The 112,645-nt window shown below is 63.1% G+C and carries 110 protein-coding genes and 2 tRNA genes (2 of these 112 cut by a window edge); 51 read left to right on the forward strand and 61 right to left on the reverse strand.

From position 1 onward, the window contains the following. Positions 1-1,377 carry the 3' portion of an exodeoxyribonuclease V subunit alpha gene (recD, locus tag F8197_RS02135; protein WP_152880775.1) on the forward strand. The gene continues 597 nt to the left of window position 1, outside the view, so only the last 1,377 of its 1,974 coding nucleotides appear in the window; the start codon falls outside the window, past its left edge; it ends in the stop codon at positions 1,375-1,377. A gap of 118 nt (positions 1,378-1,495) precedes the next feature. Here the strand turns inward: recD and F8197_RS02140 are convergent, their stop codons facing one another. The 3 genes from F8197_RS02140 to F8197_RS02150 all read right to left on the reverse strand — a co-directional run bounded on the left by F8197_RS02140 (position 1,496) and on the right by F8197_RS02150 (position 4,079). After that, positions 1,496-2,512 carry a serine hydrolase gene (locus F8197_RS02140; protein WP_019919847.1) on the reverse strand — a complete coding sequence of 339 codons (1,017 nt, stop codon included), beginning with the start codon at positions 2,510-2,512 and terminating at the stop codon, positions 1,496-1,498. A gap of 239 nt (positions 2,513-2,751) precedes the next feature. Then, positions 2,752-2,973, reverse strand: coding sequence for a molybdopterin-binding protein (locus F8197_RS02145; protein ID WP_019919846.1), 222 nt, complete (start codon positions 2,971-2,973; stop codon positions 2,752-2,754). Between the two features lie 83 nt (positions 2,974-3,056). Next, a complete protein-coding gene (locus F8197_RS02150) occupies positions 3,057-4,079 on the reverse strand; it encodes a sulfate ABC transporter substrate-binding protein (protein WP_152879634.1) in 1,023 nt (340 codons plus the stop codon). A 308-nt stretch (positions 4,080-4,387) separates the two neighbouring features. Here F8197_RS02150 and F8197_RS02155 point away from each other — a divergent pair, with 308 nt between their 5' ends. Beyond that, on the forward strand, positions 4,388-4,936 hold the full coding sequence (locus F8197_RS02155; RefSeq protein WP_152879636.1) for a GNAT family N-acetyltransferase: 549 nt from the start codon (positions 4,388-4,390) through the stop codon (positions 4,934-4,936). Positions 4,937-4,951: 15 nt separating this feature from the next. Here the strand turns inward: F8197_RS02155 and F8197_RS02160 are convergent, their stop codons facing one another. Next, positions 4,952-5,758, reverse strand: coding sequence for a class II glutamine amidotransferase (locus F8197_RS02160; protein ID WP_152879637.1), 807 nt, complete (start codon positions 5,756-5,758; stop codon positions 4,952-4,954). Positions 5,759-5,910: 152 nt separating this feature from the next. Between F8197_RS02160 and F8197_RS02165 the strand changes: the two genes are divergently transcribed. The 4 genes from F8197_RS02165 (at position 5,911) to F8197_RS02180 (ending at position 10,572) form a co-directional block, all read left to right on the forward strand. Then, on the forward strand, positions 5,911-6,765 hold the full coding sequence (locus tag F8197_RS02165; RefSeq protein ID WP_152879639.1) for an EAL domain-containing protein: 855 nt from the start codon (positions 5,911-5,913) through the stop codon (positions 6,763-6,765). Positions 6,766-6,939: 174 nt separating this feature from the next. Next, on the forward strand, positions 6,940-7,704 hold the full coding sequence (locus tag F8197_RS02170; RefSeq protein WP_227012020.1) for a DUF882 domain-containing protein: 765 nt from the start codon (positions 6,940-6,942) through the stop codon (positions 7,702-7,704). A gap of 58 nt (positions 7,705-7,762) precedes the next feature. After that, positions 7,763-8,188 (forward strand): hypothetical protein, encoded by a 426-nt coding sequence (locus F8197_RS02175; RefSeq protein WP_152879641.1) that lies wholly within the window; start codon positions 7,763-7,765, stop codon positions 8,186-8,188. A gap of 122 nt (positions 8,189-8,310) precedes the next feature. Continuing rightward, positions 8,311-10,572, forward strand: a complete 2,262-nt coding sequence (locus tag F8197_RS02180; RefSeq protein ID WP_152879643.1) for a bifunctional diguanylate cyclase/phosphodiesterase — start codon at positions 8,311-8,313, stop codon at positions 10,570-10,572. Here F8197_RS02180 and F8197_RS02185 read toward each other — a convergent pair. From F8197_RS02185 to flgB, 12 genes are all read right to left on the reverse strand, one after another. Then, complete coding sequence (locus F8197_RS02185) at positions 10,532-11,569, reverse strand: hypothetical protein (protein WP_152879645.1); 1,038 nt, start codon at positions 11,567-11,569, stop codon at positions 10,532-10,534. The two genes, F8197_RS02180 and F8197_RS02185, sit on opposite strands and share 41 nt — an antisense overlap. A gap of 17 nt (positions 11,570-11,586) precedes the next feature. Continuing rightward, positions 11,587-12,483, reverse strand: a complete 897-nt coding sequence (gene flgL, locus F8197_RS02190; RefSeq protein WP_152879647.1) for a flagellar hook-associated protein FlgL — start codon at positions 12,481-12,483, stop codon at positions 11,587-11,589. Positions 12,484-12,497: 14 nt separating this feature from the next. Further along, positions 12,498-13,871, reverse strand: a complete 1,374-nt coding sequence (flgK, locus tag F8197_RS02195) for a flagellar hook-associated protein FlgK (protein ID WP_152879649.1) — start codon at positions 13,869-13,871, stop codon at positions 12,498-12,500. An 89-nt stretch (positions 13,872-13,960) separates the two neighbouring features. Then, positions 13,961-14,434, reverse strand: a complete 474-nt coding sequence (locus tag F8197_RS02200) for a rod-binding protein (protein WP_152879651.1) — start codon at positions 14,432-14,434, stop codon at positions 13,961-13,963. A 7-nt stretch (positions 14,435-14,441) separates the two neighbouring features. Then, entirely contained in the window at positions 14,442-15,560 is a 1,119-nt protein-coding gene (locus tag F8197_RS02205) for a flagellar basal body P-ring protein FlgI (RefSeq protein WP_152879653.1), read from the reverse strand. Positions 15,561-15,573: 13 nt separating this feature from the next. Next, entirely contained in the window at positions 15,574-16,236 is a 663-nt protein-coding gene (gene flgH / locus F8197_RS02210) for a flagellar basal body L-ring protein FlgH (protein WP_019919832.1), read from the reverse strand. Then, complete coding sequence (gene flgG / locus F8197_RS02215; protein ID WP_026636912.1) at positions 16,236-17,027, reverse strand: flagellar basal-body rod protein FlgG; 792 nt, start codon at positions 17,025-17,027, stop codon at positions 16,236-16,238. Before flgG ends, flgH begins: the two co-directional genes overlap by 1 nt. A 29-nt stretch (positions 17,028-17,056) precedes the next feature. Next, a complete protein-coding gene (locus tag F8197_RS02220; RefSeq protein ID WP_019919830.1) occupies positions 17,057-17,782 on the reverse strand; it encodes a flagellar basal body rod protein FlgF in 726 nt (241 codons plus the stop codon). A gap of 8 nt (positions 17,783-17,790) precedes the next feature. Continuing rightward, the gene (locus tag F8197_RS02225; RefSeq protein WP_152879655.1) at positions 17,791-19,062 is read right to left on the reverse strand and encodes a flagellar hook protein FlgE; all 1,272 of its coding nucleotides are present in this window, start codon (positions 19,060-19,062) and stop codon (positions 17,791-17,793) included. Positions 19,063-19,087: 25 nt separating this feature from the next. Further along, positions 19,088-19,762, reverse strand: coding sequence for a flagellar hook capping FlgD N-terminal domain-containing protein (locus F8197_RS02230; protein WP_152879657.1), 675 nt, complete (start codon positions 19,760-19,762; stop codon positions 19,088-19,090). 3 nt (positions 19,763-19,765) lie between these two features. Further along, positions 19,766-20,185 carry a flagellar basal body rod protein FlgC gene (flgC, locus tag F8197_RS02235; protein WP_056147911.1) on the reverse strand — a complete coding sequence of 140 codons (420 nt, stop codon included), beginning with the start codon at positions 20,183-20,185 and terminating at the stop codon, positions 19,766-19,768. A 28-nt stretch (positions 20,186-20,213) separates the two neighbouring features. After that, positions 20,214-20,576, reverse strand: coding sequence for a flagellar basal body rod protein FlgB (gene flgB / locus F8197_RS02240; protein ID WP_056147907.1), 363 nt, complete (start codon positions 20,574-20,576; stop codon positions 20,214-20,216). A gap of 208 nt (positions 20,577-20,784) precedes the next feature. On the opposite strand from flgB, the gene flgA reads away from it, so the two are divergent. Continuing rightward, positions 20,785-21,495, forward strand: coding sequence for a flagellar basal body P-ring formation chaperone FlgA (flgA, locus tag F8197_RS02245; RefSeq protein WP_152879659.1), 711 nt, complete (start codon positions 20,785-20,787; stop codon positions 21,493-21,495). Positions 21,496-21,563: 68 nt separating this feature from the next. On the opposite strand, the gene F8197_RS02250 is transcribed toward flgA, so the two are convergent. From F8197_RS02250 to F8197_RS02330, 17 genes are all read right to left on the reverse strand, one after another. Beyond that, complete coding sequence (locus tag F8197_RS02250; protein ID WP_152879661.1) at positions 21,564-22,316, reverse strand: glycoside hydrolase family 73 protein; 753 nt, start codon at positions 22,314-22,316, stop codon at positions 21,564-21,566. Beyond that, positions 22,303-22,749 (reverse strand): flagellar export chaperone FlgN, encoded by a 447-nt coding sequence (gene flgN, locus F8197_RS02255; protein WP_373996758.1) that lies wholly within the window; start codon positions 22,747-22,749, stop codon positions 22,303-22,305. The genes F8197_RS02250 and flgN overlap by 14 nt, the downstream gene beginning before the upstream one ends. Next, positions 22,746-23,021, reverse strand: a complete 276-nt coding sequence (gene flgM / locus F8197_RS02260; protein ID WP_056147895.1) for a flagellar biosynthesis anti-sigma factor FlgM — start codon at positions 23,019-23,021, stop codon at positions 22,746-22,748. The genes flgN and flgM overlap by 4 nt, the downstream gene beginning before the upstream one ends. 45 nt (positions 23,022-23,066) lie before the next feature. After that, a complete protein-coding gene (locus tag F8197_RS02265; protein ID WP_373996759.1) occupies positions 23,067-24,038 on the reverse strand; it encodes a flagellar motor protein MotB in 972 nt (323 codons plus the stop codon). Continuing rightward, positions 24,022-24,939 (reverse strand): flagellar motor stator protein MotA, encoded by a 918-nt coding sequence (motA, locus tag F8197_RS02270; RefSeq protein WP_019919820.1) that lies wholly within the window; start codon positions 24,937-24,939, stop codon positions 24,022-24,024. The genes F8197_RS02265 and motA overlap by 17 nt, the downstream gene beginning before the upstream one ends. Positions 24,940-24,995: 56 nt before the next feature. After that, entirely contained in the window at positions 24,996-25,736 is a 741-nt protein-coding gene (locus F8197_RS02275) for a FliA/WhiG family RNA polymerase sigma factor (protein ID WP_152879663.1), read from the reverse strand. A gap of 33 nt (positions 25,737-25,769) precedes the next feature. Beyond that, complete coding sequence (gene fliL, locus F8197_RS02280; RefSeq protein ID WP_152879665.1) at positions 25,770-26,246, reverse strand: flagellar basal body-associated protein FliL; 477 nt, start codon at positions 26,244-26,246, stop codon at positions 25,770-25,772. A 7-nt stretch (positions 26,247-26,253) separates the two neighbouring features. Next, positions 26,254-28,314 (reverse strand): flagellar hook-length control protein FliK, encoded by a 2,061-nt coding sequence (locus F8197_RS02285; RefSeq protein WP_152879667.1) that lies wholly within the window; start codon positions 28,312-28,314, stop codon positions 26,254-26,256. Next, a complete protein-coding gene (locus F8197_RS02290; protein WP_227012021.1) occupies positions 28,311-28,589 on the reverse strand; it encodes a hypothetical protein in 279 nt (92 codons plus the stop codon). Before F8197_RS02290 ends, F8197_RS02285 begins: the two co-directional genes overlap by 4 nt. A gap of 31 nt (positions 28,590-28,620) precedes the next feature. Beyond that, entirely contained in the window at positions 28,621-29,016 is a 396-nt protein-coding gene (fliS, locus tag F8197_RS02295; RefSeq protein ID WP_019919816.1) for a flagellar export chaperone FliS, read from the reverse strand. Positions 29,017-29,067: 51 nt separating this feature from the next. After that, positions 29,068-30,468, reverse strand: a complete 1,401-nt coding sequence (gene fliD, locus F8197_RS02300; protein ID WP_152879670.1) for a flagellar filament capping protein FliD — start codon at positions 30,466-30,468, stop codon at positions 29,068-29,070. A gap of 110 nt (positions 30,469-30,578) precedes the next feature. Then, complete coding sequence (gene fliJ, locus F8197_RS02305) at positions 30,579-31,010, reverse strand: flagellar export protein FliJ (protein ID WP_152879672.1); 432 nt, start codon at positions 31,008-31,010, stop codon at positions 30,579-30,581. A gap of 23 nt (positions 31,011-31,033) precedes the next feature. Then, positions 31,034-32,344 (reverse strand): flagellar protein export ATPase FliI, encoded by a 1,311-nt coding sequence (gene fliI, locus F8197_RS02310; RefSeq protein ID WP_373996760.1) that lies wholly within the window; start codon positions 32,342-32,344, stop codon positions 31,034-31,036. Beyond that, positions 32,341-33,057, reverse strand: a complete 717-nt coding sequence (gene fliH / locus F8197_RS02315; RefSeq protein WP_056147872.1) for a flagellar assembly protein FliH — start codon at positions 33,055-33,057, stop codon at positions 32,341-32,343. The genes fliI and fliH overlap by 4 nt, the downstream gene beginning before the upstream one ends. Then, positions 33,054-34,094, reverse strand: a complete 1,041-nt coding sequence (locus F8197_RS02320; protein WP_056147869.1) for a flagellar motor switch protein FliG — start codon at positions 34,092-34,094, stop codon at positions 33,054-33,056. Before F8197_RS02320 ends, fliH begins: the two co-directional genes overlap by 4 nt. Next, positions 34,078-35,841: a flagellar basal-body MS-ring/collar protein FliF gene (gene fliF, locus F8197_RS02325; protein ID WP_373996761.1), complete on the reverse strand. Its 1,764-nt coding sequence runs from the start codon at positions 35,839-35,841 to the stop codon at positions 34,078-34,080. Before fliF ends, F8197_RS02320 begins: the two co-directional genes overlap by 17 nt. Before the next feature lie 33 nt (positions 35,842-35,874). After that, positions 35,875-36,219 (reverse strand): flagellar hook-basal body complex protein FliE, encoded by a 345-nt coding sequence (locus F8197_RS02330; RefSeq protein WP_056147867.1) that lies wholly within the window; start codon positions 36,217-36,219, stop codon positions 35,875-35,877. Positions 36,220-36,810: 591 nt separating this feature from the next. On the opposite strand from F8197_RS02330, the gene F8197_RS02335 reads away from it, so the two are divergent. Genes F8197_RS02335 through F8197_RS02375 form a run of 9 tightly spaced genes read left to right on the forward strand, consistent with a single transcriptional unit; the run spans position 36,811 to position 44,724 of the window. Then, on the forward strand, positions 36,811-37,719 hold the full coding sequence (locus tag F8197_RS02335) for a FliM/FliN family flagellar motor switch protein (RefSeq protein ID WP_152879674.1): 909 nt from the start codon (positions 36,811-36,813) through the stop codon (positions 37,717-37,719). A 2-nt stretch (positions 37,720-37,721) separates the two neighbouring features. Beyond that, a complete protein-coding gene (locus F8197_RS02340) occupies positions 37,722-38,099 on the forward strand; it encodes a FliM/FliN family flagellar motor switch protein (RefSeq protein WP_056147862.1) in 378 nt (125 codons plus the stop codon). Continuing rightward, positions 38,096-38,884 carry a flagellar type III secretion system pore protein FliP gene (gene fliP, locus F8197_RS02345; RefSeq protein ID WP_152879675.1) on the forward strand — a complete coding sequence of 263 codons (789 nt, stop codon included), beginning with the start codon at positions 38,096-38,098 and terminating at the stop codon, positions 38,882-38,884. Before F8197_RS02340 ends, fliP begins: the two co-directional genes overlap by 4 nt. Positions 38,885-38,902: 18 nt before the next feature. Continuing rightward, positions 38,903-39,175: a flagellar biosynthesis protein FliQ gene (fliQ, locus tag F8197_RS02350; protein ID WP_373996762.1), complete on the forward strand. Its 273-nt coding sequence runs from the start codon at positions 38,903-38,905 to the stop codon at positions 39,173-39,175. A gap of 9 nt (positions 39,176-39,184) precedes the next feature. Further along, positions 39,185-39,979: a flagellar biosynthetic protein FliR gene (fliR, locus tag F8197_RS02355; RefSeq protein WP_152879677.1), complete on the forward strand. Its 795-nt coding sequence runs from the start codon at positions 39,185-39,187 to the stop codon at positions 39,977-39,979. Further along, positions 39,972-41,114, forward strand: a complete 1,143-nt coding sequence (locus tag F8197_RS02360) for a flagellar biosynthesis protein FlhB (protein ID WP_056147850.1) — start codon at positions 39,972-39,974, stop codon at positions 41,112-41,114. The genes fliR and F8197_RS02360 overlap by 8 nt, the downstream gene beginning before the upstream one ends. Continuing rightward, the gene (locus tag F8197_RS02365) at positions 41,111-43,195 is read left to right on the forward strand and encodes a flagellar biosynthesis protein FlhA (RefSeq protein ID WP_152879679.1); all 2,085 of its coding nucleotides are present in this window, start codon (positions 41,111-41,113) and stop codon (positions 43,193-43,195) included. The genes F8197_RS02360 and F8197_RS02365 overlap by 4 nt, the downstream gene beginning before the upstream one ends. A gap of 19 nt (positions 43,196-43,214) precedes the next feature. Further along, positions 43,215-44,159, forward strand: coding sequence for a UDP-3-O-(3-hydroxymyristoyl) glucosamine N-acyltransferase (locus F8197_RS02370; RefSeq protein ID WP_152879681.1), 945 nt, complete (start codon positions 43,215-43,217; stop codon positions 44,157-44,159). Positions 44,160-44,172: 13 nt separating this feature from the next. Continuing rightward, complete coding sequence (locus F8197_RS02375; protein WP_227012022.1) at positions 44,173-44,724, forward strand: DapH/DapD/GlmU-related protein; 552 nt, start codon at positions 44,173-44,175, stop codon at positions 44,722-44,724. 39 nt (positions 44,725-44,763) lie between these two features. Here the strand turns inward: F8197_RS02375 and F8197_RS02380 are convergent, their stop codons facing one another. From F8197_RS02380 to F8197_RS02400, 5 genes are all read right to left on the reverse strand, one after another. After that, positions 44,764-45,717, reverse strand: a complete 954-nt coding sequence (locus tag F8197_RS02380) for a hypothetical protein (RefSeq protein WP_152879685.1) — start codon at positions 45,715-45,717, stop codon at positions 44,764-44,766. Between the two features lie 99 nt (positions 45,718-45,816). Continuing rightward, positions 45,817-46,674: a flagellin gene (locus F8197_RS02385; protein WP_152879687.1), complete on the reverse strand. Its 858-nt coding sequence runs from the start codon at positions 46,672-46,674 to the stop codon at positions 45,817-45,819. A gap of 136 nt (positions 46,675-46,810) precedes the next feature. Further along, entirely contained in the window at positions 46,811-47,986 is a 1,176-nt protein-coding gene (locus F8197_RS02390; RefSeq protein WP_152879689.1) for a DegT/DnrJ/EryC1/StrS aminotransferase family protein, read from the reverse strand. Then, the gene (locus F8197_RS02395; protein WP_152879690.1) at positions 47,983-51,297 is read right to left on the reverse strand and encodes a tetratricopeptide repeat protein; all 3,315 of its coding nucleotides are present in this window, start codon (positions 51,295-51,297) and stop codon (positions 47,983-47,985) included. Before F8197_RS02395 ends, F8197_RS02390 begins: the two co-directional genes overlap by 4 nt. A 128-nt stretch (positions 51,298-51,425) precedes the next feature. Beyond that, entirely contained in the window at positions 51,426-53,090 is a 1,665-nt protein-coding gene (locus F8197_RS02400) for an electron transfer flavoprotein-ubiquinone oxidoreductase (protein ID WP_193333306.1), read from the reverse strand. 201 nt (positions 53,091-53,291) lie between these two features. Here F8197_RS02400 and F8197_RS02405 point away from each other — a divergent pair, with 201 nt between their 5' ends. Beyond that, entirely contained in the window at positions 53,292-54,068 is a 777-nt protein-coding gene (locus tag F8197_RS02405) for an SDR family oxidoreductase (RefSeq protein WP_056147827.1), read from the forward strand. 114 nt (positions 54,069-54,182) lie between these two features. Here the strand turns inward: F8197_RS02405 and F8197_RS02410 are convergent, their stop codons facing one another. Then, positions 54,183-54,743, reverse strand: a complete 561-nt coding sequence (locus F8197_RS02410; RefSeq protein ID WP_056147824.1) for a LuxR C-terminal-related transcriptional regulator — start codon at positions 54,741-54,743, stop codon at positions 54,183-54,185. A gap of 154 nt (positions 54,744-54,897) precedes the next feature. Between F8197_RS02410 and F8197_RS02415 the strand changes: the two genes are divergently transcribed. Both F8197_RS02415 and F8197_RS02420 read left to right on the forward strand, forming a co-directional pair. Further along, positions 54,898-55,608, forward strand: a complete 711-nt coding sequence (locus F8197_RS02415; RefSeq protein ID WP_019919793.1) for a CoA transferase subunit A — start codon at positions 54,898-54,900, stop codon at positions 55,606-55,608. Between the two features lie 14 nt (positions 55,609-55,622). Next, on the forward strand, positions 55,623-56,273 hold the full coding sequence (locus F8197_RS02420; protein ID WP_152879692.1) for a 3-oxoacid CoA-transferase subunit B: 651 nt from the start codon (positions 55,623-55,625) through the stop codon (positions 56,271-56,273). Positions 56,274-56,435: 162 nt separating this feature from the next. On the opposite strand, the gene F8197_RS29130 is transcribed toward F8197_RS02420, so the two are convergent. The 4 genes from F8197_RS29130 to F8197_RS02440 form a co-directional block, all read right to left on the reverse strand. After that, positions 56,436-58,109, reverse strand: coding sequence for a methyl-accepting chemotaxis protein (locus F8197_RS29130; protein WP_152879694.1), 1,674 nt, complete (start codon positions 58,107-58,109; stop codon positions 56,436-56,438). 188 nt (positions 58,110-58,297) lie between these two features. Continuing rightward, complete coding sequence (locus F8197_RS02430; RefSeq protein ID WP_227012023.1) at positions 58,298-58,813, reverse strand: hypothetical protein; 516 nt, start codon at positions 58,811-58,813, stop codon at positions 58,298-58,300. A gap of 169 nt (positions 58,814-58,982) precedes the next feature. Then, entirely contained in the window at positions 58,983-60,290 is a 1,308-nt protein-coding gene (locus tag F8197_RS02435) for a dicarboxylate/amino acid:cation symporter (protein ID WP_373996763.1), read from the reverse strand. 141 nt (positions 60,291-60,431) lie between these two features. Next, positions 60,432-61,226 carry a 3-hydroxybutyrate dehydrogenase gene (locus tag F8197_RS02440; protein ID WP_056147809.1) on the reverse strand — a complete coding sequence of 265 codons (795 nt, stop codon included), beginning with the start codon at positions 61,224-61,226 and terminating at the stop codon, positions 60,432-60,434. Between the two features lie 118 nt (positions 61,227-61,344). On the opposite strand from F8197_RS02440, the gene F8197_RS02445 reads away from it, so the two are divergent. Genes F8197_RS02445 through F8197_RS02455 form a run of 3 tightly spaced genes read left to right on the forward strand, consistent with a single transcriptional unit; the run spans position 61,345 to position 64,912 of the window. After that, positions 61,345-62,226 carry an alpha/beta fold hydrolase gene (locus F8197_RS02445; protein WP_152879696.1) on the forward strand — a complete coding sequence of 294 codons (882 nt, stop codon included), beginning with the start codon at positions 61,345-61,347 and terminating at the stop codon, positions 62,224-62,226. Between the two features lie 57 nt (positions 62,227-62,283). After that, entirely contained in the window at positions 62,284-62,634 is a 351-nt protein-coding gene (locus F8197_RS02450) for a RidA family protein (protein WP_019919787.1), read from the forward strand. 7 nt (positions 62,635-62,641) lie between these two features. Continuing rightward, the gene (locus tag F8197_RS02455) at positions 62,642-64,912 is read left to right on the forward strand and encodes a bifunctional (p)ppGpp synthetase/guanosine-3',5'-bis(diphosphate) 3'-pyrophosphohydrolase (RefSeq protein WP_056147804.1); all 2,271 of its coding nucleotides are present in this window, start codon (positions 62,642-62,644) and stop codon (positions 64,910-64,912) included. A 19-nt stretch (positions 64,913-64,931) separates the two neighbouring features. Here the strand turns inward: F8197_RS02455 and F8197_RS02460 are convergent, their stop codons facing one another. From F8197_RS02460 to F8197_RS02475, 4 genes are all read right to left on the reverse strand, one after another. Continuing rightward, positions 64,932-66,233 carry a TraB/GumN family protein gene (locus F8197_RS02460; protein WP_152879698.1) on the reverse strand — a complete coding sequence of 434 codons (1,302 nt, stop codon included), beginning with the start codon at positions 66,231-66,233 and terminating at the stop codon, positions 64,932-64,934. 97 nt (positions 66,234-66,330) lie between these two features. After that, positions 66,331-68,232: a hypothetical protein gene (locus F8197_RS02465; RefSeq protein WP_193333307.1), complete on the reverse strand. Its 1,902-nt coding sequence runs from the start codon at positions 68,230-68,232 to the stop codon at positions 66,331-66,333. An 84-nt stretch (positions 68,233-68,316) separates the two neighbouring features. Further along, positions 68,317-68,967 (reverse strand): CatA-like O-acetyltransferase, encoded by a 651-nt coding sequence (locus tag F8197_RS02470; RefSeq protein WP_152879702.1) that lies wholly within the window; start codon positions 68,965-68,967, stop codon positions 68,317-68,319. 284 nt (positions 68,968-69,251) lie between these two features. Next, positions 69,252-70,202 carry a cation diffusion facilitator family transporter gene (locus F8197_RS02475; protein WP_152879704.1) on the reverse strand — a complete coding sequence of 317 codons (951 nt, stop codon included), beginning with the start codon at positions 70,200-70,202 and terminating at the stop codon, positions 69,252-69,254. A gap of 140 nt (positions 70,203-70,342) precedes the next feature. Here F8197_RS02475 and F8197_RS02480 point away from each other — a divergent pair. From F8197_RS02480 to F8197_RS02535, 12 genes are all read left to right on the forward strand, one after another. Next, positions 70,343-70,419 (forward strand) — tRNA-Val (locus F8197_RS02480). A 57-nt stretch (positions 70,420-70,476) separates the two neighbouring features. After that, positions 70,477-70,553 (forward strand) — tRNA-Val (locus F8197_RS02485). A 196-nt stretch (positions 70,554-70,749) separates the two neighbouring features. Continuing rightward, positions 70,750-72,657: a threonine--tRNA ligase gene (thrS, locus tag F8197_RS02490; protein ID WP_152879706.1), complete on the forward strand. Its 1,908-nt coding sequence runs from the start codon at positions 70,750-70,752 to the stop codon at positions 72,655-72,657. Between the two features lie 20 nt (positions 72,658-72,677). Continuing rightward, positions 72,678-73,217: a translation initiation factor IF-3 gene (infC, locus tag F8197_RS02495; RefSeq protein ID WP_255360930.1), complete on the forward strand. Its 540-nt coding sequence runs from the start codon at positions 72,678-72,680 to the stop codon at positions 73,215-73,217. A gap of 217 nt (positions 73,218-73,434) precedes the next feature. Then, positions 73,435-73,632 (forward strand): 50S ribosomal protein L35, encoded by a 198-nt coding sequence (gene rpmI / locus F8197_RS02500; RefSeq protein WP_026636906.1) that lies wholly within the window; start codon positions 73,435-73,437, stop codon positions 73,630-73,632. A gap of 26 nt (positions 73,633-73,658) precedes the next feature. After that, positions 73,659-74,018, forward strand: coding sequence for a 50S ribosomal protein L20 (rplT, locus tag F8197_RS02505; RefSeq protein WP_026636905.1), 360 nt, complete (start codon positions 73,659-73,661; stop codon positions 74,016-74,018). A 95-nt stretch (positions 74,019-74,113) separates the two neighbouring features. Further along, positions 74,114-75,133 (forward strand): phenylalanine--tRNA ligase subunit alpha, encoded by a 1,020-nt coding sequence (gene pheS / locus F8197_RS02510; protein ID WP_019919774.1) that lies wholly within the window; start codon positions 74,114-74,116, stop codon positions 75,131-75,133. 68 nt (positions 75,134-75,201) lie between these two features. Further along, positions 75,202-77,628 (forward strand): phenylalanine--tRNA ligase subunit beta, encoded by a 2,427-nt coding sequence (gene pheT, locus F8197_RS02515; RefSeq protein WP_152879710.1) that lies wholly within the window; start codon positions 75,202-75,204, stop codon positions 77,626-77,628. Positions 77,629-77,819: 191 nt separating this feature from the next. Continuing rightward, entirely contained in the window at positions 77,820-78,167 is a 348-nt protein-coding gene (locus tag F8197_RS02520; RefSeq protein WP_019919772.1) for an integration host factor subunit alpha, read from the forward strand. Between the two features lie 16 nt (positions 78,168-78,183). Further along, positions 78,184-78,603, forward strand: a complete 420-nt coding sequence (locus F8197_RS02525) for a MerR family transcriptional regulator (protein ID WP_373996802.1) — start codon at positions 78,184-78,186, stop codon at positions 78,601-78,603. A 157-nt stretch (positions 78,604-78,760) separates the two neighbouring features. Further along, positions 78,761-79,393, forward strand: coding sequence for a response regulator transcription factor (locus F8197_RS02530; RefSeq protein ID WP_026636903.1), 633 nt, complete (start codon positions 78,761-78,763; stop codon positions 79,391-79,393). A 152-nt stretch (positions 79,394-79,545) separates the two neighbouring features. Next, entirely contained in the window at positions 79,546-81,006 is a 1,461-nt protein-coding gene (locus F8197_RS02535; RefSeq protein ID WP_152879714.1) for a CHASE3 domain-containing protein, read from the forward strand. A 151-nt stretch (positions 81,007-81,157) separates the two neighbouring features. Here F8197_RS02535 and F8197_RS02540 read toward each other — a convergent pair whose 3' ends face one another. After that, positions 81,158-81,964 carry a Crp/Fnr family transcriptional regulator gene (locus tag F8197_RS02540; RefSeq protein ID WP_152879716.1) on the reverse strand — a complete coding sequence of 269 codons (807 nt, stop codon included), beginning with the start codon at positions 81,962-81,964 and terminating at the stop codon, positions 81,158-81,160. Between the two features lie 242 nt (positions 81,965-82,206). On the opposite strand from F8197_RS02540, the gene F8197_RS02545 reads away from it, so the two are divergent. Genes F8197_RS02545 through F8197_RS02555 form a run of 3 tightly spaced genes read left to right on the forward strand, consistent with a single transcriptional unit; the run spans position 82,207 to position 84,585 of the window. After that, positions 82,207-82,905: a response regulator transcription factor gene (locus tag F8197_RS02545; protein WP_056147775.1), complete on the forward strand. Its 699-nt coding sequence runs from the start codon at positions 82,207-82,209 to the stop codon at positions 82,903-82,905. Further along, complete coding sequence (locus tag F8197_RS02550) at positions 82,902-83,969, forward strand: HAMP domain-containing sensor histidine kinase (protein ID WP_152879718.1); 1,068 nt, start codon at positions 82,902-82,904, stop codon at positions 83,967-83,969. The genes F8197_RS02545 and F8197_RS02550 overlap by 4 nt, the downstream gene beginning before the upstream one ends. A 46-nt stretch (positions 83,970-84,015) precedes the next feature. Beyond that, a complete protein-coding gene (locus F8197_RS02555; RefSeq protein WP_056147770.1) occupies positions 84,016-84,585 on the forward strand; it encodes a hypothetical protein in 570 nt (189 codons plus the stop codon). A 40-nt stretch (positions 84,586-84,625) separates the two neighbouring features. Here F8197_RS02555 and F8197_RS02560 read toward each other — a convergent pair whose 3' ends face one another. Beyond that, a complete protein-coding gene (locus F8197_RS02560; protein ID WP_152879720.1) occupies positions 84,626-84,997 on the reverse strand; it encodes a hypothetical protein in 372 nt (123 codons plus the stop codon). A gap of 145 nt (positions 84,998-85,142) precedes the next feature. On the opposite strand from F8197_RS02560, the gene F8197_RS02565 reads away from it, so the two are divergent. The 7 genes from F8197_RS02565 to F8197_RS02595 all read left to right on the forward strand — a co-directional run bounded on the left by F8197_RS02565 (position 85,143) and on the right by F8197_RS02595 (position 94,946). Further along, a complete protein-coding gene (locus F8197_RS02565) occupies positions 85,143-85,571 on the forward strand; it encodes a type IV pilin protein (protein WP_056147768.1) in 429 nt (142 codons plus the stop codon). Continuing rightward, complete coding sequence (locus F8197_RS02570; protein WP_056147765.1) at positions 85,559-86,197, forward strand: Tfp pilus assembly protein FimT/FimU; 639 nt, start codon at positions 85,559-85,561, stop codon at positions 86,195-86,197. The genes F8197_RS02565 and F8197_RS02570 overlap by 13 nt, the downstream gene beginning before the upstream one ends. Then, positions 86,194-86,718, forward strand: a complete 525-nt coding sequence (locus tag F8197_RS02575) for a prepilin-type N-terminal cleavage/methylation domain-containing protein (protein WP_227012024.1) — start codon at positions 86,194-86,196, stop codon at positions 86,716-86,718. Before F8197_RS02570 ends, F8197_RS02575 begins: the two co-directional genes overlap by 4 nt. Next, complete coding sequence (locus F8197_RS02580) at positions 86,690-87,925, forward strand: PilW family protein (RefSeq protein WP_227012025.1); 1,236 nt, start codon at positions 86,690-86,692, stop codon at positions 87,923-87,925. The genes F8197_RS02575 and F8197_RS02580 overlap by 29 nt, the downstream gene beginning before the upstream one ends. Beyond that, entirely contained in the window at positions 87,925-88,491 is a 567-nt protein-coding gene (locus tag F8197_RS02585) for a pilus assembly PilX N-terminal domain-containing protein (RefSeq protein WP_227012026.1), read from the forward strand. Before F8197_RS02580 ends, F8197_RS02585 begins: the two co-directional genes overlap by 1 nt. 2 nt (positions 88,492-88,493) lie before the next feature. After that, positions 88,494-93,176, forward strand: a complete 4,683-nt coding sequence (locus F8197_RS02590) for a pilus assembly protein (protein ID WP_227012027.1) — start codon at positions 88,494-88,496, stop codon at positions 93,174-93,176. A gap of 81 nt (positions 93,177-93,257) precedes the next feature. After that, on the forward strand, positions 93,258-94,946 hold the full coding sequence (locus tag F8197_RS02595) for a peptide chain release factor 3 (RefSeq protein WP_056147758.1): 1,689 nt from the start codon (positions 93,258-93,260) through the stop codon (positions 94,944-94,946). Between the two features lie 27 nt (positions 94,947-94,973). Here the strand turns inward: F8197_RS02595 and F8197_RS02600 are convergent, their stop codons facing one another. Genes F8197_RS02600 through xth form a run of 3 tightly spaced genes read right to left on the reverse strand, consistent with a single transcriptional unit; the run spans position 94,974 to position 97,542 of the window. Then, entirely contained in the window at positions 94,974-95,939 is a 966-nt protein-coding gene (locus F8197_RS02600; RefSeq protein WP_152879726.1) for an NAD(P)H-hydrate dehydratase, read from the reverse strand. Next, positions 95,936-96,757 (reverse strand): histidine phosphatase family protein, encoded by an 822-nt coding sequence (locus F8197_RS02605; RefSeq protein ID WP_152879728.1) that lies wholly within the window; start codon positions 96,755-96,757, stop codon positions 95,936-95,938. Before F8197_RS02605 ends, F8197_RS02600 begins: the two co-directional genes overlap by 4 nt. Further along, complete coding sequence (gene xth, locus F8197_RS02610; protein ID WP_152879730.1) at positions 96,757-97,542, reverse strand: exodeoxyribonuclease III; 786 nt, start codon at positions 97,540-97,542, stop codon at positions 96,757-96,759. The genes F8197_RS02605 and xth overlap by 1 nt, the downstream gene beginning before the upstream one ends. A 242-nt stretch (positions 97,543-97,784) precedes the next feature. Here xth and F8197_RS02615 point away from each other — a divergent pair, with 242 nt between their 5' ends. The 5 genes from F8197_RS02615 to F8197_RS02635 all read left to right on the forward strand — a co-directional run bounded on the left by F8197_RS02615 (position 97,785) and on the right by F8197_RS02635 (position 102,277). Then, complete coding sequence (locus F8197_RS02615; protein WP_019919753.1) at positions 97,785-98,033, forward strand: hypothetical protein; 249 nt, start codon at positions 97,785-97,787, stop codon at positions 98,031-98,033. 68 nt (positions 98,034-98,101) lie between these two features. Continuing rightward, positions 98,102-98,500, forward strand: coding sequence for a GntR family transcriptional regulator (locus F8197_RS02620; RefSeq protein WP_152879732.1), 399 nt, complete (start codon positions 98,102-98,104; stop codon positions 98,498-98,500). Beyond that, the gene (locus F8197_RS02625; RefSeq protein ID WP_152879734.1) at positions 98,497-99,906 is read left to right on the forward strand and encodes a hypothetical protein; all 1,410 of its coding nucleotides are present in this window, start codon (positions 98,497-98,499) and stop codon (positions 99,904-99,906) included. Before F8197_RS02620 ends, F8197_RS02625 begins: the two co-directional genes overlap by 4 nt. Before the next feature lie 62 nt (positions 99,907-99,968). Next, entirely contained in the window at positions 99,969-100,844 is an 876-nt protein-coding gene (locus tag F8197_RS02630; RefSeq protein WP_152879736.1) for an ABC transporter ATP-binding protein, read from the forward strand. Beyond that, on the forward strand, positions 100,841-102,277 hold the full coding sequence (locus tag F8197_RS02635) for a hypothetical protein (protein WP_152879738.1): 1,437 nt from the start codon (positions 100,841-100,843) through the stop codon (positions 102,275-102,277). Before F8197_RS02630 ends, F8197_RS02635 begins: the two co-directional genes overlap by 4 nt. On the opposite strand, the gene F8197_RS02640 is transcribed toward F8197_RS02635, so the two are convergent. Further along, entirely contained in the window at positions 102,278-102,607 is a 330-nt protein-coding gene (locus F8197_RS02640; protein WP_019919748.1) for a DUF6677 family protein, read from the reverse strand. A gap of 142 nt (positions 102,608-102,749) precedes the next feature. On the opposite strand from F8197_RS02640, the gene F8197_RS02645 reads away from it, so the two are divergent. Together F8197_RS02645 and F8197_RS02650 are read left to right on the forward strand one after the other, a co-directional pair. Further along, on the forward strand, positions 102,750-103,955 hold the full coding sequence (locus F8197_RS02645; RefSeq protein ID WP_152879740.1) for a methyl-accepting chemotaxis protein: 1,206 nt from the start codon (positions 102,750-102,752) through the stop codon (positions 103,953-103,955). An 82-nt stretch (positions 103,956-104,037) separates the two neighbouring features. Next, entirely contained in the window at positions 104,038-105,141 is a 1,104-nt protein-coding gene (locus F8197_RS02650) for a sorbosone dehydrogenase family protein (RefSeq protein WP_152879742.1), read from the forward strand. Positions 105,142-105,147: 6 nt separating this feature from the next. Here F8197_RS02650 and F8197_RS02655 read toward each other — a convergent pair whose 3' ends face one another. The 8 genes from F8197_RS02655 to gcvT all read right to left on the reverse strand — a co-directional run. Then, the gene (locus tag F8197_RS02655; protein WP_152879744.1) at positions 105,148-106,089 is read right to left on the reverse strand and encodes a phosphatidate cytidylyltransferase; all 942 of its coding nucleotides are present in this window, start codon (positions 106,087-106,089) and stop codon (positions 105,148-105,150) included. Continuing rightward, positions 106,086-106,700: a lysophospholipid acyltransferase family protein gene (locus F8197_RS02660; RefSeq protein ID WP_193333308.1), complete on the reverse strand. Its 615-nt coding sequence runs from the start codon at positions 106,698-106,700 to the stop codon at positions 106,086-106,088. The genes F8197_RS02655 and F8197_RS02660 overlap by 4 nt, the downstream gene beginning before the upstream one ends. Next, positions 106,697-107,335, reverse strand: a complete 639-nt coding sequence (locus F8197_RS02665) for a CDP-alcohol phosphatidyltransferase family protein (protein WP_152879746.1) — start codon at positions 107,333-107,335, stop codon at positions 106,697-106,699. The genes F8197_RS02660 and F8197_RS02665 overlap by 4 nt, the downstream gene beginning before the upstream one ends. Positions 107,336-107,425: 90 nt before the next feature. Beyond that, a complete protein-coding gene (locus F8197_RS02670) occupies positions 107,426-107,845 on the reverse strand; it encodes a hypothetical protein (protein ID WP_152879748.1) in 420 nt (139 codons plus the stop codon). A 123-nt stretch (positions 107,846-107,968) separates the two neighbouring features. Then, on the reverse strand, positions 107,969-108,235 hold the full coding sequence (locus tag F8197_RS02675; RefSeq protein WP_152879750.1) for a hypothetical protein: 267 nt from the start codon (positions 108,233-108,235) through the stop codon (positions 107,969-107,971). Positions 108,236-108,465: 230 nt separating this feature from the next. Then, complete coding sequence (gene gcvP, locus F8197_RS02680) at positions 108,466-111,360, reverse strand: aminomethyl-transferring glycine dehydrogenase (RefSeq protein ID WP_152879752.1); 2,895 nt, start codon at positions 111,358-111,360, stop codon at positions 108,466-108,468. 94 nt (positions 111,361-111,454) lie between these two features. Then, positions 111,455-111,835 (reverse strand): glycine cleavage system protein GcvH, encoded by a 381-nt coding sequence (gene gcvH, locus F8197_RS02685; RefSeq protein ID WP_056147726.1) that lies wholly within the window; start codon positions 111,833-111,835, stop codon positions 111,455-111,457. Between the two features lie 51 nt (positions 111,836-111,886). Then, on the reverse strand, positions 111,887-112,645 hold the 3' portion of the coding sequence (gcvT, locus tag F8197_RS02690) for a glycine cleavage system aminomethyltransferase GcvT (protein ID WP_152879754.1). 363 nt of this gene lie beyond the right edge of the window; the window shows 759 of its 1,122 coding nt (coding positions 364-1,122); the start codon falls outside the window, past its right edge — the gene reads right to left on this strand; its stop codon occupies positions 111,887-111,889.

Below are 112,645 nucleotides of genomic sequence, written 5' to 3' on the forward strand. Positions count from 1 at the left end.
ATCATCACCGGCGGTCCTGGCACCGGCAAGACGTACGCGGTGGCGCGCCTGCTGGCGCTGCTGTTTGCCACCAGCGGCGGCCAGCAGTCGGGTTTGCGGGTGGCGCTGGCCGCGCCCACCGGCAAGGCAGCGGCGCGCCTGAAACAGTCGATCGATGTGGCGCTGGCCGGCCTGGACGATCGCGTGCGGGCGGTGATGCCGCAGCGCGAACTGGGCGCCGCCCGTACCCTGCACAGCCTGCTCGGCGCACGGCCCGATACGCGTGCCTTCCGCCACCATGCCGGCAACCAGCTTGACGTCGATGTGCTGATCGTCGATGAAGCGTCGATGATTCACCTGGAAATGATGGCCGCGCTGCTGGCGGCGCTGCCGTCCACCGCCACCCTGATCCTGCTTGGCGACAAGGATCAGCTGGCGTCGGTGGAGGCGGGCGCCGTGCTGGGCGACCTGTGCCACAACGCCGAGGCCGGCGGCTACGATGCGGAAACGCTGTCATATGTACAAGCGAGCACCGGCCAGCAGGTGCCCGAGCAGTATGCGGGGCGTGCCGGTCCGATTGCCCAGCAAACCGTGATGCTGCGCGAAAGCCGCCGCTTCGGCGGTCCGATTGGCGCGCTGGCACTGGCGGTCAACGGCGGCGACGCGGCGGGCGCGGTGCGCATCCTGCGCGCGGGTGAAGATAAAAAGGTGGCCTGGACCGATCCGGCGCTGCCGGGCGACCTGCTGCAACTGGCGCTGGCCGGTCGCGACGGCGCCCCTGGCGGCTACCGCGATTACCTGCGACTGGTCGAACAGGGCCCTGCCGGCGACGACCCCGGCGACCACCTGGCATGGGTGCAAGCGGTGCTGAAATCGTTTGAAACTTTCCGCATCCTGTGCGCCGTGCGCGACGGCGAGTGGGGTGTCTCCGGTTTGAACGAGGCCATCGAAAAGCGCTTGCAGGCGGCCGGACTGTTGCGCCGTACCGGCGAATGGTACGTCGGCCGGCCGGTCATGGTCACCCGCAACGACTACGGTACCGGCGTGTTCAACGGCGACATCGGCTTGACCTTGCCCGACCCGGCCCGCCCCGGCGCTTTGCGCGTGTACTTCTCGGAAGGCGATACCGTGCGCAGCGTGCTGGCCACGCGACTGCGCAACGTCGATACCGCATTTGCCATGACCGTGCATAAGTCGCAAGGCTCGGAGTTCCGGCACACGGTGCTGGTGCTGCCGAAAGACGGCGGCGGCGTGCTGGCGCGCGAGCTCATTTATACCGGCATTACCCGCGCGCGCGAGTTCTTCACATTGCTCACGCCAAACGGGCAAGTGTTACTCGAAGCGATAGCGCAGCGCACGCAGCGGGCCAGTGGATTGAGGGATTTGCTGGAGAGGTAATGCCAGAAGTTGGCGTGATTGTGCTCATTCCTGGTGGATTCGGTAACATCACGCGCTGAGGCAGGCGAAAAAAAAACCGGACGCCAGGGCCCGGTCTCTTCTTTTACAACCACCGCACTTACATCTCGCGGCTGGTCCGTTTCGACGCTTTGACAGCCGCCTGTTTCTTCGCTTTGACCGACGTTTTGACGATCTTGGCCTTGCGTACCGGCTTGGCCTTGGCCGATGCCTTGACCACGCGCGGCTTGTCCGCCTTGACCTTGGCCGACGCCTTGACCATGCGTGGCTTCTCGGCCTTGACCTTGGCCGATGCCGCCAGCAGGCGCGGACGCTCGAGCGAACGCGCTTCCGGGCCGACGATCAGGCGACGGATATTGACCGCGTCGGTGATGCGCGCCGAGTTGGCCTTGGCGTTGAGCAACACCAGGGTGTTGTTCTTGCCGCCGCTCTTGAAGCGCATGATCAGGCAACGGCCCGCTTCTTCGGTGTAGCCGGTCTTGGACAAACCGACGTCCCAGCCCTTGGCGCCGACCAGGCGGTTGGTATTGTGGTACTCGACGTCACGGCCCTTGATCTTGATCAAGTCCTTCTTGTCGGTGGTGATGCGGGTGATTTCCGGATAGACCGACGCTGCCCGTGCCATCTTGACCAGGTCGGTCGCGGTGGAGCGGTTGTGCGGCGACAGGCCGGTCGGTTCCTCGATCACGGTATTGGCCAGGCCCAGCGCGCGGATCTTGGCGTTGACCGCACGGCGGAAACCCTCGGTGCCACCCGGATAGGTGCGGGCCAGCGAGGCGGCAGCGCGGTTGTCCGAGGACATCAGCGCCAGTTGCAGCACGTCGCCACGCGTGATGGCGGCGCCGACCGGCACCCGCGAGGTGCTGTGCTTGAGCATGTCCACGTCGGCGCGGTCGATTTCGATCGCTTCCTTCATGTCCTGCTTGGCATCGAGCACGACCATGGCGGTCATCAGCTTGGTCAGGGAGGCAATGGGTACTTGTATGTCGGCATTCTTTTCCAGAATGACTTTGCCGGTGTCGTCTTCGACAACCAGCACCGACTGTGAACCGAGCGGCACTGCCAGGGCGGCGGCAGTAAACGTACTCAGCAAGACAGCAACAATTTTCTTGAGCATGTTCGGTAGTTTCGGTTTGGGATGTAGGGTGGAACAGGGCGTCGTGGAGGCGACGCAGCACATGACCAGGACGGTAGAAAACCACTGGCTATGCGGCAACACTGAGGTTGGACGATAACATTAAAGTGGTTTCTCGTCTATTGTGCGTAACTCGCGGATTCCATTATTTTAAACATTTCAATAAAACAAAAGCCCCGGGCACGCGGCGCGGGGCTTTTAAGGGAACAACGCAAGGAGAATCAGCTGCTGATCTTGGCGATCGATACTTCCGTCGATTTCACCAGCGCGATCACTTCGCTGCCGACCTTCAGGTCGAGATCATGGATCGAGCGCGAGGTGATCACCGAGGTGACGATGCCGTGCTGGGTTTCCACATCCACTTCCGAGACCACCGGTCCGAAGATGATTTCCTTGATCTTGCCGCGGAACTGGTTACGTACATTAATTTCAGAAATGGCCATCGTGATTCCTTTGTGTGGTTGATGTCTACCTAGCCAGAGTAAGGCCGACGGTCCATTTCGTGAACGAATGGTTCCGACTATCGTTATTTGTTCTGGTAGATCTTGTCGAACTCGCCGCCATCGTCGAAGTGTTTCTTCTGCGCTGCTTTCCAGCCGCCGAACACGTCATCGATGGTAAACAGGCTGATCTGGCGGAAGTTGGCGTTGTACTTCTTGAACGCCGCTTCCGAGCGTGGACGGAAGTAATGCTTGGCGATGATGTCCTGGCCCTGCGGCGAATACAGGAAGTTCAGGTAGGCGGTGGCTTCCTTGCGGTAGCCTTTCTTGTCCACCACTTTATCGACCACGGCCACCGGCGATTCGGCCAGGATCGACCACGATGGATAGACCACGTCGAAGTTGCTGCCGAATTCGGCGCGGACCAGGTTCACTTCGTTTTCAAACGTCACCAGCACGTCGCCGATGCCGCGCTGGGTGAAGGTGGTGGTGGCGCCACGGCCACCGCCGTCCAGCACCGGCACGTTCTTGAAGATGCGCGTTACCAGTTCGCGCGCCTGCACTTCTGTACCCTTGTTCTTGATCACCGAACCCCAGGCGGCCAGGTAGGTGTAGCGGCCGTTGCCCGAGGTTTTAGGGTTCGGTACGATCACTTTGACGCCCGGTTTGGCCAGGTCGTTCCAGTCCTTGATGCCTTGTGGGTTGCCCTTGCGCACCAGGTACACCATGGTCGAGTAGAACGGCGCAGCGTTGTTCGGGAATTTCTTTTCCCAGCCAGCCGCCACCGTGCCACGATCGACCAGCAGGTCGATGTCGTTGGCCTGGTTCATCGTGACCACGGCCGCTTCCATGCCGTCCGCCACCGAGCGGGCCTGCTTGGACGAGCCGCCGTGCGACTGGTTGATATCGACGGTCTCGCCGGTGGTCTTCTTGTACTCGGCCACGAACGCCGGGTTGATCTCCTTGAACAGCTCGCGCGCCACGTCATACGATGCATTCAGCAGCACGGGCGTGGCGGCGCTGGCCTGCAGCGGCAAGCCCAGGAACACTGCCGAAGTGGCCAGTAACGAAGTGACAACGAAACGGCGGGTCGTATTCTGGTAGGTCATAATGGCTTTCTTAATGAGATTTGGTAATAAGGAACACCGTCATGGTGTAAAATTTCATACAGAAAAGAAACGAATATTTCGTAATATGCTTAGAAGCGGGTTAGAAGCCGAGTCTGTTCACTGGAAAGCGCATAACGATTTTTGAAAACATTCGTGGGCAAAAATAGGGCGACACCCTAGGCTTTCGAGGTAGATCACGTGCACCGAGGTGCGCGTCAACCTCAATCTGCCGCTTGGTGTATAGTCGCGCTCAAGCACGGGGAAGCGCACAACGCTTCTTTTGCTATTGGAATGTTTTGTGAGCATACATGAGTCTTGAAATACGTAGCCCCCAGGTTCGCGTGGCGGTGGCGGCAGACGCGCAAGCGGCGTGCAATGTGTTGCGCCGCTCCATCGCGGAATGCTGTGAAGTCGATCATAAAAATGACCGCACCATCCTCGATGCCTGGCTGGGCAATAAAACTCCGCAAATGGTCGAAAGCTGGTTTGTCTCGCCCACCAATTTTTCCGTAGTGGCCGAGCTCGATGGCGCGGTGGCTGGCGTGGCCCTGCTGACCGGGGCCGGCAAGCTGGCACTGTGCTACGTCCTGCCCGAAGCCCGTGGCCAGGGCCTGGGCAAGGCCATGCTGGCGCGGGTGGAAGAGCAGGTGCTGTGCTGGGGCGTCAAGGCGTTGCAGTTGCATAGCACGGCCACCGGCCAGGGCTTCTTTGCCAGCCGTGGTTACACCGACGCCGGCAAGGTGCGCTCGCCGTATGGCGTGGAAACAGTATTTTTCTGGAAACAGCTCGATGCATCCGGCGATGCCGGCGCCGACGCCACCAAGCGCAAACGCTTTTGCAATTGCAACTCGGCTTGACTCCCTGGCAGCAACTCAGTAACTGAGCAGCAGTTCCTGGCGCCGGCACCGCACCGGCGCCGCGCCCACCTCTTCGCCCCCGACAAACAATGTCAATTCCCCCGCTTGCAGCTTGATCCAGGTTTCGTTGGAGGTCAGCGGCTGGGTGGCGATGACGGCGATGCGGTCGTCGAGGTGGTTGTGGCGGGAAAAATCGATGCTCAGGTCGCAATCGATCAGCCTGGCCACCGAGAACGGGTATTCGCGCACCACGTAGTGCAGGTCGGTGCTGCAATGGGCAAACAGCAGCTCGCCGTTGGACAGGATGAAATTGAAGGTGCCGTGCGCAGCGATCTCGCCAGCCAGCAGGGCCAGCGTAGCGAACAGCACGGGGCGCGGCGGCTGCTGTGCGAACCGCAGCGCCAGGCCCGACAGCAGGTGGCAGAACGCGCGCTCGCTGTCGGTGTCGCCCAGCGGCGAATACAGGCTTGGGTTCGGTTCGAAATCGACCAGGTTGCCGTTATGGGCGAACGACCAGGTCCGGCCCCACAACTGGCGTGTAAACGGATGGCTGTTCTCCAGCGCAATGCGGCCCTGGGTGGCCTTGCGGATATGCGCCACCACGTTTTTCGCCTTGACCGGCTGCTGGCGAAATTGCAGCGCCAGCGGCGAATCGATCGAGGCCAGGTGGTCGGTGACGAGCCGGCAGCCGTCGGCGGTGTGGATGGCGACACCCCAGCCATCCTTGTGTTCGCCGGTGCGGCCGCCGCGCTCGGCAAAGCCGGCGAAGGAAAAATCGACGGCTGCCGGTTTGCTGCTGTTCATGGCAAGGAGCTGACACATGGCGGACCAAAATCAATAACGATGATCCACGATAACGGCCACACTGTTGCGCCGGAAGGAATGTTTTGGCATATCCATAGCTGAAAGCATTCGTTCAGCTTTGCGGGGCGCCCGCATACGCTGTCGGTATTGTTTTGTTGTCGAGGATTACCATGTCATTTCCCATCTTGCAAAAGTACCTGACGCGTCTATCCGACGCCACGGGCGCCGCCGGTGTCACCTCGAGCATCTGGCTCGATCACGAGGGCAGGGCGCAGGGGCGGTTCTTCAATTGCACCATGAGCAGCGCCTTCCAGCCGATCCGCGCGGTGGCGACCGGCGAGGTTGCCGCCTACGAAGGCCTGGCGCGCAGCGTCTCGGCCCAGGACAAGGGCTTGTCCTTGTGGAAGCTGCTCGACCACGCGGCCAGCGACAACGAGTCGATCGAACTCGACCGCCTGTGCCGCATGCTGCATTCGATTAATTTTTTCCGGCAAGCCGATACCGCACCCAATGCGGAGGCCGACCTGTACCTGAACGTGCACGACCGGCTGCTGAGCGCCGTCAGCAGCAACCACGGCCATGCCTTCCGCCGCATCCTCGATGCGCTGGAACTGCCGCTGTCGCGCGTGGTGCTGCAATTGCCGGTGGCCACACCGCAGCAGGGCTGGCTGCTCAACTATGTCTCGGACAACTACCGCCGCAACGGCTTCCGCTTTGCCGTCAACGTCGATAGCGCAGCTGACGCCGTTGGCATACTCGACCGGTTACGGCCCGACGTGTTCAAGTTCGATACGCGGGTGCTGCACGACACCGAGGGGTTGCTGGCGCTGTTGCAGCGCACGCGCGAGGCCGGTGTCAGCGTGGTGTTCAAACGCATCGAAACCGACCAGGCGCTGCAGGCGCTGCGCGAACTGGGCGCGGCTGCCGGAGTGCCGCTGCTGGGTCAGGGCTATCTGCTCGATGAACCGCGCGCCACCCTGGCCGGCGTGCAACCGCAAGTGCAACCGCAGGCGGTTGCCGCCTGACGCGCGTCAACGGCGGCCCAACCTTGCTGGAGACTTAGCATTCGCTTAATCCTCGCTTAAGACTTGTCGATTCTTGTCCGCTGGGCAGCAAATTGACCGAAATCGATCCGTGCGCGCTTTTTTATTTCCCCCAGCATAAGTTATAGTACCCCTATCACTTTTCACGGATGTGCCATGGCTTCGCGCAGAGAGTTCTTACAGCAGGGTTTCGGGGTGACGGCAGCCAGTGTGCTGGCGTTGCCGTTAATCGGTTGCGGCACCAGTACCCCGCGCCAAACAACCGCCGCGGCCGCCAAGCCGGCCAAACCGGTGGCACGTCCGGCCGCGCCGGCCGTGATCACCGATTCCAAAACCGCCTCGGCCATGCCGCACGCATCGCAGCAGTCGGCGCCGTCGGGCAAGAGCAGCGAGCTCGAACCGCCGCCCGACATTTTCGATGCCCAGGCGCTGGACCTGGAGTTCTGGCTGCGTCCGCGCACCATCGAAGTCTATCGCCCGGCCAGCAACGAGCGCGCCAAGCTGCTGTACTGGCGCGATGGTGAAGTCATCGACTCCGCTTACCAGGACCTGTGCCACCTGCTGCGCGACGTCAACGGCAAGGAAACCGCCAAGATCGATCCCAAGCTGTTCGAAACCCTGTGGGGCGCGCAAGCGTTTGTGCGCCGCTTCGGCATCGACACGCCGCTGGAAATCCTGTCCGGTTACCGCACCCCGGCGTCGAACAACAAATTGCGCGAAGCAGGCGTGCCGGCCGCGCGCCAGTCGCTGCACATGGTGGGCCGCGCCGCCGACATCCGCATCGTCAACCTCAACGAGGAAGTGCTGGGCGGCCTGGTGAAAAGCTTCCGCCAGGGCGGCGTCGGCTTCTATTATCGCGGCGGTCCGCGCGGCGGCTGGATCCACGCCGATACGGGCCTCAATCGCACCTGGAAGGGCTGACGGCGGCGCTGTCCATCGGGTACACTGGCGCCTCGGTGACCGACACAGGAAGTGCAGATTGAACAAGCAAGACCAGCAAGATAATAACGCGCGCCCGCGCTTTCGGCCGGTGCCGTGGAGTGGCCTGGAAACCCCGGCCGATGTGGAACTGTGGATCGCCGAACATAACCTGAGTTTGCAGGAACATATCGCCCCGTACGAAACCGGCTACGGCGTCTGCTTCACGCTCGACGCCGGCGGCGAAATCTACTTGCATACGACCCAGGACGGCGCCCTGATCCTCGACGTGACGCCCGAGGCCGACTGGGTGGCGCCGTTGATCATGGCCGCCGCCAACGTGGCCGAACCGCCCCCCGGTTCGATCTGGGTGCTGCCCGACGATAAGCTGATCCAGCTGATGATCGGCCTCTCCAGCCTGATCGCCAGTTCGATCCTGGTCGTGGGCCATAATTTCGGCCGCCGCCGCATGGGCGCGGCCTGGTAATGGCGCGCTGACAACGTTCGCAGCGCCCACGTGCCAGACGATTGATGTTTTCTCGACATCTCTTAATGACAATGTTAGGCTAGTCTTCAGGACATTTCCCGGTAGCACTGCAAAGGGAGGGTATGGAGAACTACACCACTGATCAGCGGCGCCCGCCGCTGCTGGCCGACCAGCCGGTCGGCCAGCTGCCGGGTTTTGCCGTGCTGTCCGGGGCCGAGTCGTATCACGCGGCGCTGGCCGCCATCGCCGCCGACCAGGTTGCCGAGCTGCCGCCAACCGCTGCCGCGCAGGTCGACATCGAACAGGCGTTCGTCAACGACTTGTTCCTGCTGGCGCCGGTCGGCTATTTCGTCCTGGGCCTGGACGCCACCATCCTGCAAATGAACGTCAGTGGCGCCGGCCTGCTGGGCGTGCCGCGCGTCAATCCCGAGCGGCTCACCCTGCGCCATTTCGTGGCGCCACGCTTCCTCGACGACTTCGACCGTTTCGTGCGCGCCGCTTTCAACGAGGCCCTGCCGCAGCACTGCGACCTGCAACTGGTGCGCGGCCCGGACGCCCACCAGCCGGGCGTGCCGGTCAGGCTGCGCGCCTGCGCCGACCGCAGCGGCCAGGCGCTGCGGGTGCAACTGGAACCGGCCGAAGGCAAGCTGGCGGCACTGGAGCGCAGCGAGGAGCGCTTCCGCCGCATCGTCCACTGCGCCGAGGAGGGCATCTGGGAAATCGACGCCAATGCCCGCACCAGCTTTGTCAATCCCAAGATGGCGCAACTGCTCGGCTACACCATCGAAGACATGCTCGACCAGCCGCTCGTCGCTTTCATGGACGATGAAGGCCGCGCCATCCTCGAGCACAATATCGCCAGCCGCCAGCGCCGGGGAGGCGAGGCCGAACGCCACGAATTCAAATTCCTGCGCCGCGACGGCAGCGAGCTGTGGGTGACGCTGGCCACCAACCCGATTTTCGATGCCGGCGGCGCCTACCTCGGCGCGCTGGCGCTGGTGTCCGACATCACCGACAGCCGCGCCTCTGCCGAACTGATCTGGCAGCAGGCCAATTTCGATACGCTGACCGCGCTGCCCAACCGCCACATGTTCCAGGACCGGCTGGGGCAGGAAGTCAAAAAGGCGCGCCGCGAAGGCACCTTGCTGGCGCTGCTGTTCATCGACCTCGACGGTTTCAAGCAGGTCAACGATACGCTCGGCCACGGCCAGGGCGATGCGCTGCTGGTCGAGGCAGCGCGCCGCATCGTCGGCTGCGTGCGCGCCACCGATACCGTGGCGCGCCTCGGCGGCGACGAGTTTACCGTGATCCTCACCGGTCTCGAAAGCATGAACGGGGTCGAGCGCATCGCTCAGTCGATTGTCAGCCGCCTGCAGGCGCCGTTCGCGCTGCAGGCGGCCAACCCGGTGGTGTCAGCCAGCATCGGCATCTCGGTGTTTCCGGCAGACGCGGTCTCGCCCGAGGACCTGGTGCGCAATGCCGACCAGGCCATGTACGCGGCCAAGCAAAACCGCCGCTGCCGCTACAGCTATTTCACCGCCGACCTGCAACAGGCGGCGCAGGCGCGCCAGCAGGTCACGCTCGACCTGCGCGTAGCCCTGGCCCACGACCAGCTGGAACTGCACTATCAGCCGATCGTCAACCTGCGCACCGGCAGCATCGAGCGCGCCGAGGCGCTGCTGCGCTGGCGCCATCCGCAGCGCGGCCTGCTGGCGCCCGGCGATTTTTTACCGTTTGCCGAGTCGGGCGGGCTGATGATGGAAATCGGCGACTGGGTGTTCCGCCAGGCGGCGCGCCAGGCGCGCCAGTGGCAGGACGAGATCGGCGCCGGTTTCCAGGTCGGCATCAACCAGTCGTCGGCGCAATTTCGCGGCGATGCGGCGTTGTATGCGGGCTGGCTCGGTTACGCGGCCGAGCTGGGCCTGGCGCCACGCAGCCTGGTGATCGAAATCACCGAGCGGGTGCTGTTGGACAAGGCGACCCAGGTGGCGGACCGCTTGCGCGAATTGCGCGAGATGGGCGTGCAGGTGGCGCTCGACAACTTCGGCACCGGCTATTCGTCGCTGGCGCACCTCAAGCATTTCGGCATCGACTTGCTCAAGCTCGACCACAGCTTCATCCAGCACCTGGCCAGCGACAGCGGCGACCTGGCCATGTGCGAGGCGCTGATCCTGATGGCCCATCGGCTGGGCCTGCGGGTGGTGGCGGAGGGGGTGGAGACGGTCGCGCAGCGCCATTTGCTGGAACTGGCCGGCTGCGATTTTGCTCAGGGCTATGTGTATGCGCAGCCGATGGCGGCGCCGGAATTGACCGCGCTGGCGCAGCGCGGTCTGTGGCATGAGCTTAGCGCAGGCGCAGCAGCGATACCACGCGTTCCCGGCTAATGCCCGACAACGCCGACGTGATCGACAACATCGACTGGTAGCCGGGCTGCTTGGCGGTATCGACGAAATTGTCCGCCACCTGCTCCATGCCCTCGGTGGAGGTCTCGGCGGTTGTGCTTTGCACCCGCGTATTGGCCTGAGCCAGCGCCGAGCGTACCGAGCTGATCGATTTTTCCACGTGGGCCAGCGCTTGCACTACTTGCTGCAAGGTGGCGCGCAAGCCTTCCGCGTCGGAGGTTTGCCAGGACTCGGGATTGAGCGCGGCCGCCTCCGGCTCGGCCCGCAGGCGATTGAGCTGGCCGGCGGGGAAGCGCTGGCCATTGCCCTGCACGGCCAGGCTGTCGCGGATGCCGGCGAACTGGTTTTCCGGCGCGGAAAATTCGAGCTGGCCGTCATCGTTGAGCTTGACGCGCACGCCGGCCGGCGCCAGCGCATCGTCGAAGCGCTGGGCGATTTGCTGGTCGGACATGCCAGGCTCCAGTACCACCGAGCTCAGGTTCTGGCCGCCCAGCGACAGCGCCAGCACTTCGCGGCCGCCCTGGCGCAGGTTGGCCACGTTCATGCCGCGCACGGTGAAGCGGGTCCTGGTGTTTTCGTTGCTGAAATTGAGCTGGGCGTCGAGCGTGCCGCCCGACGCTGCCGTGCGGCTGCGCCAGGTATTGCTGAACTGGCGTACGCTGTTTTCCAGGTTGCCGTCGGCGCGCTGGCGATTGGCCAGGCGGGCGCTGAGGTCGGCTTTCAGGCTGCGCAGCTGGCCGGCGCTCTGCTCGAGAAAGTCGAGCGCCTGCTGGGCGCCGGAAATATCGCGCTGGAGCGGCTGGTCCCAGTTGTTGAGGCCGCGCCGCAGCGGCGCTGCCGTACTGGCAGGTGGTGTGACCGGCGTAGCGGTGACCGCGTTCTGGCCTTGCTGGCCAAGGGCGGTGCCGTCCACCGCGCTGGCATTGCCACCATTGCCGGTGACAATCACGGAAGGGGACGATGGTGACGGAATTTGCATGATAGGACGCTCGGCGCTTAGATGAGGCTGAACAGGGACATGCCGCTGACCTTGGAATAGGCCTTGTACGACGCTTCCACCGCCAGGCTGTAGCCGGCCAGTTCGGTGGCGGCGACGGCGTAGTCGAGCTTGCTCAGGTCGCCGATGGCGGTCGCATTCGACAGGCTGACGTTGGCATGGTTGTCATCGAGCGTTTGCAGGATGTTCTGGCCGCCGCCAAGTTGCGCGATCTTGCCTGACACCAGGTTGAGCCCGGCCGAAGTGCTGGCCATGGCGTCGCCAACGATGGCCCGCAGCGCGGGCGAATTGGGCTGCACGGCGGGATCGGACAGGGCGGTGATCGCTGCGGTCAGCTTGTCGAGCATGTCTTCCATGCCCTTGAGGTTGACGTTGGTGGTCTGGGTAACGCCGTTGCCCACCACCGTCGATTGATTCTTTTCGTTGCCTTGATACACATAGGTGCCCCCCACCAAGGCGATCGGCGCCTGGTCCACGGCGGTGCCGGAGAACACGTAGCGGCCTTCGGCATCGCGCTGGTTGGCGGTGTTGACCAGGCTGTCGCGCAGCGAGGTCAGGCTCGTCACCATGGCATTGAGGTCGGACGGCACATTGCTGCCGTCGGCCGCCCACACCAGCAGGTCGCTGACGTCGGTGATGTCGCGCGTCATGCTCGAGAGGTAGGATTCGTTGCTCGACATGCGGATCTGCACCGAGGCGATGTTGGAGCGGTACTGCGTGACCAGGGCTTGCTCGCGGGTCAGGCGCGAGATCTGGACGTTGCCCACCGGATCATCGGAGGGGACCAGGATGCGGTTGCCGGTCGCCATCTGCTCATTGATCTTGCTGAGCCAGGTCTGGTTTTCACCGAGGCCGCGCAACATGGTGGATTGGTATTGGCTGCTGGCGATACGCATCGCGCTTCCCCTAATTAGTTAAACATTTGCAAGGTGGCGTCGAACAGGTTGTTCGCGACGGAAATCACCTTCATATTCGCCTGGTACATATTCTGGAACTCGATCAGGCTGATGCCTTCCTCGTCCACGTTGACTGCGCTGGTCGATTTCCAGTCATCTTCGGCCTGTTGACGGACCGTGGTGGCAGTCTTGAGCTGGGACTGGTTTTGCTGGCTTTCGATGGCAAGCTTGCCGACCAGTTGGGTGTCGGCGTCGCCAAGCAATACCGAGCCCACCGAGGCCACCGTGATCGGTTTGCCGCGAATGGCGATCAGCGCCTGCAAATTGCTGTTGTCGCCCGCAGGCTGGCCGCGTTCGGCGAACGCCAGGTCGGCGGTGGTAAAACCTTCGTTGACCTTCAACAGGCCGGTGGTGCTGGTCGGGTCGAACGTGAACATGGCGGTGCCGGGGGCGCCATCGGTCTTGTCGCCGCTTTCCTGCTGGGCGTTGAACATGCTGCTGAATTGCTGGGCGATGTCGGCGATCGATTGTTGCAGCGGCGCCAGGGTGTTGGTGCGGAAATTGGCCAGGCCGCCCAGTTTGCCGCCGATCTTGCTGTCGTCGAGCACGAACCTGGTGCCGGCAAAGCTGAGATTGAGGGTTTGTTCGCCGCCTGCGCTGCTGTAGCTGAGGTTGGCTGCGACGTCGGCCGCGACCAGTGGCTGGCCGCTCTTGAGCGACACGCTGGCACTGCCGTCCGGACCGTACACGACTTCCACGCCTACCTGGGACGATACTTCATCGATCAGCAACTCGCGCTGGTCGATCAAGGCCGAGGTGTTGGTGCCGTTGGCGCCCACTTGCTGGATCTTGGAGTTGAGCGCGGCAATGCTGGCCAGCGAATCGTTGAGTGAGGGCAGGATGGCACTGCTTTGCTGTTGCGTCGACAGCTTCTGGTTGGCAGCCAGGTTGTAAATACTGTTGATCTGCTTGGACAGCGCATCGCCCGAGCTGATCACCTGCTGGCGCAGTGGCGTCGAGGTTGGATCGACGGCAGCCGCGTTGAGCGCCTTGAAGAAATTATCGAAGCCATAGCTGATGCTTGACGTCGGGTCGTTCATCACTTTTTCGAGCTGGGTCAGGTACGGCTGGGTTTGGGCGCGCTGGCCCAGCTCCGAGTTGGAGCGCCACATCTGTTGCGACTTGTAGGAATCGGAAAAACGCAGCAACGCGCCGACCGTCACGCCATTGCCCGGCGAATTACGGCTGAAATCGGCAACATTCGATTGCAGCAGCACGCCTTGGCGGGTGTAACCCTTGGTTTGCGAGTTGGCCAGATTCTGGCTGACCGTGGCGATGGCGGCCTGGGCCGCCAGGGCGCCCGACAATGCGTTGTACGTTATGCTCATGTTTGCAAGGGTCTTTCCTGGTGAACGCGAAGGACCGCAGCTTGCATTGCGCGAGTGATGCCGGTCCGTTACTTGTAGAAGGCGACGGCTTAGCGGGAAAGATTAAGCGCTGGCGCAGAATTTTGCGCGTTGGAAATCATTCTGTCGTTGGCGGGCACGATTTTCTCCGTGCCCCCGGCCGGGGCCGGTGCCGGGGCTGCTGACGGCTGCGGCAGCAGCTGGCGCAGGATGGCGTCGGCCACGCCGAAGGCGCGGCGCCCGGCGATCTGGTCGGCCACCAGGTTGTCGGCCATGTCCAGCATGTCCTGGTTGACCTTGTTGTTCATGGCGCTGTCCTCGTCGGCCAGCACGCGCACGCCGGAGCGCATCTGGTGCAGCATGTGGCCGATGAAAAAACTCTCGAACTTGACCGCCGCCTCGGTGGCCTTGGCACGATACGCCGGATCGACGGTGTCGGCCGGCTGGCCGGGCTGGCTAATCGCCGGCGCCACCACCACGTCGGGCAACTTGCCGGGTATGCCCGGAATCAGGCGCGATGGATCGAACGAGGGAGGAAAACTCATGATGTCCTTAAATGACGACCAGTTCGCCTTCGATGGCGCCGGCCTGGTCCAATGCTTGCAGGATGGCCATGATATCGTCGGGCGAGGCGCCCAGGCTGTTGACCACGTCGATAATCGCTTGCAGCTTGGCGCCGGCCGGCCAGTTGAACATCTGGCGCATGCCCTGTTCCGCAGTCACCTGCGACTGCGGCGCAGCCACCGTGTTGCCGCCGGCCAGCGCATTCGGCTGGCTGACCTTGGTGCTTTCCGAGATCACCACCTTGAGCGAGCCGTGGGTGACGGCAGCCGCGCGCACGCGCAAGCCGTCGGCAATGACGACGGTGCCGGTGCGCGAGTTGAAGACCACCTTCGGCGATTCCTCGCCCACGTCGATCGACAATCCTTCGAGCTTGGCCATGAAGGCGATGCGCTGGGTGGGGTTCGATGGCGCCTGCACCTCGACCGAGGTGGCGTCGCTGGCGGTGGCGATGTCGCCGAAGCGCTTGTTGATCGAATCGACGATATTGATGGCGGTTTGGAAGTGCGGATGGCGCAGCGACAGGCGTACGCTCGGGGTACTGGCGAAATCGGTCGGGATCGCGCGCTCGATGGCGGCGCCGTTGGGAATCCGGCCCGAGGTCGGTGTGTTGACCGTCACCGACGAACCGCTCTTGCCCTGCGCCGAGAAGCCGCCAACGACCACGTTGCCCTGGGCCAGAGCATACACTTCGTTGTCGGCCGCGCGCAGCGGCGTCAGCAGCAGGGCGCCGCCGCGCAGGCTTTTCGCGTCGCCCAGCGAGCTCACCACCACGTCGATCGCCTGGCCCTTGCGGTAGCCGGGCGGCAGCACCGCCGAGACCATCACGGTGGCAACGTTTTTCGATTTCGCATCGGTACCATCCGGCACCTTGACGCCGAACTGCTTGAGCATATTGATCACCGACTGGCTGGCGAACTTGACCTGGGTCGAGTCGCCGCTGCCGTTCAGGCCCACCACCAGGCCGTAGCCCACCAGCGGGTTGTCGCGGATGCCTTCGACCGAGACCAGGTTGCGCAGCACCTGCGCCGCCTGCGCGGGCAGGGTGGCGAACGTCAGGCACAGGGCCAGGGGCAGGGCGATGAGGCGGGACAGCGTGCGGAAGTTCATGATGTTCTCAGCCTCAGAAAGGCATGTATGGGCCGTTGAAGAAACGTGATAACCATCCGGCCGATTGCGTATCGGCCAGCGTGCCCTGCGCCGAGTAGGCGATGCGGGCATTGGCGATGCGCAGCGACGAGACCTGGTTGTCGGCATCGATGTCGGCTGCGCGCAGGTAGCCGCGCAGGCGCACGAATTCTTCGCCCTGGTTCAGGGTCAATACTTTTTCGCCGGATACGCGCAGCAAGCCGGTCGGCAGCACTTCCTGCACCACCACGGTAATCGCCCCGGTCAAGGCGTTCTGCTGGGTGCTGGTGGCGTCGCCGGTGAACGAATTGTCGGCGCCGACGCCGATACTGGCTTTCGGGAATACCTTGCCCAGCAAACTCGGGGCCGCCACATTGTTCGACGATTCCTTGGAATAACTGGTGCCTGCCCGTTTGCTTGCTTGCGTGGTTTCCTGCAACATCACGGTCACCACGTCGCCGACGCGGAAGGCGCGGCTGTCGGACGTCAGCGACATGCCCATGTCGGGGCTGTAGACGCCGCCGCCGGACACGCGCGGCATGGTCGAACGCACCAGCGGCGGCGGTTCGTCCATCGGGCCGGGGCGGACCGCCGGCGGTTCCAGGCTGGCGCAACCGGTCAAGGCGGCCAGGACCAGCAAGGGCAGTGCGGCTTTCATCAGCGTGCTGCCGAAGCCAGGTATTGCAACATATTGTCGGCGGCCGACAGCACCTTGGTGTTCATTTCGTAGGTGCGCTGGGCGGCGATCATGTCCACCATTTCTTCCACGACCTGCACGTTCGAGCCTTCCAGCGTGCCTTGCTTGATCTTGCCCCACTGCGCCGTACCGGGCGCACCTTCGGTCGGGGTGCCGCTCGAGGCGGTTTCCGCGTACAGGTTTTCGCCCAGGGCCATCAGGCCGGTGGGGTTGATGAAGCTGGTCAGCGTCAGTTGGCCGAGCTGGCTCGGGGTGGCAGTGCCGGCGATCGTGGCCGAGACGGTGCCGTTTTCACCGATGGTGATCGCGGTGGCGTTGTCCGGTACGGTGATCTGCGGAATCAATGGCAGGCCGTGGGCGTTGACCAGGATGCCGTTGGCGTCGATCTGCAACTGGCCGGCGCGGGTGTAGGCAGTTTCGCCGCTGGGCTGGCGCACGGCCAGGAAGCCGTTGCCATTGACTGCCACGTCGAGCTCGCGGCCGGTGGTTTGCAGGCTGCCGCTGGTAAATACTTTCTGGGTGCCGACCATGTGCACGCCGTTACCGAGCTGGACGCCCGATGGCGCCAGGGTGTTGTTGTCGGCCACTTGCGCGCCCGGCTGCTGGCCGACCGTGTAGAACAGGTCTTCGAACACCACGCGGTCGCGCTTGAAACCGATGGTGTTGGCGTTGGCCAGGTTGTTGGCGATGGTTTGCAGTTTCTGGTCTTGCGCTTGCACGCCGGTCTTGCTGATCCACATTGCTGGATTCATGGTTTCTCCTAAATACTGTTGGGATCAGCTTAGCCGCTGATCAGGCGATTGCCGGTTTCGGCCATGGTGTCGGTGGACTTGAACAACTTCATCTGGACTTCGAAGGTGCGGTTCAGGCTCATGGTGGCGACCATTTCTTCCACTGCCGAAACGTTGCTGCCTTCCAGGTGACCCGATTGCAATACCACGGTCGGATCGGTCGCCAGCGGCACGCCGTCGCGCGCGATCAGCAGGCCGGACTCGTTCTTGGTCAGCTCCGAACCTTCGGCCTTTACCAGGCGCAGCTTGTCCACGGTTTGCATGGTGGTCGTGCCCGGGTTCTGGATCGAAATCGTGCCATCGGTGCCGATGTCGATCTTGCTGTACTCGGGCAGCGTGATGGGACCGCCTTCGCCGAGCACCACGTTGCCGTTGATGCGCAGGGTGCCGGTTTCATCAAGCACCATGGCGCCGGCGCGGGTATAGGCTTCGCCGGTCGGTCCTTCGACCGTCAGGAAACCGGCGCCCGAGATCGCCACGTCGAGCTCGCGGCCGGTGGCCTTGAGCGTGCCCTGGCGGGTGTTGACCGAGTTGGCCTGCAACTGCGCCATGTGGCGGTCGTCGTAGCCGTAACCCTGCACGGACTGCGAGGTGGACATTTCCATGTCGGCCCGGAAGCCCACGGTATCGGCATTGGCCAGGTTGTTGGCGCGTACCTGCTGGCCGCGCAGGGCCCGCTCGGCCCCGCTCATGGCGGTAAAGATCAACGAATCCATGCGCTACCTTAGATCGCCTGCATCAGCGATTGCATCATGGTGCTCTCGGTCTGGATGACCTTCGAGTTGGCCTGGTAGTTGCGTTGCGACGTCATCAGGCCCACCAGTTCGGACGTGATGTCGACGTTCGACTGTTCCAGCGACGAGCTGGTGATGGTGCCGCCCGTGCCGGTGCCCGGTGCGTTGACCAGCGGACGGCCCGATTCCAGCGACTCGGTCCAGCTGGTGCCGCTGATCGTGGTCAGCGCGCCTTCGTTGACGAAGGTGGCCAGCGCCAGTTTGCCCACGGTCTGTTTCTGACCGTTGGAGTAGGTGGCGATCAGCGAACCGTCGTTGCCCAGCGCCAGGCTGGTATAGGTGCCCGAGGCATAACCTTCGGCATTGTTGGCGGACGTGGTCGCTTCGCCGGAGTTGCCGGTGCTGCCGTCGTAGTCGATCACCAGGTTGGTCAGGTTGGCGCCGTTGGCCAGCGGCGTAATACCGCTCAGGTTGACCGTAGCCGTGCTGGGGATGGCGCCGGTCGTGGCGTCGGGGGGCACGTCGTTGACGCTTTGCAAAGAACCGGTAGCAGGGTTGAATTTCAGGACGGTCGCCGTGCTGCCTGGCACCACGGCGCCGTCGAGCAGGTAGTTGACGTTGACCGTGTTCGGCAGGGTGTCGTCGCGGCTGAAGTATTGCGTCAGCGTGTGTTTGCCTCCCAGCGTATCGTAGATCACCGTGGCTTTCGACATATTGAAGGTGCTCGGGTCGGGCGGGGTGGTCGGAGTGATCGAGTTCGCGGGCCAGGCGGCCGGGACGGTCCAGTCGGCCGACATATTGCCGACATAGGTCATCTTGCCCGAGGCCACGGCCGGGATCGCGCCGGTCTGGATCGGCAGGTCGCCCACGGCGCCCATCGCCGACGTCAGGGGATTGATCGGGTAGCCTTGCACGCGGTTGCCCTGGGTATCGACCAGGTAGCCATCCTTGGACGTTTCGAAGATGCCCACGCGCGAGTACTGCGGCACGTCGGAATTGGCTGCCTTGGAGATGAAGAAGCCGCCGCCGTTGATGGCCGCGTCCAGCGAGCGGCCGGTGCTCAGCACGCCACCCGGTTTGCTGATGTTCTGGGTGACCGAACCGATGGTGACACCGGTCTGCAGTTCGCCGGACACCAGCGACGAGAAGTTCGCGCGCTGGGCCTTGTAGCCATAGGTGCCGGCATTGGCGATGTTCTGGCTGGTGCTGTTGAGGGCCTCGTTGATGGCCTGGATGCCAGACAATGCGATATCGAAACTCATGATGGAAATCCTTTAAGAGATTGAATTATTGAATGGCTAAAGCAGGCTTGCCGTTAAACGCAGTAATGTTGCCGGGATCGATTTCGCCCAGGTTGGCGACGTTGAGCACCACGCCGCCGGTCGCCGAGATGCGCACGCTGTTCAGGCGGCCCTGGATGTCGATGGCAGGGGTTTCCTTGGTGCTGGTTTCCACCGCCATGGTGTAAGTGCCTTCCTTGAGGCCCAGCTTGCTCGGGTCGATGGTGAACGGAACGTTGCCGGGCGCCTGGGTGCCGAGCTTGACCGTATATTTCTCGCCGTTGTCGCCGGTCAGCACCAGGTTGGTATTGGTGCTGCTGGTTTCCAGCACCACCTGCCCGCTGACGGGCGTGGTGCCATCGACGCGGACCTGGCTGGACTGGGCCATCACGTCGGAGCCCACCTGCGCACCGAGCGACAGCACTTGCATGCTCTGCAGAATGCTGGAGTTGGCGCTGGTCAGGGTCGAGAGCTTTTGCAGCGCCTCGGTTTGCGACAGTTGCGTCAGTTGCTGGACGAACTGCGCCGGGTCCGATGGCGACAGCGGATCCTGGTTCTGGATCTGCGCTACCAGCAGCTTGGTGAACATCTCCGACGCTTCGCTGGCCGTGTTCGTTGTTACCGCGTTGCTGACGCCGGTGCCGGTCGTGGTGGTGCCGTTATTGAGAAGACTGACTGCCATGACTTAACTTTCACCAAGTTTAAGGAGGGATTGCTGCATCGTGCGGATGCGGCCGATGACTTCGACATTGGTTTCGAACGCGCGCGAGGCCGACATCATGTCGGCCATCTCCGCCACTTCGTTGACGTTGGGGTAGAACACCATGCCGTCGGCATTGGCCATCGGGTGGCCCGGTTCGTACACCTTGCGCAGCGGTTCGGACGATTCGACCACGTCCAGCACCTGCACCTTGCCACCGGTCATCATGCCTTCGCTGTTTTCGCCCAGCACGGTGGCAAACACCGGCTTGCGGGCGCGGTAGGTCTCGCCCTCGTTGCCGGCCACGGCGTCGGCATTGGCCAGGTTGGAGGCGATGGTATTGAGACGCACGCTCTGTGCGGCCATGGCCGAGCCGGCGATCTCGGAAATATCTTTAAACGACATGTCGTTCCCTTACGGTGGTTGGGCAGTCTTACTGACCGGCGATGGCCTTGGCCAGACCCTTGAATTTCATGTTGACGAAGGTCAGGCTGGTCTGGAAGTCGGCGGCGTTTTGCGAGAATGCCGCCTGTTCGACGCCAAGTTCGACGGTATTGCCATCGCGGGCGGGGTGGAATGGCACGCGGTACATCTGGGAGGCTTCGCCATCGCCGCCTGGTTCGCCGGAGGCTTCGGCTTGCAGGTTGGCCAGGGCGGCGCCGAAGTCCATGTCACGCGCCTGGAAGCCGGGGGTGTTTTCATTGGCCAGGTTGGCCGCGAGAATGCGGGTACGTTCCGCCCGCAGTTGCAGCGCATCGCCGTGGACGCCGGTAACCTGGTTGAAATTGATGCCCATGGTGGTCTCCTTGCAGGATCGAATGGTGTTTCGGTGAATACTATGTAACTGTTAAGCTCTGTTGCGCAGCGGAAATTTCCCGCCTATTCCTCATTGCAATCTTGCTCGGCATGTAGAATGTTGGTCTCGCACGACAGGCGCGTTCGCTTGCATCATAGTAGAGGTATTGCCCATGTTCAACAAAACTATTGTAACTGGTTTGAGCCGAATGTTGCTAACCGGAAGCATCTTTTTTAACACTTCCGCCCATGCCGCGCCTGTCCCGGCAGACAAAGTGCTGCTGCTGGTGGAGGACGCGGCGCGCGAGTATGTGTTGCGCTGGGCCGACAGTCGCGGCCTGGCCGAGCCCGAATTCGACATCACGGTGGTGCGCGGCAGCCGCCCGCTGGCCGCGTGCGGCAGCGCAGTATCAGTCGAGGCGGCGGACACCCGCCAGCCCGCGCGCATGCGTTTCAACGCCATTTGCAGCGGCGACGGTGCGCGCGGTGGCAACTGGCGTTACGAGTTCGTGGTGCGCGCCAAAGTGTCGGCGCGGATCGTGATTGCGGCCAACGACATCGGCGCTGGAAAAATCATTACAGATGAAGATGTGTTGCTTGAGCGCCACGATATTTCGACCGTGGGCGACAGTGTGTCGGATCCGCAAGAGGTTGTGGGGATGAGTGCCAAGCGCACCGTGCGCGTGGGCGAAGTGTTGCGTACCGGTTCGCTGGCATCGCCGATCCTGGTCAAGCGTGGCGACCTTGTCAACATTGTCGCCAGCCGCGACCAGGTCACGGTGTCCATGTCGGGCGAAGCGATGGATGCGGGCGCCAAGGGCAGCCAGGTGCGCGTGCGTAATTCCAGCGGCAACATCATCCGCGCGCGGGTGACCGGGCCGGGGGCGGTGCAGCCGGCGGATATGCCTGCGGCGCGCTGAACCCGGGTGGACAGACCGGCGCCCGCACCTGGCGGGGCGGCCTGCATGGCGCTGGTCCGGTCGAGGTGTCAGTCGGCCGCAGCCGCAGAGGCGCGCTGGAGCTGTGCGGCCAGGCGGGCCAGCTTGTCGGCGTAGCCGGGGTCGGTGGCATAGCCGCCGCGTGCCAGGCCGTTGGCAAAGGCACGGGCGTCGCTGCCCGTATTGAGCGCGCCCTGGTAGCGCGGGTTGCCGGCCAAAAGATCTGCGTAATCGCGGAACGCGCTGGCGGTGTCCGGGTAGCTGCGGAAGCGCTCGGTCTTCTTGAGCATGGCGCCGTGCTCGAATTCGGTGGTGGTGGCGTTGGCGACGTCGCCCTGCCAGCCGCTGCCGGCCTTGATGCCGAACAGGTTGTTGGTGTCGATGCCGCCCTTGCGCAACGGTTGCCGGCCCCAGCCGGACTCCAGCGCCGCATGGGCCACGACCAGCTCGGGCGAGACGCCCAGCTTGTCGGCCGCCTCGCTGGCCCAGGGCTTGATCGATGCCAGGAATTGCTGGCGGCTGTCGCTGTCCATGCCGCCATCGTCGATGGCGCCGGTAGCGTGCCTGGCATTCAGGGCCGCCAGTTGCATGGCCTGGGCCGATGACGGCGCCGCATTGCTGCTGAAACCGCCATCACCGCGGTTGATATAGCCAACCACGTCGTTTTGCACCTGCTGAAACGTGCTCGAAAATGCGCCGGTCGAGACCATCCCGCCAAAGCCGGCCGTGGGCCGGGTGGCGCTGATGTTCGAGACCGTGGCGGCGGTGGCCGCAGTAAAGGCAGTGGGATTAAATTGGCTCATAAATGTGTTCTTCGCCATGCAGCACGCGCTGCATGATGCCGTGCTGTTCGACCAGCAAATCGGCATTGCGCTTCGATAAGCGCTTGCATTCGATCACCAGCGCTTCGAGCGCCAGCCAATCGGCTTCCATTTTCTCGCGCGCAGCCGGTTTGAGCAAGGCAAATGCCTGCGCCATGGTGCCGTTCGCGCCATTTAGATGTTGCGCAAGTGCAACGCGCTGGATGCGACGGGCATCGGCCTCGGCCACCATGCCGGTGATTTTTTCGGCGATATCGCCCAGGCGCGGCCCCTGGTGGCGCAGTGCGGCGTCAAATTGCTCTTCCAACAGCGCCGCCAGGCCGGCATATGCCTGCATGTCGGCGGCTATGCCGGCCAGCAGCGTGCGCATGGCTTCCTGGCGCGATACCGGCGGGGGCGACGCTGCGTTGCTCACTTTTCCACTCCATGGAAGCGCTGGATCAGGCCGGCCAGCTTGGCGGGATCGAACGGCAGTTCGCCCTTGGCCAGCGCGTCGCGCAGCATGTCCACTTTTTCCTGGTCGATTTCCGGCATGTCGCGCATCGCTTGCAGCGCCGGCTGCATCACCGCCGACTGCAACGGCGCCGCAGTGGCCGGCGCAGCGGGGGCGTCGGCGCCGTCCACCGGCGCCGGTTCGGCAACACGCTGGACGGCCATGCCGTCGGGAGTCGCGGTCGTGATTCTCATACGGGTGCCTCTGGTTGGCTTGGTTTGCATGGCGTTATTGTAGCGTCAGTTGTTGCGGCCCAGCGAATCGCGCAGCTTTTGCAGCAGGCCGGGATCGGGCAGGGCAGTGTTGATCTGTTCGGTCAGCGGCACCGTGTTGTCCGGCATGCCGAACATCGAGGCGATGGTTCTGGCCTGGCTGGTGGTCAGGATCAGCAGTTCGATGCGGCGGTTGACGCCGGCATCGGCGCGCTTGACATCGAGCGGCGCGCGGTCGGCCATGCCCACCACTTGCAGCACCGATTCCGCGTTCATGCTACCGGCCAGCAGCTGGGCGCGGGCCGACATGGCGCGGTTGGCCGACAGCGTCCAGTTGGAAAACGCCGCATAGCTGGTATCGGCATACTGCATCGAGTCGGTATGGCCGACGATCAGCATCTGGTTTTCCATCTTTGCGAACAGTGGTCCCATCTTGCGCAGCAGGGCGCGGAACTTGTCGGTTGGCACGGCACTGCCGCGCACGAACATGCCTTGCTTGTCGGTGTCGTGCAGCATCACCCGCAAGCCGTAGGGCGTGACCACCGCTTCCAGGTTGGAGGTCAGGCCAAAGTCGGCGCTCATCTTGGTCAGCGCCTTCGACAGGGCCTGCAAATCGTCCGGGCTTTCGTACTTGACCTTGGCTGCGGAGGTCGGATCGGCCGGCTCGCCGGGCGCCAGTTTTTCGCCGGGCTGGTCGGTGCTGCCCGTGTGCGGCATCGGGAACCGTTCGATCAGGCTGCCGCGCGGACCGCCCACCTGCTCGGGCATGATGCCCTTGCCCTGGTCGGTCTTGGCGCCGTCCGATTCGGTCATGATTTGTTCCAGCGCCTCCGTATTGCGGGCGGCGATCAGCCACAGCACCAGGAACAAACACATCAGCGCCAGGCAGAAGTCGGCGAACGCTACTTTCCAGGCGCCGCCGTGATCGTCGTGCTTGTGCTTGCCGCCACCGCGCTTGACGATGGTCTGGTCATGCGCTTTCTCATGCGGCTTTAGCACCACGACCTCCCCGGCGGCTGTCGTCGGCCGGTTCGCTGTCGCGGCCTTCGAGGTCGTTGATCCAGCGTTCGAGCTGGGCGAAGCTCGGCTTGATGTTCAGTGGCACCAGGCGGCGGCCCGAGTCGATCGCCAGCAGCGCCGGCTTGCCGGCCACGTGGGTCACCAGCACCACCTTGACGGTTTCCTTGTTCGACGCTTCCTGGTTGACCAGCTGCTTGAGCATATTGCACAGCGGATCGATCAGGCCGTAGCACAGGAAAATACCGATGAAGGTGCCGACCATGGCCGCGCCGACGTTTTCGGCAATCTCGCCCGAGGTGGCGCCCTGGCTCACGGTACTCATGGTGATCACGATACCGAGCACGGCGGCCAGAATGCCGAAGCCCGGCATCGCTTCGCCGATCTTGCCCAGCGACTTGGCCGGCTGTTCGAGCTCGGTGTGCAGCGCTTCCAGTTCCTGGTCCAGCACGCCTTCGAGTTCGTGCGCGTTGATCTTGCCCATCGCCATCAGGCGGAAGTTATCGACGATGAAGGCCAGCAGCTTCGGCTCTTCCAGCACGCGCGGATAGCGCTGGAACAGCGGGCTGTCCTTCGGCGCTTCGACGTGGGCGTCGAGTGCTTTCAGGCCGCCGGCGGCCAGTTGCAGCAGTTCGTACATCAGCAGCAGCAACTGGCGCTGGAATTCGGAATCGTATTTTTTGCGGACGATGATCTTCTTGATCTGCGTCATCAGCTCCTTGAGCACGTGGGTCGGGTTACCCAGCACCAATGCCCCGAGGCCGGCGCCGCCGATCACGATCAGCTCGAGCGGGTGCCAGATCTGGTGGAACGTGCCGCCCATCAGGGCAAAGCCGCCGAAGACGCTACCTAAAATGATGAGGATGCCAACTAGTTGCTGCATGATGATTCGCCTTTCCGCGTCATTTTTGATTCCTGGTGGTCGTGTTGTGCGAGTCGCTACGCGGCTTGCAGCACGGCTTTCATTTTGTTCAGGGCCGCCTTGTTGAGCTGACAGACGCGGGCGTCGGTCAGATCCAGCACGGCCGCAATTTCCTTGTAGCTCAGTTCGAATTCGTAGTACATCTGCACCACCCGCTGCTCACGCTCGTCGAGGCTGCGCAAGGCCTGTTCCAGGCTGCGCCGCACGATCAATTGTTCTTCCGGTCCCGGGGCGCTGTCCTGGCCCACGGATTCCTGCAGTACTTCATCGAAACTGGCGATCAGCTCGGCGTTCTCGTCGAGCTGGTAGGCCTGGTATTGCTCGGACGTCAAGGACAGCCCGGTCATGATTTCCTGTTCGCTCGGTTCGTGGCCCAGCTTGCGGGTCAGCGCGCGCACGCTGTCCCGCAGTTTGTGGCTGTGCTGGCGCACCGCGCGCGGGCGCCAGTCCTGGCGCCGCAACTCGTCGAGGATGGCGCCGCGGATGCGCAAGCTGGCATAGCTGCCGAACGTTTCGTCGGGCGTGCCATAGCGGCGCAGCGCTTCGAGCAAACCGATCAGGCCGATCTGCTCCATGTCGTCGCGGTCGATCGCCCCCGCTACCTGCGAATTGAGCTGGCGCACGATGCGCTTGACCAGCGGCGCGTACGACAGCAGGTATTTCTGCTCGTCGGCCGGGCTGTGCATCGCCACCGCGCCGTCGCCGCCGTCGCCGTAACCATCGGCATACGCATTGCCAGAATGCTCTACATAGGCCATGCCCGCTCCACTGTTAACCATGCTGGCTGTGGCTTACTCAATGATGAGCTTGCCGATCATGACATCGGTAAACGGCTTGTCCAGGCCCTCGTGCTCGTACGCTTCATCGAAAGCCTTGTTCAATGCCTCTGCAAACTGGTCGATCGTCATGGTCTGGGCCGTGGCCATGGTCAGGTCGGACAGCGTGCGCACGGCAACGCTGCGCAACATCGGCAAATGTTCCTTGGCCTGCTTCTCGGTCTTCTCGTCCGTGGTGATCACCAGGTCGGCCGACATGTAGTGGGAACTGGTGTCACCGGGCTGACGCTTGAGCATGATGATGACCTTGTCCACCGTCATGTACTTGGGGGGACCTTCCTTCTTTTTCTCTTCCTTCTTCGCGGCCTTCTTGCCATCGGCAGAAGTCTCTTCCGCGTGGGCGCCCTTGGACATATACCAGAACGCACCGCCGGCCACGGCCGCGCCAACTACGACGACCAGCGCGATCGCGACAATTATTTTCTTGTTCATCTACAGATTACTCCTGGTCATTCATGGCAAAAATTGGTTTCGAGTCATCCTGGTACAGGGCCCGGCCCGGGTTGCGACCGCGCTCCTGCTCCTGTTGCTGCTGGCGGCCGCCATCTGGCTGCCCCTGCGCATAGGATTGCTGCGGTGTCGCTTGCGACAGGGCCGACGTGCGGGAAGTCGATACCGTCACCGCCACGTCGCTGAACTGGCGGGTGGCCAGGTCCTGGCGCACCGAATCGCCGATGGCGTTGAGCTGGCGCACGACCTCGCTGTTACTGGCCGACAGGTTCACTTGCAGCGCGCCGGCGCTCTGGCGGATCGAAATCTCGATGCTGCCCATGTTCGGCGGGTCGAGGCGGATCACGGCCTGGTTGTTGTTACGTTGCAAATTCACTTGCAGGCGGTCGCCCAGCGCTTCGCGCAGTGGCTGCTGCCATTGTTCTGGCGCCCCCGCCAGCTTGACCGGCGCGGCGAAGCCGGCAGGCGTTGGCGCTGCGGTCGCCACGGCGGGCGGGGTAGCGCCGGCAGTGGCGGCCAGCGCGCTGGTAAATTTCGCCGTTGCCTGGCCGTCGTCGCTGGTCATGCCGAAACCATGGTCGCGGCTGGCGGCCACTGGTGCGGGCACGGCGACGTCCACGCCTGCGCTGGCGACGGCAGGCATCACGCGGGGCTGGGCAGCGCCGGCCACGGCAGGGTAGCTGGCAATGGTCGCGCTGGTGGCAGCACCGGCGGTGGCCCGGTGTGGCATTGTGGTAGCGGCCGGAACCGGCAGCGTGGCGGTGGTCGGGAGTGGCAGTGCGGCAGCGGCCGGGAATGACAATGCCGCATTGGCCGGGAATGACGGTGCCGCATTGGTCACGGCGGCGGCCTTGCGCCCGCTGAAATGTTGGCCGCTTGCCTCGGCCGCGATCGTTGCCACTGCGGGAGCGGCTGCATACTCCGACGTGGCGAACCGTGCCGTTGCCGCCGGCGCTGCAGCCCTGGTCGTCGGCGCTGCCGTGGCGGCCGTAGTGGCAATGGTGGCAGTGGTGGTCGTCGTGTCGGCTGTTGCAGCCATGGTGATTGCAGCAGGGGCCGTCGTGGTTGGCGCCGCGCCTGCCTGGTGGCCCGGCATGGCAGCGGCGTTGGTGGCCAGCGCTGGGTTGAATGGCTTGACCAGGCCCGGGATCGAAGCCGGCACGGCATTTTCCGTGATGGCGGTGTTGGAGACCGCAGGTGCAGCAGCGTCGGCCACGGTGCCCCCGTGACTGGTGACAGCCGGGATCATGCCGGCGACCGGGATGCCGGACGTGCGCGGCACGCTGGTTGTGACTGCTGCGGCGGTTGTGGCCTCGATCAACTGCGGGTGCGCTGGCGTGACTGCGGATGCATAGCCGTACGTGGCCAACAACGGGGCGCCGATGTCCTCGGTGACACGCGCGGCTTGCTGTGCCAGCGCCAACTGGTTGGCATCCTGCAGCGCGGTATAGCTGGCCTGCGGTGCCGCGCCCGAAGGCGTGGTCACGGCGATATTCGCGGCAGGCAGGTTGAACGGGGTAGCGGACGGATACAGCGTGGCGCCGGCACTTGTGCCAGCCACCCCGCTGACCGCAGTACTCACCGTGGCGTCCGCCGCCACCGGCGCCGGCGCAACGTACCGGTTGCCGGCCAGGGCAGGCAGCGCGATGGCGGGGGCCATGACGCTGGCGAACACGGGGGCGACGATCACGGCGGGTGTCACTGCGGCGGCGACGCCGGCATTGTCGGTATCGGTATCTGCCGGCTCTTTGATGGCAGTAGCGGCTGCTGGTGCAGCAACGGTCGCGTCACCTTCGGTGGTCGTGTCCATGACGTGCGCAAACAGCGGCGCTTGCGCGGCGCGGTCGGTCGGTACGGCCGGCGTGCCCGGCGCAGTGGCGTTGGCCGGAGCACCGGCCGGCGCGGGCTGGCGGCCAACAATGCCGGTCAGCAGGAAATCTTCGCTCGCACCCGGCTTCCCGGCCGGTGCAATACCGGTAATGAGGGCGCTGGTGGTGCTGGTGGTGCTGGTGGTGGCCGGCGTGGCCGGGCTGGTGATGGTCATCGTCATGCTGTATATCCGTTTTCTGCCAGCTCGCTGTCCAGCGCGTAGGCGAGCAAGCCTTCTTTATTCGCCTGCAATTCGCTGAGCTTGCGGCCGACTTCTGCGGTGGCAAGGTCGCAGCGGCGTGCGGCTTCCTGGTGTACCTGGTACAGGGCCGAGAGGGCGGCCTTTTCGGCCGCGTCCCACGCACCTTGCGCTGCCATCTGCGGCAGGGTCGAGGACAGCAGCGTGTTCAGCGCCGCCAGCATCGACCAGTCTTCCGCGCCGACAGCGGCATGCATTTTTTGCGTCAGCGACAGCAGTGTGCGTTGCCTATCCACCATTGGCCTTGGCCTGGACGCCGAGCCAGCCTTTCTTGATGGTGGTCAGCAGGGCGATCACTTCGTCGATCACCAGCGGGTCGAGATTGATGCCCGCCGTGTACAGGCGGCTGGCGCAGTATTCGTAGAGGCGGCCGAGATTCTTGACGACCTCGCCGCCGTTGTCGTAGTCGAGCGAGCTCGACAGGCCATTGATGATATCGGTGCACTTGTTCAGGCTGATCGCCTTGAGCTCGTAGCGCTTGCCGGCGATATGGCCGCGCGCGCGCGCCAGCTCTTCGAGCAGGCCGTCGGTCAAGACCAGCACCAGTTCGACCGGCGAGGCGCGGGCGACCTGCGCGTCGAGGTTGGTGGCGTGGTAACTGCTATAAGCTTCGTGATTCAACATGGTGTTCACCGTACTGTGTAAAAGGCGGCGGTTGCCGCCCGGGGTTGATGCTTAAGTTTTGCTGCTACTGGAGAACAGCTCCGTGAACAGGTTCGACGTGTTGGTCATCGACGACTGCAACTGCTGCAAGGTCGTAAATTGCGTCAGGTAGCGGCGATAGGCGTTGTTGAACTGCACTTCCAGGGCGGTCTGGCGGTCGGCCAGCTGGCTTTGCAGCTTGGTGCTGGCCTGCTTGCGCACCGAGATCGTCCCCTTGGAGGTGTCGGTCCAGCTGCTGATCAGTTTGTTCATCTTGCCCAACACGCCACTATCGTTCAGGCCCAGCGACGACGAACTGCCGAACATCGTGTCCAGCGAGCCGGGGTTGGCGGCCACGGCCTTGGTCAGGCGCGCGGTATCGAGCGACAGCGTGCCGTCGCGATTACCGGTGATGCCAAAGCTCACCAGGGACAGGCCGCCGGTGGCAGCGCGCAAGGCGGTACCGAGCTGGTCGCGCAGCGCCTTGACGCCCGAGTCGGCGTTCAGCACGCCTGGCGTAACATTGCTGGCGGCGTTGCCGGCCTGGGTCAGGGAGCTGATCGCGTTGTATAAATTGTTATAAGCGGTGACAAACGACTGCACGTTGGCCGTGGTGGCGGCAGTGTCGGCACCTACCTTGAGCGTGATTGGCGCATCGCTGGCGCCCTGCGCTTTGGCGATGGTGAAGCTCACATCATCGATGACGGTGAAGGTGTTGGACGCCTGTTCGATCTTTGTGCCGGTGGTTTTGGGGCCGGACCAGACAATCGCGTTATTGGCGGCCGTCAACACGGTCTTGCTGGCCAGGTTGGCGGATAGTGTCGGATCGGTGGCGCCGGTCAAGGTAATGTCTTCCACGCCGGCATCCTTGCCGGTCTTGGTCGAGGTCAGCACCAGGCGGGTATCGCCGTTGATGGTGATGGTCGACGCGGTCAGCTTGCCGTCGTTGTTGGACGATGCATTGATGGCGGCAGCGATTTCCTTTGGCGTCAGTTCACCGTTGTTGTCGGTGTTGGCCGTGGCCAGGTCGATCTCGATGATCGAGTTGTCGCCCATCTTGATGTTCAGTTTGCCGTTATTGGGCGCCAGGCCGTTGCTGATGCCGAACGATACCTGGCCGGCCGTGGCCACCTGCTCGACGAAGAACGAATAGCTGCCGGCGGCAGCGAGCGCACCGGCGCTGCCGGTGGCGATGGTGGTGTCGCTGAAAGTGGCGCCGCGAGCGCTGATGGTCTTGCTGGCGCCATTGGCCAACGCGTTGATCGCGGTCTGGAACGTGGACAACGCCGTGCCCAGCGTCGCCAGCGCCGCCGTGTCGGATTTGTCCCGGGCAACCTGTGCATCGAGCACGGCCTGGGGCGCCTTGATATAGGCATTGGCCAGGTTGGTGGCCGTCGTTTGCGGATCGTAGGTTGGACTGGTGATGATGGCCATATTGTTGCTCCTGGAAACAATGAGTGAGTGTACCCTGATACAAGGCGACCCTAATCGTTTCCCTATGAAAAGTTTTTTAACTATTTTTCCGGTGTTGCGCGTAAGCCCATTTACTTTTGCCCGCGCCACCACGCTTGCGTTGCCAATTCATCATGCTGCTTGCGTTCCTTGGAATGTTGCTCTTTCTGAACCACCTTGTGCTGTTTGTCGAGCACCTTGCCCAGCACCTCGCGCCTGGCCCAGGCCGCATTGAGCGCCTGCTGCGAAACGGCCATGTCGGCCTCGTGCAAATGCAGGTCCACCCGGTGGTTGTCGGCCATCACCATCACGGCCTGCTTGTAGTCGCCGCAGTTGCCGGCCAGGGCAGGGTGCAGGTTGCCGCTGGCGCCCATGTTGACGTACAGCCCGGTCAGGCGGTCGAGATTTTTCTGGTAGCGGTCGCGCAAGTTTGTCTTTTCGGCCATCTCGGTCTGCAGGCGCTCCACTTCGGTGTTGCGCAGGGCGACCAGGGTGGTCAGGTTGCGGATGTTGTGCTGGCTCATATTGTCGGTCTCACTTCAAGGTGTCACTTCATCAGCGTTTCAAGTTGGTTGATGCACGGCGCGTAAGGCGCTTCTTCCTTGGTGCCCTGGCACAGGAACTGTTCCACGCGCGGATGCAGCATCACGGCCTTGTCGGTGACCAGGTCGGCGCCCGGCACATAGGCGCCGAGCGGTATCAGGTCGCGCACGCGGTCGTGGCGCGACATGCTCGCTTTCAGTGCACGCGCCGCCAGCATGTGCTCCGGCGTGATCACCTGGCTCATGCAGCGGCTGATCGACTGGCCGATGTCGATCGCCGGGTAATGGCCGCGCTCGGCCAGTTCGCGCGTCAGCACGATGTGGCCGTCGAGAATCGCCCGCGCGGTATCGACCACCGGATCCTGCTGGTCGTCGCCTTCGGCCAGCACGGTGTAGATGGCGCTCATGCTGCCCACCTGGTTTTCGCCGTTGCCGGCCGATTCCACCAGCTGGGGCAGGGCGGAAAATACCGATGGCGGATAGCCCTTGGTGGCCGGCGGCTCGCCCAGCGCCAGCGCCACTTCGCGCAGCGCCATCGCGTAGCGGGTCAGCGAATCGACCAGCAGCAGCACGTTCTTGCCCTGGTCGCGGTAATGCGCCGCGATCGAGTGGCACAATTCGGTCGCCATGATGCGCATCAGCGGACTTTCGTCGGCCGGGGCGATCACCAGCACCGCCTTTTGCAAGCCCTCTTTACCCAGCGACATATCGACGAATTCGCGCACCTCGCGCGAGCGTTCGCCGATCAGGCCCACCACGACCACGTCGGCCACGGTTTGCCGCGTCATCAGACCCAGCAGCACCGACTTGCCGACCCCGGAGCCGGCCATCAGGCCCACGCGCTGGCCACGACCGAGGGTCAGCATGGAGTTGATGGCGCGCACGCCGACGTCGAGCGGCTCTGTGACCGGCTTCTTCTTGAGGGGATTGATGCGCGGCGGCTGCGAGTCGAGCGGAAAGTCGCCGCCCAGCTTGCCCAGGCCGTCGATCGGCTCGCCGAGGCCGTTGACCATGCGGCCCAGCCAGCCGGAACCGATTTGCAGGCTGATCTTGTCGGGGGACGGCAACACCCGCGCGCCGGTGGTCAGGCCGATCGCCTTTTTGAATGGCATCAAATACGACACCTTGTCGCGGAAACCGACGACCTGGGCATCGAGCCATTCGCCGCTTACTGTCTCGATCTGGCAACGCTGGCCGGTATGCAAGGGACAGCCGACCGCCTCGAGCAGCAAACCGGACGCACCCACCAGCCGACCCGTGGGGGTGGCCATGGGAACGCTGCCCAGTTCGAGATTGCGCAAGGCATCGGCGATCACTGTTCGGTCTCCGTATCGTCATCATCACCGCCGTCGGCGGCCTGCAGCTGATTATCGACCTGTTCCATGACAGCAGCAAGACGCTGATGACAGCCGGCATCGACTTCATTATCGCCAGCCTTGATCCGGCATTCGCCCACTTCCAGGCGGGCGTCGCCGATCAGGTGCCATTTCTTGGAACGCTTGGGATCGAGCTCGGTGATGCGTTTGAGTTCTTCGGGATTGAGATAGACGTCGATTTCCTCGCGGGTGGGCGGCATCGAGGCCAGGGTTTCCTCCACCAGCGACATCAGCTGCACCGGTTGCAGGGCCAGCTCGGCGCGGATCACCTGGCGCGCCACCTTGGCCACCAGGTCCACCACTTCCTTGCGCTGGGCGGCGCGGTAGTCGGAACGCAGCTTTTTCAAACTCTTGAGCATGGCATCGACCGGGCGTGCCATCTGGTCGTAGGCCACCAGGGTTTCGTGGCGGCCTTCTTCGCGGCCTTGCTGCTGGCCGGCGGTGCGGCCGGCTTCGTAGCCGTCTTCCTGGCCGCGGGCCAGGCCGATTTCATAGCCGTCGCGCTGGCCCTGTTCGAAGCCTTCGGTGACCGAGGCGGCCCACTGGGCGCCGGCGTCACCGCCACTGGCGTTGCCGTTGGCGGCTGCGCGCTGCTGCGCCATGCTGGTGAACTGGGCCAGCGGCGGAAAGCGGTAGGCGCGGAACTGCTTCATTCAACCACCTGTTCGGCAAACAGCTGGATCTCGACTTCGCCGTTGTCGGCCAGGGCCTTGACGGTGTTCATGATTTCCTGGCGGGTCTGCTCGATGCGCGACATCGGCATCGGGCCGGCGCGGCGCATCATGTCCTCGAAGGCTTGCGCCTGGCGTTTCGGCATGGTCTTGAGGATGGCGTCGCGGATCGACACTTCGGCGCCCTTGAGCGCGATCGCCCATTGCTCGAGCGGTACTTCCTCGATGATGCGCGACAGCGCATTTTCGGACTGGTTGGCCAGGATCAGGAAGTCGTACATCGACAGTTCGATCTTCGACACCACTTCCGGGTCGTGGGCGCGCAACAGTTCCACCATCTGCGCGCGGTTGCCCGGCAGGCGGTTGAGAATCTCGGCGGTCTGGCGGATGCCTTCGACGCTGGTGCTTTGCGAGTCAAACGAGCTCAGGCAGCGCACCACCAGCTCATCGAGCTCTTGCAGCAGTTCGCGGTCGATCTCGTCCATGCGCGCCAGGTTCAGCAGCACCAGGTCGCGGCCTTCGAGCGGCAGTGCGTCGATGATCTGGCCGGCCAGCGCCGGCGGCAGGAAGGCCAGGAACACGGCTTGCATCTGCACGTGCTCGTTGGAGATGTATTCGGCCAGCCACTTCGGCGAGGCCCATTGCAGGCGCGCCATTTTCGGCCGCAGTTCGTCACCGTAGATATTGTTCAACACCGTGTTCGCCAGGTCGGAGCCGAGCGCGAGGTCCAGCGAACGCTTGAGGTAGCTGCGCGACGCGCCATGCACGCCCGACTGCTGGCGGTAGTCGTCGAAGAAGGTCTGCATCGCGTTCTTGACCGATTCGACCTTGATGCCGCTCATGCGCGACATCACTTGCGTGACTTCGATCAGCTCCTCGCGCGACAGGCAGCGCAGCACGGCGGCAGCCGGTTCCTCGCCTATGCTCAGCAGCACGATGGCGGCCTGTTCGACCGGCGTCAGCTTGGCCTGAGCGCCAAATTCGCCGTCGTTATCCTGGTAATTATTGAGTTCGGCCATTTTTCTGCATCCATTGTTTGACGACTTCGGCGACGCGCTCCGGCTCTTTCTCGGCCAGTACTTTCAGGTGATCGACCATGACATCCACCGCCGAGCCTGGTGGCGGCAGATCGTAGTTTTCCAGCAGCGGCACCATGGTGGTCGGGCCGGTGGCGCTTGGCAGCGCCGGCAGGCCGTCGGCGCCCAGCACCGGCACGGCAGGGGTGCCAGGCAGCGCGGCAACCGGGTTGCCGTTGGCGTCTTTGGCTTCGCGGGCGGCGGCCACGGCGGCCGCTTCGGCAGCGCGGCGTTCCGTGGCAGTGCGGGCTTGCTCCTTTGGATCCGGGGCGAAGCGCATCGTCACCAGGCGCATCAATGGACGCAGCAGCAGCAGGTAGCCGAGCAGGAAGCCGACGCCGTAAATCACGTAGGAGCTGATATCGACCACGTTGTCGCGTTCCTGCCACCAGGGCACCACGGCAGCCTTGGCCGGGAAGTTCATGGCGGACACCACCAGCTGGTCGCCGCGCTCGGCGTTGATGCCGAGGCCATTGCGCAGCAGCTTGTCGATATTGGCGATCTCGGCCGCACTCCAGCCGGAGGCAGGCGTCGGCGCGGCGGCTTGCGCCAGCACCACGGCCACGCTCAGTTTTTCCAGGCTGCCACGGCTGCGCTTGGTCTGGGTGATGCTGCGGTCGTAAGCGTACTGGCGGGTGGTAGCGTTCTTGCGCGCGCTGCCGTCGTTGCCGTTGGCCGGATCGGTGGCCGGTTTGGCGGCATCGGCCGGGTTCGGGTTGGCTGGCGGCGCGCGGTTCGACAGCGTGCCCGGCACGCCCATTACCATGCGGTTGCGGTCCTGCTCTTCGCGCATCGCTTCGCTGGTCACTTTCGGATCGGCACCGTATTTCTCGACCGTTTCCTCGACCCGGTCGTTGCTCACCGTGGCGGCCACCGACAGGCGGAAGTTGTCGTCGCCGATCACCGGACCCAGCAGCCCCTTGATGTTCTGCTTGACGTCGTCCTGGTAGCGCTTGGCCGCTTCGTTGCCGCCGGCGGCGCCATCGAAGCCTTCGGACAGGTCCACGTGCGACGACAGCAGGTTGCCGGCCTGGTCCACCAGGCTGACACGCGCCGGCGCCAGGCTGGCCACGCTGCCCGACACCATGTTGATCACGGCGGCAATCGCTTCCGGTTGCAGCGTGGTGCCCGGCTTGAGTGCGACCACCACCGAGGCTGACGACTTGTCGCCATCGGACGAAACAAACGAGCTCGACTTGGCGATCGACAGGTGCACGCGCGCATGGGCAATCGCGTCCATGGTCATGATCGATTGCGCCAGCTCGCCTTCGAGGCCACGGCGGAAGCGCACGTCCTGGACGAATTGCGACACGCCCAGCGGATCGTTCTTGTCCATCAGTTCCAGGCCGGCCGGCAGTTGCGCGGTGACGCCCTTGGCGGCCAGCAGCATGCGGACCTTGCCCAGCATGTCGGCCGGCACCAGGACCTGGCCGCTTTCCGGGTGCACGCGGTACGGCACCCGTTCGGTTTCCAGTACATTCATCATGTCGGACGCCGAGACTTTTTCGCGCGCGCCGAATACCGGCTTGTAATCGGACTGGTCTTTCCACAGCAGCATCAGCACCAGCGCCGTCACGCCGATTGCCAGCAGCAGCAGCGGGTAGAGGTTCTTGAGCAGGCTGGGGGAGACGGACATGGCGGTCGGGCTGGTGCGCCAGCGGCCGAAGGCGGTCTTGAAGGTGTTAATCACGGATGGACTTTCGCGGGCGGTTACAGCGGGTCATTACAACGGCAACTTGATGAGTTCGTCGAGGCCGCCCATCACCTTGTTACGCACTTGCATCAACATGGAGAAGGACAGGCTCGCTTCCTGGCTCGACAGCATGGCGCCGATCAGATCGTCGCTTTTGCCCGATTCCACGTCGGCCATCTTCTGGCCGGCGGCGACATCGCCGTCGTTGACCTTGCCGATGGTGTCTTGCATGGCCTGGGAAAACGAGAAGCCCTGGTGCGGCGTACTGGCGCCGAACTGGCTGGCGGGGGCCACGGCAGCGTTTGACAGCGCTTGCGCGGCGTTGGTCAGCGCGGCCAGGTCGGCCTGGATCAGGCCTGCGATTCCGTTACTCATTGCTACCTCCGGTTACTACAGCGTTGATGTCCCTAACATAGCCAGATTGCCACCACGCAGCAAGGACTGCCTGAGACCGCGCGCGTTTGCGTGTTCCGTTCGTGCGACACTGCATGTTGTATATGTCACAGTGTTGCTGGATTTGCCACGCGATCTGTCGGACAAATCCGGACGGCAAAGCAGGCGCGGGCCAGCCGGGTAATATGGCGCTGAATGAAAAAGTAGGGGGAAATCCGAAAAAAATTCACGTTTGACTGTCGCTTGGCGGGGCGACGCGCCGCATTCTGCAAAGGCCTTTTATCATGTTTTCTATGAGCAAATATCGTTATAAATCATTCACTAAGCACGATGCGAAAGGTTTGTTGCGTTGCAGCGAATACCAAGTAATGCTGGAATAAGCTTACCGGCTAGCAATACTCCTGTAAAGGTTTATTTGCCCTGCGTAAACATGATGCGACACGTCAGATGACACAATTCAAGGGGAATATTGTTCAATGGCAATAATGTGAATTTTCGGGTATGCTGTCGCTACCGGAAGCATCCTACTTTCAGTTATGCTGTTGCAACGCCGGACCATTCCCTGATACGACAATGACGAAACAAACTGCGCAACATCAAGTCCTGGACCCCTCGCTGTTAGGGCGTCCCGTGCACCTGCTGCCCATCTTTGCGGCGCAGTTGCGTGACGACCTCACGCAGTCCATGCGCCTGAATATGCACCGGCGCTACTGGGGCGGCTTCCAGGTGGAAGACGTACAGTTCAGCCGCATCGACAGCGCCACGGCCCCCAGCAGCCGCTGGCTCAGTTTTGCCGCGCCAGCCGGCCAGATTGCTTTTTCGCTCGAACGCAAGGTGTTGCTCAGCGTCCTCAACTATCGTTATAGTAGTGGCGCCAAGAGCGACAGCGTGGCCGAGGTGGACGAGGCAGCGGTGCGCGTGACCGCCACCGAGGAACGCCTGGCTGTGGTTTTAGGGCAACAGTTAGCGGGCATCCTGGCCGGCCGCATCGAGGCCAATCTGCCCGAAACCAACCTGGCGCCGGGCGCCCGGTTGCCGAACGGCGAAGCGGCTACTGCTGAAGAACCGGTCGAAGATTATGGTTTCAAGCCGACCACCGGCGCCCAGCCCGCCAAAGGCGCGTGGGTGATCGTGGTCACCCTTGCCGGCGCCACCAGCGGCGTGACGGCGGGCCGCTTCTGGTTCGCGCTCGACAAGCAATTGATGGCCGGCGTGCTGCGCGGCCTGCTGCGCGACCGCGACGGCGCCAAGAAGCGCAAGCCGGCCGGTCCGCTGGCGCAGCGCCTGCACCTGGGTATCACGGGCCGCCTAGCCAGCAAGGAAGTCATGCTGGGCAGCCTGTACGACCTGCAAGTCGGCGATATTATCCCGATCAGCTTGCACCGGGCCGACGTCCTGCTCGAGGACTCGCGCCTGTTCACGGCCGCCGTGACCGAGCACAAGGGCAAGCTTTGCCTCACCTCCTTTGAAGATGCTGAATAACGATGAACATGAACGTAGCCAACCCCAACGACGCCCTGCTGGAAGACCTGTCCGACGAAATGATCATCGAGCAAGTCGGCGGTGAGCTGGCCGAAACCTCGGTGGCCGCCCAGGCGCCGCGCCGCGACCTGCCCGCCATGATGCGCAAGATCCCGGTCACGCTGACGCTCGAAGTGGGCTCCGCGCGCATTTCGCTGCAAGACCTGATGGCCATCGGCCCCGACAGCGTGGTCGAGCTCGACGTGCTGGCCGGCGAACCGCTGGTCATCAAGGTCAACGGCACCGCCATCGGTCGCGCCGAAGTGGTCGTCGCCGGCGAGAACTACGGCCTCAAGGTACTGGACCTCGACGGTCTGAACCTGGACCTGATGACCCCATGACCGTGGTCGAGTCAAGATCCGGCAAGCTGACGGCGCACAAGGTGAAGATCGGCATGCTGGCCGGCGCTGCGCTTGCCGTGGCGCTTGCCATGCTGCCGGGCGCCGCCCATGCGGTGGACCTGCTGGCCAACGTGGTGCCAGGCGCCAGGACCGAACTGACGGTCAAGATGCAGATCCTGATCATCATGACCTTGCTGGGCTTGCTCCCGGTGATGGTCATGATGATGACCAGTTTTACCCGCTTCGTGATCGTGCTCTCCTTGCTGCGCCAGGCCCTGGGTTTGCAGCAGGGCCTGCCCAACCGGGTAATCACCGGCGTCGCGCTGATCCTGACCTTGCTGGTGATGCGCCCGATCGGCGACCAGATCTGGACCGAAGCGTTCGTGCCCTACGACCAGGACAAGATCGGCCTGGACACCGCGCTGCAGATCGCCCAGCAGCCGGTGTCGCGCTTCATGCTGGCGCAAACCAGCAAGGCCGCGCTCAGGCAGATCGCCCACCTAGCCGGCGAAGACCATGTGACCGACCCGACCAAGCACGCGTTCACGGTCAAGCTGGCCGCGTTCGTGCTGTCGGAACTGAAAACCGCGTTCCAGATCGGCTGCATGCTGTTCATCCCGTTCCTGGTGATCGACCTGGTGGTGGCCTCGGTGCTGATGGCGATGGGGATGATGATGCTGTCGCCGCTGGTGATTTCCCTGCCGTTCAAGCTGCTGCTGTTCGTGCTGGTCGATGGCTGGACGCTGACGGTCAACACGCTGGTCACCAGTATCCAGGCCTACTGACGGCGAAGGGGATATTCCGTGCTGACTCCTGAAATCGCCGTCGACCTGGTGGCCGAATCGCTGCACATGGTCATGCTGCTGGTGATCATGCTGGTGGTGCCGGGCCTGATCGTGGGCTTGCTGGTGGCGCTATTCCAGGCCGCCACCCAGATCAACGAACAAACGCTGAGCTTTTTACCGAAGCTGCTGGTGACCCTGCTGGCCGTGATCCTGATGGGGCGCTGGATGTCCGGCTACCTGATGGATTACTGCGTCTCGATTTTTACCCGCGCCGCCACCCTGGTCGGCTAGCTGCTGCGCATGGAACCGGTCCTGGCCAACCTGCTGCCCATGCTTACCGCCATCTGGTGGCCGTTTTGCCGCATCCTTGCCATGTTCATCGGCGCGCCCGTGCTGGGCGAGGCGGTGACGCCGGTCACGGTGCGCATCCTGCTCGCGCTGGTGTTGTCCATCGTCATGCTGCCGCTGACCGGAGGCATTGGTGCGCAGCACGCGCCGATCGATCCGTTTTCCATGCACGGCGTGGTCGCCACCATCGAGCAGGGCCTGATCGGCTTCGTGCTGGGCCTGGCATTCCACTTCGCGATGTCGGTGGTGGGCGTGCTCGGCTACATGGTCACTTCGCAGATGGGCTTGTCGATGGCGGTAATGAACGATCCGCTCAACGGCCAGTCGTCGGACGTGGTGTCGGCGCTGCTGTCCACGCTGGCGATCATCGTGTTCTTTGCCATCGACGGCCACCTGGTCATCGTCGGCATCCTCGGCCAGAGTTTCCAGGCCTGGCCGCTGGGGCACGGCTACTCGCCGCTGCTGCTCAACGCCGTGGCCTACAACGTCGCGTGGATTTTTTCGGCGGCAATGCTGCTGGCGTTGCCGGTGGTGTTTGCCACCATCGTGGTGCAGCTGGGCTTCGGCTTTTTGAACCGGGTGGCGCCCAGCCTCAACCTGTTCTCGCTGGGCTTTGCCGTGATCACGATTTTTGGCTTGATGATGCTCGGTGAGCTGGTGAAGTTCATTCCCGAGCATTACGTGCGCATGACCAACCAGGTGCTGGAAATGATACGCCAGCAGATGCAGGCGGCCGCCCATGGCTGACCAGGGCAGCACCGGCGACAAGACCGAAAAGGCGTCAGCCCAGAAACTCAAGAAGTCGCGCGACGAAGGGCAGGTGGTCCGCTCGCGCGACCTGGCCACCGCGATCGGCATCCTGGTCAGCCTGAAACTGTTCGTGTACCTGCTGCCCAGCTATATGACCGACATCAATGCGATTTTCCACACCAGCTTCGCGCCGTTCGACAGCGAAGGCGCGATCGAGAACACCATGTCCACGCTGTTCATCACCTCGATGTGGTTGTTCATCAAGATGGTGCTGCCCTTGTTCATCGTGCCGATGTGCATCATGATGGGAGCGATGATTCCCGGTGGCTGGGTGGTGTCCACCAAAAACTGGGCGCCCAAGTTTTCGCGCATGAGTCCGATGGCCAACCTGGGCCGCTTGTTCGGCGCCAAGCACGGCACCGAACTGTTGATTTCGATCGCCAAGGCCGGCGTGCTGATCTCGGTCCTGATCCACATGGCGCGCTCGACCATCGGCGCCTACATGGAGTTGCAGCATATGCCGATGGGCCAGGCCATGGTGGCGGGCGCGTCGCTGATGATGGACGGGCTGATGGCGATGGTGGTGATTTTCGTGCTGTTCGCGCTGGTCGATGTGCCGGCGCAGGCGTATTTTTTCGCCAAGAACCAGCGCATGAGCAAGCAGGATCAAAAGGAAGAACACAAGACCAGCGAGGGCCGGCCCGAAGTGAAAAGCCGGATCCGCCAGTTGCAGCGGGCCCTGGCGCGCGGCAGCGCCCGCAAGACGGTGCCCACGGCCGACGTCGTCATCGTCAACCCCGAGCACTACGCGGTGGCCCTGAAATACGACCACGACCGCGCCGAGGCGCCATTCGTGGTGGCCAAGGGCATCGACGAGATGGCGCTGTACATCCGCCAGCTGGCGAAAGAATTCGAGATCGAAGTGATGGAGCTGCCGCCGCTGGCGCGCGCCATCTACAACACCAGCCAGGTCAACCAGCAGATCCCGGTGCAGCTGTACCAGGCGGTATCGCAGGTGCTGAACTACGTGCTGCAATTGCGCGCGTTCCACAGCGGGCGCCGCAATGCCCGGCCGGTCCCACCCACCGAAGTTGTCGTACCTACATCCATGAGCGAGGTTAAGCAGTCATGAATTTCTTCAAAGCGCTGATCGTCGAGGCGCGCCGCCACAAGTTCGCCACCCCGGCCTTCCTGCTGGCGATCCTGGCGATGATCATCCTGCCGTTGCCGCCATTCCTGCTGGACGTGATGTTTACGTTCAACATCGTGCTGGCCCTGATCGTCATCATGGTGTCGGTGTCGGCCCGCAGGCCGCTGGATTTCTCGGTATTCCCGACCGTGATCCTGGCCACCACCATGCTCAGGCTGACCCTGAACGTGGCCTCCACCCGGGTTGTGCTGCTGCACGGCCACCAGGGCACCGACGCTGCCGGCCAGGTGATCGAAGCGTTCGGTCATGTCGTCATCGGCGGCAACTACGTGGTCGGTATCGTGGTGTTCGTGATCCTGATGATCATTAACTTCATGGTGGTGACCAAGGGCGCCGAGCGGATTTCCGAAGTGTCGGCGCGCTTCACCCTGGACGCGTTGCCGGGCAAGCAGATGGCGATCGACGCCGACTTGAATGCCGGCCTGATCAACCAGGAACAGGCGCAGGTACGGCGCAAGGACGTGGCGGCCGAGGCCGACTTCTACGGCGCCATGGACGGCGCCTCGAAATTCGTGCGCGGCGACGCCGTGGCCAGTATCCTGATCCTGATCATCAACATGGTGGGCGGTGTGGCCATCGGTTCGATCATGCAGGACATGTCGTTCGGCGACGCCTTCAAGCAATATGCGCTGCTGACCATCGGTGACGGCCTGGTTGCGCAAATCCCGGCGCTGCTGCTGTCGGCCGCCGCCGCCATCCTGGTCACCCGCATTTCCGACACCGGCGATTTCGAACAACAGGTGGGCAACCAGGTCCTGACCTCGCCGCAGGTGATGTTCAGCGCCGCCGGCATGATGTTCATCCTGGCGCTGGTGCCGGGCATGCCATGGCAGATGTTCATGCCGTTTGCCATCGTGCTGGCGTACGTGGGCTGGAAGCTGGGGCAGCAGGTCAAGGCGCCCGACACCACCCATATCGCCGCCATCGAAAAGGCGCTGCGCGAGGATGCGCCGGAAATCGAATGGCAAAGCCTGCCGGTCACGCAGCCGTTGCAGGTGGCGCTCGGCTACAAGCTGGTCTCCCTGATCGACAAGTCGCAGGGCGAACCGCTGGTCAAGCGCGTGCGCGGCGTGCGCCAGAGCCTGTCGGAGGCAATGGGCCTGCTGTTGCCGCCGATCTCGGTGCGCGACGACCTCGGCATGAAACCGTCGCAGTATTCGGTGATCCTGTCGGGCAGCGTGGTGGCCCAGGGCGAAGTGTTTGCCGACCGCCTGATGGCGATCCCGTCGCCGAATGTGTATGGCAGCATCGACGGCATCCCTGGCATCGAACCGGCCTACGGCATGCCGGTGACGTGGATCGAGACCAGCGAGAAAGCCAACGCGCTGGGGCTCGGCTACCAGGTGGTGGAGACGTCGAGCGCGATCGCCACCCATTTGTCCAAGCTGATCCGGGAATACCTGCCCGAGCTGTTCCGCCACGAAGACGTGCCGCACATGATCGAGCGCTTGAATGCACTGTCGCCCAAGCTGGCGGGCACGCTCGACAAGTCGCTCACGCACACCCAGCTGCTGCGCGTGTTCCGCGTGCTGCTGGCGGAGAACGTCTCGCTCAAAGACATCGTGCCGATCGCCACTACCCTGGTGGACAGTTCCGAGACCACCAAGGATCCGATTTTGCTGGCGGCGGAAGTGCGCTGCGCGCTGCGGCGCCAGATCGTCACGGCGCTGTTCGGCCAACGCACCGAGATGCAGGCGTTCAACCTGGGCGGCGACCTGGAAAACATGCTGCTCGGCTCCCTGAACCAGGCCCGCCAGGGCGGTAAAGTGGTGCTCGACAACTACCCGATCGACCCCAACCTGCTGGCCCAGCTGCAAGTGAACATGCCGGTGGCGCGCGAACAGATGAAACAGCAGGCGACGCCGCCGCTGCTGCTGGTATTGCCGCAAATTCGCCCGCTGCTGGCAAGGTACGCGCGCTTGTTCGCGCCGGGGCTGCACGTATTGTCTTACAACGAAATCCCGGAAAACCGCGAAGTGAGCATTATCGGCACTGTCGGCTAACCGCGCACCTGGAGTAAAAATGAAGAGCAGATTGTTTTCGACGCACGTGGTCGGTGCGGCGTTGCGTGACTTGTCGATAGCCTTCGTCCAGCAGGGGCCGGAGCGTGACGGCCTGGCGTTTGCCAGCTTGCGCCATGTGCAGGCGGCCGGCATCTATTTTGTCGAGGGTGCGACCGAGCTGGCCGGCGCCATCCGGGAGTCGCTGGTGATCTGCCGTGCGGCCGAGGGTGTCGATGGCTCGAACACATTGATTGTCGTGGCTGAGCCGCAACTGGCGTTTTACAAGCTGATGCGGCACTTTTATGCGGCGCCGCCGGCGATCGTTTCCGATATTCACCCCACTGCCGTCATCGACCCGCGCGCCGTCATCGGCGCGGGCGTGACCATCGGCCCCTACAGCGTGATCGGCGACTGCATCGTCAAGCAGGGCACCCGCATCGGGCCGCACGTGGTGGTCGAGGACGGTTCCACCATCGAGGAAGAGTGCGAAATCGCCTCGCACACCACCATTGGCGCTGCCGGTGTGGCCTGGATCTGGGACCCTGAAACGCGCGAACGCATCGTGCAGCCGCAAATCGGCGGCTGCATCATCGAGGCACGGTGTTTCATCGGCACCAACGTGACCGTGGTGCGTGGTTCGGTCAACGAGGCCACCATCATCGGCGAAGGCACGCTGCTGGCCCACGGCACCAAGATAGGCCACGGCTGCAACGTCGGCAAGCAAAACCACTTTGCCAATTCGGTCAGCCTGGCTGGCAATGTCACGACCGGCGATCGGTGCTTCTTCGGTTCGGGCTGTATTGTGCGGCCGATGATAAGGCTGACCATGGATACCATCGTTGGCGCCGGGGCCGTGGTGGTCAATGATGTCGATGTACCTCACAGCTTGCTGGTGGGGGTGCCCGCGGTGGTCAAGCCGCGGGACAAATCACGGCACAATGGCGTGCCTAAAAACTTGTCTTAATAGGAGACTGAACATGAACAAGATCAGCGAGACAGCGATCATCCCCGCCAGCGTCAAGATCGGCAGCTTCGTCATCATCGAAGAAAACGTCGAGCTGGCCGAGGGCTGCACCATCGGCGACTATGTCCTGATTCAACGCGGCGCCAGGGTTGGTGCCCATACCCAGGTCGGCACGTTTTCGAAGATCGGCGAAAACGCCGTGGTGGGCGAACATTGCTCGATGACCGCCTACTGCGAGGTGCGCAGCAATTGCGTGCTCGGCAACCGCGTGACCATGGGCAGCCGTTGCACCCTGTCGGCCGGCACCATCGTCGAAGACGACGTGATCATGAAATATTCGTTCGTCACCACCGATACGCCTGTGCTCAGCAATAATAACCAGAAGCTCACCGGCAAATTGCTCAGCGGTTCGCGCTTTGGCGCCAACGTGGTGATCATGCCGGGCGTGACCGTCGGTCGCAATTCGGAAATCGGCGCCAACTCGCAGGTACGCGTGAGCGTGCCCGACAACGAGGTCTGGTTCGGCATTCCGGCCAAGTTCTATCGCAAGACCGTCAGCGAATAAGAGCAGGTAAGGCCCATGGCCTGACGCGGCAGTTGCGTTTCAGGCCGCGTCGGGTTGCGGCTCGACCGGCTGCGACAGCTGCATGGCGATCTCCGCCATGGCTTTGAACAGCGGCGTGGTCAGCTGCGCCGTGTCGGCCGGGGTGGGGGCGATATGCGCCAGGCCCGGCGCCAGTTCGCGCCGCAGGTGGCAGCGCACGACGGTCAGGCCGCACTGGTTGATCACGTTGGCCAGCGACGGCAATATCTCGCGCATATGGCGGTTGACCGACGTGTGGGCGGCGCCAACTTCCATCAGCACCCGGTTGCCGGCCATTGGTTCGAGCTGGAGTGTCACCCGTCCCAGGCCGGACAACATCAATTCCAGCCGCAAGGCCATGCGCGCACGCTTGCGCGCCGACCGACGTGGCTCCTCCTCGTCGAACATCACCACTTTTAACACCAGCCGCTCTGCACCCCAGGCGAACACGGCGAAACGCCATGGTTCGGTCTGCGTGATCAGCGGCGGGCCGGCGCGGCCTTCGCGCACGGCGGAAGGGTTGTGGTCGGCCATGAACAGGCTGGCCGGCAGGTGCTGGCCCTTGGCCTGCTCCAGCCAGGCGGCGCGCTGCTCGCCATAGGTGCGCACCATGATTTGCCAGGAGGCGGCCATCATTGCCGCATCGGGCGGATGCCAGGTGAGTTGGCGCGACATGAACAGCTGGTTGGGGCGCATGGCAGGCGGCTCGACCGCGTCGGCCAGCTCGGCCAGGGCGTCGGCGGCGGCTTGCAGCGCCGGGTTGGGCGCGGCCGGTGTTTCAGGGGCGTCGGCCACGGGCCCGAGCGGGACCGCATTGACGCCTGGCAGCGTGGGCAGGTTCGGCAGGGGCGGCGGCAGTGGGCCGACCGGGTAGCGACTGACGGAATCGAGCGGTCCGCGCAGCACCGGGCCCGGCAGCTTTTGCCGGTCGGGAATGCTGGCGGGGCGCGCGGCGGCGCCGAGTCGGTCGACCATCTGGATCGCTCTTTACGTAAGTGGTGAAAAAAAAGCCAACCGGATGACCGGTTGGCTCCTGTACGACCGGTGCCCAGGCGCACCGTATCGTTGCAAAAATTACTGCAGCAGGGACATGACCAGCGACGACATGCTGTTGCTTTGCTTCAGCATCGCGGTACCAGCTTGCAGCAACATCTGGTTCGAGGTCATCGAAGCCGATTCGGTCGCGAAGTCGGTGTCCATGATACGGCCCGAAGCCGATTCAGTGTTGGTCGAAATGTTCGACAGGTTGCTGTTGATGTGGTCCAGGCGGTTGATGGTCGCGCCCAGTGCCGAGTTGACAACGCCGACTTTGTCGATGGCGTCGGCCAGCAGCTTGATGGTGGCGTTGGCTGCGGACGTCAGTTCGGTAGAAGCAGCACTGGTGGCGCTGGTGTAGTTGGCGGATGCCGAGCCGAGGGCGCTGGTCAGCTCAGTCATGGCGCTGGCCACGGTGACGGTCATCGTTTCCGACTGCGAGGCGCCGATCTGGAAGGTCATCGAGCCGGCCAGGGTACCGCCGGCCAGCAGGGTGGTGCCGCCGAAGGTGGTGTTGTTCATGACGTTGGACAGTTCTTTGCCGAGTGCGTCGAACTCGGACTGCATGGCTTCCTTGTCCTTGGTGCTCGACGACACGTCAGCAGCCTGGGTGGCCAAGTCTTTCATGCGGACCAGCATGTTGGTGACCTGGTTGAAGGCGCCCGACGCGGTTTGCAGCATCGAGGTGGCGTTCTGGGTGTTTTTCATGGCCATGGCCATACCGCTGGTCTGAGCCTTCAGACGGGTGGCGATCTGCAGGCCAGCCGCATCGTCCGATGCAGTGTTGATGCGGTAGCCGGTGCTCAGGCGCGTCATCGACGTCGACAAGTTGCTCTGGGTTTTGGCGATGGCGTTCTGTGCGGACAGGGCAGCGTTGTTGGTGTGAAGGCTCAGCATTTTGTTACTCCTGGGTTGGATGATGTCAGTTTAGAGCACCGTTTTCTCTTGCTCTCCACTACACAAGGCGACAAGGCCGGGCCGCTTATTAAATGCTTCGCAGAAATTTTTTGAATATTTTTTCAGAATTTGCGATTCAAGCTGCAGCCGCGATGCAAATCCGCATGATCTGGACCACGGTCCTGATCATTTCGGCGTCCATGGTCTGCCCGGTTGGCAAAACGATCACGCGCGCTGCCACCACGCCCGTGTGCGGCAAGACCAGGCCCGCGTGCGGGAACAGGCTGCGGTAAGGCTCCATGTTGTGGCAGCCGGGCCAGAAATAGCGGCGCGCCATGACGTTGTCGGCCTGCAGCGCCTCGATCAGCTGGTCGCGCGTGGCAGCACAGTCCGGGCCCACCTCGACCACGACGTACTGGTAGTTGTGGCGCTCGCCCGTGTCCATCGACAGCAGGCGCAGACCGGGCACGCTGCGCAGCGCCTCGCGGTAGGTGTCGTAGTTGCGCCGGTTGGCAGCGATCACGTCGTCGAGCGACTTGAGGTTGACCAGGCCCATGGCGGCATTGATTTCCACCATCTTGCCGTTGGTGCCGGGATGGATCACGCGATCGAAGCCAGCAAAGCCGAAGTTGCGCATCAGGCGCATGGTCTGGGCCAGTTCGTCGTCATTGGTGACCACGGCGCCGCCCTCGAAAGTATTGAAGAACTTGGTGGCATGGAAGCTGAGCACTTCGCAGGCACCGAAGTTGCCGATCATCCGGCCCTGGTGCATGCAAGAAAACGCATGGGCGGCGTCGAACATCAGTTTCAGGCCGTGTTCGTCCGCGATATTCTGCAGTTCGCGCACCGGCGCCGCGCGGCCCCACAGGTGCACGCCGATGATGCCGCTGGTGCGCGGGGTGATCATGCTGCGCACGGCATCAGGCGACAATTGGTGGGTCACCGGATCGATATCGGCAAATACCGGGGTGACCGATTGCCATTGCAACGCGTGGGCGGTGGCCACGAAGGTATAGGAGGGCACGATGACTTCGCCGTCCATGCCCAGCGCGCGGATGGCGATTTCCAGCGCGATGGTGCCATTGCACATGGCAACACAATGCTTGACACCCAGATGAGCCTCGATCTCGCGCTCGAACTGCTGCACCAGCGGACCGTTGTTGCTAAGCCAGCGGCGGTCGAAAATATCGTTGGCGTATTGCATGAACGCGGCGCGGTCGCCCATGTTGGGGCGGCCGACGTGGAGCGGTTCGTCGAACGCCGGCGCGGCGCCGTTGACGGCAAGGTCCTGTGCGGTCTGGATGACTTTCATACTGAGGCATCCTCATCCTGCGGCAGGATGTCTTCCAGAGCGATGCGGAACGGGCCCGGCGCAATGTTCGCGCACCAGCGCTGCCACATGATGCGGAACGCACGTTCGAGGCCGGCACCAGCAACTGCCGGCTGGCCCACCACCGAGGCATTGTAGCGGTCACGCAACGTAATTCGCAACGCCGCGAGCTGCGGGATATTGCGAGAGAGAAATTCCGCTCGATCAACATACTGGCTGGCTTCTTCCGTCACAAATGCGTCCAGGCCCAGGTGATTAAGGTAGGTGGCGCTGCCATGGCTGGCCATGGTCGGGCCGGACAGGGTGAGCGTGGGCACACCCATCCACGCGGCATGCAGCAGCGTGGTGGCGCCCGTGTAAGGGAAAGGATTGAGGCAGACATCCACTTCTCGGTGCAGCAGCAGGTACTCCTTCATCGTGCCGCGTGGCCGCGGATCGAGGCGCTCGCGGGCTATGCCTTCGGCCGCGAACCAGGCCAGCACGGTGTCGGTGGCGCGGCCCTGGCCCAGTCCGCCGAGTAGCAGGCGGGCGTCCGGTACGGCGCGCAGCACGCGTGCCCACAGGTTGATCACCTCGCGGCTCAGCTTGTTTGCGCGGCTGAAGGTGCCAAAAGTCAGGTAGCCGTTGGCAAGCGCCGGCAGCGGGTGGATGGGCGGCGCGTACGATACTGGCAAGAATGGCGCAACCAGCGGCATGCGCACCAGATGCTCGGTGAAATAGCGTTCGTAACGCCCTTCTGGCGTATGCATGCTGTCGGTCAGGAAGTAGTCGACACCGAGCAGGCCGGTGGTGCCTGCGTAACCGAGCCAGCTGGCCTGGATTGGCGCTGGCTTGTGGGTGAACAGTCCGAGCCGGTTGGCTGCCGAGTGGCCGGCCAGGTCTACCAGGATGTCGATGCCCTGACTGCGCACCAGGCTTGCTGCAGCAGCATCATTGAGCTCGGTGATATTGTGCCAGTGCGCAAACAAGGGGCGCAGGCGAGAGTGTGCCGCGTCTTCCAGGCGCTTGTTGTAAAACGCATGCAGTTCGAGACTCGGTTCGCGCGAGAGCAGGATTGCTACCGGCTCGAAAAAGTTGGTCAGCGCGTGATTGTTGAAATCCCCCGAAACGAAGCCCACACGGATCTTGCGATCGGGATCTGCGAGGTTGTCATGACCGCTCCATGCACCGCGTCGCGGCGCTTCGTAACGATCGGCAAAGCTGCAATGTTCTTCAAACAGGCGTTCGGGGTCGGTACAGATATGGCTGAGCAAGAACAGCAGGTTGCTGTAAAGCGAAGCCTCGTCCGGCAGCTTTTCTATGGCCTGCCTGCAAGCCTTTTCGGCATCTTCAATGCGGCCCTCTTCGACCAGCATGGGTACCATGCTGGTAAGCGTTTGCGGATGACCAGGTTCAATCTCAAGTGCACGCTCAAAACTGAGCATGGCATCGTCGTCGCGCCCCAATGTTCGATAGCTTCGACCCAGCTCGGAATGCAGAGTTACATCATCGGGCGCAAACGCCAGTCCCTCCAGGCACTGCTCTATAGCTTCTGCATGGCGCTCCAGTTGCTTCAATGCCATCACCAGACTGCGTCGAGCAGCCTGGAACTGCGGGCGTTGCACCAGCGCCTGGCGGGCATGGCTCTCGGCAGCCGCGAAATCGCGCAAGTTGTAATACAGGGCGCCGACGTTGGCGTGCGCTAGCGCCAGGTCCGGCTCCAGTTCCAGCGCGCGCTGGTAGGCGGCCATCGATTCGTCGTGGCGGCCCAGTCGGTGCAGCGCAACGCCCATATTGGCGTAGCCATGGGCGGCGTCGGGTTGCAAACGCAATCCTTGTTCGTAGTGCGCCAGGGCGGCTTCGCAGTCGCCGCTTTCCTGCAGAGCAATGGCCTTGCTGAGCCACGCCTCTGCGTGTTCGGGATCGACGGCACGGACCCGGTCATAGCTGCGCAGCGCGCCCTCGTAATCCTGCAAGCCCTGCTGAGCGGAGGCCATCACGAAATACGTGAGGATGTCGTCCGGATCGAGCGCCAGCGCCCGTTCGCAGGCAGCCAGGCTGTCGGCGTAGGCGGCGCGCTGGCACAGCAGGTCGCCCAAGCCACGGTGCAAGCTGGCATCGTCCTCCTGCACCGCCAGCGCCAGGCGGTACTGCTGCTCGGCCTCGTCATTGCGGTGTTGCGCATGTAACAATAGCGCCAGGTTGCCGTGCAGGGCGTTCAGGCCCGGATCGAGCGCCACTGCACGTAATTGTGCATCAATCGCACCGTCGAGCTCACGCATGCCCTGCAAGGTCGTGCCCAGGTTGGCCCAGGCTTCGCCGTCGTCAGGCAGCAGGTCAATGACCTGGCGGTACAACGGCAAAGCCTCGTCGTAGCGCTGCATTGCGCGCAGCGTATCCGCCAGATAGGTCAGCAGTTGCGGGTCTTGCGGCGCCAGCGCCAAGGCAGCGCGGTAGCTGGCAACAGCCTCCCCGTGTTGGCCCGCATCGCGCAGGCTGTTGCCGAGATTGAAATGAGCAGCCAGGTTACCCGGGTCGGCACCAAGGGCGCGGCGGTAGCTTTGCTGCGCCTCGGTGTGGCGGCCCAGCGCATCGAGCGCCGAACCGAGGTTGCAATGGGCGGTGGCGTACTGAGGCGCCAGTTCGATTGCACGCAGATACAAAGGCAGCGACGCTTGCGGGTCGCCGGCATTTTGCAAGGCATCGCCCAGGTGGGTGTGAGCCTCGGCGTCGTGCGGCGCCAGCACGATCAGGCGCTGCAGGGCGTCGGTCGGATTCTTGCCTTGCAGTTGCAGAGCTGTGCCCAGCACGCTCCAGCCAAAGGTCGATTGCGGGTGACGCGCCAGCAGCGCTTGCGTGGCTTGTTCCATGTCGGCGTGGCGGCCGGCGTTGTAGAGGTCGATAATGATTTGCCGGGCGGCGTCGTTCGGTTCTACCGGCAGGGCGGCGCTGGCCTGCGCCACCAGTTGTTCGATGGTGGGGCTTTGATAACCGCGCGACTGCACGTGGTCAACGATATCGAGCGCTTCGCCCGGCTCGCCCGTTTGCACCAGGCCGCGCGCGAGCGATAACCAGAACTCACCCTCGTCGGGCGCTAGTTGCACCGCGCGGCGCAGCTCGTTTACCGCTTGCGCATGCCGTCCCAGCCGTCCCAGCAGCAGGCCGCGATTGTGCAGCACCAGCGCATGGTCGGGCGCGCTGGCGAGGATGGCGTCATAGTCTTTCAGCGCCTCCTCGAGCCGGCCGGCCTGGTGGTGGGCGATCGCCTGCGCCAGCAGGGCGTCCGGCGTAGAGGTGGAATCGTATGCATCCATGGGCGAAGAACGTTAATTTTATGATGACCAATTGTAACGCCTATTCTTTGCCCCAGGATAGAGTATTTCCCGAAAGAATTACGGGGCGTCCTTGGACGCCCCGTAGAGTGTTGTAAGCAGTGATTGCGTTACATATTCGGGTAATTCGGCCCGCCGCCGCCTTCCGGCGTCACCCACACGATGTTCTGGGTAGGGTCCTTGATATCGCAGGTTTTACAGTGCACGCAGTTCTGGGCATTGATCTGCAGGCGGTCGGCCCCGGCGTCGGTCTTGACGAACTCGTACACGCCGGCCGGACAGTAACGCGCTTCCGGGCCCGCGTACTGGGCCAGATTCACATCGACCGGTACGCTCGGGTTTTTCAGCGTCAGGTGGATCGGCTGGTCTTCGGCGTGGTTGGTGTTGGAGATGAACACCGACGACAGGCGGTCGAACGTCAGCTTGCCATCCGGTTTCGGGTACACGATCGGAGTGAACTGCGACGCCGGTTTCAGGCATTCGTGGTCTGCGTGCGAGTGGTGCAGGGTCCACGGCGCCTTGCCGCGGAATACGATCTGGTCGATGCCGGTCATCAGCGCGCCGATATATAAACCCTTGTTGAGCCATGGCTTGACGTTGCGTGCCACGTGCAGTTCCTCGTGCAGCCACGATTGCTCGAAGGCCGTGGAGAAGGTGGCCAGTTCGTCGTGCTGGCGGCCGGCGCCCAGCGCGGCCACGGCAGCTTCAGCGGCCAGCATGCCGGACTTGATGGCGGCATGGCTGCCCTTGATGCGGCTCATGTTGAGGAAGCCGGCGTCGCAGCCGATCAGCGCGCCACCGGCAAACACCAGCTTGGGCAGCGATTGCAGGCCGCCGGCCGTGATCGCGCGTGCGCCGTACGACACACGCTTGCCGCCTTCGAGGAACTGGCGGATTTCCGGGTGGGTTTTGTAGCGCTGGAATTCTTCGTACGGCGACAGGTACGGGTTTTCGTAGTTGAGGCCGACCACGTAGCCGACCATCACCTGGTTGTTTTCCATGTGGTACAGGAACGAGCCGCCGTAGGTTTTGCTGTCGAGCGGCCAGCCGGTGGTGTGGATCACCAGGCCGGGCTGGTGCTTGGCGGGATCGATTTCCCACAGTTCCTTGATGCCGATGCCGTACGACTGCGGGTCCTTGCCCTTGCTCAGATCGTACTTGGCGATCAGCTGCTTGCCCAGGTGGCCGCGCGAGCCTTCCGCGAACAGCGTGTACTTGCCGTGCAGCTCCATGCCAAGCTGGAAGTCGGGGCCGGCTTCGCCGTCGCGCTTGACACCCATGTTGCCGGTGGCCACACCCTTGACCGAGCCGTCGTCGTTGTACAGGATTTCGGCGGCCGGGAAGCCGGGGAAGATTTCCACGCCCAGGCTTTCGGCCTGTTCGCCCAGCCAGCGCACCACGTTGCCGAGCGAGATCACATAATTGCCGTGGTTCTCGAAACAGGCGGGCAGGGCGAAGTTGGGCGTCTGGTACGACTTGGTTTCGGTGAGGAACAGCACGCGGTCTTCGGTGACGGCGGTGTTGAGCGGCGCGCCTTTCTCTTTCCAGTCGGGGATCAGCTCGGTGAGCGCGCGCGGGTCCATGACGGCGCCCGACAGGATGTGCGCACCGAGTTCGCCGCCTTTTTCCAGCACGACCACCGAGGTGTCGGGCGAGAGTTGCTTGATCTTGATTGCCGCCGACAAGCCTGCCGGACCGCCGCCGACGATGACGACGTCGTACTCCATCGCCTCGCGTGGACCGTACTGTTCGATGAGATTCTGGGGCTGTGTCATATTTTTATAGTGTCTTGTAGTGATGGGGAAAATTTTAGCACGAGTGTGCTTCTTTTTCGGCCCGATTGCAATGGTGGCGCTATTCTGAGGGACATTATTAGACATCGCAATCTAATCTGGCATTTTGTGTAATGATTGCGATCAGACAGTGCGAGCAGAAAAGCGCTGTGGATTTCGTGATCGTCATACAGAGGAGCTGCCGTGGGCATAGAAGTCAATTTTGAGGGAAAAATCGCGTTGGTGACCGGCGCCTCGAGCGGCCTCGGCGCCAGGTTTGCCAAGGTGTTGGCCCAGGCCGGCGCGCAGGTGGTACTCGCTTCGCGCAGCACCGAGCGCCTGAAAGAGTTGCGTGCCGAGATAGAAGCCGACGGTGGTGCCGCCCACGTGGTGAGCCTCGATGTGACCGACTACGCCAGCATCAAGTCGGCCATCGCCCATGCCGAAACCGAGGCCGGCCCGATCGATATCCTGGTCAACAATTCTGGCGTTTCCACTACCCAGCGCCTGGTGGATGTGACGCCGGACGATTACGACTTCGTGATGGACACCAATTTGCGCGGCGCCTTTTTTGTAGCGCAGCAAACTGCCAAGCGCATGATCGCGCGCGCCAAGGGCGACCCCACCAAGAAACACCGCATCATCAATATCGCCTCGGTAGCCGGCCTGCGCGTGATGCCGCAGATCGGCGTGTACTGCACCAGCAAGGCCGGCGTGGTGCAGATGACCAAGGCGATGGCGGTGGAGTGGGGCAAATACGGCATCAATACCAATGCCATTTGTCCCGGTTACATTTCCACCGAGATCAACGAAGCATATTTCGCCAGCGAACAGGGCCAGCGCCTGATCGACTTGCTGCCACGCAAACGGCCGGGCAAGCCGGAGGATCTTGATGGCTTGTTGTTGCTGTTGGCGGGAGAAGATGCCAATTTTATTAACGGCGCTATTATCTCCGCAGACGATGGAATGACGGCAATGTAGCGCCCGCTAAAACCGGCGCCAGCTTCGTTGCCGCTCCTTGCCAAGCTAACGCACTGTCTTCGTCGCGGCGCCTCGCTGGCACCGGTTTTAGCGAGCGCTATCGGCTATTTGCTATTAAAAGCGCATTCCAACTAATTTGTGGACCAGTTCGGAAGATGTTGCCGCTGAAAACTTGCGCATTAATTTGGCGCGGTGCATTTCGACGGTGCGGGGGCTGAGGTCGATCTGGCGGGCGATGGTTTTGCTGGTTTTGCCTTCCACCAGCAGTGCGGCGATTTCGCGTTCGCGCGGGGTGAGGTCGGCGGTGACCGGGCGTTTTTCGCTGACGTCCTCGAAGGTCCAGATGCCGGCGCCCAGCGGTTCTTCGCCGTGCATCGGATTGCCGGTAACGTGGCACCAGAACAGCTCACCGTCGGCTCGGCGCATGATGCGCTCGTCGGAATAACGGCCCCTGGCCGTCATGATGGGGATGATGCGGTCGCCCGTGCGCAGGAATTCGTCCATGGTCGGATACAGCGCCAGGAAGGACATGCCCTGCAACTGCGCTCGCGTGTAGCCGAACATGGCAGCCAGGGTGTCGTTGGCATTCTGGATCACGCGGTTTTCCGAGATACACATGCCGACCGGCGCTTGCAGGAAGATGGATTCGTAGTCGATAACGGTGGATGGATTCATGGCGTAATGACGGACAGATTAACTGCGATCAATTGGCGGTAGTTCTACGGTATTGTGCTTTTATTTAGGCTATTCTATGCTCAGACTCCGTACAACAAAAAAAGTTTAGTATTGAGTCGTTTTGATTGAGCGAATTGAGATAACAAGGGACAATATGAACAAAATCTACCCCGATGCCGCCAGCGCTCTGGCCGGTGTCGTGCAAGACGGTCAAACCATTGCCGTGGGCGGCTTCGGCCTGTGCGGCATCCCCGAAGCCCTGATCGGGGCGCTGCGCGACTCCGGCGTCACGGGCCTGACCGCCATTTCCAACAACGCCGGCGTGGACGGCTTCGGCCTCGGCCAGTTGCTGGAAACTCGCCAGATCAAGAAAATGATCGCCTCCTACGTGGGCGAAAACAAGGAATTCGCTCGCCAGTACCTGGCCGGCGAACTGGAGCTCGAATTCACGCCGCAAGGCACGCTGGCCGAAAAACTGCGCGCCGGCGGCGCCGGCATCCCGGCCTTCTTCACCAAGACCGGCGTGGGCACCATCGTCGCGGACGGCAAGGAAATCCGCGAGTTCGACGGCGAACAATACGTGATGGAACGCAGCCTGGTGGCCGATGTGGCGCTGGTCAAGGCCTGGAAGGCCGACAAGGCCGGCAACCTGGTGTTCCGCAAAACCGCGCGTAACTTCAACCCGAACGCCGCCATGGCCGGCAAGATCACCATCGTCGAAGTCGAGCAGCTGGTGGAAATCGGCGAAATCGACCCGGACGCCGTGCACCTGCCCAGCATCTTCGTGCACCGCATCGTGGTCAACGCCACGCCGGAAAAACGCATCGAGCAGCGCACGGTCCGCGCCAACCCTGCATCGAACTAATAACGGAGAAAAACATGGCATGGACTCGTGATGAAATGGCCGCGCGCGCGGCCAAGGAACTGCAAGACGGATATTACGTCAACCTCGGCATCGGTTTGCCCACGCTGGTGGCCAACTATGTACCGGAGGGCATGGAGGTATTCCTGCAGTCGGAAAATGGCTTGCTGGGCATCGGCCCGTTCCCCACCGACGATGAAGTCGACGCCGACCTGATCAATGCCGGCAAGCAGACGGTCACCGCGCTGCCCGGCGCAGCGTATTTCAGCTCGGCAGACTCGTTTGGCATGATCCGGGGTGGCAAGATCAACCTGGCCATCCTCGGCGCGATGCAAGTGTCCGAGCGCGGCGACCTGGCCAACTGGATGATTCCAGGCAAAATGGTCAAGGGCATGGGCGGCGCCATGGACCTGGTGGCCGGCGTCAAGCGGGTAGTGGTGCTGATGGAGCACGTGGCCACCGCCAAGGATGGCACCACGTCGCACAAGCTGCTCAAAAAATGCGACCTGCCGCTGACCGGCGTGGGCGTGGTGGACCTGATCGTTACCGACCTCGGCGTGCTGGGAGTCGGCGACACCGGCCTCAAGGTGATCGAACTGGCGCCGGGCGTGACCAGGGACCAGATCGTTGCCGCCACAGGCGTGGAACTGGACCTGACCGCATTGTAAGACCGCTGCAACGTCTTGGCAGTCGCGACGCACGCAAACATGGTCGCGGCTGCCGCTCGACGATCTGGCGCACTGGCTGCGCCACTCTGCAACCTCGGCGCCATCGTGATCGTTAGCTCAGCGGCCAACCTCGCCCTGACTGGCGAGGTAATCGGCCGCTGTTCATGCCAGACTTGCCGGGATGGTAAGTCTCAATGTACCTTTCTTCATCGTCGCTTTCCTGGCGGGCGCTGTACTAATTGCCGTGCGTGGTTGAAGGGCAGGGGCTGAGCTCGAGGACCGTGCGTTGTCATCAAGTTTGAACACGCCCACCACCTTTGCCAATTGTTCCGCCTGTTCTTCAAGCGCGGCCGTGGCCGCAGCTGCCTCTTCCACCAGCGCTGCGTTCTGCTGGGTGACCGCATCCATCTCCGTGACCGCCTGGTTGATCTGCTCGATGCCCGCTACCTGCTCGTGGCCGGCAGCGGTGATTTCGCTGATGATGTCGGTGACGCGCTCGATGCTGCTGACCACTTGGACCATGGTGCTGCCGGCGTTCGACACGAGGTCGTTACCGATCTTGACCTTGTCCAGCGAGTCGCCGATCAGGGTTTTGATTTCCTTGGCGGCGGCGGCCGAACGTTGCGCCAGGTTGCGGACTTCGGAAGCTACCACCGCGAAGCCCCGCCCCTGTTCACCAGCGCGGGCAGCTTCGACGGCAGCGTTGAGGGCCAGGATGTTGGTCTGGAAAGCGATGCCATCGATCACGCCGATGATGTCGACTATCATGTTGGATGAGGTATTAATTGCTTCCATCGTCACCACCACGTCGGCCACGACGGTGCCGCCCTTGCGCGCGATCTCCGTGGCCGATTGGGCCAGCTGATTGGCCTGCCGAACGTTGTCGCCGTTCTGCTTGACGGTCGAGGTCAGTTCTTCCATGGACGATGCAGTTTCCTCCAGCGCGCTGGCTTGCTGCTCGGTGCGCGACGACAGATCCAGATTGCCCTTGGCGATCTCGGTGCTGGCCGTGGCGATTTCGTCGGTACCAGTGCGCACCTGTCTGACGATATCCTGCAGGTTGCCGCTCATTTTCTTCAGTGCTTGCAGCAGTTGACCGATTTCATCGGTGCGGGTGGCATCGATTTGCTGGCTCAGATCGCCTGCAGCCACCGCTTCGGCCAGCATGACGGCGCGGTTCACCGGGCGGGTGATCGAGCGTGCCGTCAGTATGCCGATGATAACCGCCGTGACGCAGGCGAAGACTGCCAGCGTCGTCATCAGGACGATGGCGGACTTGCTACTTGCTTCTGCCAGGTTCCCATCCTGCCGCATACGCTCTTGCTGGAAGTCGGACATGGTTGCCAGCGCGGCGAAGAATTCGTTCTGCGGCGGACGCAATTCCTTCAGCAGATAGGTACCTGCAGCCGCCATCTTCCCTTCCTTAACAAGTTGGACAGTAACATTGCGCTTTGCGGCGTAATTTGCGCGCTTGTCCGTCACGGCCTTGAACAGCTCGCGTCCCTTGGCGGTATTGATCATGCTGTCCAGTTTCTGTCCATAGACATCGTTTTTTTTGACCGACTCCGCAATCTTGTCCAGGAACTCTGTGACAGTGGCCTTGTCGTCGCCAGCGATAATGGCGTTGCGCAGATAACGCGCCTGCACGTTCACCTCGAACTGCATTGAGTGCGCCAGCATTACCTTGACGTAGCGATCATCAAGGATCTGCGTAATGGTTTCGTTGTTGGTGTTAAGTCGGCTAATAGCCAATACAGTCAGCGAGATCAGCAGTACCAGCAGTATGCCGAAGCCCAGCGCGAGGCGGGTGCCCAGTTTCCAGTTTGACGGTTTCATACCATTCCCTTTTTCCGGTTTAGATGGAACATCGAAATTGACTCGGCAGGGGCGGGGCAGAGCAAGGCAAGAATTTATTTCCTGTGGGTAATACCATATCGTTATGGTCACCATGTTGCTATTGGACTTTGGTCCTACGCGCTCGAGCTGCGGCAGGCGCCTACGCTGCGGCGGTAGCGCGCGTCAGTTCAGGCGTGACCATGGCTGGCGCCCACCACCACGCCGTGGTTGTTGATGTCGGTGGCGTAACTGACCTGGCCGCCCAGGGTGCCGAGATCGACCGGGCCGTGCACGCCGTCGCTGCGAAAGGCGTGGAAAGTGCCATCGGCCGTATCGGCAAATCCCACGACATGGCCGGCGTCGTTGATGGCCGCGCCGTGGCTGCTGCATCCGCCCAAGGTGCCGAGGTCGCGCATGGCGAATGCATTCCCGGCGCGGGCTGCTGGTGCGACGAAAGCGCGCCAGTAGCCGTCGGCGTTTTGCGCGGTGCCGACCACGTCCCCGGCGTTATTGATGCCGCCCGCGTAGCTGTCGCTGCCGCCCAGCGTGCCCAGTTCGACCATGTCCTTGCGATACAGTACCGCGCGGCGCACGCCGTGTTCATTCTCGATGGTGCCGGCCACCTGGCCGCTGCTGTTGATGGCGACGGCAAAGCTGGCGTCGGTTTTGCTGGTAGGAAGTGTTACAGGGGTAAGGGCCGGCATGCTGTCTCCTTGGTCTTTGAATGACGGGAGCAGCGCAAGAGGCATGCCATGGCGGTGTCAGGGGCCGGGCGGGCCCAGATGTCCGGAAACGGACAGCAGTGCTGTTCATTTCCGGATAAAAAAACCCCGCACATCGCTGTGCGGGGTTTTTTCGCGACACTACCGGTGATCAGTGTGCTGGTACGGGTACCACCGCAGGTGGCAGGTCGTTCTTGACCAGGGTCGAACCAGGGTTGTTCAGCTCAGCATGCATGGTTTCCATGTTCAGCTCTTTTTCCCATTTCGAGACAACTACCGCTGCCACGCCGTTGCCGACGAAGTTGGTCAGTGCACGGCATTCGCTCATGAAGCGGTCGATACCGAGGATCAGCGCCATGCCGGCCACTGGAATCGTTGGTACCACGGCCAGGGTGGCGGCCAGGGTGATGAAGCCGGCGCCGGTGATGCCGGAAGCGCCTTTCGAGGTCAGCATGGCAACGCCGAGGATGGTCAGCTCTTGCATCAGGGTCAGCTCGGTGTTGGTTGCCTGGGCAACGAACAGGGCGGCCATGGTCATGTAGATGTTGGTGCCGTCCAGGTTGAACGAGTAGCCGGTTGGTACCACCAGGCCCACGACTGGCTTGGAGCAGCCCAGGCGTTCGAGCTTGGTCATCAGCGAAGGCAGCGCGCTTTCCGACGAACTGGTACCGAGGACGATCAGCAGTTCTTCCTTGATGTAGCGGACGAATTTGAAGATCGAGAAGCCGGTGTAGCGGGCGATCAGACCCAGCACAACGAACACGAACAGGCCGCAAGTCAGGTAGAACGAACCCATCAGTTTAGCCAGCGGGATCAGCGAAGCCAGGCCGTATTTACCGATGGTGAAGGCCATCGCGCCGAAGGCACCGATGGGAGCGACCTTCATGATGATGTTGACGACACCGAAGATCACGTGCGACAGCTCGTCGATCAGCTTGGTGATCGGACGGCCACGCTCGCCCAGCAGCGACAGCGAGAAGCCGAACAGGATGGCGATCAGCAGCACTTGCAGAATGTCACCCTTGGCGAACGCATCCACGAAAGTCTTCGGGATGATGTTCATGATGAAGTCGGTGGTGGTCAAGCCTTCGGCGTGCGTGTATTGCTCGATCGACTTGGCGTCCAGGTGGGCTGGATCGGCGTTGAAGCCGGCGCCTGGTTTCAGAACGTTGGCAACGACCAGGCCGATGGCCAGGGCGAAGGTGGAGACCACTTCGAAGTACAGCAGCGCTTTGCCGCCGACGCGACCGATTTTTTTCACGTCCTGCATGCCGGCGATACCGGACACGACAGTACAGAAAATCACGGGGGCGATGATCATCTTGATCAGTTTGATGAAGCCGTCGCCGAGCGGTTTCATGGCGACGGCATCTTTGGGCAGGTAAATGCCAAGCAGGATGCCGCACGCAATAGCGAACAGTACCTGGATGTACAGTACCTTATAGAATGGTTTTTTCACGGGGTCTCCTCGCGTTCAGTTGAGGAGGTCATCATCCGTGAAAATAACAGTTATCACTATTGTGGAAAACCGCAGGTGTTGCAGTTCCATCCGTTTTAGTGATAACCCGGTAAGCCGCCGCTTATGAGAAGGGCGTAGATATTACTGCGCGACCCAGCCGCCATCCATATTCCACGCCGCGCCGCGTACCTGGCGGGCCGCGTCGCTGGCCAGGAACACCGCCAGCGCACCGAGTTCTTCCGGCGTGACGAACTCGCCCGATGGTTGTTTATCCGACAGCAGTGCCTTTTTGGCTTCGTCGTTGCTGATGCCGTCCTTGGCGGCGCGGTCGTCCACCTGCTTCTGGACCAGCGGCGTGAGCACGAAGCCCGGGCAGATGGCGTTGACGGTGACGCCGGTGCTGGCGGTTTCCAGTGCGCCCACCTTGGTCAGGCCCAGCAAGCCGTGCTTGGCTGCCACGTACGCCGACTTGCCGGCCGAACCGACCAGGCCGTGGGTGGAGGCGAGGTTGATGATGCGGCCCCAGTTTTTCTTGCGCATGCCAGGCAGCACCAGGCGCGACGTGTGGAAGGCCGAGCTCAGGTTGATGGCGATGATGGCGTCCCATTTCTCGATCGGGAAATCTTCGATATTGGCGACGAACTGGATGCCGGCGTTGTTGACCAGGATATCGACGCCGCCCAGCTTGTCGTCGGCAAAGGTGATCATCGCTGCGATGTCGGCCGGCTTGGACATGTCGGCGTTGTGATACAGCACCTGCACACCGAACTCCTTGGCCAGGTCCGCTTGCAGGCGATCGATCTCGGCGGCGTCGCCAAAGCCGTTCAGTATCACGTTGGCGCCTTCGGCCGCGAAGCTGCGCGCGATGCCGAGGCCGATGCCCGATGTTGAGCCTGTTACCAGTGCCGTTTTGCCGGTTAAACTTTTGTTCGTCATGGTGTCCTCTGGAGGGTTGGAGATAGAAGGCGTGCTGCGCTACACTGCGTTAGGATTTAAGCACATCGCCCGGTAAAATGTCATTAGAACCAACTTAAAAAATGATCAAGGAAACCGCATGACCGACGCCACCTCGAACTTTGTCACCTGCGTGTCACCTGCCGGCCTGCACCGGATGGCGTACAAGGAGTGGGGCGACCGCGACAATCCGCGTGTACTCATCTGCGTCCACGGCGTCACACGCGTCGGCGACGACTTCGACCACCTGGCGCGCGCCTTGTGCGATGAGTACCGCGTGATCTGTCCCGACGTGGTCGGCCGTGGCCGCTCCGGCCGCTTGCAGAACCCGCAGTTCTACCGCATCCCCCAGTATGTCAGCGATATGGTGACCTTGCTCGCGCGTGTGACCAATGGCAGGGAAGATCAGGCGGTGGACTGGTTCGGCACGTCGATGGGCGGCTTGATCGGCCTGGGCCTGGCGTCATTGCCGGGCAACCCGATCCGCAAGCTGGTGCTCAACGATATCGGCCCGGTGCTCGAGCCGGTGGCGCTGCAGCGCATCGGCGATTACATCGGCCAGGATTTGCGGTTCAACTCTTTCGATGAAGGCGCGCAGTTCATCCGCGATGTCTCTGCCTCGTTCGGCCCGCATACCGAGCAGGAATGGCACAAGCTGGCCACCGACGTGCTGCGCCAGGATGCCGACGGCAAATGGGTGCGCCACTACGATATGGGCCTGGCGCTGCCGTTCCGTTCGGTCACGCCTGAGTCCGCCAAGGCCGACGAGGCCATGCTGTGGGCCGCCTACGACGCGGTGCAGTGCCCGACCTTGCTGGTGCGCGGCGCCAACTCCGACCTGCTCACGCGCGATACCGCGCAGTTGATGACGCAGCGCGGACCCAAAGCCACGCTGGTGGAAATCGCCGACGTGGGCCACGCGCCCACCTTCATCCACGACGACCAGATTGCGATTGCCCGCGCGTTTTTGCTCGGCAAATAAAATACTAATTAAATACTAAGCAAGCAACCACATAATAATAATTTTTAGGAAACCACTATGGAAATTACACGACTGCACGTCGGCCCCCGCCTGTCCGAAGCGGCCATCCACAACAACACCGTCTACCTGGCCGGCCAGGTGCCCGACGACACCAGCCTCGACATCGTCGGTCAAACCCGCGAAGTACTGGCCCATATCGACCGCCTGCTGGCCGAGTGCGGCAGCGACAAGACCTGCATTCTCAGCTGCCAGATCTACCTGGCCGACCTGGCCGATTTCGACGGCATGAACCAGGAGTACGACGCCTGGGTGCCCGGCGCCCACTCGCCGCCGCGCGCCACCGTGCAAGCCAAACTGGCCAATCCCGATTGGCGCATCGAAATCGTCGTCGTTGCCGCCCAGCGCTAGGAGCATCATGGTTTCAACCACCGCGCTGGCTGGCGCCACGTCCGCCACCACCGATCCCTTGTTGTCGGGCCTGTCACCCGACGACAGCATCCGCATGCAGTCCGCGCTCGACTTTGCCGGCGAGGCCTATGCCGGCCGCGTCACCAGCAACGGCCAGGGCGCTCTTGAATTTGCCACCGGCGTGGCCGCCACGCTGGCCTATATGCGCAGCGACGTCGAAACCCGCATCGCCGGCCTGGTGTTCGAGCTGACCTTGCTCGACCCGGCCCAGGCGCCGCTGGTCGAGCCGCGTTTCGGGTCCGAAGTCGGCGACCTGGTGGCTGGCGTGCGCCAGCTGATCCGGCTGCGCGAACTGACGCAAAGCCAGGCCCCGGCCCAGTCTGCCACCGGTGGTCCGGCGCGCGGCCGCAACGCGGCCCAGCAGGCCGTGGCGCAAGTGGAAACGCTGCGCAAGATGCTGCTGGCGATGGCGTCCGACATGCGCGTGGTGCTGGTGCGGCTCGCGTCGTGCGTGACCACCTTGCGCTATTTCGCCGACATCAAGCTGTTCAACGACATGACCTGCGCTTACGGGCGCGAGACGCTGGACCTGTACGCGCCGCTGGCCAACCGGCTCGGCATCTGGCAACTGAAATGGGAGCTGGAAGACCTGTCGTTCCGTTTCATCGAGCCCGATGCGTACAAGCGCATCGCCAAGATGCTCGAAGAAAAGCGCATGATGCGCGAAGGGTTTGTCACCAACGCGATTGCCCGCCTGCAATCAGAGATGGCAGCGGCTGGCATCGAAGCCGAAGTGTTCGGCCGGCCCAAGCACATCTACTCGATCTGGAGCAAGATGAAGGGCAAGGAGCTCGACTTTACCGACCTCTACGATGTGCGCGCGTTCCGCGTGATCGTGGCCGACGTCAAGACCTGCTACACGGTGCTGGGCGTGGTCCACAATATCTGGACCCCGATTCCCAAGGAATTCGACGACTATATTTCGCGGCCCAAACCGAACGGCTACCAGTCGCTGCACACGGTGGTGACGGCCGAAGACGGCCGGCCGCTGGAAGTGCAGATCCGCACCCAGGAAATGCACAGCTTTGCCGAGTACGGCGTGGCCGCGCACTGGCGCTACAAGGAAGGCGGCGCCAACTCGGTCGGCCAGAAGTACGAGGAAAAGATCGCCTGGCTGCGCCAGCTGCTGGCGTGGAAAACCGATGTGGCCGAATCGGTGGTGGGCGAGGAAGACCAGCAGCGCGAATGGGTGGAAAAACTCAAGTCGGCCGCGCTGGACGACCGCATTTTCGTGCTGACGCCGCAGGCGCGCGTGATCGAACTGCCGGTGGGCGCCACCCCGATCGATTTTGCGTACTACCTGCACAGCGATGTTGGCCATCGCTGCCGGGGCGCGCGCGTCGATGGCATCATGGTGCCGTTGAATACGCAGCTGAAAAACGGCCAGACCTGCGAGGTGATCACGGCCAAGGGTGCGCCGGGCACGGCTGGACCGTCGCGCGACTGGCTCAGCGACGAATACACGGTTGCCACCCGTACGCGCTCGAAAATCCGCGCCTGGTTCCACGCGATCGACATGCAGGAAACCCTGTCGCACGGCCGCTCGATGGTGGAAAAAACCTTGCAGCGCGAGGGCAAGACGGCAGTCAACCTGGAGGCCCTGGCCAACAAGCTTGGCTTTGCCAAGGTCGATGACCTGTTCCTGTCGGTGGGCAAGGACGAGTTCAGCCTGCGCCAGATCGAACACGCCTTGCACGACAGCGGCGAACCGGTCGAGCCGGTCGATGAAGTGTTCCTCGGTAAAAGCCGGGCATCGAGCACGGAGCAGGGCGCCAAGTCGGGCGTGCTGGTGGTGGGCACCGAAGGATTGATGACGCAGCTGGCCAAGTGCTGCAAGCCGGCGCCGCCGGACGGCATCGTCGGGTTTGTTACGCGCGGCAAGGGCGTCTCGATCCACCGCGCCACCTGCAAGAATTTTGCCGAAATGCGCGCCAAGGCGCCCGAGCGCGTGATCGTTACCGAGTGGGGCCGCGCCGTTACCGACACGGTCTATCCGGTCGATATTTTCGTGCTGGCCAACGACCGCCAGGGCTTGCTGCGCGATATTTCGGAGGTGTTTTCGCGCGAGAAAATCAACGTCATCGGCGTCAACACCCAAAGTACCAAGGGCTTCGCGCGCATGACCTTTACGGCCGAAATCGGCGCCACGGCCCAGCTGCAAAAAGCCCTGAACGCCATTGCCGAAGTGGCGGGCGTGCAGGAGGCACGGCGCAGTTAACCACGACGCCACACCAGGTTTAGTGGCGGGGGACGTCGGTGGTGGAGCAGTTGTTGCGCGGCCCCCAGGCGGTGTCGTGGGTTACACAGACTGTCAGCCTGTTGTGTGCAGTGCCGTTGTCGACCAGGTTCACCACCGTACCGCCCCCAGCCCAGCCGCATAGTTCGCCATGCGGTATGTTCGTGCACTGACCATCGAGTACGGTGCGCTGCCAGGGTTGGTCGGCCGCTGGCGATGGCTTGGCCAGCGGCGGCGGCAGGCGGTGCAACATGGCGGTCAGCTGCGCATGGTCGCACACCAGCGTCAACCGGTAGCCGGCTTCGCGTAACAGCCGCAGCAAACCTGGTCCTGCCGGCGTGTCCGGCAGGTGGGCAGCGCCCAGCACCATGAACGGCAAGCGCTGGCCGGCGGTCATCTGCGGCAGGCGCGCCAGCCACTCGCGGTTGCGGGCGGCCAGCAGGTAGCGATCGCTGTCGAGCCGGTTCTGTTCGATGGTCGGCGCATCCGCAGCTGCTGCACGGACCGCGCCGTTGCTCGACTTCACCGCCAACGCGATGCGCTGCACCCATAGCCAGTAGTTGGCATCCATCTTGGCAGCCTTTTCCTCCAGTTCACGGCGCTCGATCGCTGCAGCATCTTCAGGCTTGCCCAGTTGATCGAGCGGGGGCGCATGGCCGGCCTGGCGCAGTCGCATCTGCAATGCAGCCCGCGCCAGCGCAGTGCGTTGCGCCGGCGCCAGCGAGCAATACGCGTGGTAGCTGCTGGCCGGCGTATCGACCGACGCAAACGGACGCGGATCGTCCAGCATCAGGCGGGTCGCATAATTGGCGGTTAGCCGGGCAGGCAACTCCGGTGCTGGCTGCGGCTGCCACGGCGGCGTGTTTCGTCCTGTCGAGTTGAAGTAGGCGTCTTCGAATACCAGCTGGAACCGCATGAAGCGGCTGAAGCCGGTCACTGGCGCCGATGGCGGAAACACGCCCCAGTACGAAGTGGGCAGCACTTCGGGCAACGCCGCGTTCAGTGCGGGGTCCACCTGGGCTTCGTCCGGCTGTTCGTCGGGGCAGGCCTGGTAGCGCAGGCTGGACTCGGCCTGGATTGGAGACGAGCGTTCGCTGAGCAACAGGCTGGAGGCGAGGAACGCTGGCGCGATCACGGTCTTGAAATAGCGGTCGTACTGGCTGCGCATGCCCGTATGCGTTTCAGGCAGCAGCAAGATCAGCTGGCCGTTGCGTTCGGCAGCAACCAAGCGCGGCGGCAGCGGCCCGGCACCGGTTGCGTGCGCAGCACCAGCAAAGCACATGGCGCCCAGCGTTAAAATCATCGACAGATTCCGCACAATGCCTCCTCAAGCATGAATGTGGTTTCATCTTACCGTTGAATTCCGGCATTCGTGTATCGAAGTGTAAGGAGCGACAACGTTATTTGATGATGACCTTCAGGGCTTGTTCGGCCGCCTGGCGCTCAACGTCAGGCAGGGGTCTTGTCAGCAGTAGGCGCAGGGTGGGCGCAAGCGGGCGGGCTGTTGCACCGGCCTTGGCGACGAGCTCAAGGTAGAATTGCAAGTGAGTCATGCCGTCGTAGAGCAACACCGTCGATAGCGCGGTCGCGATTTCTGGCTCGCCTTGCCATACATGGAGCAGGGAGCTGAAAACACCATAGGTTTGGCCGCCAGGCAGCTCGCGCTGCAGGCGCCGCAGCAGGGCCGGGACGGCGGCGTTCGACGGTTCGCTGTCACGCGCAACGGCAAACAGCGCATCGCGGCTGCCGGCATCGATGGCTTTTGCCAGCAGCCGGTTGACTTCGGGCCGCTCGGCCGGCGTGGCCACCTCGGCGAACTGGACAGCGGCGGTTTCCAGCAGCACCGGTTGGCGGGCGGCGTGGCGCAACAGCACGCGCAGGCGCTGGTCCTGCGGTATCAGGCGGGTCAAAGCAATCAGGGCGGGGCGCGCCGAGAGCGCTGGCCGGCGGCCGGCGGCGATCAGCGCCGGTACGTATGCCTGGCTGTGCTGCGCATGCTGTCCCAGTACTCGCGCCAGCTGATCGGCGTTGCGGTCCTTGCCATCGATGACCACGCCGGCAATGGCGGGCAACATCGGCTGCCAGAAAGCTTCGACGCGCTGCTGGCGCACGGCGATCGGCAACTCGCGCCGGTTCAGCTCGCGCGCTATCCCGGATGCCACCTGGTCTGCTGCACCGATGCGCTGTTCGTCACCCGATGCAAAATCCTCTGCCAGGAAGCGGCCCAGGTCGTCCGGTGGTTCGCCTGTTTGCGCCACGATACGCGCAACGCTGCGGGCGATGCATGCGCGCGGCGGCGGCTGTTCGCGCTTGACCAGTGCAAACAAGGCCGATGGCGTGGCCAGTGCTTCGGTGGCCAGTTTTCTCCCCCACAAGTGGGTCGGAAAGCCGCACACGACACTGTGGATGCGTTCGGCATCGTCGCTGGCCAGCGCTTCGCGCAACATGCCTGCCGGATCGCAGGCAGCGCCGGCCGCGTTGGCCAGGTCAAGCGTGACCGGTTCGGTGGGTTGCAAATCGTCTTCCACTTCGAGCAGGCCGGCGCGGCCGCGCACTTGCAGCAGCGCCGGTGGCGCTGTGCAGCTAGCATGGACCAGGTCGCGACCGTCGCCGCGCGCGGTCACGCCCAGCTTGCGGCGTTCGCAATACGACGACGCATATTCGATCGCCTCATACGCTGCGCCCGGCGTGCGCGACTGCGATTGGTACATGACGATGCTGCGGTACGGCGCGTAACTGTCGGGCAGTTCGTAGTGAAAATTGCCGACCACGACTGCTTCGATGTCGGAACAGCTTGCGCCGGCCCGCATGGGCAGCATCGTGCGCGCCGGGGCGCCGTCCATCGCCAGGGCAATTGGGCCTGGCGCCAGCGGCGTGGCGTCGATGGTGAACTGCGTGGACGTCCGCATGCCTATGGCGGCCTCACCGGTATAGCGTATGGTGTAGCGCGCACCGGGCTTGAAGCCGCCAGCCGGTCCCACCCGAGCCAGGGACGGATATGCAGCGTCGTTGTCGTCGAAGCGGGGCCAGGTCACCTGCGCCGGCAGCGGTGCGTCGTCGCGATCGGACGTGATGCTGAACGAATCGGGCGCCACCGTGCCCTGGTGTCGGCGCGGGACCAGGAACAACGCGCCACGCGCATTCGACGGCAGGCGCTCCAGGTCCGCATGGATGAAGCCCGAGCGCGGGTGATTGACACAACTGCAGGCCAGCGCCGCCTCACTCCACAGCAGCGCACCGAGCGCCAACAGCGCCATCAGTATTCGCATTGCATACTGGACTGCTGTGGCGTGTCGTGGCATGGCCGCTCCCGGTTGTCGATATGTCTATCTTACTCCCGGGAATAAATGAATGGCATGGCCACCGACGAATAGTCATCGCGCCGATTATTCCTGCTGCGCCATGAGGTTTCGTGCGCGCGCTGCAATCGACTGCGTCAGCAGGTGCACGTGGTAGCCATCGACAAAGCCATGGTGCGCCTGCACCGAAAACGGCACCATCATCATGCCATCGGCCTGGGCGTCGCCGAAGCGGCCCCAGGCCAGCGAGGGGATATCGTAGTCGGCATGGCGGTAGATCGGATGCTCGACCGAGGTGAGCTTGAACCACGGCATGCAGGTGATGTGGACGTTCTGCTTCTGCTCGAGCGGCGTCATCAACGGCCCCATATTGGCCAGCTCGGTGCGGCATTCGGCGACCCGCTTCGCCGCCAGGCTGCGCGTGATGAACGTCGGTAAATCGTCGGTCATCTCGAACTTGGTGATATTGAGATCGTTGTTATGGTTGATCACCGTGTACGACGCGGCAAAGTCGTCAAGCTTGATCACTTCGCCATCGAGCACGCGGTACATGAAATTGTCGATGCCCTTGACAGCGTTGAGCACGCAATACAGGAAGAAGTGGAACGGCGGCAGGCCGTTGGCCTTGCAATAAGGCCGAAAGTCCGGCATCGGCAACTCGAAGCTGAGGTTGACGAGCGGTTTTTCAAAGGACGCAAACAGTTCATAACGGTCGCGGCGTTTTTCGAAGTTTTGCATGGTGCTATTTCTTGGTGGGGGAAGGAAATTTCATTGTTTTAATCAGGTGCTGCGTATCCTGTGCCAGCCGTGTAACGCTCGCCCGGTTGGAAGCCGCCGACGGGCGCAATGCGCCAGTCGGCGCGGCCCGTCAGTGGCTGTTGCAACCCACGACAACCGGACGGTCTAGCGTGCCTGGCGCCGATCGGTCGTGATCGTGAACGCCTTCGGCCTCAGTTTCGGCGGGTTGGTTTCCGGTAGCTGGAATAATGCCAGCAATATGCACGGACCAAGTAGCAGGCGCTTCATGGCTGGCGCGACGCTGGTTGTGGCGCCTGCTGCGCCACCTCTGCCTGCAAAGTAATATGGTCGATGCCATGCTTATCGAGCAGCATCGCCTTGATCGCCTGCAGGATCTCCGGCCAGCGCTGCAACTCGACGATCTCTACATGGCCGATCAGCGCCGGTTCGCCCGGCGACATGTCCCACACGTGCAGGTCGTGCACCGAGCAGACGCCGTCGATGTGCTCGAGGTCGGCGCCCACGGCCAGGTAATCGATCGGCTCGGGCACGCCGCCCATCAGGAAGTGGTACGACTCGCGCAGCACGCCGATGGTCGAACGCAGGATCAGCAGCGCGACGAACAGCGACAACAGCGGATCGATCTGCATCCACCCCGTGTAATAGATCACCGCGCCCGACACCAGCGCCGCCACTGAACCGAGCAGGTCGCCCATGACGTTGACCAGCGCCGCGCGCGTATTCATATTGCTGTCGCCGCGCGACAGCATCCAGGCCAGCACCAGGTTGATCAAGAGGCCGATGCCGGCCACGACAAATACGGTAGAACCGTGCACTTCCTCGGGCGTGGAAAAACGTTGCGCCGCTTCATACACAATCCATGCCACCAGGACCAGCAGCACCAGGCTGTTGACGAAAGCGGCCAGCGCCTCGGCGCGGCCGAAGCCGAACGAGTGGCGCGCCGACGGCGGTCGCTTGGAAATCATTTGCGCCAGCAGCGCCAGGCCCAGCGCGGCGGCGTCGGTCACCATGTGGCCGGCGTCGGAGATCAGGGCCAGTGAGTTGGCCATGAAACCGGTGACCGCTTCCACCACGGCAAAGCTGAGCGTGAGCAGCAGCGCCCAGGCCAGCACCTTCTGGCTGCGCTGCACGCTGACGTGCTTGTATTTGGCATCGTCGCTGCGGTGCTCGTGCAGATGGGCGGAAGGGGAGGCGGCGCGGGTATCTAAGGACATGGCTGTTCTTGTGTATGAATAGATACAGGCAGTTTACTGGAAGCAGGGACAGCGTGCGCTATCGTCATAGTGCTATTCGTAAATCTTTCCTATGAAGCCCCTTGTCATTCTGCTTTTCGCTCTCTATAATGCTGGTCTTCGGGCGGTTAGTTCAGCTGGTTAGAATACTTGGTCGACATCCAAGGGGTCGGGGATTCGAATTCCTCACCGCCCACCAGAATTCGCAGTATCGCAGTAAAGAGTAGTAAAAAGCGCAGTAAAATGTAGTGCAAAAGGGCGGTTAGTTCAGCTGGTTAGAATACTTGGTCGACATCCAAGGGGTCGGGGATTCGAATTCCTCACCGCCCACCAGAATTCATGTAAGAGCGAGAAAGGCATCCCGGTTATGACACCGCGAACTACTACCAAGCTTTGGGAGTGACGCTAGTCGAACGGGAACCTTTTTGCTCAAAAAAAGAGAAAACGCGGCTAGTCCGCGTTTTTTTTCGTCCGCGTTTTTTAATTCAATGTACCAACAGGCGCGCCATGCGCCCATAGGGAGAAATTCATGATTTCAGTCCGCCTTCCAGATGGCTCCGCCCGCGAGTTCGAGGGTCCCGTCACCGTAGCCCAAGTGGCGTCCAGCATTGCCACCAGCCTCGGCAAAGCCGCGCTGGCCGGCAAGGTCGACGGTAAAGTCGTGGATACTTCCCACTTGATCGAAAAAAACGTCGACCTGGCCATCATCACCGACAAGGACCCTGAAGGTCTGGACGTGATCCGTCACTCGACCGCCCACCTGCTGGCCTATGCCGTCAAGGAGCTCTTTCCCGATGCGCAAGTAACCATCGGCCCGGTGATCGACAATGGCTTCTACTACGACTTCTCGTACAAGCGTCCGTTTACGCCGGACGACCTGGTGGCGATCGAAAAGAAAATGACGGAACTGGCCAAGAAGGACGAGCCGGTCACGCGCAAGGTCTTGCCGCGCGACGAGGCCGTGGCCTACTTCAAGTCGATCGGCGAAGCGTACAAGGCGGAAATCATCGCCTCGATTCCGGCCGACCAGGACGTGTCGCTGTACAGCGAAGGCGGCTTTACGGACTTGTGCCGTGGCCCGCACGTGCCATCGACCGGCAAGCTGAAAGTGTTCAAGCTGATGAAGCTGGCCGGTGCCTACTGGCGCGGTGACAGCAAGAACGAAATGCTGCAGCGCGTGTACGGCACGGCTTGGGCCAAGAAGGAAGACCAGGAGCAGTACCTGTTCCAGCTGGAAGAGGCAGAAAAACGCGACCACCGCAAACTGGGCAAACAGCTCGACTTCTTCCACTTCCAGGACGAGGCGCCGGGCCTGGTGTTCTGGCATCCGAAAGGTTGGACCATCTGGCAGCAGGTGGAGCAATACATGCGCCACAAGTACCAGGTCAATGGCTATCAAGAGGTCAAGGCGCCACAGATTCTGGACGCCAGCCTGTGGGGCAAGACCGGCCACTGGGACAACTACCGCGAAAACATGTTCGTCACCGAGTCGGAAAACCGCTCGTACGCACTGAAGCCGATGAACTGCCCGGGCCACGTGCAGATCTTCAACAGCAATATGCGTTCGTACCGCGACCTGCCGCTGCGCTACGGCGAGTTCGGCCAGTGCCACCGCAACGAGCCGTCGGGCGCGCTGCACGGCATCATGCGCGTGCGCGGCTTTACGCAAGATGACGGTCACATTTTCTGCACCCACGAGCAGATCGAGCCGGAAGTGGTGTCGTTCCACACCCAGGCGATGGAAGTGTATGCCGATTTCCACTTCCACAATATCGAAGTGAAACTGGCGCTGCGTCCGGACAACCGCATCGGTACCGACGAAGTGTGGGACGAAGCCGAGGAAGCGCTGCGCTCGGGCCTGCGCGCCTGCGGCGTGACCTGGACCGAATTGCCGGGCGAGGGCGCGTTCTACGGTCCGAAAATCGAGTACCACCTGAAGGATTCGCTTGGCCGTCCATGGCAAGTAGGCACCATGCAGGTCGACTTCTTCATGCCGGAGCGTTTGGGCGCCGAATACGTGGCAGCGGATAACACGCGCCAGGTGCCGGTCATGCTGCACCGGGCGATCGTCGGTTCGATGGAACGTTTCATCGGCATCCTGATCGAAAACTATGCGGGCGCGCTGCCGGCATGGCTGGCGCCGGTGCAGGTATCGGTCCTCAATATCTCGGATGCGCAGGCCGAATATGTGCAGCAAGTGGCTGAAAAGCTGCGCCGCAGCGGGTTCCGCGTGCAGCTTGATTTGCGTAATGAGAAAATAAACTATAAAATACGTGAACATTCCGTCCAAAAACTGCCGTACATCCTCGTGGTGGGCGACAAGGAGCGGGATGCCAACACTGTGGCCGTGCGGGCCCGGGGTAATGTCGATTTGGGCGTCATGTCCATCGATGCCCTGATCGAGCGTCTGTCGCAAGACATCGCCAACAAAGCCTGATCGCACGCGCCAGTTATCAAATTTTAAAAGGAATCACCATAGCTACTGACAAGTCGCATCGCATCAATGGCGAAATCACTGCCCCCGAAATGCGTTTGAGCGGGGTCGATAACGAAGCACTCGGTATCGTGACTTTGGCCGAAGCCTTCCGCCTGGCGGAAGAGGCAAACGTCGACCTGGTCGAGATCGCCCCTACGGCGGTCCCGCCGGTTTGCCGTTTGATGGACTACGGCAAATTCAAGTACTCGGAGCAGAAAAAGGCTCACGAGGCGAAATTGAAGCAGAAAATCATCTCCGTGAAGGAAGTCAAATTCCGTCCGGGTACCGATGATGGCGACTACAATATCAAGCTGCGCAACCTTATCAAGTTCCTTGAAGAAGGCGATAAGACCAAGATCACGCTGCGTTTCCGCGGCCGTGAAATGGCGCACCAGGATATTGGCTTCCGTATGCTGGAACGTCTGAAAGCCGACCTCGAGCCGCATGGCCAGGTCGAGCAGTTCCCGAAAATGGAAGGCCGCCAGATGATCATGGTCCTTGCTCCTAAGAAAAAGAAGTAAGTTGCCGTGACAATGTGGCAAAGAAGGGCGTCCAGCGCGGGCGCCTTTTTTATTTGCTGCATCTTGAATGAAAGTCGGCTATAATCGCCGGCTGTAGTAAATGTAGTGGACTCGCATCCGCTGCACAAACAAGTGAGAGCAGGCATCTAAGCGTAACGTAGTTACCACCTGTAATCCTGTTTCGATATGGAGCTGTCCGTAAAACGACAGAATATCTATGCCAAAAATGAAAACCAAAAGCTCCGCGAAAAAGCGTTTTCGCGTACGCCCAGGTGGTACCGTTAAGAGTGGCCACGCTTTCAAGCGTCACATTCTGACCAAGAAAACCACCAAATCCAAGCGCCAGCTGCGCGGTATCACCAATGTCGATGCGGCAGACGTGAAATCGGTTCTGCGCATGATGCCATCGGCTTAATCTCACACTCAATTTAAGGAGTTACTATGCCTAGAGTAAAACGTGGGGTTACAGCTCGTGCCCGTCATAAAAAAGTCTTAAACCTGGCCAAGGGTTACCGTGGTCGTCGTAGCAAGGTTTACCGTGTTGCCAAGCAAGCAGTTATGCGCGCTGGTCAGTACGCCTACCGCGACCGTCGTAACAAGAAGCGCGTCTTCCGCCGCCTGTGGATCGCCCGTATCAACGCCGCTTCCCGTGAGCATGGCGTGACGTACAGCGTATTCATGAACGGTCTGAAGAAAGCTGCAATCGAACTGGACCGTAAAGTCCTGGCCGATATGGCAGTGATGGACAAGCCAGCATTCGCTGCGATTGTCAACGTAGTCAAAGCACAAATCGCTGCGTAAGCATTGATTGATGATGCGGCCCTTCGCGGGGCAGCGTAAAGGACGGGGCAAAGGTGTGAACCTGTGCCCCGTTTTTGATTGAGGATAAGAAACGCATGTACTCCCTGGAACAACTCGTTGCCTCAGCAGTGCAGGATTTCACGGTTGCGCAAGACGACGCCGCCGCACTGGAAAATGCCAAAGCCAAATACCTGGGCAAGACCGGCCAGATCACCGAATTGATGAAGGGCCTGGGCAAGCTCGACCCGGAAGCACGCAAGGCGCAAGGCGCCCTGATCAACGCTGCCAAGCAGCAGATCGAAGCGGCCCTGACGGCCCGGCGCGACGCGCTGGCCGACGCCCAGCTGCAAGCCCGTTTGAACGCCGAGGCGATCGACGTCTCCCTGCCAGGCCGCGGACGCGCCGGCGGTGGACTGCACCCGGTGATGCGTACCTGGGAACGGGTGGAAGAGATCTTCCGCTCGATCGGTTTCGACGTGGCCGACGGCCCCGAGATTGAAAACGACTGGACCAATTTTACTGCCCTGAACAGCCCGGAAAATCACCCGGCCCGTTCGATGCAAGACACTTTCTATATCGACGGCAACGACAGCGAAGGCAAGCCGCTGCTGCTGCGCACCCACACCAGCCCGATGCAGGTGCGCTACGCGCGCAGCCACACGCCGCCGATCAAGGTCATCGCGCCCGGCCGTACCTACCGCGTGGATAGCGACGCCACCCACTCGCCGATGTTCCACCAGGTTGAAGGCCTATGGATCGCCGAGAACATCAGCTTTGCCGACTTGAAGGGCGTGTACCTGAACTTCGTCAAGGCCTTCTTCGAGACCGACGACCTGCAAGTGCGCTTCCGTCCGTCGTATTTCCCGTTTACCGAACCGTCGGCCGAGATCGATATTGCGTTCGGTTCGGGTCCGCTCAAGGGCCGCTGGCTCGAGATTTCCGGTTCCGGCCAGGTCCACCCGAGCGTGGTGCGCAATTTCGGTCTCGACCCGGAAAAATACATCGGCTTCGCGTTCGGCTCCGGCCTCGAGCGCCTGACCATGTTGCGTTACGGCGTGAACGACCTGCGGCTGTTCTACGAAGGCGATCTGCGCTTCCTCAAGCAGTTCAACTAACACCTCAGCGACGGTCGAGCGCCGCCCGTGCTGGCGCTCCCGTGGAACAATTCTTAGAAAGCTAGATTATGCAATTCTCCGAAAACTGGCTCCGCACCATGGTCGATCCGAAGATGACTTCGGACGAACTGGCCCACCTGCTGACGATGTCCGGCCTGGAAGTGGAAGAGGTCGAACCGGTCGCGCCGCCGTTCTCCAACGTGGTCGTCGGCCTGGTGCGCGACATGGCCAAGCACCCGAATGCCGACCGCCTCAACGTCTGCCAGGTGGACGTTGGCACCGGCACCTTGCTCACCATCGTGTGCGGTGCACCCAATGTGCGTCCCGGCCTGCACGTGGTGTGCGCCATGGCTGGCGCCGTGCTGCCGCCCGGCGCCGATGGCAAGCCGTTCGAAATCAAGGTGGGGCAATTGCGCGGCGTCGAGTCGCAGGGCATGTTGTGCTCGGCCAAGGAACTGAAATTGTCGGAAGAGGGCAGTGGCCTGCTGGAACTGCCGGACGACGCGCCGGTCGGCCAGAACTTCCGCGACTACTACGCGCTCAACGACCTCAAGTTCACCATCAAGCTCACCCCGAACAAGGCGGACTGCCTGTCGGTGCTGGGCGTGGCGCGCGAAGTGTCGGCGCTGACCGGCACCGCGCTCAACGCCCCCACGTTCAGCGCGGTGCCGGTCACCAGCGATGAAGTGCTGCCGGTTAAAATTTCGGCCCCGGACCTGTGCGGCCGTTTCGCCGGCCGCGTTATCCGCAACCTGAACGCCAAAGCCGCCACGCCGGACTGGATGAAGCAGCGCCTCGAGCGCAGCGGCCAGCGTTCGGTGTCGGCACTGGTCGATATTTCCAACTACGTGATGCTGGAATTGGGCCGTCCGAGCCACGTGTTCGACCTGGCCAAGATCCACGGCAGCCTGGACGTGCGCTGGGCGAAGGAAGGCGAATCCCTCAAGCTGTTGAACGGCAACACCGTTGCGCTCAACGAATGGGTGGGCGTGATTGCCGACGAACAGGAAATCGAATCGCTGGCCGGCATCATGGGCGGCGATTCCACCGCTGTGTCGCTCGAGACCGAGTCGATCTACCTGGAAGCCGCATTCTGGTGGCCAAGCGCCATCCAGGGCCGTGCCCGCAAGTTCAACTTCTCCACCGACGCGGCGCACCGCTTCGAGCGCGGCGTCGATTACGCCACCGTGGTTGAACATATCGAACGCATCACCGCGCTGCTGGTGGAGATCTGCGGCACCGCTGCCACGCAAGTGGGCCCGGTCGATGACCAGATCGTCAACCTGCCGCAGCGCACCCCGGTGCAACTGCGTACCGCGCGCGCCCAGAAAGTCATCGGCGTGCCGCTCGACGATCAAGTCATTGCCGACATCTTCACCCGCCTGGCGCTGCCGTTCACCTTGGCTGACGGCGTGTTCTCGGTGACCGCACCAAGCTACCGTTTCGACATCGAGATCGAGGAAGACCTGATCGAGGAAGTGGCGCGCGTGTACGGCTTCGAGAACATCCCGGCCGTGGCGCCGGTCGCTGCCAACACCATGGTGATCGCGCCGGAAAACACCCGTTCGCTGTTTGCCGTGCGCCACCAGCTGGCCGACCTGGGCTTCCAGGAAGTGGTCAACATGAGCTTTGTGGAAGCGGCGTGGGAGCAGGACTTCGGTGGCAACGCCAATCCGATCAAGCTGCAAAACCCGATCGCCAGCCAGATGAGCGTGATGCGCTCGACCCTGGTGGGCAGCCTGGTAGCCAACGTCCGTTACAACCTCAACCGCAAAACCAACCGCGTGCGCGTGTTCGAAGTGGGCGCCATCTACCAGCGCGACGACAGCGTGGCCGACGGCCCGCTGGCGGTCGCTGGCTACCGGCAACCCAAGCGCGTGGCTGCGATGGCGTACGGCAGCAATGCTGACGAGCAGTGGGGCCAGGACAGCCGCGCGGTCGATTTCTTCGACCTGAAAGCCGACCTCGAGCACCTGTTCGCACCGCAAACGCTGCGCTTCGAAAAAGCGGAACACCCGGCGCTGCACCCGGGCCGCTCGGCCAACGTGCTGCTGGGCGGCCAGGTGATTGGTTTCATCGGCGAGTTGCACCCGCGCTGGATGCAAAAGTACGAGCTGCCGAATGCACCGGTCGTGTTCGAAGTCGATGCAGTTGCTTTACAGCAACGTACTGTGCCAGAATACGTCGAGATCTCCAAGTTCCCGGGCGCCACGCGCGACCTGGCCGTGGTGGTCAAGCAGGGCGTGGCGGCGCAGGATGTGCTCGATGCTTTCTATGCCGCAGTGCAGGCTAGTCCGCAAGCCAAGTTGGTGCAAGCCATTGTTTTGTTTGATGAATATCGCGGCAAGGGCCTGGAGGCGGACGAGAAATCGCTTGCTTTCCGGTTTAGCTTACAAGATACTCAAAATACCCTGCAAGACGATGTGGTCGAGGCCATCATGACCGCAGCGGGGAGTGCCGCACAGCAGAAACATGGTGCGCGCCTGCGGGCGTGATAGCATAGCGGGCTGGCAAAAAGCTTGGCTAAGCTGTAGCTGAGCCAGCACAAACGTTTCTTTTTATCATCCGGGAGTCCGGCCATTTGGCCGGGCTCATGCGTTTTTAAAGGCAGGGCAGGAAAATTAATAATCACGACGTTGATTCCGCCGTACTCCAGTCAGCATTGGCTGCCGATTTGCACCGGGCCATGCAGGTGGCCAAGGTACGCCAGGATGCAGAAAAAGATTTGCCCACGCTGACCAAGGCGGAGCTTGCCGAGCTCTTGTTCGAGCAAGTGGGCCTGAACAAGCGCGAGGCCAAAGACATGGTGGAAACCTTCTTTGATGAAATCCGCAACGCGCTCGAGCGCGGCGAGGCGGTCAAGCTGTCCGGCTTCGGCAACTTCCAGTTGCGCGACAAGCCACAGCGTCCTGGCCGCAACCCCAAGACCGGGGAAGAAATTCCCATCACGGCGCGTCGCGTCGTGACCTTCCATGCCAGCCAAAAACTCAAGGGCATGGTCGAAGAGAGCAATCCGATGGCGCGCGCCGCCTGACCGGAGCTGATTCTTGATAAACGATCGTCCCGCCAAGTCCGAGCTGGTGGCTTTGCCACCGATCCCCGCCAAACGCTACTTCACCATTGGCGAAGTGAGCGAGCTGTGTGGCGTCAAGCCGCATGTGCTGCGTTATTGGGAGCAGGAGTTCACCCAGCTCAAGCCCGTCAAACGGCGCGGCAACCGCCGCTATTATCAACACCACGAAGTGTTGCTGATACGCCGTATCCGCGAACTGCTGTATGAACAAGGGTTCACGATCAGCGGTGCACGCAATAAACTCGACACCCGTGCCTACGGCGGCATCCAGGAAGAGTATGATGCACAAGCGTCTGTCAACGACATTGCCCCGGTGGACGTTCCTGCTCCGCTGGACCGCGAGTTGATACGTAGCGAACTGCTCGATATTCTCGGTCTGCTCAGGCAAGGGCAATAACACCGCGTGGTGCGCACCGCTGGCGAACGATACGTCAAAAGTGTGATTGCTGATATACTTTCAATATTATTTAATAAGTCAGCGACTGCTGAAATACGGTGGCGTGAAGTCCGGCCCGCGCCTAGGGCGCGTATGCCGGACACGACGAGAGGAAACAATGATACGCGTTGCCATTTGTGACGACCATCAAATAGTAAGAGCAGGTTTCAAACAGATTTTTTCGTCTTCGGACGATTTCGACGTGGTGGCGGAAGCCGGTACCGGGCGCGAAGCGCTAGATATTGCGCGCCGCGAAATCTGCGATGTGCTGTTGCTCGATATCGCCATGCCAGATCAAAGCGGCATCGATACCCTGCGCACCATCCGACAAGGCCAGCCCGACCTTCCGGTGCTGATCCTGTCCGGCTACCCGGCGCAGCAGTACGCACTCAACCTGTTCAAGATGGGCGCTAACGGCTATCTGAACAAGGAATGCGAAGCGGACGAGCTGATGACGGCCGTGCGCACCGTGTACCAGGGGCGTCGTTATGTCAGTTCCACCGTCGGCGAACTGCTGGCGCAAAGCTTCGACCGCGACCCCAACACGGCGCTGCACACGGAGTTGTCGGACCGCGAGTTCCAGGTGTTTTTGCGCCTGGCGCGTGGCGCCACCGTGTCCGATATCGGTGTGGCGCTGTCGCTCAGCATCAAGACCGTGAGTACTTACCGTACCCGCATCATGGAAAAAATGGGCATGCAGTCCAATAGCGACTTGACCTATTACGCCATGAAAAACAATCTGCTTGACTAACAAACCATGCCTGATTCCACGGGGAAATTCCCTGTGGTGCGGGCGGGCATCTATCTTTTCTTTGCGCACTGTTGCAGTGCGCACTCATCTTACTTCCCGTCTATAATTGATTGGCTTGGGCGTGCTGTCGCCTTACTGATTGAAGGAAGAGGATGTATTTCACCGTCGATTCAGCGCCGCATCGTCGCTTGCCGCTGTACAAGACTGTCCTGTGCGTCACCTGTGCCTTATTGTTGATCGTTAACGGGTTCAGCCTGTTCCACAACCTGCAGGCGCTGCGCGGCGCCCAGGTCCTGATCGGCCAGACCGCCCGCGTCGCCGACCGTCTCCAATACCTGAACGTGCTGGTGCTCGACGCCGAGAGCAGCATGCGCGGCTATTTTCTCTCCGACCATGACGCCTACCTGGGCCCGACGCGTACCGCACTGGCCGAGAGCGAAGCGGAGTTCCGCGAGCTGGAAAAGCTGCTGGCCGATAATCCCAATCAGCTGAAAAACCTGGCGCAATTAAAAACCCTGGTACGCCGCCGCCTGACCATCATGACCCAGTCGCTCGACGTCTATCGCGAAGGCGGGCTTAGCGAAATCGTCAAGATCGCGCGCGTGAGCGACGGCCGCGCCAGCATGGATGAAATCCGCCTGCAGGTGGTGATCATGGAGCAGGAGCAGAACGAAACGCTCAAGGCCCGCAGCGCCATGTTCTACGAGGAATACCAGAAGGCCGTGATACTGGGCATGGGCATCAATGCCGTCGCCATCGTGGTGCTGATCATGTTCTACCAACTGGTGGGGCGCAGCTTCGCCACCCGCGCCGAAGCCGAGCACGCGCTGAAAATTGCCAACGAAAACCTGGAATCGCAGGTCGAGCAGCGTACCGAGCAGCTGTCGGTACTGTCGCGCCACCTGATCAGCATCAGCGAAGAGGAAAAGGTCAGGCTGTCACGCGAGCTGCACGATGAAATCGGCGCCCATTTGACGTCCATCAACATGGATATCGCGGCGGTCACCATGAAGCTGCAAAAGACCGATCCCGAACTGGCGGCCCAGCTCAAGCGTGCGCGCGGTTCGCTGGTGGAAGTGGTGGAAATGAAGCGCCGCATCGTCGAGAATCTGCGCCCGAGCCTGCTGGACAACCTGGGCCTGTGCGCCGCGATTGAAAGCTATTGCCAGGAATTTTCCCGCATGGCGACGGTGCGCTGCGACTGCGACGTGGACGACGAGATCGAATTGCTGACGCGCGATGCCGGCGACCTGTCGATTGCGCTATTCCGCATTGTCCAGGAATCGCTGAACAATATTCGCAAATACGCCAAGGCCAGCCGGGTGTCGGTCATGCTCAATCGTAACCAGGAAGGCCTGATGCTGCGCATCATCGATGATGGCGTCGGCATTTCCGCCGCCAACATCGCCAAGCCGATGTCGCACGGCTTGCTGGGCATGCGCGAACGCGCCTTGCTGCTCGGCGGCACCCTGAATATCCGGCGCGGCCGCAACGACAGCGGCACCTGCATCGAGGTAGCGATACCCGTGCACGACAATGTGGCGCCGCAAGAAGAAAAACGGGCCGCGCCCGTTTTCATGATGGAAGAGCGCCGGGCTGCGCCGGCCGCTTAAAACCCCATACCGGTACGGAATGAGGTGCTGCTTGCGCGCCACCTCCTTAGCCGGGTAGTTCTTGAAACCGTGTTGCGTGGTTCGTTACTTCCGGTGGTGGAGGAAGCGGAGGTACGCTGATCAACGGAGCGGTGGCGATAACGGCATGCGATCAGCAGCGGCCGACATCGACCAGCAGGCGGTCGTATTCGGTCTTGGCGACCTTGTAGCATTCACCGGCATACGCTTCCAGTGCCGAGCGGTCGAGCACGGTGATATTGCCGCGGCGGTAGGTGATCAGGCCCTCGTCCTGCAGCTTGCCGGCTGCGGCGGTAATGCTCTCGCGGCGTACGCCGAGCATGATGGAAATCATTTCCTGCGTGACCTTCAGCGCGTTGCCTGGCGAACGGTCGAGGCGGTCGAGCAGCCAGCGGCACAGTTTCTGTTCGATCGAGCTGTGGCGGCCACCGACGGCGTTTTGCGCCATCTGCGCGAACAGCGCCGTGTTGTAGCGCATCAGCAATGCAGGCAGGGCGCCGCCCTGGCTGAACGCTGCGCGCAGGTGCTGGGTTTTCATGCGATAGCCGTAACCGGCCGCTTGCGTCACGGCGCTGCACATGGCGCGCTCGCCATCGAACAACGACACTCCGATCACGCCTTCATGGCCGACCACGGCAATCTCGGTAGTGGCGCCGTCTTCCATGACATACAGCAGCGAGACGATGGCGGTGGTGGGGAAATACACATAATCCATGGCGCCGCCGAACTCGAACAGTTCCTTGCCGAATGGCAGGGTCACCAGTTCCAGGTGTTCGAACAGCGATTCAAGAACATCGCGCGGCAGCGCCGCCAGCAATTCATTTTGCTGGGTGCCGCTGTAAGTGACCACGGGCCGCGACGACGCCTTGACGTGGTCGGCGCCGGCTGGAAGGCGGCGCGTTACCGGTGCGATGCTGGCGTTGTTTTGGACGTTGATCATATTTTTCCTCGCTGATGTCTGACTAATTCGATGTTTCAGGCGTTACTTTGAAAGCTTTGTGTGAGTTACCTCACGTATAGGTCACATCGTATGGGCAATGTTAATTCCCGAACATAAGACGAGGGGGCGCCCCTCTGTAGGTATGGGCTACACAGCCTTGTAGGCCTGGTCCTACGCCGCACTGTAGGTTTCTGAGCGGCGCGGGCGCATAATGCATATATCCAACAAATACGGCGCACACCATGCAGATACTGGTAGTGGAGGACGACAGCGTGATTGCCGACGGCTTGTGCCGCGTGATGACAGCGCAGGGCATGACGGTGCAGGTGGTCGATAACGGTAACGCTGCCGACCAGCTGTTGCAGCGCGCCGATGCCGCCGAGGTGGTGGTGCTCGATATCGGCCTGCCCGGCATGGACGGCTTCGAAGTGGTACGGCGGTTGCGCGCGCGCGGCGGTCGGGTGCCGGTGCTGTTGCTTACCGCGCGTGACGCTATCGAAGACCGCGTGCGCGGTCTGGAAACCGGCGCCGACGATTACCTGGTCAAACCGTTTGCCAGCGCCGAGCTGGTGGCGCGGGTACGGGCACTGGCGCGGCGCCACGGCGAGCCGCCGGCGGTGCTGGCCATGGGCGAGCTCACGCTCGACTGCGCCACCCGCCGCGCCCGCGTGCGCGACCGCGTGGTGGACCTGTCGGTGCGCGAATGGACCGTGCTCGAGTACCTGCTCCAGCACGGCGCGCGGGTGGTCTCCAAGCAGCAGATCATCGAAGCGATCTTGCCCTGGGGCGACGACCTGACGCTCAACGCGGTGGAAGTCTATGTGTCGCGCCTGCGGCTGAAAATTGCCGACGCCGGGGTGGCGATCCGCACCATCCGTGGCTTCGGTTACATGCTTGAACCGGCTCCGATCCCGCTTCCGTCAGCCGACGCCGCGCCATGACCACCATACGGCTGCGGTTGCTCAAGTGGCTGATCGGTCCGATCCTGTTGATCAACCTGGCCGGCGGCGTGTTGGCCTACAAGCTGGCCTCGCTGCCGGCGCCCCTGGCGGCGCCGACAGCGGCCACCACCCAGGCTCCCGCCGACACCTTGCGCAAGCAGGAGCAGTTGCGCCGGGCCGTGCTGCGCGCGCTGCTGTTGATGGAGGGCGTGTTTGCCGTTGCCAGCATAGGCCTGATCTGGTTTTCGGTCAGCAACGGCCTGCGGCCATTGAGCCGCCTGCGCGCCGACCTGAGCGCACGCGAAGCCGACGAACTGGCGCCGCTCGACCCGTCGCGGGTGCCGTACGAGCTCGAACCGGTGGTGTCCGCCATGAACGGCTTGCTGGAAAAAGTGGGCGAGGGCGCCAGAGCGCGCCAGGATTTCCTGGCCAACGTGGCGCACCAGTTGCGCACGCCGCTGGCCGGATTGAAAACCCAGCTCGAATGGCTGGGCGCGCGCCACGCCGAACCGGAGACGGCGCAATCGGTGCGCCTGATGCAAGCGGCCACCGAACGCATGATCAGGCAGACCAACCAGCTGCTGTCACTGGCGCGCGCCGAACCGCACCACTTTGAAAAGGCCCGGCTCGAACCGCTGGCGTTGGAGGCCCTGGTAGGCGAAGCGATCCAGCCGTTCGTCGAGCAAGCAGCACGCAAGGGCATCGACCTCGGTTTCGAACTGCAGCCGGCACCGGTGACGGGCGACCGCTTCCTGCTGCGCGACCTGATCGACAACCTGATTGACAACGCGCTGCGCTACACGCCGTCGGGCGGGGCGGTGACGGTGCGCTGCGGCAGTGCAGAGGAGCATGTTTTTCTCGCGGTAGAGGACAACGGTCCCGGCATTCCTGCCGCACGTCGGGCCGATATCTTCAGCCGCTACGTGCGGCTCGATGATAAATCGCACGGTAGCGGCCTGGGCCTGGCGATCGTGCGCGATATCGCCCGGGTACATGGGGCGGCGTTGACGGTAGGCGACGGGATTGAGGGGCGGGGGGCGGTGTTCGAGGTACATTTCCCGTAAGCCTTAAGCTGTTGGGTAGATTTTTGAATTCAGACAAGAAAGTGACATGGGCGACTACAATCAAGCGATTATCGACGTTGAAGTGACAACTGCCGAGCATGCACGCGAGTTGGCAAGCGACGTTCTGGCATGGCTTATCGCCGAGCAGATCATCGAAGACCGGCTATGCGATGGCTGCCTGGGCGAGGGCGCCTGCTATCCGCCGGGACCACGCTTCATGCAGGCGTGCGGTGGGAAAGAAGATGCCGCCTTGAATGGAAATTATGCGGAGTTCTCCCGGATGGCCACCAACGGCCTGAAGGTACTGACCGGCCGGTCGGTAGTGTGCAATCACCAGGGAGAGTTTGGCCCGGTCGCCTGTCCCGAATGCACAGCGCTCTCTCCCATCGACAATTTATGGGAGGCCGGCGAAATGTGGTTCGAGCATAAGGGCGACACCATGATCTGTGACAGTTGCGGCCGCGCCATTATGCTGTCGCGCTGGATCCACCCGGACGTCGGTTTCGTCGTGCTGGCGTTTCAATTCTGGAACTGGTCGCCGCTATCGGACGAATTTATCGCCGCTGTCAGCGCCAGGCTGGGGCATCGTGTCGCCACGATCACTGGCAAGGTGTAGTGATGGCGGATACGTAACGCTGACTCATGGAACTGAGAGTTCATTCTTTGAACCGTGGGGCAAGATTACGCCGTCGGCGCAGCCAGAACCGTCGAGCGGCTATCGACACCAGCATCCAGAACAAAGCGGTGATTGCCAACCGCCCCCACAAAATATCATCCTCACCGATCAATACTGATAACGGGTCTCTGGCGACTGAACCAACCGGCGAGATACCCTGGCTATCTGCCAGGAATGGCAACGGAAACCCGTAGGCAAGCACTGGACAATAGATTGGCTTGCCCACGTTGGCGCAAACCGCGCTTACGCGCCCAGGCACTGCCAGGGAAACGTAGGTCAGGGTAGCGGCAAGCATGCTGACCACTCCAATTGACGTCAGGTACGAAGCCAGTTTGCGCAACAGTGCCTCCATTCTCGCCATCCACAAATTTTGAACCACGTGAGGTGCAACTCTATCCACTTATATCTTGGCTGTCAGCAATTTGTCAGCATTCCCTCAGGGAAATGCAAGCTTGCCGCACTACACTGTTTCCAGGAACCACTGCCCGGAGATAGTCATGCACCAACGCTCGCCACGCGGCTTCACCCTGATCGAACTGATGGTCAGCGTTGCCATTATTGGCATTTTGCTGGCGGTCGCGATTCCGTTGTACACCGACTACGTCACCCGCAGCCGCCTGAGCGAAGCGTTCTCCGCGCTCGGTGGCGCCCAACCGGCCGCCGAACAGTTCTGGTCCAACAACCGCACTTATGATGGCTTTGCCGCCGCGACCGGTTTCCCGGCCAATACGGCCAACTTCACCTACACCCTGACCGACGCCAGCGCTTCCGGCTACAAGCTTACCGCTACCGGCGCCGGCAAGACTGCCGGCTTCGTCTATACGGTGGACCAGAACGGTACCCGCGCCACCACCGGCAGCCCGGCCGGCTGGGGCACCAGTACTTCGTGCTGGGTCGATCACAAGGGCGGCACGTGTTCCAACTGAGCGCTGTCAGCGCCAGCCAGCACGGCTTGACCATGATCGAGCTGCTGGTGACGGTGTCGATTATCGGCATCATGCTGGCGGTCGGCATTCCGAACGCCAGCCACTGGCTGCTGGCCAACCGCGCCCGTGCCGCCAGCGAATTTTACGCCGACGGCTTCAGCCTGGCGCGGCGGCAGGCCATCGCTCACAACAGCCACAGCCGCATCTCGCTCACGCCGAATGTGACGACCGGCCAGATGGACTGGCAAGTCGATATCTGTTTCCCGACACCCGACGCGCGCTGCACCGACGCCGAAGGCGCCTGGTCCACCACGGCGGCCGCCTCTTCTGCCGATCCACAGGGGCAGGGCGGCTGGAAGTCGGTGTTCCGCGCGGCGAGCGCACTGCCGCCGCACGAAGTGCTGGTGCCCAGCACCCGGCCCGATGGCGCCAGCCAGGTGTATTACAACGCGCTGGGCTGGGTCGATCCGGTGGTGGGCAACCGGCTGTCGAGCCTGCGCTTGACTCCGGCCAGCGCCTATGCCGCCGACGTGCCGCCAGTGGCGCTGGTCGTTACCCTCGCTGGGATGCCCACCAAGTGCAACCCGAGCGTGGCGAGTACGGATAGCCGGGGATGTCCGCCATGAAAACACCAGGTCGCCGTGCTACCGAACTGGCCACTTCGCCGGCGAAGCCAGGCGCCGCGTGGAAAGCGATAAAAGCCATGTCGAAGCACGCCAGCGCGCCGCCGTCGCCATCGCATCCGGCCGCGCGCCAATCGGGCATCGCTTTACTGGAAGCGATGATCGCCATCGTCATCCTCGGCATCGGCCTGCTCGGCATGATCGGCCTGCAGGCGCGCGCCTACGCGGCGCTGTCGGACGCCAGCATGCGTGCCGAAGCCACCATGGCGGCTGAAAAGCTGCTGGGTACGATGAATACCGACATTGCCAACCTGGCCAGCTACAACCTGGCCGAAGGCGCCACGCCCAACAGCTTTCTGGCGCCATGGGCGCAGGAAACACGGCGGGCGATTCCCGGCGCCAAACTGTCGGTGCGGGTGGTGGATCAAACCCAGCAGTCGCAGGTGAATATCGGCATCAGCTGGCAGCGCAAGGCTGCCGGCGAGCAGAATCGCCATGTCGTCACCGCCTACATTGCCAACTGAAGCCATGCTCAGCCACCGCCACGGATTTTCCATCGTCGAACTCATGGTCAGCATCGTGATCGGCATGCTGGCGATTACCTTTGCCACGCGGCTGGTGATCGGCGGCGAAAAGGCCAAGGATGCGGCGGTCGGCGGATCGGATGCGATGCAGAACGGCATGCTGGCGCTGTATTCGCTCAGCAACGACGCCGCCGATGCCGGCTGGGGCCTGAACGACCCCATGCTGGCCGGCTGCAATACCGAGTTCTCGGACAGCCGTGGCTTTCGGATGGCGGTCGCGCAGCGCGGCGGCCTCGACATCACGCCGCTCGCGCCAGTGGTGATCGAATCGCGCGGGGCGGCTCCCGACCTGGTGACGTTTTACAGCGGCACGTCGCAGACCGGCATCGGCTCGGTCAAGCTCGCCGCCAACTACGCGCCGGGCGAAAGCTCGATTGCGGTGGACAGCCGCAATCCCTACGATTTCAATGTCGGCGATGTGCTGGTGGTTGCACCGCTGGCTGCCGCCGGCGCCCGCTGCACGCTGATGCAAATGTCGGGCGCCGGCAGCGGCGCGTCTTCCAACCGGTTGACGATGGCCACCGGCGGCCAGTTCCGCTTCAATCCCCAGGCAGGGCTGGGTTTGCCGTACGAGGTCAACCTGGCCTATTTGTACAACCTCGGCAGCGCGGACCGGCTGCACTTCCACACCTGGTCGGTGCGCGCCGGCGTGCTGCTGCTGCGCGCCACCGACATGCCGGGCTCGGAGGCCGATGGCGCGTCGGTGAGCGACAATATCGTCTCGCTCAAGGCACAGTACGGCTTCGACAACCGTACCGTACCGAATTACAACCCGAATACGCCCGGCAACAGCAGTTGGGGGGAGACCACCGCCAGCGGCATGCGCATCGGCATCTGGAGCGCCACCATGATCGACGCCGATGGCGACGGCCTGGTCGGCGGCGCTGGCGACTACCAGCGGGTGGGAGCGGTGCGCCTGGCCGTGGTGGCGCGCAGCAAGACCACCGAGCGCCCCGGCGCCAACGGCGCGTGTACCGCCACCACCGTGCTGCCCACCGTGTTCGCGCAGGCGGCGCCTGCCAGCGTGGCGGCGGCGCCGATCCAGGTCAACGTGGCCGTGGCCGGCGACCCGGTGGACTGGAAGTGCTACCGCTACCGCGTGTTCGAGACCATCGTTCCGATCCGCAATGCCCAGTGGCGGCCATGATGAACAAGCGCCAACAAGGGATTGCACTGCCGATCATGCTGATCATGCTCACCGTGATGATGGTGAGCGGCATCTACCTGATCAAGTCCAGCACGTCGAGCGCGCTCACCACGGCCAACCTGGCCTACGATTCGGCGCTGGCCAAGGCAGCGGACGCCGGCCTGCACGCCGGCTTCGCCTACCTGCGCACGGTCGCCAACAAGGCTGATCTCGACAGCAACCAGGCGGCGCACGGCTACGTTGCCACGCTCACGTCCACCTGGACCGTGAGCACGCCGGCGTTCTGGACCGGCTCGGTCACCATGGCGGCCAACGCTGCCGGCGACCGGGTCGAATACGTGATCCACCGCATGTGCGACTTTCCCGGCCCCTACAACGGCAACAACTGCATCAAGACGTCGGCCCGGCCGGACGCACCGACGCCGGTAGCGTTCGGCAGTTCGCTGGCGCTGGGAAGCGCGCGCTACGCCACCCAGCCGCAGCTGCACTACGTAGTGACGGCACGCATCAACGGTCCGCGCGGCGGCAACGTGGTAACGCAGGCGGTGGTGCTGAAAGGACCATGATCATGAGACATTTGCTTCGACTTCTGCTACGACTTTTGCTCCTGCTGGCGCTGGCGCCCTGGCCCGCGATGGCCGCGCAAACCCAGATCGCCCAGGTACCGCTGCTCAATATCACCGGCACTGGTACGGTCAAGCCCAACCTGATGCTGTTGTTCGACAACTCCGGTTCGATGGACCAGACCTATACGCCCGACTACGTCAACGACAACATCTGTCGCAGCAGCTTCAGTCTCGCCTTTGGCGTGATGGCCTGCGCGGTCGGCCATCCGCCGTTCATGAGCCCGGATTTCAACAAGCAGTACTACAACCCGCAAATTCGCTACGCCGTGCCGGTGCGCGCCGATGGCAGCGCCTACCCGGTGCAAAACGCCGCCAATACCAGCAACTGGACATCGGTAAGCGGCGACGGCTATGGCGTCAGTCGCGCCGACCTGGCCGGCAACAGCGTCAACAGCAATATCAACCTGGTAACCGGTTTTCCCGACCTGCGCTGGTGCGTGATCATCAACAACACGCTGACCTGCCAGACCAACACGTCCAGCTATACCTACCCGGACCTGCTGTACCAGACGCCGTACGCCACCACCACCGGCCCGTACTACTACACCATCGGCGTGGGCCAGTACTGCGCCGACGACACCCTGCGCAGCTGCGTCTCGACCGCCATCGGCGCCAACGCGCCGCCCGGCTACCCGGTGCCGGTCAAGGTGCGCTGGTGCAGCGACCGCCAACTGACACAATGCCAGGGCAAGCGCGTGGGCAATTTTATCTATCCGGCCTATTCGCAGCCGACCGGGGCGCTGGCCGCCTACGGCACCATTTCGATCGGCGCGTCGGCCACGGCCACGTCGCTCGGCATCAGCGACGTGACGCTGACCGACTCGCAGGGCAACACCAGCGAGCTGATCGCCAACACCGTCACCGCGCCCGCCGGCACCAACACCGCGTTCAAGCAGCAGACCATGGCCAGCGCGCTGGCGGCAGCCATCATCGCCACCCCCAACAACTCGTTGCGGCAGATGTATGCATGCGTGAAAACGCCGACCGGCCAGTCCACCGTGCCCGCTTGCAGCCTGTTCGGCATCACCATCGGCGCAGAGAATGTCGTGGCCGTCGTGCCCCTGATTTGCGTGGGCAGCACCAAGAGCCTGACCAACTGCGTGGTGGTCAATGACCTCAGTCGCCAGGGCTGGGGATTGACGGTCGATGCCCCGCAGGTGCAGGTGTCCAGCGCCACGCCGGCGCGCTCGGTGATCACGTTTTCCGGCTCGAATACCTCGAACAGCCAGAACGCCGTGGTGCGCAACCTGTCGCTCGGCTCCACCACGCTGATCGGCAACAGCCTGTTTACCAACCCGAGCTACCTGGACCTGGGCCGCAACCGCAACCCGGCTTACGTCGCCAATGCCATTGCCGGCAAGATCGGCACCAGTGGCAATATCCGCGCCTATATCGGCGGCAATGCGCTGTGCCCGGGCCTGTCCAACACCAATGTCTGCCTGATCAACTACGGCGTCACGTCCAACAACGCGGCGATCAGCAATTTCACCATCGACAACCAGGGCGGCTTGAGCTGGGTGCGCGGCGCCACCAGCGGTTACGCGCCGGCCGTCAACGACGCCATACCCACCAGCACCGCGTCGATCTCGGGGGGACTCGGTGCGCCCAATCCGTTCGTGCGGGTCAACATCGTCAGCGGCCGTACCTATCCCAAGGCGGCCGACCGTATCGACTGTGCCGGCGCCAGTTGCACCTATGCCGAGGAGATGACCAACTTCGCCAACTGGTATGTGTACTACAAGAGCCGGCTGCAAATGATGAAGACGTCGCTGGGCATCGCGTTTTCGCCGATCACCAGCAATTACAAGGTGGGCTACGTCAAATTATCAACGGCGGGGGCGGGCGGCGCCATCGATCTGAAACCGGCAGACTTCACCGGCAGCGCGCGAGAGAGCTGGTATTCGCTGCTGTACAACACCACGTCGTCTGGCGCAACGCCGATCCGCACCGCGATGGACAACGTGGGCCGCATGTTCGCCAACCTGTCGCCGTATGCGTACGACAAGGGGGCCGAGGTGGTGCAGTACCCGTGCCAGCAGAATTTCTTGATACTGACTACCGACGGCTACTGGAACGGCAGCAGCACCGCCAACGTCCGCAACAACGACAACGTGGAAAACCCGTCGCGCTTCTGCACCCAGGCGCGCGGCTGCGTCGATGCGCGGGTGCAGGCGCAGCCGTCCATCTCGGACGTGGCGCTGCACTGGTATAACGGCGGCTCGAGCACCGGCACCACGTCGCTGCGGCCGGAACTCGAAGACATGACCAAGCCCGGCTCGGTGCCGGCCGGCGCCGGCGAAAACACCCACCTGCACATGAACACCTACACCCTCGGCCTGGGCGTGGACGGCGTGATGACGTACGAGCCCAATTACGACAAGGCCCCCCGCACCGGCGGCGATTTTTACAACCTGATCACGGCCGCCGCTACCGGCTGCCCGTGGAATAACAACGGCCCGTACGTGTGGCCCGATCCGCAAACCGGCGTGTCGGCCAACACGGTGCAGGAGCGCGTGGATGACCTGTGGCACGCCGCCATCAACGGCCATGGCAAATACTTCAGCGCACAGGAACCGCGCGACGTGGTCAATGGCTTGAGCGAAGCGCTGTCGAACATGCAGATCCGCACCGGGGCGGCAGCCGCTGCCGCCACGTCCACCCCCAACGTTACCCAGTCCGACAACGATATCTTTTCCAGCACCTTCACCACCGTCAAATGGTTCGGCGAACTGCTGGACCAGAAGATCGACATCACCGACGGCACGGCCAACACGGCGCCGGTCTGGAGCAGCCACAGCACGCTGGGCCGGCAGGTGGCTGCCGCCACCGACGCGCGCACCATCGTCATGATGAATGCCGGTGGTGCGGCCGGCAGCGACACGGTGCCGTTCACCTTTGCCAACATGAGCGGCGCCATGGCCGGCTGGTTCAGTAACAAGTGCGGCGTGCTGGCACAATGCACGCAGCTGTCCACTGCCGACAAGGCCATCGTCAACGACGGCACCAATATGGTCAACTGGCTGCGCGGCCAGCAGCAGTATGCCGACGATATCCGCTACCGCGCCTATGGCATCACGCCCACCACGCCGGTTGGCGCCACCGGCCCGCTGCCGATCGTGCTCGGTGATATCGCCTCGTCGAAGCCGGCCTATGTGCGCGCGCCGCTGGCCGATTACCCGGATACCAGCTACGACGCCTTCAAGGACGCCCGCACGGACCCCGGCAACCCCCTGTACCGGCGCGGCGCGGTGTTCGTCGCCGCCAACGACGGCATGGTCCACGCGTTCGATGGCGCCAGCGGCAACGAGCTGTGGGCGTACGTGCCGCGCATTACCATGAAAAAGCTGCCGGGCCTGGCCAGCAGCACCTACGGCACCAACCACCAATACACCACCGACGGCTCGCCCGAGGTGGCGGACATCAAGGTGACCATCGGCGCCGGCAAGCAGTGGCGCACGGTCCTGGTGGCGGGCCTGAACGCCGGTGGACGCGGCTACTATGCGCTCGACATCACCGACACGCATTCGGCGCCCAAGCAGCTGTGGGAATTCTGCGCCGATGCCAGCGTGTGTGCCCGCAGCGACGCCGACATCGGCCTCACTTTCGGTAATCCGCAATTCGGCACGCTGGCCGACGGCCGCTGGGTGGTGTTCCTCACGTCCGGCTACAACAACGTGCCCGGCATCGACGGCGTGGCCGGCGGCGACGGTAAGGGCTACCTGTACGTGCTCGATGCGTACACGGGCGAGCTGCTGAAAAAAGTCCCCACCGGTTCGGGCGACACCACCACGCCATCAGGGCTGGCGCGCATTACGGCAATCTCGAACGACCCGGCCACCGATCCGCGCGCGACCTATGTGTACGGTGGCGACCTGCTGGGCCAGATGTGGCGCTTCGATTTTACTGCCACCAGCGGCGCGGTGGCGGTGCTCAAGATGGGCGACGCGGGCGCGCTGAAGCCGATCACCACCCGGCCCGACGTCACGCTGTGCGGCGTGCCGGCCACCAGTACCAGCAACGGCGTGACCAGCACCGTGCTGCAGGGCATGCGCATGGTCCTGTTTGGCACCGGGAGGTTGCTCGATATTCCCGATACGTCGAACACCGATCTCCAGAGCCTGTACGTAGTCAAGGACAGTGGCGCCACCGTCAACGTGCGCGGCTCAACCATGGTGCGGCAGTCCCTGAGTTTGTCCAATGACGGCACCAATTCCGCCATCTATTCAATCACCGACAACGCGGTGGACCTGGCCCAGCGCGACGGCTGGTACCTCGATTTTTCGCTCAACGCCGGCGAACGGATGAATCTCGACCCGCAGATCATCAGCGGCGTGGCCAACCTGGTGACCAATATGCCGACATCGTCGTCTTCATGCTCGGTGGGCGGCTCGAGCAATCTGTACCAGCTTAACGTGTGCAACGGCCATTCGGTGCGCAGCTACCCGGCGGGTGTCACGCTGTCCAGCGCCTCGGCGGCGGTGGGGTATATCGTGGTGCGGCTGCCCGATGGCCAGCAAAAAATCATCACCACGCTGGCCGATGGCACCAAAAAGACCGATCGCGGGGTGGAGGAGGTGTCGGCAGAAGCGCATAGAGTGGGCTGGAGGAGGGTGAAAGGAGAATGACGGATCTGGAAAGTTCACACGGGGTGGCGAAGTATCGGTAAAATCGAGGGTTTTGCAGAACCCGCCCCAGATCGCGAACACATGTCCAACGATATCGAAAACGTAATGCCCGAGAATAACAGCGAGATTAACGACGACGGCGCCCCGTCTGCCAGCGCCGCCAGCGCCAAGACGCCGGCGCTGATCGCGCGCGAAGTGCTGCGCCGCCGCACCTTCGGCATCATCTCCCACCCGGATGCGGGTAAGACCACGCTGACCGAAAAGCTGCTGCTGTTCTCGGGCGCGATCCAGATGGCCGGTACCGTGAAAGCCCGTAAATCGGGCCGCCACGCCACGTCCGACTGGATGGAAATCGAGAAGCAGCGCGGCATTTCGGTCGCGTCGTCGGTGATGCAGTTCGAGTTCCGCGACCACGTGGTCAACCTGCTCGACACGCCCGGCCACCAGGACTTCTCGGAAGATACCTATCGCGTACTGACGGCGGTCGACTCGGCGCTGATGGTGATCGATGCAGCCAAGGGTGTGGAAGCGCAGACCATCAAGCTGCTCGACGTGTGCCGCATGCGCAATACGCCGATCGTCACGTTCATGAACAAGATGGACCGCGAAACCCGCGATCCGCTGGAACTGCTCGACGAGCTGGAATCGGTACTGAAAATCCAGTGCGCGCCCGTGACCTGGCCGATCGGCATGGGCAAGAATTTCCGCGGCGTGTACCACCTGCTCAACGACACCATCATGCTGTTCAAGGCCGGTGAAGAAAAGGCCGACGGCGCGTTCGAACTGATCGAAGGCATCGACAATCCGCGTCTGCAGGAGATGTTCCCGCTCGAGATGGACCAGCTGCGCATGGAAGTGGAACTGGTGAAGGGCGCATCGCACCCGTTCGACCTCGAAGAATTCCTGGCCGGCGTGCAGACGCCCGTGTTCTTCGGCTCCGCGATCAACAACTTCGGCGTGCGCGAGATTCTGTCGGCGCTGGTGGACTGGGCCCCGGCCCCGCGCGAGCGCAACGCCACTGTGCGCGAAGTCGATCCGAAAGAACAGCCGTTCACCGGTTTCGTGTTCAAGATCCAGGCCAATATGGACCCGGCCCACCGCGACCGCATCGCCTTCCTGCGCGTGTGCTCGGGACGTTTCGAGCGCGGCATGAAGGTCAAGCACCTGCGCCTGGGCCGCGAGATCAAGGTCTCGTCGGTGGTGACCTTCATGGCATCGTCGCGGGAGCAGGTGGAAGAGGCGTACGCCGGCGACATCATCGGCCTGCCCAACCACGGCAATATGCAGATCGGCGACAGTTTCTCGGAAGGCGAAATGCTGACCTTTACCGGCATCCCGTACTTCGCGCCGGACTTCTTCCGCTCTGTGCGCATCCGTAATCCTTTGAAGATCAAGCAGCTGCACAAGGGTTTGCAGCAGTTGGGCGAGGAGGGCGCGGTACAGGTCTTCAAGCCGGTGCAGGGCGGCGAGCTGGTACTGGGCGCGGTCGGCGTGCTGCAGTTCGAGGTGGTGGCAAGCCGCCTGCTCAACGAATACGGCGTCGATGCCGTGTTCGAAGGCACGAGCATCAGCAGCGCGCGCTGGGTGTCGAGCGACGACAAGAAGGCGCTGGCCGACTTCGAAGACGCCTTGGGCCACAACGTCGCCTACGACGCCGCCGGCAACCTGGCCTACCTGGCCACGTCGGGCGTCAACCTGCGCCTGACGCAGGAGCGCTGGCCGAAGTTGCAGTTCCACGCCACGCGTGAGCATTCGGCCAAGCTGGTGTAATACCTCCCCTGCGGGCTTGGCGGTCGCCTAATGCGCCGACAACGCCCGCAACAACGCCGGCACTTCGGCGCTGATCTCGCGGGCCAGGTAGCCCAGCGGGCCGTGGCGCAGCGACAGTTGTTCTCCTGCCATCGCGTGCAAGGCCACGCCCCAGGCCGCCGCTTGTTCCAGCGTGGCGCCGCGTGCGGCCAGGCCGGCGATCAATCCTGCCAGTACATCCCCCGATCCTGATATCGCCAGCCCGGTATTGCCGCCGGTGTGGGCCCACGTGCCGCCATCGGGTGCGGTAATGATGGTCGTCGAGCCCTTGAGAGCTACCACCGCGTTCAGCCGCTGCGCCGCTGCGCGCGATGCCGCCTGCGGATCGGCGGCGATGTGCTGTTTATCTTCCCCGGTCAGTCCGGCCAGCTCCCCCGCGTGAGGCGTGAGCAGCACCGGCGTGTCGAAGCGCATGCAGTTGTCACCGCCTGCTACGCACATGGCGCCGGCGTCCAGAATCACCGGAGCCTTGCCGCAGCAGGGCAGCAGCGCTGCCACCAGCGCGGCGCAGGCCTGCTTGTCCTGCATGCCGGGACCGATCAGGATGGCGCTGGCGCGTTCGCACGCTTGCCTCAGCGTCGGCACCACTGTTGCTGCATCGGCTGTATCGGAGGGCGATCGTGCACGCAGTCCGCCCTCCGGTGTTTCCTCCAGCCCGATCACCCGCGCTTCCGGCAGCGCCACGCCCAGCGCCGCCGTCACGCTGGCAGCGGTGGCGATGGTCAGCTTGCCGGCGCCCGCGCGCAGGGCGGCGGTGGCGGCCAGCAGCAGCGCGCCCGGCATTTCGCGCGAACCGGCCACGATCAGCACGTGGCCGCGCACTTCCTTGTCGGCGTGCGCGCCCGGCATGGGTAGCGGCCAGTCGCGCAGCGTGCTGGCCGTGATGTCGTGCACCGCTTCGCTATCCGTGTCGGCATGGCTACCGGCGCCGGAATTCCCGGCCGGGACGTTCATGACTTGGGCGCAGCCGGCATGTCCGGCTGGTCGGTGACGGGCGTGCCGGTGTCTTCAAGCGGCGCGACGAAATTGGCCTGCACCAGCACCAGCTTGCCGTGCTTGCCCAGGGCGGGATCGTAGCGATATTCGGTAATGCCGCAGTTGGGCACATCGGCCTCGCGGTCGATTGCCAGGATGGTTTCTTCATCCATGCGCTCGAGCAGGTAGCGGAAGCAGTTGACGATCACCTGGTGGCCCACGATCAGCACCCGTTCGCCGCGGTACTCGCGGATGATGGTGTCGAGCGCGCTGCGCAGGCGCAGGATGACGTCGCACCAGCTCTCGCCGCCGGGCGGACGGAAATAGAATTTGCCCACGTGCTGGCGCTGCTCGGCCAGTTCCGGATACTTGTCGTGGATGCCCAGCGGCGTGAGCCGGTCGAGGATGCCGAACTCCTTTTCGCGCAAGCGTTCGTCCACCACCGACGCTACCAGGTTGTCGCGGCCCACCTTGTCGATGACCGCAGCGGCGGTGGCGCGGGCGCGCACGTAGGGCGAGTACAGCACCACGGTGGGCTGGCCGTCCGGGCCCAGTGCCCGGAACCAGTGGCTCATGGCCTCGGCCTGGCGCTCGCCCAGCTCGGACAGCGGCACGTCCATGTCGCGGTCGGCGATGTCGATCAGATGCAACTGCGCCGCTTCGGCCGCATCGCGCGCGACGTTGCCGGCGCTCTGGCCGTGGCGCACCAGCCAGATCTTCTGTGGCCATTTCTGCACTGGCGTTTCGGTAAAGAGGTCGGCGACGTCGTCATCCGGCTGGTCTGTGAGTATGCCCATCAATGGTCTCCGTCGAGGTCAAGTTCTATCCATACCGGTGCGTGGTCGCTGGGCTTTTCGCGGCCGCGGACGTCGCGGTCCACTTCGGCCTTTTTCAGGTACGGCGCCAGGCCCGGGCTCAGGAGCAAATGGTCGATGCGGATGCCGGCGTCGCGCCCGTACGCGTTGCGGAAGTAATCCCAGAACGTGTAGATTTTCTCGCCCGGGTGCACGGTGCGCAGGGCATCGGTCCAGCCTTGCGCCACCAGGCGGTGGAAGGCGTCGCGCGTTTCGGGGCGGAACAGCGCGTCATCGACCCAGCGCTCGGGCTTGTACACGTCGAGGTCGGTGGGCATGACATTGAAATCGCCGGCGATCACGGTAGGCGTGCCCGCTTCCATCAGGCCGGCCGCGTGCGTGATCAGGCGCTCGAACCATTTGAGCTTGTAATCGAACTTGGGGCCGGGCGCCGGGTTGCCGTTGGGCAGATACAGGCCGCAAATGAGCACGCCGTTGACCACGGCTTCGATATAGCGGCTCTGTTCGTCTTCAGGATCGCCGGGCAGCCCGCGTCCGACTTCGATCGGCTTGACGCCGCGCGCCAGAATGGCCACGCCGTTCCAGCTTTTCTGGCCGTGCCAGATGGCCTCGTAGCCGATTTCCTGAAGGGCCGCTTCGGGAAATTTTTCCTGCGGCGCTTTCAGCTCTTGCAGACAGACCGCGTCGGGCTGGGTTTCTTGCAGCCATTGCAGCAGGGCGGGCAGGCGAGCGCCGATGCCGTTGATGTTGAAGGTGGCGATGCGCATGGAGTTCCTTATGTGGATGATGACTCTTCCCGCAGCACGGTGATCTGGCCGTTCGCTTCGAGGAAGACATACTTCATTTTATCAAGCGGACAGTCCGCTTCGCGTAGCACCAGGACCCGCCAGGGCGGGGCAAGACCGCACATTCGATCTCCTCGCAATGACATGCATTATAGGCATCGTTTTCTCAGATGAAGGTGGGTTCGCTAACAGTGCGCGGTCCGGCCAGCCGCTATGGTTGGGGCATGGACGACTGGATCAATTTGCTGCAATGGCCCGCGATGGCCGTCACCCTGCTGGCCGCCTGGCTGGTCGGTTCCGCGCATCACGGGCGCCGCAAGCTCGGCTTCTGGTGCTTCCTGGCGAGTAATGCCCTGTGGGTGGCGTGGGGCGTGCATGACCAGGCTTGGGCGTTGATCATCCTGCAGCTGTGCCTGGTAGTCACCAATGTGCGCGGCGCTTTCAAGAATACCGACGATTCCCCCGAAAAATAAAAACAGGTTGACTCCGTCTTGTTTGGTGTTTACTGTATCACTCAATTAATACACCAATACAAGGCCTGATGACTTCTCATACCGCCACGCTGTTTTCGATCGCGACCGGCTCGTCCGAGCCGATCTACCGGCAGCTGATCGAGCAGGTGCGCCGCCTGGTCGCGGCCGGCATGCTGGCGCCCGGCGATGCGCTGCCGTCGGTGCGCGAGGTGGCGCTGGCGCTGGCAGTCAACCCGATGACCGTCTCCAAGGCTTACAGCATGCTGGAAGCTGAAGGGCTGCTGTCGCGCGCCCGTGGCATCGGCATGCTGGTGGCCGAGCGCCGGTCCGCCGCACCGAGCGAAGCCGAACGACTGGCATTGATACACCCGACCATGGAGCGCCTGGCCGCCGAGGCGCGTCAGCTCGAACTCGATCCGGCCACCGTACTGGCCATGCTGGAAAAACTTCTCAAGGAACAATCATGACCAAGGCGCATCCTGCCACTCCCTTCGTAATGGGCGCACTGATCCTGGCCCTGGCCTGGACTTTGGGTCATGTAGGCTTGCCATATGCCACGGCCATGTGGCCGCTGGCGCAATTGCTGCTGGCGAGCTATTGCGGCCTTGCCGCTCTTTTATGCATCGGTTACCACGCCAGCTGTGTACGGGAAAACAGTCCCGCCAACGCCATGCTGGTGCCGGGCTTGCGGCGGCGCCTGATGGGCAGGGCTGCCTTGGCTTGGGGACTGTCCACGCTGTCCATTGCGGCAGGCGTGGCGATTGTACTGGGAGTCCATCGTATGGCTGGCGCAGCCATCCTTGCCGGGGCGGTGCCGGGGGCGTGGCTGATCGCCCGGCGCGTGCAACCGAAGGTATCACTGGTGCTGCTGGTGGCGGCGGTCGTGACCGCAAAATGGACCGGCCTCGATCACCACCTGGTCGTGCTCGGCGCCATACTCGGCCAACCCTCGTGGTTTGCGGTCGGTCTGTTGCTTGACCTGGCGCTGCTGGCGGCTGGCTTGTGGCTCGCGTTGCCTCGGGCTGGTGATCGGCACATAGCCTGGCATCAGCGGCTGCGCGCAGTTGTACCTATGTGGCAAGGTAATTTTGCAGCGTCCGAGAAGGGCTCTCGCACCTCCCTCCCCGGGCTGGGATATGCCCGCGTGCTGGCGCGCGACAGCCGCCGGAGCGCCGGCCGCCGGAGCGCCGGCCCGGGCAAGATGATGATGCATGCCCTGAGCATGTCCTACCCGGTGTTGCCCATGGTAATGGGGGCGGTACAGGCGATTGTGGCGATCGCAACGCTGCCGGCGGTAGCCGGTACCGTCGAAGCCCTCAGCCGCTTCGGTACCCTGCAAGGCAGCCAGATGTTTCAGGCGCTAGTTGTGACGGCAGCGCCGATATATGCCGTGGGCGTATGGGGCACGCTGTCCAGCTTGCGCGGCGAACAGGCGTTGTATCGCCTGGCGCCAGCCGCCCCTTCGGCGGGGCAGTTCAACCGGGTACTGGCCGCTGAATTGCTGAGCCGCTATATGCAAGTCTGGCTGGTGTCGGTGCTGTGCCTGGGGCTGGTGGCGTGGGTGGCAGGCGACCTGGCGCGCACTGCCGGGATGCTGGTATTGCAGGCGTTGCTGGCACTGCCATTTGCTGGCCTCATGCTGCGCGACTACGCGGCCATGCCTGCCGCTAAAAACAATCTGGCGCCGTTGCTGACGATAGGCTTCGTGACAGGCTTCTACATCTTTTCATTTGCTTACATCCGCGCGCTGCCGACGCTGGACTGGTGGCTGCCTGCCCTGATTCTGGCAGCAGCGATCGCACTGGTGTTGCGACAGCAATGGCAAGCGATGGTGCGCGCGGCGCCTGCTTTTCCGGCGTGCCGCCAGTCCTGAGTCATCGCCACCTTACCTCACTGACACCAACGATACCCTCGATACCAACACAAGGAATAATAATGAAGACACCCATCGTCCACGTCGCCGGTCTGCACAAGGCATTCGGCAAGCAGCCGGTGCTGCAAGGCGTCAACTGGACCATCGAACCGGGCACCATTGTCGGCTTGCTTGGCCGCAATGGCGCCGGCAAATCGACGCTGCTCGAGTGCCTGCTGGGCTTGCGCGAGGCCGATCGCGGTGCTTGCACGCTACTGGGCGAACCGGTCGCCGCACTCAGCGATACCGTCCGCGCCAACATCGGCTACGTGCCGCAGAAGTCGGAGCTGTTCGAGTGGATGACGCCGATCCAGATGCTCGACTACTTCAAGGCCTTGTACCCGCGCTGGAACGCGCAGAAGGTCACTTCGCTGCTGGCGCGCTGGGGCTTCGATGCCCAGGCCTGCGGCAAGCCGATCAGCAAATTGTCGGGCGGCGAAAAGCAGCGCCTGTCGATCATTCGCGCGCTGGCCCACGATCCGGCGTTGCTGGTGCTCGACGAACCGGTGGCCAGCCTCGACCCCGTGGGCCGGCGCGACTTCCTGCACGAGCTGGTAAACGACGTGATCGAGCGCGATACCACGGTGATCTTTTCCACCCACATCCTGTCCGACCTGGAACGGGTGGCGCTCGATGTCGCCTTCCTGCAGAACGGCCAGATCGCCTTGCAGGGCGCGCTTGACGAGTTGCTGGAAAGCGCGTCGCGCATTTCGGGCGACGCTGGCGCCATCGACGCGCTGCGCCTGCAACGCGAAGTGCGCCGCCACCGGCACGCCGACGGCAGCGTCACCGTGCTGGCGCGCCTGAGCGCCGAGGAAGGCGAACAACTGCGCGCCCGCGCCGGCCTCAAGGTCGATACCCTGAACCTGGAAGACCTGTTTGTCGAGGTGACCCGGTGACATCTCATCTGAGCCGCCCTGACGAAGATCTGCGCGCACTGCGTGTCCTGCTGCCGGCGTGGCGCCGGACACCGCCTCCGTACCGCATGTTGCAGCCGTGGGTATTGATGCTGGTGTTGTTGGTCGCCGGCTTGCTGTACGCGATGGGGGCACTGTTCCGCCAGCCGGCCATGCTGATTGCCTTGTTCATCGCCGCTTGGTGCGCGCTATGGTTCGTGAGCGCCGGTCAGCAGAACGCGTCGGCCACTGCGGTACTGGCGCCGGGTTTGCGGCAGCGGTTGCTGCGCCACTGTTTCATGGCGGGCGTACTGGGCGCGGTGCTGATCGCCGTGGTCCTTGCAGCGGGGTTCGGCGGCCGACATTTTGCCGCGCTGCTTCTGGGCACCGGTGCGCTGATGTGCGGGTTGTTGTTGCTGAGTGCGCGGTCCGCGCTGGTCCTGCTGGCGCCGCTGATGGTCGTCGGCTGGTTGATCCTGCGCCGCGTGATCGATGGCGGCCGCGAGATCTCCGCCACGGTGGAGCTGGCATGGACCGGCGCCGCGGTGCTGCTGGAACTGGCCGCGCTGGCGTGGGCGGCGCGCCTGGCGCTGCCGCGAGCAGGCGATCGCCACATGGCAGGCCGCCGGCAAGCTAGCGCGGTGGTGGCCGGGCCGCGGGGGCCGTGGTTCGCTAACGGTGCCGGCCGCCTGGCCCGCGCCGCCAGGGCACTGCACGCCGTGGTGCTGCGCCGCGATATTGCCAGCGGCAACCAGGCGGCGTTGATGCTGCATGCCATGGGGGCAGGGCGGCACGCGGGTACCGCCATGCTGCTGGCGCTGGTGCCGACGGTGCTGATGCTGGGCACGATGGCGAGCGGCCTGGTAGATCACGACCTGATGGCGGAGATCGCGACGGCGCCGTTCATGATCCAGTGCCTGTTCATGGCGCCGGCCCTGTACGCGGCTTACGTGCTCGCTGCACTGGGTACGACCGGCGTGGAGCAGGGACTGTACCGGCTGGCGCCACGCGCACCGGAGCGAAGCCGGTTGAACCGGGTGTGGGCAGGCATCGTGCTGCGCCGCTTCCTGCTGGTATGGACCGTGTCGGTGGCATGCCTGGTGGCGCTGGCCGTGGTTTCCGAGCAGGGTTGGCCTGCCAACGGCATGCGCGCCATGCAGGCGGCTTTATGGTTGCTGAGCGCCTTGCCCCTGCTGTGCAACCATGCGGCTGCGCCGAAGTCCAGGGGCGGCAGCTCATCGATCATCATCGTGGCGCCGATGTCGATGGTGCTGCTGTATTACGTGGTGCCATGGCTCGACGCCAGGCTCAGCGACTTCAACTGGTGGTGGCCGACACTGGCGTTGATCATCGTGCTGGCCGCAGCGATGCGCTGGCAGTGGGTACGGCTGATGGCCGCGCCGCCGGTGTACCCGGCGGCGCGGATCGCGCCCTGACTACTTGCCGCGCTCAAGCCACCACGCATCGAGAATCGACCCCAGCCAGCACACCACGATCACCAGGGAGGCCACGTTGGTGCTGGTATCGTCGCCACCAGCGGCGCTGATGCGCTCCATGATCAGTGGAATATCGAGGGGCAGGGCGCCGCTCTGGATTTCCGCCACCAGCTGGTCGGCAAGGGCCAGCGTGGTACGCAGCAGCACGCCGATCGCCAGCAGGGTGGGCACGATGAACAGGCAGGCGCGCATGGCGCGCTTGAGTACGAAGTGGCCCAGTCCGGGGAACAGCAGCGCCGAGATCAGGACTGCCTTGGTTTTTGCTTTCATGCGTCATCGATTCCGTTGTAAATTTGCCGTGCGGATTTATTGTTGATTCAACGCAAACTTGCGCGGAAGCAGCAGCTTACAGTAGGTGATCTTACCTGCCGGAGACTGCCATGCGTGTCCTGTTTGCCGACCGAGCGCGCCGATGCTGAACAAGCTGCGCATCGGCCCCAAGCTGTTGCTCGCGCCCGGCATCGTGCTGGTGCTGCTGCTGATCCTGGCGGCCGGCGCCTATCTTGGCATGGCGCGGCAAAACCAGTCGCTCGACAATGTCATGCAGGAACGCGCCGTGCGCCTGAAGGCCGTCAGCGACCTGGTTGCCGGCACCAATCGTGCCCACACCGAAGCTTACCAGTTGCTCACCTGGCTCAACGCCGGCTTCACGTTCAATCGTACCGATCAACTGGTGCGCGCAACCCACGCGCGCCATGCCTCGCTCGAGCGCCAGTTCGCCCGGCTCGAACGGATCACCCAGACCGATCCGGCCGAGCGCCGCTTCGTGGTGGAGGCGCAAGCCGCTTATAGGCAATACGTGAAGGCGGTGGCCGATGCGCTCGACATTGCCATCGACGACCATGCGATTGCCGCCAATGCCATGTCCAAAGCGGGCCGCGCGTTCGACATGGTGGCGCAGCGGCTTGACCAGTTGTCGCTGCTCGAACAGGCGCTGGGCGAGCGCGATTACCGCGCCGCCGAGGCGGATTTCCTGACGCTGTCGCTCTCGATGCCGGCGCTGGTGGTGGTGGCGGTGGGCCTGGCGCTGCTGGTAACGATCGCCGTGCGCAAGGCGCTGCTCAATGAGCTGCGCGCCATCGGCGCCGCCGCCGTGGACCTGGCCGAAGGCAACCTGGCAGTGAAAAACCGCGAATACGGCAGCGACGAAATCGCCGCGACCGCGCGTGCGCTCGACACCAGCGTACGCAACCTCAATACCACGCTCAAGACCATCCTGGCCTCGGCACAAGCGCTGGACGCTGCCGCGTGCCAGGTGGCGCGCAGCAGTGCCGAAGTGCGCGCCCGCGCCGAGCGCCAGGCCGCCTCGCTGCAGCAAGCCAGTGGCATGGTGCGGGCACTGGGCGTGGACGACAGCACGAACGGTTACGGTGATGCCTGCGCTGCGATCGTCGAAGTCGATCGCGTCACACAGCAAAGCCTGGCGCGGGTACGCCAGGCAGCGCTCGATGCCGGCAAGCTGCAACACCAGGCCGGGCTGCTGTCGGCGGCGGTGGCGCGTTTTAAACTGGAGGCCGACGACGAAGCCGGCGGCGACACCGCGACCGACGGCATAGTGGCGCCCATGACCGGAGCACCAAGGGTGGCGCGCCTGCGCCTGGCCTCGGTGCGCAGCTGAGCAGTGCGCCGGCCATTGCGAAAAACATGTAGCTTGGCATCTCCACCGCGATTCCGGTCGCGCCACGACCCAGGAGACCGCCATGACCTGCACCATCCCTGCGTTACGCCCGGCCCGGCTGGCCGCCCACGGTTGCACGCTTGCCGTCGTCCTCGGGCTGGCCGCCTGCGGCGGTTCCAGCGACGACACCGTGGTTGTCGTCAACCCGCCCGTCAATCCCGGTACGCCGACCGCGCCCACCACGCCGACAGTGGTGGCCAGCGGCTTGCAGGCGCCGTGGTCGATCGCGTTCTACAAGGGCACGGCGCTGGTGAGCGAGCGTGACACCGACCGCATCGTCGCCGTCGGCAGCAACGGCGCGCTGAGCGAGGTGGCGGTGATCGCCGGCGTGAATGGTGGCGGCGAGGGCGGCCTGCTCGGCATCGCCGTGCGCGACGATTACCTGTACGTGTATTTCACCGCCGGTACCCAGAACCGTATCGTGCGTTACCCGCTGTCGGGCACTGGCGCCAGTATCCGCCTGGGCGCGGTGCAGTCGATTTTGAACGGCATACCGGCCGCCAGCACCCACAACGGCGGCCGCATCGCGTTCGGCCCCGATGGCATGTTGTACGCCACCGCCGGCGACGCCGCCAACACCGCGCGCGCCCAGGACATGGCTTCATTGGGCGGCAAGATCCTGCGCATGACGCCGGATGGTGCGGTCCCGCGCGACAATCCCTTCGCCGGCTCGTACATCTACACCCTCGGCCACCGCAACCCGCAAGGCATCGCCTGGGCTGCCGACGGCACCATGTACGCGTCCGAGTTCGGCCAGAACACCTGGGATGAACTGAACCGCATCACGGCCGGCGCCAATTACGGCTGGCCGGTGGTGGAAGGCATTGGCACCGACAGCCGCTACACCAATCCGCTGCAGCAGTGGAGCACATCGACGGCCAGCCCCAGCGGCATGGCGATCAGCGGCAACTCGATCTATATCGCCAACCTGCGCGGCGAGCGGCTGCGGCAAATCCCGCTGGCCACACCATCGACCGCCGTGGACCGCTACAGCGGCGAATACGGCCGCCTGCGCGACGTGGTGGTTACACCGGACGGCAAGCTGTGGATGATGACCAATAATACCGACGGCCGCGGCACGCCGCGCACCGGCGACGACCGCATCGTCAGCATCCCGCTGAACTAGACTTACTTAGGTATAGCAGTAGCGCGTCAGGTGGAAGAACACCGGCGCGGCAAAGCAGATCGAATCGAGCCGGTCCAGCATGCCGCCGTGCCCCTTGATCATGCTGCCCCAGTCCTTGGCGCCGAGGCTGCGCTTGATGGCCGACATCACTAGCCCGCCGAGGAAACCCATGGCCACGATGGCGAACGCCATGCCGGCGCTTTCCCATGGCGAGAACGGCGTGATCCACCACATCGCCGCACCGGTGGCGATCGCGCACAGGCCGCCGCCCACCAGGCCTTCCACGGTCTTGTTCGGACTGACCAGCGGCGCCACCTTGCGCTTGCCGAACAGGGTGCCGAACACGTACTGGAACACGTCGCTGCTTTGCGCCACCAGCATCATGTAAAGCAGCAGCAGGGCGTTCTGGCCTTCGTAGCCGGCGATGTCGAGCATCAGGAGCGCCGGCGCGTGGCTGATGCAGTACACGGTGATCATCAGGCCCCACTGGATCTTGGCGGCGCGTTCGAGGAAATTCCCGGTGTCCTGCGACAGCACGCTGATCGACGGCAGCAGCAGGAAGCCGTACACGGGAATCAGTATCGTGAACAGCGAATACCAGTTGGTCCAGATCAGGTAGTACTGGAACGGGATCGCTACAAAAAACGCGATCGACAGCGCGTTGTGGTCGCCCGGCGGGGTAGGCGTCAGCGTGATGAATTCGCGCAGCGCGAAATACGAGATCAGCACGAACAGCAGGATGGCGCTCACGCGGCCGGCGCCAAAAGCCACGGCCAGAATCGCCACCATGCCCCACCAGGCGTTGGTGCGCTCGATCATGTTGCGCACGATGTGCTGGCCGCGCAGCGTGGTGATGCGGCGCCGCAGGATGAAGCCGATGGTGCTGGCGATGACGAGCACCAGCGCCAGGCCGCCGATCAAGTACCAGAATTTTTGCGATGCGCTCATGCCAGCTCCACGATCGATTCCCGGGCCCGGACCAGGAAGTCTTCCCTGGTCTCGCCCGGTTGCAAAGAAATCGGTTTGCCGAACCAGACGGAGCACGTGATCGGCACCGGCAGGTAGCGGCCCTTGGGCATGCTGCGATGCAGGTTCTCCAGGTACACCGGCACCAGTTCCACGTCGGGGAACCGGCTCGCCAGCCGATACAGTCCGCTCTTGAACGGCGCCGGCAAACGCTGCTCGCCGCGCGTGCCTTCGGGGAAGATCAAGATCGAGTCGCCTTGTTCCAGGCCGTCGATCAGGGGCGCGAGCGGATCGTGCGCCGGATCGCTGCGCTGGCGGTCGATCAGGATGGCGTTGAGCACGCGCAGCGCGATGTAGCGGCGCAGCGCGGTCGCGTCCCAGTAGTCGCGCGCGGCCACGGGACGGGTTTGCTCGCGCAGCTCGGACGGCAGCGCCGACCACAGGGCGACGGTGTCGAGGTGGCTGGTATGGTTGGCAAAATAAATGCGCTGGCGCGGCACCGGCGCGCAGCCCTTCCACATGCTCATGGCGCCTACCAGCAGCCGGACCAGGCCGATCAGCAAGGGACGCGACAACAGGCCGTAAATGCTCATGCGCGCTCCCTGAGCAAACGTGACATCGCGCTGGTGCGCGTGAAGCAGGTGATGCTTGAACCAACCATGATGATCCACGCTGCCGCCAGCAACAGCCACTGGGTGCCATTCAACGCGGCTTCTACAGCACCGCCCAGGCAGGCGACGGTCAGCACGGCCATGCGGTGCTGCTTGGCCATCGGCCCGCGAAAATCCTGCGGCAATCCCAGCGAGCCGCCGAACACCCGCACGTAAGCAGTGAGGGCGGCGGCCAGCGCGCCGGCCCAGCCCAACCAGGGCTGGCCGATGGCGTAGCCGAGCGCCACGATGAAAATGGAATCGGCCACGCGGTCGGGAAACTCGTTGTACACGGCCCCCAGCGCCGACTTCTTGCCGCCCTCCATCGCCACCATGCCGTCGAGCAGGTTGCAGATCAGCCGACCCTGGATGCCGAGCGCGCACAGCAACAAGCCCGGCCAGCCCGGCATGAACAGCAGGGCGGCAGCGCCGGCAGCGGCAAACACGATGCTGAGCATGGAAATCTGGTTTGGCGTGACCGACGAGCGCGCCAACGCAGCGCTGAACCGGCGCGCCCAGCCGGTGGAACGTGCGGCGATGGGGCGGCGGTTGGTTTCTTCTTGCAGGGGGGCAGTCATGGGGCAATCTCGGCAGGGTAGCAGCGGGAGGCGAACGGTGGCAGCTCGTTGAGCGGCTTGCCGTACAGGTGCAGGTGGAACGTCGGCAGATCAGCCACGGCGACGGTGGCGTGGATAGCGTCGGCGCGCAGGTAGGCCACGTCGTGAGCCTATATCGACCGTACGCAGCGGGCGCAAGGCGCCAGAGGCCAGGTCGCGCTGGTAAATCACATTGCGTTCGTTGCCAGACAGGCCGACGATGATCGCCCACGTCGTGTGCTCATGCGGCGGACTGGCCACGCCGGGGCCGTCGGAGACCAGGTACAACGCCGGCTCGCCGGGGGCGACGTGCAACGGATAGAGCAGCTCCTGCTGGCCGGTAGCCTTGGGCAGGCTCAGTACACCGGCGGGCAGGGCGTCGGGCGAAGCGAGCCAGGCCAGCATCAACCGTCCGACTTCCGCTAATTGTTGATCGGTGGGCGCCGGCCCCAACCGCAGGGCGACCACCTGTTCCAGGAATGCGTGCGTCATTTCGCCAATTCAATGTTCTTAAATTAGCAATTTACCTTTATTCAACATTTTGCACAAGAGGCAACTCTTGCACGTAAACGACAAAGCGGCCCGAGGGCCGCTGGTCAAATCAATGACAGACGCCTAGCGGTCGGTCCGCTGGTTCTGGCGTCCTGGCTGCTGGCCCTGCTCCTGGTTGCGCTCCTGATTACCGCTGCGCGAACCGCTTTCGGAGTTGCCGTAGTCAGTGTCGAGCTCGTCATCTTCACTCAGCGGACGGTCGCTTTGCTGGTTGCCCTGGTCGCGGCGCTGGGTGCGGTCCTGCGAAGGATCTTGGATGGGATTGCGTTGGTCGGGATTGCGTTGATCTGGATTGAGCGGATTGCCTTGCTGGTTGTTCTGGTTAGCCATGATCGTCTCCGGTTGTGGTGGTGCGGTAGCCCTGTGCTCGGGGTGAATTCATCTTAGGCGGGCTAACCCGGCAGCGCCATCAGGTGAACCGCCGCCCTCGTGTAGGACTGGCCCGTCGGCGCAACTCCCACGACTTGCAAGCGCATTTATGACGGGCACAAAAAAACGCAGGCCACCGTGAGGGGTGCCTGCGTTTCCGGTTCAGCGCCGTACTGCGCGCTCAATACTTTTTACTCGTAGTCGCTCATCGGCGCGCAGCCGCAGAACAGGTTGCGGTCGCCGTAGACGTTGTCGGCGCGGCCGACCGGTGGCCAGTACTTTTGCTTGCGCAGCGATGGCACCGGGTAGGCTGCCACTTCGCGCGAGTACTTGCGTTCCCACTTGTCGGCGGTCAGCACTTCGGCCGTGTGCGGAGCGTGCTTGAGCGGGTTGTCCAGCTTGTCGAACTCGCCGCTTTCCACCTTGGCGATCTCGTTGCGGATGGCGATCATGGCGTCGATGAAGCGGTCCATCTCGACCTTCGATTCGCTCTCGGTCGGCTCGATCATCAAGGTGCCCGGTACCGGGAAGCTCATGGTCGGTGCGTGGAAGCCGAAGTCCATCAGGCGCTTCGCTACGTCCTCGTTGGTGATGCCGGTGGCATCCTGCAGCGGACGCAGGTCGATGATGCACTCGTGGGCGACCAGGCCGTCGTGGCCCGTGTACAGCACCGGGTAGTGCGGCGACAGGCGGCGGGCGATGTAGTTGGCGCCCAGGATGGCGTTTTCCGTTGCAGCGGTGAGGCCTTCGGCGCCCATCATGGCGATGTACATCCACGAAATCGGCAGAATGCTGGCCGAGCCGTATGGCGCCGCGCTCACTGCGCCGATGCCGGCGTTGTCGCGGATATAGCCGTTCGAACGCTGGTTCGGCAGGAACTTGGCCAGGTGCGCGCCCACGCCGATCGGACCCACGCCAGGACCGCCGCCGCCGTGCGGAATGCAGAAGGTCTTGTGCAGGTTCAGGTGCGAGACGTCGCCGCCGAACGCGCCCGGTGCGGCCACGCCGACCAGTGCATTCATGTTGGCGCCGTCGATGTACACCTGGCCGCCGTGGCTGTGCACGATCTGGCACAGTTCCTGGATACCTTCTTCGAACACGCCGTGCGTGGACGGATAGGTGACCATGGCGCAGGCCAGGTTTTTCGAGTGCAGTTCCGCTTTCGCTTTCAGGTCGGCCAGGTCGACGTTGCCGTTGGCGTCGCAGGCGGTGACCACCACCTGCATGCCGACCATGCTGGCCGATGCCGGGTTGGTGCCGTGTGCCGACGATGGAATCAGGCAGATGTTGCGATGGCCTTCATTGCGCGACTGGTGGTAAGCCTGGATCACCAGCAAACCGGCGTACTCGCCCTGCGAACCGGCGTTCGGCTGCAGCGAGATGGCGGCGTAGCCGGTGACGGCGCACAGCATTTCTTCCAGCTGGGCGATCATTTCGCGGTAGCCCACGGTCTGGCTGTCCGGTGCGAACGGGTGGATGTTCGAGAACTCGGGCCAGGTGACCGGGATCATTTCGGACGTCGCGTTCAGCTTCATGGTGCACGAACCGAGCGGGATCATGGTGCGATCCAGCGCCAGGTCCTTGTCCGCCAGGCTGCGCAGGTAGCGCAGCATTTCGGTTTCGGAGTGGTAGCGGTTGAATACCGGGTGCGACAGGTACGCGCTGGTACGGGCCAGCGTGGCCGGGAAGGCTTCGGCAACTTGTGCTTCGATGGTGTCGAAGTCCGGGCCGTGGGCCGGGCCACCGACAGGATGGGCGAACACGGTCCACAGCAGGGCGATGTCTTCGCGGGTGGTGGTTTCGTCGAGCGAAATACCGACGTGCGACGCGTCGATCACGCGCAGGTTCACGCCGTGCGAATGGGCCGAGGCGTGCAGCTGTTCGGCATTGGCGGTGGCGATCGTCAGCGTGTCGAAGTAAGTCTCGTTGGTGACCGTGTAGCCGAGCGTTTTCAGGTTGGCGGCAACGATGCCGGTGTAGCGGTGCACGCGCTGGGCGATCTGTTGCAGGCCTTTCGGGCCGTGGTACACGGCGTACATCGAGGCGATCACCGCCAGCAGCACCTGTGCGGTGCAGATGTTGGAGGTCGCTTTTTCACGGCGGATGTGCTGTTCGCGGGTTTGCAGCGCCAGGCGGTAGGCCTTGTTACCCTGCGCATCGATGGTCACGCCCACCAGGCGGCCCGACATGCTGCGTTTGAATTCGTCGCGGGTGGACAGGTAGCCGGCGTGCGGGCCGCCGAATCCCAGCGGTACGCCGAAGCGCTGGCTGTTACCGACCACCACGTCCGCGCCCCATTCGCCCGGTGGGGTCAGCAGGGTCAGCGCCAGCAGGTCGGCGGCTACCACCACCATCGCGCCGGTGGCTTTCACTGCTTCCACGCCAGCCTTGTAGTCGCGCACCACGCCGTTCACGCCCGGGTACTGCAGCAGCACGCCGAAGGCGTCATTGACGCTCGACAGCTCGGCCGGGTGGAACGATTTGACGGTGATGCCCAGCGGCTTGGCGCGGGTTTCGATCACTTCGCGGGTTTGCGGCAGCACGTCGTCAGCGACGTAGAAGGTATTTGACTTCGACTTGCCCACGCGCTGGATCAGCGTCATCGCTTCGGCGGCGGCGGTGCCTTCGTCGAGCATCGATGCATTGGCGATGCCCATGCCGGTCAGGTCGGTAATCGTCTGCTGGAAGTTCAGGATCGCTTCCAGGCGGCCTTGCGAAATCTCTGGCTGGTAAGGCGTATACGCGGTGTACCAGGCCGGATTCTCGAAGATGTTACGCAGGATGACGCCCGGCGTGGTGGTGTTGTAGTAACCCTGGCCGATCAGCGACTTGAGCACCTTGTTTTTCGAGGCGATTTTTTTCAGCTTCGCCAGCGCTTCGCTTTCCGGCAGCGGCGCGGAATAGGCGCCCAGCGGCAGGGCAGTCTTGTTGCGGATATTGGCCGGAACGATGGCGTCGATCAGGGCGGCGCGGCTAGGATAGCCGAGCGTCGCCAGCATGGCTTGCTGTTCGGCGGCGTCCGGGCCGATGTGGCGCGCGATGAAGGCGTCGCGGGCTTCGAGTTGGGTCAGGCTGGTGCGGGTCATGGTATCGGGGGGCGGGGAGCTTTAAGAGTGTGACGGGGCGGTGAAACCGCCGTTCCCGCGTGGGCGTGAACGGCTTCGATATGACTGGTGCAGATTACGACTGGGTAGCGCTGCCGTAAGCAGCAGCATCGAGCAGGCCGTCAACGGCGGCTGCGTCGCTCGGCTTGATCTTGAACAGCCAGTTGGCGTACGCGTCGGCGTTGATCGACTCTGGCGCGTTGACCACGTCGTCGTTCACTGCCACCACTTCGCCGGCCACTGGCGCGTAGATGTCGCTCGCTGCCTTGACCGATTCCACCACGGCGGCGTCGTCGCCGGCGCCGTAGGTCGTGCCCACTTTTGGCAGTTCGACGAAGACGATGTCGCCGAGCGCATCTTGCGCGAACTCGGTGATGCCAACGGTGACGGTGCCGTCGGCTTCAGTGCGTACCCATTCGTGGGATTCGGTGTACTTCAGGTCGGCAGGAATGTTCATGTAAAGCTCCAGTGGGGTGGGGTGGTGTATGGTGAGAAAAATCGAAAAAGTTTAAACGGCCAGGATCTTGCCGTTACGGACGAACGGCAGCTTGACGACCGAGGCGGCCAGTTTCTTGTCGCGGATTTCAACGTGCACGGTGTCGCCCACGGCCACGCCGTTGGGTACGCGCGCCAGTGCGATGGCCTGCTGCATGGTCGGGCTGAAGGTGCCGCTGGTGATTTCGCCCGCCGCATCGCTGCCGGCCACGATCACTTTCTGGTGGGCGCGCAGCACGCCGCCTTTTTCGCACAGGATCAGGCCCACGAACTGGCTGTTCTGGCCCATGGTTTGCAATGCGGCCTTGCCGATGAAGTCGCGCTCCGACACGAGGTCGATCGTCCACGCCAGACCGGCGTCGAGCGGGTTGACGGTTTCGTCCATGTCCTGGCCGTACAGGTTCATGCCGGCTTCCAGGCGCAGCGTGTCGCGTGCGCCCAGGCCTGCCGGTTTCACGCCGGCGGCGACCAGCGCGTTCCACAGCGCTTCGGCTTGCGTGGCGGCCACGCCGATTTCAAAACCGTCTTCTCCGGTGTAGCCGGTGCGGGCGATCATCGCCTCGCCGAACTGCGCGCTCTGGGCGAAGGCCACATTAAATGGTTTCATCTCGGCGGTGGCGGCCTGCGACTCGGGGATCACCTGCCAAACCTTGGCGCGGGCGTTCGGGCCTTGCACGGCGATCAGCGCCATGGCGTCTGCACCATCGCGGCGCTGGGTGATGGTCAGACCGCTGTTGGTGGCGTCGTTCTGCGCCTGCATCCACGCCACGTC

Origin of the sequence: Duganella sp. FT27W (genome assembly GCF_009295655.1) — a bacterium.
In the GTDB taxonomy this organism is placed as follows: Bacteria; Pseudomonadota; Gammaproteobacteria; order Burkholderiales; family Burkholderiaceae_D; genus Rugamonas; species Rugamonas zoogloeoides.

Bases quoted from the DNA above. Each gene is read 5' to 3' on its own strand.
- thrS (WP_152879706.1), top strand. From the start codon at position 70,750: ATGATTTCAGTCCGCCTTCCAGATGGCTCCGCCCGCGAGTTCGAGGGT.
- F8197_RS02660 (WP_193333308.1), bottom strand. From the start codon at position 106,700: ATGAGCATTTACGGCCTGTTGTCGCGTCCCTTGCTGATCGGCCTGGTC.
- F8197_RS02180 (WP_152879643.1), top strand. From the start codon at position 8,311: ATGGAGAACTACACCACTGATCAGCGGCGCCCGCCGCTGCTGGCCGAC.
- F8197_RS02465 (WP_193333307.1), bottom strand. From the start codon at position 68,232: ATGCCACGACACGCCACAGCAGTCCAGTATGCAATGCGAATACTGATG.
- F8197_RS02545 (WP_056147775.1), top strand. From the start codon at position 82,207: ATGCAGATACTGGTAGTGGAGGACGACAGCGTGATTGCCGACGGCTTG.
- F8197_RS02375 (WP_227012022.1), top strand. From the start codon at position 44,173: ATGAACAAGATCAGCGAGACAGCGATCATCCCCGCCAGCGTCAAGATC.
- F8197_RS02590 (WP_227012027.1), top strand. From the start codon at position 88,494: ATGAGACATTTGCTTCGACTTCTGCTACGACTTTTGCTCCTGCTGGCG.
- F8197_RS02625 (WP_152879734.1), top strand. From the start codon at position 98,497: ATGACCAAGGCGCATCCTGCCACTCCCTTCGTAATGGGCGCACTGATC.
- F8197_RS02360 (WP_056147850.1), top strand. From the start codon at position 39,972: ATGGCTGACCAGGGCAGCACCGGCGACAAGACCGAAAAGGCGTCAGCC.
- F8197_RS02220 (WP_019919830.1), bottom strand. From the start codon at position 17,782: ATGGATTCGTTGATCTTTACCGCCATGAGCGGGGCCGAGCGGGCCCTG.
- F8197_RS02415 (WP_019919793.1), top strand. From the start codon at position 54,898: ATGAACAAAATCTACCCCGATGCCGCCAGCGCTCTGGCCGGTGTCGTG.
- F8197_RS02650 (WP_152879742.1), top strand. From the start codon at position 104,038: ATGACCTGCACCATCCCTGCGTTACGCCCGGCCCGGCTGGCCGCCCAC.
- F8197_RS02150 (WP_152879634.1), bottom strand. From the start codon at position 4,079: ATGACCTACCAGAATACGACCCGCCGTTTCGTTGTCACTTCGTTACTG.
- F8197_RS02560 (WP_152879720.1), bottom strand. From the start codon at position 84,997: ATGGAGGCACTGTTGCGCAAACTGGCTTCGTACCTGACGTCAATTGGA.
- flgB (WP_056147907.1), bottom strand. From the start codon at position 20,576: ATGGGCATCAATTTCAACCAGGTTACCGGCGTCCACGGCGATGCGCTG.
- F8197_RS02455 (WP_056147804.1), top strand. From the start codon at position 62,642: ATGGTTTCAACCACCGCGCTGGCTGGCGCCACGTCCGCCACCACCGAT.
- flgC (WP_056147911.1), bottom strand. From the start codon at position 20,185: ATGTCGTTTAAAGATATTTCCGAGATCGCCGGCTCGGCCATGGCCGCA.
- F8197_RS02520 (WP_019919772.1), top strand. From the start codon at position 77,820: ATGCAGGTGGCCAAGGTACGCCAGGATGCAGAAAAAGATTTGCCCACG.
- F8197_RS02450 (WP_019919787.1), top strand. From the start codon at position 62,284: ATGGAAATTACACGACTGCACGTCGGCCCCCGCCTGTCCGAAGCGGCC.
- F8197_RS02665 (WP_152879746.1), bottom strand. From the start codon at position 107,335: ATGACTGCCCCCCTGCAAGAAGAAACCAACCGCCGCCCCATCGCCGCA.
- F8197_RS02470 (WP_152879702.1), bottom strand. From the start codon at position 68,967: ATGCAAAACTTCGAAAAACGCCGCGACCGTTATGAACTGTTTGCGTCC.
- F8197_RS02475 (WP_152879704.1), bottom strand. From the start codon at position 70,202: ATGTCCTTAGATACCCGCGCCGCCTCCCCTTCCGCCCATCTGCACGAG.
- F8197_RS02385 (WP_152879687.1), bottom strand. From the start codon at position 46,674: ATGCTGAGCCTTCACACCAACAACGCTGCCCTGTCCGCACAGAACGCC.
- F8197_RS02535 (WP_152879714.1), top strand. From the start codon at position 79,546: ATGTATTTCACCGTCGATTCAGCGCCGCATCGTCGCTTGCCGCTGTAC.
- F8197_RS02460 (WP_152879698.1), bottom strand. From the start codon at position 66,233: ATGATTTTAACGCTGGGCGCCATGTGCTTTGCTGGTGCTGCGCACGCA.
- F8197_RS02365 (WP_152879679.1), top strand. From the start codon at position 41,111: ATGAATTTCTTCAAAGCGCTGATCGTCGAGGCGCGCCGCCACAAGTTC.
- F8197_RS02290 (WP_227012021.1), bottom strand. From the start codon at position 28,589: ATGCATGCCGCTGTCGGCGCGGAAGACTGGTCGATGCTGGCGGCGCTG.
- fliJ (WP_152879672.1), bottom strand. From the start codon at position 31,010: ATGAGCCAGCACAACATCCGCAACCTGACCACCCTGGTCGCCCTGCGC.
- F8197_RS02555 (WP_056147770.1), top strand. From the start codon at position 84,016: ATGGGCGACTACAATCAAGCGATTATCGACGTTGAAGTGACAACTGCC.
- F8197_RS02595 (WP_056147758.1), top strand. From the start codon at position 93,258: ATGTCCAACGATATCGAAAACGTAATGCCCGAGAATAACAGCGAGATT.
- F8197_RS02565 (WP_056147768.1), top strand. From the start codon at position 85,143: ATGCACCAACGCTCGCCACGCGGCTTCACCCTGATCGAACTGATGGTC.
- gcvP (WP_152879752.1), bottom strand. From the start codon at position 111,360: ATGACCCGCACCAGCCTGACCCAACTCGAAGCCCGCGACGCCTTCATC.
- fliH (WP_056147872.1), bottom strand. From the start codon at position 33,057: ATGAAGCAGTTCCGCGCCTACCGCTTTCCGCCGCTGGCCCAGTTCACC.
- F8197_RS02575 (WP_227012024.1), top strand. From the start codon at position 86,194: ATGAAAACACCAGGTCGCCGTGCTACCGAACTGGCCACTTCGCCGGCG.
- F8197_RS02670 (WP_152879748.1), bottom strand. From the start codon at position 107,845: ATGACGCACGCATTCCTGGAACAGGTGGTCGCCCTGCGGTTGGGGCCG.
- F8197_RS02285 (WP_152879667.1), bottom strand. From the start codon at position 28,314: ATGACGATGACCATCACCAGCCCGGCCACGCCGGCCACCACCAGCACC.
- F8197_RS02390 (WP_152879689.1), bottom strand. From the start codon at position 47,986: ATGAAAGTCATCCAGACCGCACAGGACCTTGCCGTCAACGGCGCCGCG.
- F8197_RS02140 (WP_019919847.1), bottom strand. From the start codon at position 2,512: ATGCTCAAGAAAATTGTTGCTGTCTTGCTGAGTACGTTTACTGCCGCC.
- F8197_RS02645 (WP_152879740.1), top strand. From the start codon at position 102,750: ATGCTGAACAAGCTGCGCATCGGCCCCAAGCTGTTGCTCGCGCCCGGC.
- F8197_RS02640 (WP_019919748.1), bottom strand. From the start codon at position 102,607: ATGAAAGCAAAAACCAAGGCAGTCCTGATCTCGGCGCTGCTGTTCCCC.
- F8197_RS02600 (WP_152879726.1), bottom strand. From the start codon at position 95,939: ATGAACGTCCCGGCCGGGAATTCCGGCGCCGGTAGCCATGCCGACACG.
- F8197_RS02620 (WP_152879732.1), top strand. From the start codon at position 98,102: ATGACTTCTCATACCGCCACGCTGTTTTCGATCGCGACCGGCTCGTCC.
- pheT (WP_152879710.1), top strand. From the start codon at position 75,202: ATGCAATTCTCCGAAAACTGGCTCCGCACCATGGTCGATCCGAAGATG.
- F8197_RS02230 (WP_152879657.1), bottom strand. From the start codon at position 19,762: ATGGCAGTCAGTCTTCTCAATAACGGCACCACCACGACCGGCACCGGC.
- F8197_RS02540 (WP_152879716.1), bottom strand. From the start codon at position 81,964: ATGATCAACGTCCAAAACAACGCCAGCATCGCACCGGTAACGCGCCGC.
- fliD (WP_152879670.1), bottom strand. From the start codon at position 30,468: ATGGCCATCATCACCAGTCCAACCTACGATCCGCAAACGACGGCCACC.
- F8197_RS02335 (WP_152879674.1), top strand. From the start codon at position 36,811: ATGACGAAACAAACTGCGCAACATCAAGTCCTGGACCCCTCGCTGTTA.
- F8197_RS02400 (WP_193333306.1), bottom strand. From the start codon at position 53,090: ATGACACAGCCCCAGAATCTCATCGAACAGTACGGTCCACGCGAGGCG.
- F8197_RS02145 (WP_019919846.1), bottom strand. From the start codon at position 2,973: ATGGCCATTTCTGAAATTAATGTACGTAACCAGTTCCGCGGCAAGATC.
- F8197_RS02275 (WP_152879663.1), bottom strand. From the start codon at position 25,736: ATGGCCTATGTAGAGCATTCTGGCAATGCGTATGCCGATGGTTACGGC.
- F8197_RS29130 (WP_152879694.1), bottom strand. From the start codon at position 58,109: ATGAAACCGTCAAACTGGAAACTGGGCACCCGCCTCGCGCTGGGCTTC.
- F8197_RS02580 (WP_227012025.1), top strand. From the start codon at position 86,690: ATGTCGTCACCGCCTACATTGCCAACTGAAGCCATGCTCAGCCACCGC.
- flgA (WP_152879659.1), top strand. From the start codon at position 20,785: ATGTTGCTAACCGGAAGCATCTTTTTTAACACTTCCGCCCATGCCGCG.
- F8197_RS02160 (WP_152879637.1), bottom strand. From the start codon at position 5,758: ATGTGTCAGCTCCTTGCCATGAACAGCAGCAAACCGGCAGCCGTCGAT.
- pheS (WP_019919774.1), top strand. From the start codon at position 74,114: ATGTACTCCCTGGAACAACTCGTTGCCTCAGCAGTGCAGGATTTCACG.
- F8197_RS02250 (WP_152879661.1), bottom strand. From the start codon at position 22,316: ATGAGCCAATTTAATCCCACTGCCTTTACTGCGGCCACCGCCGCCACG.
- F8197_RS02585 (WP_227012026.1), top strand. From the start codon at position 87,925: ATGAACAAGCGCCAACAAGGGATTGCACTGCCGATCATGCTGATCATG.
- F8197_RS02420 (WP_152879692.1), top strand. From the start codon at position 55,623: ATGGCATGGACTCGTGATGAAATGGCCGCGCGCGCGGCCAAGGAACTG.
- motA (WP_019919820.1), bottom strand. From the start codon at position 24,939: ATGCAGCAACTAGTTGGCATCCTCATCATTTTAGGTAGCGTCTTCGGC.
- F8197_RS02530 (WP_026636903.1), top strand. From the start codon at position 78,761: ATGATACGCGTTGCCATTTGTGACGACCATCAAATAGTAAGAGCAGGT.
- F8197_RS02155 (WP_152879636.1), top strand. From the start codon at position 4,388: ATGAGTCTTGAAATACGTAGCCCCCAGGTTCGCGTGGCGGTGGCGGCA.
- F8197_RS02165 (WP_152879639.1), top strand. From the start codon at position 5,911: ATGTCATTTCCCATCTTGCAAAAGTACCTGACGCGTCTATCCGACGCC.
- F8197_RS02370 (WP_152879681.1), top strand. From the start codon at position 43,215: ATGAAGAGCAGATTGTTTTCGACGCACGTGGTCGGTGCGGCGTTGCGT.
- F8197_RS02340 (WP_056147862.1), top strand. From the start codon at position 37,722: ATGAACATGAACGTAGCCAACCCCAACGACGCCCTGCTGGAAGACCTG.
- F8197_RS02655 (WP_152879744.1), bottom strand. From the start codon at position 106,089: ATGAGCGCATCGCAAAAATTCTGGTACTTGATCGGCGGCCTGGCGCTG.
- F8197_RS02550 (WP_152879718.1), top strand. From the start codon at position 82,902: ATGACCACCATACGGCTGCGGTTGCTCAAGTGGCTGATCGGTCCGATC.
- rpmI (WP_026636906.1), top strand. From the start codon at position 73,435: ATGCCAAAAATGAAAACCAAAAGCTCCGCGAAAAAGCGTTTTCGCGTA.
- rplT (WP_026636905.1), top strand. From the start codon at position 73,659: ATGCCTAGAGTAAAACGTGGGGTTACAGCTCGTGCCCGTCATAAAAAA.
- F8197_RS02410 (WP_056147824.1), bottom strand. From the start codon at position 54,743: ATGAATCCATCCACCGTTATCGACTACGAATCCATCTTCCTGCAAGCG.
- flgH (WP_019919832.1), bottom strand. From the start codon at position 16,236: ATGAAAGCCGCACTGCCCTTGCTGGTCCTGGCCGCCTTGACCGGTTGC.
- flgL (WP_152879647.1), bottom strand. From the start codon at position 12,483: ATGCGTATCGCCAGCAGCCAATACCAATCCACCATGTTGCGCGGCCTC.
- F8197_RS02225 (WP_152879655.1), bottom strand. From the start codon at position 19,062: ATGAGTTTCGATATCGCATTGTCTGGCATCCAGGCCATCAACGAGGCC.
- F8197_RS02205 (WP_152879653.1), bottom strand. From the start codon at position 15,560: ATGAACTTCCGCACGCTGTCCCGCCTCATCGCCCTGCCCCTGGCCCTG.
- F8197_RS02430 (WP_227012023.1), bottom strand. From the start codon at position 58,813: ATGCCGGCCCTTACCCCTGTAACACTTCCTACCAGCAAAACCGACGCC.
- F8197_RS02605 (WP_152879728.1), bottom strand. From the start codon at position 96,757: ATGGGCATACTCACAGACCAGCCGGATGACGACGTCGCCGACCTCTTT.
- flgM (WP_056147895.1), bottom strand. From the start codon at position 23,021: ATGAGAATCACGACCGCGACTCCCGACGGCATGGCCGTCCAGCGTGTT.
- F8197_RS02615 (WP_019919753.1), top strand. From the start codon at position 97,785: ATGGACGACTGGATCAATTTGCTGCAATGGCCCGCGATGGCCGTCACC.
- flgG (WP_026636912.1), bottom strand. From the start codon at position 17,027: ATGAATCCAGCAATGTGGATCAGCAAGACCGGCGTGCAAGCGCAAGAC.
- fliR (WP_152879677.1), top strand. From the start codon at position 39,185: ATGGAACCGGTCCTGGCCAACCTGCTGCCCATGCTTACCGCCATCTGG.
- F8197_RS02330 (WP_056147867.1), bottom strand. From the start codon at position 36,219: ATGAGTAACGGAATCGCAGGCCTGATCCAGGCCGACCTGGCCGCGCTG.
- fliS (WP_019919816.1), bottom strand. From the start codon at position 29,016: ATGTTGAATCACGAAGCTTATAGCAGTTACCACGCCACCAACCTCGAC.
- F8197_RS02630 (WP_152879736.1), top strand. From the start codon at position 99,969: ATGAAGACACCCATCGTCCACGTCGCCGGTCTGCACAAGGCATTCGGC.
- gcvH (WP_056147726.1), bottom strand. From the start codon at position 111,835: ATGAACATTCCTGCCGACCTGAAGTACACCGAATCCCACGAATGGGTA.
- F8197_RS02445 (WP_152879696.1), top strand. From the start codon at position 61,345: ATGACCGACGCCACCTCGAACTTTGTCACCTGCGTGTCACCTGCCGGC.
- fliL (WP_152879665.1), bottom strand. From the start codon at position 26,246: ATGAACAAGAAAATAATTGTCGCGATCGCGCTGGTCGTCGTAGTTGGC.
- F8197_RS02675 (WP_152879750.1), bottom strand. From the start codon at position 108,235: ATGGCTAACCAGAACAACCAGCAAGGCAATCCGCTCAATCCAGATCAA.
- fliP (WP_152879675.1), top strand. From the start codon at position 38,096: ATGACCGTGGTCGAGTCAAGATCCGGCAAGCTGACGGCGCACAAGGTG.
- F8197_RS02170 (WP_227012020.1), top strand. From the start codon at position 6,940: ATGGCTTCGCGCAGAGAGTTCTTACAGCAGGGTTTCGGGGTGACGGCA.
- F8197_RS02185 (WP_152879645.1), bottom strand. From the start codon at position 11,569: ATGCAAATTCCGTCACCATCGTCCCCTTCCGTGATTGTCACCGGCAAT.
- xth (WP_152879730.1), bottom strand. From the start codon at position 97,542: ATGCGCATCGCCACCTTCAACATCAACGGCATCGGCGCTCGCCTGCCC.
- F8197_RS02380 (WP_152879685.1), bottom strand. From the start codon at position 45,717: ATGGTCGACCGACTCGGCGCCGCCGCGCGCCCCGCCAGCATTCCCGAC.
- F8197_RS02440 (WP_056147809.1), bottom strand. From the start codon at position 61,226: ATGACGAACAAAAGTTTAACCGGCAAAACGGCACTGGTAACAGGCTCA.
- flgK (WP_152879649.1), bottom strand. From the start codon at position 13,871: ATGAGCATAACGTACAACGCATTGTCGGGCGCCCTGGCGGCCCAGGCC.
- F8197_RS02320 (WP_056147869.1), bottom strand. From the start codon at position 34,094: ATGGCCGAACTCAATAATTACCAGGATAACGACGGCGAATTTGGCGCT.
- F8197_RS02395 (WP_152879690.1), bottom strand. From the start codon at position 51,297: ATGGATGCATACGATTCCACCTCTACGCCGGACGCCCTGCTGGCGCAG.
- F8197_RS02200 (WP_152879651.1), bottom strand. From the start codon at position 14,434: ATGAGTTTTCCTCCCTCGTTCGATCCATCGCGCCTGATTCCGGGCATA.